The organism is Stenotrophomonas sp. YJH_SMC_33 (assembly GCF_059372295.1).
Genome location: NZ_JCAFVJ010000012.1, coordinates 1 through 110,858, shown reverse-complemented (window position 1 = coordinate 110,858; position 110,858 = coordinate 1). Strand labels below are relative to the sequence as shown.

106 protein-coding genes, 1 tRNA gene and 1 riboswitch (1 of these 108 running past the window's edge) are annotated in these 110,858 nt (G+C 67.5%); of the genes, 55 read left to right on the top strand and 52 right to left on the bottom strand.

Going from position 1 to position 110,858, the window contains the following annotated elements:
• Window positions 1-838 carry the 3' portion of a UDP-3-O-acyl-N-acetylglucosamine deacetylase gene (gene lpxC, locus AC5P9W_RS16810; protein WP_019661076.1) on the top strand. The gene continues 74 nt to the left of window position 1, outside the view, so the window shows 838 of its 912 coding nt (coding positions 75-912); the start codon falls outside the window, past its left edge; it ends in the stop codon at window positions 836-838.
• A 282-nt stretch (window positions 839-1,120) separates the two neighbouring features.
• Here the strand turns inward: lpxC and AC5P9W_RS16805 are convergent, their stop codons facing one another.
• A complete protein-coding gene (locus AC5P9W_RS16805; protein ID WP_026347140.1) occupies window positions 1,121-1,570 on the bottom strand; it encodes a DciA family protein in 450 nt (149 codons plus the stop codon).
• Window positions 1,571-1,582: 12 nt separating this feature from the next.
• On the opposite strand from AC5P9W_RS16805, the gene AC5P9W_RS16800 reads away from it, so the two are divergent.
• The 3 genes from AC5P9W_RS16800 to AC5P9W_RS16790 all read left to right on the top strand — a co-directional run bounded on the left by AC5P9W_RS16800 (window position 1,583) and on the right by AC5P9W_RS16790 (window position 6,608).
• A complete protein-coding gene (locus tag AC5P9W_RS16800; protein WP_019661077.1) occupies window positions 1,583-2,539 on the top strand; it encodes a M23 family metallopeptidase in 957 nt (318 codons plus the stop codon).
• Window positions 2,540-2,816: 277 nt separating this feature from the next.
• Window positions 2,817-5,549, top strand: a complete 2,733-nt coding sequence (secA, locus tag AC5P9W_RS16795) for a preprotein translocase subunit SecA (protein WP_111108789.1) — start codon at window positions 2,817-2,819, stop codon at window positions 5,547-5,549.
• Between the two features lie 102 nt (window positions 5,550-5,651).
• A complete protein-coding gene (locus tag AC5P9W_RS16790) occupies window positions 5,652-6,608 on the top strand; it encodes a Nudix family hydrolase (protein ID WP_111102183.1) in 957 nt (318 codons plus the stop codon).
• Window positions 6,609-6,652: 44 nt separating this feature from the next.
• On the opposite strand, the gene AC5P9W_RS16785 is transcribed toward AC5P9W_RS16790, so the two are convergent.
• Both AC5P9W_RS16785 and metF read right to left on the bottom strand, forming a co-directional pair.
• Window positions 6,653-7,237 (bottom strand): DUF4124 domain-containing protein, encoded by a 585-nt coding sequence (locus AC5P9W_RS16785; RefSeq protein WP_457894923.1) that lies wholly within the window; start codon window positions 7,235-7,237, stop codon window positions 6,653-6,655.
• 40 nt (window positions 7,238-7,277) lie between these two features.
• Complete coding sequence (gene metF, locus AC5P9W_RS16780) at window positions 7,278-8,105, bottom strand: methylenetetrahydrofolate reductase [NAD(P)H] (RefSeq protein WP_495219365.1); 828 nt, start codon at window positions 8,103-8,105, stop codon at window positions 7,278-7,280.
• A gap of 203 nt (window positions 8,106-8,308) precedes the next feature.
• On the opposite strand from metF, the gene AC5P9W_RS16775 reads away from it, so the two are divergent.
• Genes AC5P9W_RS16775 through AC5P9W_RS16760 form a run of 4 tightly spaced genes read left to right on the top strand, consistent with a single transcriptional unit; the run spans window position 8,309 to window position 11,649 of the window.
• On the top strand, window positions 8,309-9,241 hold the full coding sequence (locus AC5P9W_RS16775) for an alpha/beta fold hydrolase (protein ID WP_021203437.1): 933 nt from the start codon (window positions 8,309-8,311) through the stop codon (window positions 9,239-9,241).
• Between the two features lie 24 nt (window positions 9,242-9,265).
• Window positions 9,266-10,312 (top strand): sensor histidine kinase, encoded by a 1,047-nt coding sequence (locus AC5P9W_RS16770; RefSeq protein WP_031270244.1) that lies wholly within the window; start codon window positions 9,266-9,268, stop codon window positions 10,310-10,312.
• A complete protein-coding gene (locus AC5P9W_RS16765; RefSeq protein ID WP_111098010.1) occupies window positions 10,309-11,040 on the top strand; it encodes a LytR/AlgR family response regulator transcription factor in 732 nt (243 codons plus the stop codon). The genes AC5P9W_RS16770 and AC5P9W_RS16765 overlap by 4 nt, the downstream gene beginning before the upstream one ends.
• Before the next feature lie 51 nt (window positions 11,041-11,091).
• The gene (locus AC5P9W_RS16760) at window positions 11,092-11,649 is read left to right on the top strand and encodes a DUF3228 family protein (RefSeq protein WP_010481895.1); all 558 of its coding nucleotides are present in this window, start codon (window positions 11,092-11,094) and stop codon (window positions 11,647-11,649) included.
• A 75-nt stretch (window positions 11,650-11,724) separates the two neighbouring features.
• Here the strand turns inward: AC5P9W_RS16760 and AC5P9W_RS16755 are convergent, their stop codons facing one another.
• From AC5P9W_RS16755 to ahcY, 3 genes are all read right to left on the bottom strand, one after another.
• Window positions 11,725-12,210: a hypothetical protein gene (locus AC5P9W_RS16755; RefSeq protein ID WP_111098009.1), complete on the bottom strand. Its 486-nt coding sequence runs from the start codon at window positions 12,208-12,210 to the stop codon at window positions 11,725-11,727.
• Window positions 12,210-12,683 carry a Cys-tRNA(Pro) deacylase gene (gene ybaK, locus AC5P9W_RS16750; RefSeq protein ID WP_019338083.1) on the bottom strand — a complete coding sequence of 158 codons (474 nt, stop codon included), beginning with the start codon at window positions 12,681-12,683 and terminating at the stop codon, window positions 12,210-12,212. The genes AC5P9W_RS16755 and ybaK overlap by 1 nt, the downstream gene beginning before the upstream one ends.
• A gap of 157 nt (window positions 12,684-12,840) precedes the next feature.
• Window positions 12,841-14,286, bottom strand: coding sequence for an adenosylhomocysteinase (ahcY, locus tag AC5P9W_RS16745; protein ID WP_019661087.1), 1,446 nt, complete (start codon window positions 14,284-14,286; stop codon window positions 12,841-12,843).
• A gap of 36 nt (window positions 14,287-14,322) precedes the next feature.
• A riboswitch (S-adenosyl-L-homocysteine riboswitch) is annotated at window positions 14,323-14,406 on the bottom strand.
• Between the two features lie 120 nt (window positions 14,407-14,526).
• Between ahcY and AC5P9W_RS16740 the strand changes: the two genes are divergently transcribed.
• Both AC5P9W_RS16740 and ppc read left to right on the top strand, forming a co-directional pair.
• Entirely contained in the window at window positions 14,527-17,043 is a 2,517-nt protein-coding gene (locus AC5P9W_RS16740) for a S9 family peptidase (protein WP_495219364.1), read from the top strand.
• Between the two features lie 237 nt (window positions 17,044-17,280).
• On the top strand, window positions 17,281-19,992 hold the full coding sequence (gene ppc / locus AC5P9W_RS16735; RefSeq protein ID WP_021203442.1) for a phosphoenolpyruvate carboxylase: 2,712 nt from the start codon (window positions 17,281-17,283) through the stop codon (window positions 19,990-19,992).
• A gap of 67 nt (window positions 19,993-20,059) precedes the next feature.
• Here ppc and AC5P9W_RS16730 read toward each other — a convergent pair whose 3' ends face one another.
• Complete coding sequence (locus AC5P9W_RS16730) at window positions 20,060-20,566, bottom strand: acyl-CoA thioesterase (protein WP_021203443.1); 507 nt, start codon at window positions 20,564-20,566, stop codon at window positions 20,060-20,062.
• Window positions 20,567-20,706: 140 nt separating this feature from the next.
• Window positions 20,707-21,918 carry a methionine adenosyltransferase gene (metK, locus tag AC5P9W_RS16725; RefSeq protein WP_005408103.1) on the bottom strand — a complete coding sequence of 404 codons (1,212 nt, stop codon included), beginning with the start codon at window positions 21,916-21,918 and terminating at the stop codon, window positions 20,707-20,709.
• A 327-nt stretch (window positions 21,919-22,245) separates the two neighbouring features.
• Here metK and olsF point away from each other — a divergent pair, with 327 nt between their 5' ends.
• The 3 genes from olsF to AC5P9W_RS16710 all read left to right on the top strand — a co-directional run bounded on the left by olsF (window position 22,246) and on the right by AC5P9W_RS16710 (window position 25,949).
• Window positions 22,246-23,961: a bifunctional ornithine lipid synthase OlsF gene (gene olsF / locus AC5P9W_RS16720; RefSeq protein WP_111098006.1), complete on the top strand. Its 1,716-nt coding sequence runs from the start codon at window positions 22,246-22,248 to the stop codon at window positions 23,959-23,961.
• Window positions 23,958-24,758: a UDP-2,3-diacylglucosamine diphosphatase gene (locus AC5P9W_RS16715; RefSeq protein ID WP_111098005.1), complete on the top strand. Its 801-nt coding sequence runs from the start codon at window positions 23,958-23,960 to the stop codon at window positions 24,756-24,758. Before olsF ends, AC5P9W_RS16715 begins: the two co-directional genes overlap by 4 nt.
• A gap of 123 nt (window positions 24,759-24,881) precedes the next feature.
• Window positions 24,882-25,949, top strand: a complete 1,068-nt coding sequence (locus tag AC5P9W_RS16710; protein ID WP_021203446.1) for a metal-dependent hydrolase — start codon at window positions 24,882-24,884, stop codon at window positions 25,947-25,949.
• Window positions 25,950-26,006: 57 nt separating this feature from the next.
• On the opposite strand, the gene AC5P9W_RS16705 is transcribed toward AC5P9W_RS16710, so the two are convergent.
• The 5 genes from AC5P9W_RS16705 to AC5P9W_RS16685 all read right to left on the bottom strand — a co-directional run bounded on the left by AC5P9W_RS16705 (window position 26,007) and on the right by AC5P9W_RS16685 (window position 30,911).
• Window positions 26,007-26,834: a class I SAM-dependent methyltransferase gene (locus tag AC5P9W_RS16705; protein ID WP_019661094.1), complete on the bottom strand. Its 828-nt coding sequence runs from the start codon at window positions 26,832-26,834 to the stop codon at window positions 26,007-26,009.
• A 63-nt stretch (window positions 26,835-26,897) separates the two neighbouring features.
• Window positions 26,898-27,893 carry a tRNA dihydrouridine synthase DusB gene (dusB, locus tag AC5P9W_RS16700; RefSeq protein ID WP_227852451.1) on the bottom strand — a complete coding sequence of 332 codons (996 nt, stop codon included), beginning with the start codon at window positions 27,891-27,893 and terminating at the stop codon, window positions 26,898-26,900.
• Window positions 27,894-28,040: 147 nt separating this feature from the next.
• Window positions 28,041-28,472, bottom strand: a complete 432-nt coding sequence (locus tag AC5P9W_RS16695; RefSeq protein WP_021203449.1) for a hypothetical protein — start codon at window positions 28,470-28,472, stop codon at window positions 28,041-28,043.
• A 149-nt stretch (window positions 28,473-28,621) separates the two neighbouring features.
• Window positions 28,622-29,587: a ribokinase gene (locus tag AC5P9W_RS16690; protein WP_019661097.1), complete on the bottom strand. Its 966-nt coding sequence runs from the start codon at window positions 29,585-29,587 to the stop codon at window positions 28,622-28,624.
• A 25-nt stretch (window positions 29,588-29,612) separates the two neighbouring features.
• Entirely contained in the window at window positions 29,613-30,911 is a 1,299-nt protein-coding gene (locus AC5P9W_RS16685; RefSeq protein WP_019661098.1) for a NupC/NupG family nucleoside CNT transporter, read from the bottom strand.
• Between the two features lie 193 nt (window positions 30,912-31,104).
• On the opposite strand from AC5P9W_RS16685, the gene AC5P9W_RS16680 reads away from it, so the two are divergent.
• The 7 genes from AC5P9W_RS16680 to AC5P9W_RS16650 all read left to right on the top strand — a co-directional run bounded on the left by AC5P9W_RS16680 (window position 31,105) and on the right by AC5P9W_RS16650 (window position 37,792).
• The gene (locus tag AC5P9W_RS16680) at window positions 31,105-32,076 is read left to right on the top strand and encodes an aldo/keto reductase (protein ID WP_031270250.1); all 972 of its coding nucleotides are present in this window, start codon (window positions 31,105-31,107) and stop codon (window positions 32,074-32,076) included.
• A gap of 305 nt (window positions 32,077-32,381) precedes the next feature.
• A complete protein-coding gene (gene hemP, locus AC5P9W_RS16675) occupies window positions 32,382-32,576 on the top strand; it encodes a hemin uptake protein HemP (RefSeq protein WP_005412278.1) in 195 nt (64 codons plus the stop codon).
• 153 nt (window positions 32,577-32,729) lie between these two features.
• Window positions 32,730-34,973: a TonB-dependent hemoglobin/transferrin/lactoferrin family receptor gene (locus AC5P9W_RS16670; RefSeq protein ID WP_495219363.1), complete on the top strand. Its 2,244-nt coding sequence runs from the start codon at window positions 32,730-32,732 to the stop codon at window positions 34,971-34,973.
• Window positions 34,974-34,977: 4 nt separating this feature from the next.
• On the top strand, window positions 34,978-35,577 hold the full coding sequence (locus tag AC5P9W_RS16665; protein ID WP_021203452.1) for a ChuX/HutX family heme-like substrate-binding protein: 600 nt from the start codon (window positions 34,978-34,980) through the stop codon (window positions 35,575-35,577).
• A 73-nt stretch (window positions 35,578-35,650) separates the two neighbouring features.
• Window positions 35,651-36,580 (top strand): DUF6607 family protein, encoded by a 930-nt coding sequence (locus AC5P9W_RS16660; protein WP_227844924.1) that lies wholly within the window; start codon window positions 35,651-35,653, stop codon window positions 36,578-36,580.
• 274 nt (window positions 36,581-36,854) lie between these two features.
• Window positions 36,855-37,385: a hypothetical protein gene (locus AC5P9W_RS16655; RefSeq protein WP_021203454.1), complete on the top strand. Its 531-nt coding sequence runs from the start codon at window positions 36,855-36,857 to the stop codon at window positions 37,383-37,385.
• A complete protein-coding gene (locus AC5P9W_RS16650) occupies window positions 37,379-37,792 on the top strand; it encodes a hypothetical protein (RefSeq protein WP_146256789.1) in 414 nt (137 codons plus the stop codon). Before AC5P9W_RS16655 ends, AC5P9W_RS16650 begins: the two co-directional genes overlap by 7 nt.
• Window positions 37,793-37,873: 81 nt before the next feature.
• Here AC5P9W_RS16650 and AC5P9W_RS16645 read toward each other — a convergent pair whose 3' ends face one another.
• Window positions 37,874-40,390, bottom strand: coding sequence for an ABC transporter permease (locus AC5P9W_RS16645; RefSeq protein WP_495219362.1), 2,517 nt, complete (start codon window positions 40,388-40,390; stop codon window positions 37,874-37,876).
• The gene (locus AC5P9W_RS16640) at window positions 40,387-41,034 is read right to left on the bottom strand and encodes an ABC transporter ATP-binding protein (protein ID WP_448140790.1); all 648 of its coding nucleotides are present in this window, start codon (window positions 41,032-41,034) and stop codon (window positions 40,387-40,389) included. Before AC5P9W_RS16640 ends, AC5P9W_RS16645 begins: the two co-directional genes overlap by 4 nt.
• A 75-nt stretch (window positions 41,035-41,109) precedes the next feature.
• Here AC5P9W_RS16640 and AC5P9W_RS16635 point away from each other — a divergent pair, with 75 nt between their 5' ends.
• The 3 genes from AC5P9W_RS16635 to AC5P9W_RS16625 all read left to right on the top strand — a co-directional run bounded on the left by AC5P9W_RS16635 (window position 41,110) and on the right by AC5P9W_RS16625 (window position 43,980).
• On the top strand, window positions 41,110-41,754 hold the full coding sequence (locus AC5P9W_RS16635) for an arylesterase (RefSeq protein WP_495219361.1): 645 nt from the start codon (window positions 41,110-41,112) through the stop codon (window positions 41,752-41,754).
• An 87-nt stretch (window positions 41,755-41,841) separates the two neighbouring features.
• Window positions 41,842-42,555 carry a response regulator transcription factor gene (locus AC5P9W_RS16630; RefSeq protein ID WP_002811889.1) on the top strand — a complete coding sequence of 238 codons (714 nt, stop codon included), beginning with the start codon at window positions 41,842-41,844 and terminating at the stop codon, window positions 42,553-42,555.
• A 153-nt stretch (window positions 42,556-42,708) separates the two neighbouring features.
• Entirely contained in the window at window positions 42,709-43,980 is a 1,272-nt protein-coding gene (locus tag AC5P9W_RS16625) for a sensor histidine kinase (protein ID WP_019661107.1), read from the top strand.
• A 93-nt stretch (window positions 43,981-44,073) separates the two neighbouring features.
• Here AC5P9W_RS16625 and AC5P9W_RS16620 read toward each other — a convergent pair whose 3' ends face one another.
• Window positions 44,074-44,775 carry an SGNH/GDSL hydrolase family protein gene (locus tag AC5P9W_RS16620; RefSeq protein ID WP_019661108.1) on the bottom strand — a complete coding sequence of 234 codons (702 nt, stop codon included), beginning with the start codon at window positions 44,773-44,775 and terminating at the stop codon, window positions 44,074-44,076.
• A gap of 212 nt (window positions 44,776-44,987) precedes the next feature.
• Between AC5P9W_RS16620 and AC5P9W_RS16615 the strand changes: the two genes are divergently transcribed.
• The 9 genes from AC5P9W_RS16615 to AC5P9W_RS16575 all read left to right on the top strand — a co-directional run bounded on the left by AC5P9W_RS16615 (window position 44,988) and on the right by AC5P9W_RS16575 (window position 52,347).
• Complete coding sequence (locus AC5P9W_RS16615) at window positions 44,988-45,383, top strand: diacylglycerol kinase (protein WP_019661109.1); 396 nt, start codon at window positions 44,988-44,990, stop codon at window positions 45,381-45,383.
• Between the two features lie 33 nt (window positions 45,384-45,416).
• A complete protein-coding gene (locus AC5P9W_RS16610) occupies window positions 45,417-46,166 on the top strand; it encodes a TerC family protein (RefSeq protein WP_019661110.1) in 750 nt (249 codons plus the stop codon).
• A gap of 226 nt (window positions 46,167-46,392) precedes the next feature.
• Entirely contained in the window at window positions 46,393-47,553 is a 1,161-nt protein-coding gene (locus AC5P9W_RS16605) for an MFS transporter (protein ID WP_197575277.1), read from the top strand.
• A gap of 561 nt (window positions 47,554-48,114) precedes the next feature.
• A complete protein-coding gene (locus AC5P9W_RS16600; RefSeq protein WP_012510094.1) occupies window positions 48,115-48,735 on the top strand; it encodes a LemA family protein in 621 nt (206 codons plus the stop codon).
• A 3-nt stretch (window positions 48,736-48,738) separates the two neighbouring features.
• Window positions 48,739-49,626, top strand: coding sequence for a TPM domain-containing protein (locus AC5P9W_RS16595; protein ID WP_021203181.1), 888 nt, complete (start codon window positions 48,739-48,741; stop codon window positions 49,624-49,626).
• Window positions 49,626-50,120 carry a TPM domain-containing protein gene (locus AC5P9W_RS16590; RefSeq protein ID WP_134732208.1) on the top strand — a complete coding sequence of 165 codons (495 nt, stop codon included), beginning with the start codon at window positions 49,626-49,628 and terminating at the stop codon, window positions 50,118-50,120. Before AC5P9W_RS16595 ends, AC5P9W_RS16590 begins: the two co-directional genes overlap by 1 nt.
• A gap of 51 nt (window positions 50,121-50,171) precedes the next feature.
• Window positions 50,172-51,059, top strand: coding sequence for a prolipoprotein diacylglyceryl transferase (gene lgt / locus AC5P9W_RS16585; RefSeq protein WP_134732206.1), 888 nt, complete (start codon window positions 50,172-50,174; stop codon window positions 51,057-51,059).
• Window positions 51,056-51,850: a thymidylate synthase gene (locus tag AC5P9W_RS16580; protein ID WP_111099037.1), complete on the top strand. Its 795-nt coding sequence runs from the start codon at window positions 51,056-51,058 to the stop codon at window positions 51,848-51,850. The genes lgt and AC5P9W_RS16580 overlap by 4 nt, the downstream gene beginning before the upstream one ends.
• A gap of 5 nt (window positions 51,851-51,855) precedes the next feature.
• Window positions 51,856-52,347, top strand: coding sequence for a dihydrofolate reductase (locus AC5P9W_RS16575; protein WP_111099038.1), 492 nt, complete (start codon window positions 51,856-51,858; stop codon window positions 52,345-52,347).
• A 335-nt stretch (window positions 52,348-52,682) separates the two neighbouring features.
• Here the strand turns inward: AC5P9W_RS16575 and AC5P9W_RS16570 are convergent, their stop codons facing one another.
• The 9 genes from AC5P9W_RS16570 to AC5P9W_RS16530 form a co-directional block, all read right to left on the bottom strand.
• Window positions 52,683-53,705 (bottom strand): symmetrical bis(5'-nucleosyl)-tetraphosphatase, encoded by a 1,023-nt coding sequence (locus AC5P9W_RS16570; RefSeq protein ID WP_021203186.1) that lies wholly within the window; start codon window positions 53,703-53,705, stop codon window positions 52,683-52,685.
• A 15-nt stretch (window positions 53,706-53,720) separates the two neighbouring features.
• On the bottom strand, window positions 53,721-54,104 hold the full coding sequence (gene apaG / locus AC5P9W_RS16565) for a Co2+/Mg2+ efflux facilitator ApaG/CorD (protein ID WP_005412297.1): 384 nt from the start codon (window positions 54,102-54,104) through the stop codon (window positions 53,721-53,723).
• Between the two features lie 13 nt (window positions 54,105-54,117).
• Window positions 54,118-54,921: a 16S rRNA (adenine(1518)-N(6)/adenine(1519)-N(6))-dimethyltransferase RsmA gene (rsmA, locus tag AC5P9W_RS16560; protein ID WP_021203187.1), complete on the bottom strand. Its 804-nt coding sequence runs from the start codon at window positions 54,919-54,921 to the stop codon at window positions 54,118-54,120.
• Window positions 54,918-55,898: a 4-hydroxythreonine-4-phosphate dehydrogenase PdxA gene (gene pdxA, locus AC5P9W_RS16555; protein WP_019661120.1), complete on the bottom strand. Its 981-nt coding sequence runs from the start codon at window positions 55,896-55,898 to the stop codon at window positions 54,918-54,920. Before pdxA ends, rsmA begins: the two co-directional genes overlap by 4 nt.
• Window positions 55,899-55,901: 3 nt before the next feature.
• Window positions 55,902-57,248: a peptidylprolyl isomerase gene (locus tag AC5P9W_RS16550; RefSeq protein WP_019338102.1), complete on the bottom strand. Its 1,347-nt coding sequence runs from the start codon at window positions 57,246-57,248 to the stop codon at window positions 55,902-55,904.
• The gene (lptD, locus tag AC5P9W_RS16545; protein ID WP_080112535.1) at window positions 57,245-59,725 is read right to left on the bottom strand and encodes an LPS-assembly protein LptD; all 2,481 of its coding nucleotides are present in this window, start codon (window positions 59,723-59,725) and stop codon (window positions 57,245-57,247) included. Before lptD ends, AC5P9W_RS16550 begins: the two co-directional genes overlap by 4 nt.
• An 89-nt stretch (window positions 59,726-59,814) precedes the next feature.
• Window positions 59,815-60,753 (bottom strand): histone deacetylase family protein, encoded by a 939-nt coding sequence (locus tag AC5P9W_RS16540; protein ID WP_019661122.1) that lies wholly within the window; start codon window positions 60,751-60,753, stop codon window positions 59,815-59,817.
• A gap of 9 nt (window positions 60,754-60,762) precedes the next feature.
• Complete coding sequence (locus AC5P9W_RS16535) at window positions 60,763-61,317, bottom strand: cob(I)yrinic acid a,c-diamide adenosyltransferase (RefSeq protein WP_019661123.1); 555 nt, start codon at window positions 61,315-61,317, stop codon at window positions 60,763-60,765.
• Between the two features lie 10 nt (window positions 61,318-61,327).
• Window positions 61,328-61,912: a hypothetical protein gene (locus AC5P9W_RS16530; protein ID WP_019661124.1), complete on the bottom strand. Its 585-nt coding sequence runs from the start codon at window positions 61,910-61,912 to the stop codon at window positions 61,328-61,330.
• Between the two features lie 107 nt (window positions 61,913-62,019).
• Here AC5P9W_RS16530 and ubiH point away from each other — a divergent pair, with 107 nt between their 5' ends.
• On the top strand, window positions 62,020-63,228 hold the full coding sequence (gene ubiH, locus AC5P9W_RS16525; RefSeq protein ID WP_019661125.1) for a 2-octaprenyl-6-methoxyphenyl hydroxylase: 1,209 nt from the start codon (window positions 62,020-62,022) through the stop codon (window positions 63,226-63,228).
• Window positions 63,225-64,406: a UbiH/UbiF family hydroxylase gene (locus tag AC5P9W_RS16520; RefSeq protein ID WP_206621771.1), complete on the top strand. Its 1,182-nt coding sequence runs from the start codon at window positions 63,225-63,227 to the stop codon at window positions 64,404-64,406. Before ubiH ends, AC5P9W_RS16520 begins: the two co-directional genes overlap by 4 nt.
• A 68-nt stretch (window positions 64,407-64,474) precedes the next feature.
• Here the strand turns inward: AC5P9W_RS16520 and AC5P9W_RS16515 are convergent, their stop codons facing one another.
• The 6 genes from AC5P9W_RS16515 to AC5P9W_RS16490 form a co-directional block, all read right to left on the bottom strand.
• The gene (locus tag AC5P9W_RS16515; RefSeq protein ID WP_495219360.1) at window positions 64,475-64,873 is read right to left on the bottom strand and encodes an EF-hand domain-containing protein; all 399 of its coding nucleotides are present in this window, start codon (window positions 64,871-64,873) and stop codon (window positions 64,475-64,477) included.
• Between the two features lie 64 nt (window positions 64,874-64,937).
• Entirely contained in the window at window positions 64,938-66,005 is a 1,068-nt protein-coding gene (gene rlmM, locus AC5P9W_RS16510) for a 23S rRNA (cytidine(2498)-2'-O)-methyltransferase RlmM (protein WP_111097376.1), read from the bottom strand.
• Window positions 65,989-66,549: a nucleoside deaminase gene (locus AC5P9W_RS16505; protein ID WP_005415358.1), complete on the bottom strand. Its 561-nt coding sequence runs from the start codon at window positions 66,547-66,549 to the stop codon at window positions 65,989-65,991. Before AC5P9W_RS16505 ends, rlmM begins: the two co-directional genes overlap by 17 nt.
• 96 nt (window positions 66,550-66,645) lie before the next feature.
• Window positions 66,646-67,368, bottom strand: a complete 723-nt coding sequence (locus tag AC5P9W_RS16500; RefSeq protein WP_227852932.1) for a DUF6348 family protein — start codon at window positions 67,366-67,368, stop codon at window positions 66,646-66,648.
• Window positions 67,369-67,419: 51 nt separating this feature from the next.
• Complete coding sequence (locus AC5P9W_RS16495) at window positions 67,420-68,073, bottom strand: hypothetical protein (protein ID WP_227852931.1); 654 nt, start codon at window positions 68,071-68,073, stop codon at window positions 67,420-67,422.
• A 43-nt stretch (window positions 68,074-68,116) separates the two neighbouring features.
• Window positions 68,117-69,865, bottom strand: a complete 1,749-nt coding sequence (locus AC5P9W_RS16490) for a glutamine--tRNA ligase/YqeY domain fusion protein (protein WP_111102383.1) — start codon at window positions 69,863-69,865, stop codon at window positions 68,117-68,119.
• 182 nt (window positions 69,866-70,047) lie between these two features.
• Between AC5P9W_RS16490 and AC5P9W_RS16485 the strand changes: the two genes are divergently transcribed.
• Together AC5P9W_RS16485 and msrA are read left to right on the top strand one after the other, a co-directional pair.
• A complete protein-coding gene (locus AC5P9W_RS16485) occupies window positions 70,048-70,311 on the top strand; it encodes a putative signal transducing protein (protein ID WP_010481810.1) in 264 nt (87 codons plus the stop codon).
• A 30-nt stretch (window positions 70,312-70,341) separates the two neighbouring features.
• Window positions 70,342-71,007: a peptide-methionine (S)-S-oxide reductase MsrA gene (msrA, locus tag AC5P9W_RS16480; protein WP_031270096.1), complete on the top strand. Its 666-nt coding sequence runs from the start codon at window positions 70,342-70,344 to the stop codon at window positions 71,005-71,007.
• A gap of 562 nt (window positions 71,008-71,569) precedes the next feature.
• On the opposite strand, the gene AC5P9W_RS16475 is transcribed toward msrA, so the two are convergent.
• From AC5P9W_RS16475 to ahpC, 5 genes are all read right to left on the bottom strand, one after another.
• The gene (locus AC5P9W_RS16475; protein WP_111099043.1) at window positions 71,570-72,526 is read right to left on the bottom strand and encodes a transaldolase; all 957 of its coding nucleotides are present in this window, start codon (window positions 72,524-72,526) and stop codon (window positions 71,570-71,572) included.
• A gap of 50 nt (window positions 72,527-72,576) precedes the next feature.
• A complete protein-coding gene (rnk, locus tag AC5P9W_RS16470; protein ID WP_288041358.1) occupies window positions 72,577-72,981 on the bottom strand; it encodes a nucleoside diphosphate kinase regulator in 405 nt (134 codons plus the stop codon).
• 123 nt (window positions 72,982-73,104) lie between these two features.
• Window positions 73,105-74,067 (bottom strand): LysR substrate-binding domain-containing protein, encoded by a 963-nt coding sequence (locus tag AC5P9W_RS16465; protein ID WP_021203199.1) that lies wholly within the window; start codon window positions 74,065-74,067, stop codon window positions 73,105-73,107.
• Window positions 74,068-74,152: 85 nt separating this feature from the next.
• A complete protein-coding gene (gene ahpF, locus AC5P9W_RS16460) occupies window positions 74,153-75,745 on the bottom strand; it encodes an alkyl hydroperoxide reductase subunit F (protein WP_188250618.1) in 1,593 nt (530 codons plus the stop codon).
• A 224-nt stretch (window positions 75,746-75,969) separates the two neighbouring features.
• Window positions 75,970-76,533 (bottom strand): alkyl hydroperoxide reductase subunit C, encoded by a 564-nt coding sequence (gene ahpC / locus AC5P9W_RS16455; RefSeq protein ID WP_005408159.1) that lies wholly within the window; start codon window positions 76,531-76,533, stop codon window positions 75,970-75,972.
• Window positions 76,534-76,855: 322 nt separating this feature from the next.
• On the opposite strand from ahpC, the gene prmC reads away from it, so the two are divergent.
• Window positions 76,856-77,713 carry a peptide chain release factor N(5)-glutamine methyltransferase gene (gene prmC / locus AC5P9W_RS16450; RefSeq protein WP_021203201.1) on the top strand — a complete coding sequence of 286 codons (858 nt, stop codon included), beginning with the start codon at window positions 76,856-76,858 and terminating at the stop codon, window positions 77,711-77,713.
• A gap of 48 nt (window positions 77,714-77,761) precedes the next feature.
• Window positions 77,762-78,703, top strand: a complete 942-nt coding sequence (pip, locus tag AC5P9W_RS16445; RefSeq protein ID WP_021203202.1) for a prolyl aminopeptidase — start codon at window positions 77,762-77,764, stop codon at window positions 78,701-78,703.
• 90 nt (window positions 78,704-78,793) lie between these two features.
• Here the strand turns inward: pip and AC5P9W_RS16440 are convergent, their stop codons facing one another.
• On the bottom strand, window positions 78,794-79,678 hold the full coding sequence (locus AC5P9W_RS16440) for a LysR family transcriptional regulator (RefSeq protein ID WP_206621782.1): 885 nt from the start codon (window positions 79,676-79,678) through the stop codon (window positions 78,794-78,796).
• Between the two features lie 105 nt (window positions 79,679-79,783).
• Between AC5P9W_RS16440 and AC5P9W_RS16435 the strand changes: the two genes are divergently transcribed.
• Window positions 79,784-81,196, top strand: a complete 1,413-nt coding sequence (locus AC5P9W_RS16435; RefSeq protein WP_019661140.1) for an MFS transporter — start codon at window positions 79,784-79,786, stop codon at window positions 81,194-81,196.
• A gap of 136 nt (window positions 81,197-81,332) precedes the next feature.
• Here AC5P9W_RS16435 and AC5P9W_RS16430 read toward each other — a convergent pair whose 3' ends face one another.
• Genes AC5P9W_RS16430 through AC5P9W_RS16415 form a run of 4 tightly spaced genes read right to left on the bottom strand, consistent with a single transcriptional unit; the run spans window position 81,333 to window position 84,187 of the window.
• The gene (locus tag AC5P9W_RS16430; RefSeq protein WP_111099046.1) at window positions 81,333-82,130 is read right to left on the bottom strand and encodes an N-formylglutamate amidohydrolase; all 798 of its coding nucleotides are present in this window, start codon (window positions 82,128-82,130) and stop codon (window positions 81,333-81,335) included.
• A complete protein-coding gene (locus tag AC5P9W_RS16425; RefSeq protein ID WP_019661142.1) occupies window positions 82,123-82,677 on the bottom strand; it encodes an NUDIX hydrolase in 555 nt (184 codons plus the stop codon). The genes AC5P9W_RS16430 and AC5P9W_RS16425 overlap by 8 nt, the downstream gene beginning before the upstream one ends.
• Complete coding sequence (locus AC5P9W_RS16420; protein ID WP_019661143.1) at window positions 82,674-83,609, bottom strand: 5'-3' exonuclease; 936 nt, start codon at window positions 83,607-83,609, stop codon at window positions 82,674-82,676. Before AC5P9W_RS16420 ends, AC5P9W_RS16425 begins: the two co-directional genes overlap by 4 nt.
• Window positions 83,606-84,187, bottom strand: coding sequence for a nitroreductase family protein (locus AC5P9W_RS16415; protein ID WP_026347148.1), 582 nt, complete (start codon window positions 84,185-84,187; stop codon window positions 83,606-83,608). Before AC5P9W_RS16415 ends, AC5P9W_RS16420 begins: the two co-directional genes overlap by 4 nt.
• A 331-nt stretch (window positions 84,188-84,518) precedes the next feature.
• Here AC5P9W_RS16415 and pacR point away from each other — a divergent pair, with 331 nt between their 5' ends.
• Window positions 84,519-86,840: a PacR family protein gene (gene pacR / locus AC5P9W_RS16410; RefSeq protein WP_021203205.1), complete on the top strand. Its 2,322-nt coding sequence runs from the start codon at window positions 84,519-84,521 to the stop codon at window positions 86,838-86,840.
• 52 nt (window positions 86,841-86,892) lie between these two features.
• Window positions 86,893-87,972 carry an NAD(P) transhydrogenase subunit alpha gene (locus tag AC5P9W_RS16405; protein WP_021203206.1) on the top strand — a complete coding sequence of 360 codons (1,080 nt, stop codon included), beginning with the start codon at window positions 86,893-86,895 and terminating at the stop codon, window positions 87,970-87,972.
• 100 nt (window positions 87,973-88,072) lie between these two features.
• Here AC5P9W_RS16405 and AC5P9W_RS16400 read toward each other — a convergent pair whose 3' ends face one another.
• The 3 genes from AC5P9W_RS16400 to AC5P9W_RS16390 are packed head-to-tail and all read right to left on the bottom strand — an operon-like array spanning window position 88,073 to window position 89,445.
• Entirely contained in the window at window positions 88,073-88,534 is a 462-nt protein-coding gene (locus tag AC5P9W_RS16400; RefSeq protein WP_021203207.1) for a DUF3106 domain-containing protein, read from the bottom strand.
• Window positions 88,535-88,537: 3 nt separating this feature from the next.
• On the bottom strand, window positions 88,538-88,864 hold the full coding sequence (locus AC5P9W_RS16395; RefSeq protein WP_019661148.1) for a hypothetical protein: 327 nt from the start codon (window positions 88,862-88,864) through the stop codon (window positions 88,538-88,540).
• Window positions 88,861-89,445 (bottom strand): RNA polymerase sigma factor, encoded by a 585-nt coding sequence (locus AC5P9W_RS16390; protein ID WP_019661149.1) that lies wholly within the window; start codon window positions 89,443-89,445, stop codon window positions 88,861-88,863. The genes AC5P9W_RS16395 and AC5P9W_RS16390 overlap by 4 nt, the downstream gene beginning before the upstream one ends.
• Window positions 89,446-89,543: 98 nt before the next feature.
• Between AC5P9W_RS16390 and AC5P9W_RS16385 the strand changes: the two genes are divergently transcribed.
• Complete coding sequence (locus tag AC5P9W_RS16385; RefSeq protein WP_019661150.1) at window positions 89,544-89,864, top strand: NAD(P) transhydrogenase subunit alpha part 2; 321 nt, start codon at window positions 89,544-89,546, stop codon at window positions 89,862-89,864.
• Window positions 89,861-91,321 (top strand): NAD(P)(+) transhydrogenase (Re/Si-specific) subunit beta, encoded by a 1,461-nt coding sequence (locus tag AC5P9W_RS16380; RefSeq protein WP_111099047.1) that lies wholly within the window; start codon window positions 89,861-89,863, stop codon window positions 91,319-91,321. The genes AC5P9W_RS16385 and AC5P9W_RS16380 overlap by 4 nt, the downstream gene beginning before the upstream one ends.
• 131 nt (window positions 91,322-91,452) lie before the next feature.
• Here the strand turns inward: AC5P9W_RS16380 and AC5P9W_RS16375 are convergent, their stop codons facing one another.
• A complete protein-coding gene (locus AC5P9W_RS16375; RefSeq protein WP_019661152.1) occupies window positions 91,453-91,872 on the bottom strand; it encodes a hypothetical protein in 420 nt (139 codons plus the stop codon).
• A 122-nt stretch (window positions 91,873-91,994) separates the two neighbouring features.
• On the opposite strand from AC5P9W_RS16375, the gene sufT reads away from it, so the two are divergent.
• The 3 genes from sufT to AC5P9W_RS16360 all read left to right on the top strand — a co-directional run bounded on the left by sufT (window position 91,995) and on the right by AC5P9W_RS16360 (window position 95,895).
• Entirely contained in the window at window positions 91,995-92,546 is a 552-nt protein-coding gene (gene sufT, locus AC5P9W_RS16370; RefSeq protein WP_005415385.1) for a putative Fe-S cluster assembly protein SufT, read from the top strand.
• 59 nt (window positions 92,547-92,605) lie between these two features.
• The gene (locus tag AC5P9W_RS16365; protein ID WP_058980362.1) at window positions 92,606-93,700 is read left to right on the top strand and encodes a branched-chain amino acid aminotransferase; all 1,095 of its coding nucleotides are present in this window, start codon (window positions 92,606-92,608) and stop codon (window positions 93,698-93,700) included.
• A gap of 452 nt (window positions 93,701-94,152) precedes the next feature.
• Window positions 94,153-95,895 (top strand): S8 family peptidase, encoded by a 1,743-nt coding sequence (locus AC5P9W_RS16360; RefSeq protein ID WP_021203210.1) that lies wholly within the window; start codon window positions 94,153-94,155, stop codon window positions 95,893-95,895.
• 119 nt (window positions 95,896-96,014) lie between these two features.
• On the opposite strand, the gene AC5P9W_RS16355 is transcribed toward AC5P9W_RS16360, so the two are convergent.
• From AC5P9W_RS16355 to wrbA, 3 genes are all read right to left on the bottom strand, one after another.
• Complete coding sequence (locus AC5P9W_RS16355; RefSeq protein WP_010481766.1) at window positions 96,015-96,500, bottom strand: asparaginase domain-containing protein; 486 nt, start codon at window positions 96,498-96,500, stop codon at window positions 96,015-96,017.
• Window positions 96,501-96,579: 79 nt separating this feature from the next.
• On the bottom strand, window positions 96,580-96,915 hold the full coding sequence (locus AC5P9W_RS16350) for a DUF2069 domain-containing protein (RefSeq protein ID WP_019661155.1): 336 nt from the start codon (window positions 96,913-96,915) through the stop codon (window positions 96,580-96,582).
• Entirely contained in the window at window positions 96,912-97,505 is a 594-nt protein-coding gene (wrbA, locus tag AC5P9W_RS16345; RefSeq protein ID WP_227854367.1) for an NAD(P)H:quinone oxidoreductase, read from the bottom strand. Before wrbA ends, AC5P9W_RS16350 begins: the two co-directional genes overlap by 4 nt.
• 77 nt (window positions 97,506-97,582) lie before the next feature.
• Between wrbA and AC5P9W_RS16340 the strand changes: the two genes are divergently transcribed.
• Together AC5P9W_RS16340 and AC5P9W_RS16335 are read left to right on the top strand one after the other, a co-directional pair.
• Window positions 97,583-98,857: a YihY family inner membrane protein gene (locus AC5P9W_RS16340; RefSeq protein WP_495219359.1), complete on the top strand. Its 1,275-nt coding sequence runs from the start codon at window positions 97,583-97,585 to the stop codon at window positions 98,855-98,857.
• Window positions 98,854-99,423: a TlpA family protein disulfide reductase gene (locus AC5P9W_RS16335; RefSeq protein WP_457894968.1), complete on the top strand. Its 570-nt coding sequence runs from the start codon at window positions 98,854-98,856 to the stop codon at window positions 99,421-99,423. Before AC5P9W_RS16340 ends, AC5P9W_RS16335 begins: the two co-directional genes overlap by 4 nt.
• Window positions 99,424-99,952: 529 nt before the next feature.
• Here AC5P9W_RS16335 and ppk2 read toward each other — a convergent pair.
• The 4 genes from ppk2 to hemA form a co-directional block, all read right to left on the bottom strand.
• A complete protein-coding gene (gene ppk2, locus AC5P9W_RS16330) occupies window positions 99,953-100,735 on the bottom strand; it encodes a polyphosphate kinase 2 (protein ID WP_111099048.1) in 783 nt (260 codons plus the stop codon).
• Window positions 100,736-100,810: 75 nt separating this feature from the next.
• A complete protein-coding gene (locus tag AC5P9W_RS16325) occupies window positions 100,811-102,514 on the bottom strand; it encodes an O-linked N-acetylglucosamine transferase, SPINDLY family protein (RefSeq protein ID WP_019661161.1) in 1,704 nt (567 codons plus the stop codon).
• 5 nt (window positions 102,515-102,519) lie between these two features.
• Complete coding sequence (prfA, locus tag AC5P9W_RS16320) at window positions 102,520-103,602, bottom strand: peptide chain release factor 1 (RefSeq protein WP_019661162.1); 1,083 nt, start codon at window positions 103,600-103,602, stop codon at window positions 102,520-102,522.
• Complete coding sequence (gene hemA, locus AC5P9W_RS16315; protein ID WP_021202249.1) at window positions 103,580-104,863, bottom strand: glutamyl-tRNA reductase; 1,284 nt, start codon at window positions 104,861-104,863, stop codon at window positions 103,580-103,582. Before hemA ends, prfA begins: the two co-directional genes overlap by 23 nt.
• Before the next feature lie 63 nt (window positions 104,864-104,926).
• On the opposite strand from hemA, the gene AC5P9W_RS16310 reads away from it, so the two are divergent.
• The 7 genes from AC5P9W_RS16310 (at window position 104,927) to pth (ending at window position 110,676) form a co-directional block, all read left to right on the top strand.
• Window positions 104,927-106,612: a tetratricopeptide repeat protein gene (locus AC5P9W_RS16310; RefSeq protein ID WP_026347150.1), complete on the top strand. Its 1,686-nt coding sequence runs from the start codon at window positions 104,927-104,929 to the stop codon at window positions 106,610-106,612.
• Window positions 106,609-107,268: a lipoprotein insertase outer membrane protein LolB gene (gene lolB / locus AC5P9W_RS16305; protein ID WP_019661165.1), complete on the top strand. Its 660-nt coding sequence runs from the start codon at window positions 106,609-106,611 to the stop codon at window positions 107,266-107,268. The genes AC5P9W_RS16310 and lolB overlap by 4 nt, the downstream gene beginning before the upstream one ends.
• A complete protein-coding gene (gene ispE / locus AC5P9W_RS16300; protein ID WP_021202247.1) occupies window positions 107,265-108,134 on the top strand; it encodes a 4-(cytidine 5'-diphospho)-2-C-methyl-D-erythritol kinase in 870 nt (289 codons plus the stop codon). The genes lolB and ispE overlap by 4 nt, the downstream gene beginning before the upstream one ends.
• Window positions 108,135-108,145: 11 nt before the next feature.
• A tRNA-Gln gene (locus tag AC5P9W_RS16295) sits at window positions 108,146-108,222 on the top strand.
• Window positions 108,223-108,362: 140 nt separating this feature from the next.
• Window positions 108,363-109,322, top strand: coding sequence for a ribose-phosphate diphosphokinase (locus AC5P9W_RS16290; protein ID WP_005415400.1), 960 nt, complete (start codon window positions 108,363-108,365; stop codon window positions 109,320-109,322).
• Between the two features lie 109 nt (window positions 109,323-109,431).
• Window positions 109,432-110,049 (top strand): 50S ribosomal protein L25/general stress protein Ctc, encoded by a 618-nt coding sequence (locus tag AC5P9W_RS16285; protein ID WP_005415401.1) that lies wholly within the window; start codon window positions 109,432-109,434, stop codon window positions 110,047-110,049.
• A 48-nt stretch (window positions 110,050-110,097) separates the two neighbouring features.
• Window positions 110,098-110,676, top strand: coding sequence for an aminoacyl-tRNA hydrolase (gene pth / locus AC5P9W_RS16280; RefSeq protein ID WP_019661167.1), 579 nt, complete (start codon window positions 110,098-110,100; stop codon window positions 110,674-110,676).
• Window positions 110,677-110,858 lie beyond the last annotated feature (182 nt).

Below are 110,858 nucleotides of genomic sequence, written 5' to 3'. Positions count from 1 at the left end.
CATGACCCTGCGCCCGGCACCGGTCAACCATGGCATCGTGTTCCGCCGCGTGGACCTGGACCCGGTGGTGGAAGTGCCGGCCAAGGCCGAGCTGGTCACCGAAGTGACCCTGTGCACCGGCCTGACCTGCAACGACGCCAAGATCCAGACCGTCGAACACCTGATGTCGGCGCTGGCTGGCCTGGGTGTGGACAACATCATCGTCGAACTGTCCTCGGCCGAGCTGCCGATCATGGACGGTTCGGCCGGCCCGTTCGTGTTCCTGCTGCAGTCGGCAGGCATCGTGGAACAGGATGCGCCCAAGCGCTTCATCCGCGTGCTGAAGACCGTGGAAGTGACCGAGGGCGACAAGGTGGCCCGCTTCACCCCGTACGAGGGTTACAAGCTGGGCTTCACCATCCAGTTCGACCACCCGATGATCCCGGCCAAGCAGTCGCGCCAGGAAATCGAGTTCTCGACGCTGGCCTACACCAAGGAAATCTCCCGCGCGCGCACCTTCGGTTTCATGCGCGACCTGGAATACATGCGCGAGCGCAACCTGGGCCTGGGCGGTTCGATGGACAACGCCATCGTGCTGGACGAGTTCCGCGTGCTCAACGAAGACGGCCTGCGCTACGCCGACGAATTCGTGCGCCACAAGATCCTCGATGCGATCGGCGACCTCTACCTGGCCGGTGGCCAGGTGCTGGGCGCTTACGAGGGCTTCAAATCCGGCCACGCGCTCAACAACAAGCTAGTGCGGGCGCTGATGGCCGACGCCACTGCCTGGGAATGGGTCAGCTTCGACTCGCCTGCCACCCCGGGTCCGGTCGAATACGCCACTCCGGCCTATGCCTGATTCCGTAGGTCGTTGAATTTAAAGATAAAAACGCCGCCACCCGAGGCGGCGTTGTTGTTTCCGGCGAAGACGACGCATTCAGTGTGCTTGAAAAAGCATCAAGGCCGGTTCGAGGTCACGGTTTTGTGAACCTGTTGGATCCGAAGCCTGAATTTAACGCCGTTTTAACAACAATCTAACGACAGGCCCCTGGATGGCCGCTAGGATGCGACCCGGCCCCCGAAATGTTTCACGCCGTGGTGACACGCGCGATGGGGAGCGGAGCCGGATGCTCCGTTGCCATCATGACCGTTTCTTCGGTTTGGAAGGAACGTCCTGCAGGCAAGCCAAGGCGTCGCGTAGCCCTTTGTGCGTGGCGGCTGAAACTGCGTGGGGTCCATTCCGGTTGTCGAGCGCTGGGGAGCGCGTGGGAGTGGGAGACGCAGTCTTGATGGTCACCTTGGTGGCCTTCAGCCCGATGGAACGGGCCGCGTCGAGCAACTGGGCTTCGGCAAGCCGCAACTTGGCATGCCAGACCGGGGATTCGACGAGAAAAACGAGGTGTTCCCCGTCCACATTGGCCAGCCGGCAGCGGCTGCGCAGAGGTGGCGGCAACTGGGGGCGCAACTGTCGGTCCAGCGCGTCGAGCCACAGGGCACGCCGCAGCGGGTTCCCGCTTTTGTCCGCCATTACCGCATCCAGCGCCGGTTTCGGTGCCGACGCGGGGCGAACGCTGGATTTCGGCTCAGACATGAAAACTCACTGATGGCATTCAAAAAGATCGTAATCAAAACGCGTGAAGGACAGGCCAAATCGTCGCCGATCACGCGTTTGCGGTTCTATTTCGAGGACCGCCCCCGCGCCCTGCTGGGCAGCGTGCTCGGGGTAGGCTGCATTATCGGCCTTGCTGGCGGCATTGGCGTCAGCGCGCTGAATGATTCCCGGCTGCAGGCCAAGGTCGAGCGCCAGGATGCGGAGCTGGCCAAGGTCAAGCGCGATGCGCAGACCCAGGTCAACGCGCTGGCGGCCCGTCTCGGCGAGCTGCAGGCCCAGGCCACCCGCCTCAACGCGCTCGGCGAACGGCTGACCCAGATGGGCAAGCTGGAGGATGGCGAGTTCGACTTCAACGAGACCCCCGGTCTCGGTGACGGTGACGCAGGCGGTCCGACCAGCGACATCCCGGTCAAGGACGTCAACGCCGACTTACAGGTGCTGGAGCAGCGCTTCGCTGCTTCAGGCCGCCAGTTGTCGGTGATGGAGTCGCTGATGTTCGACCACCAGCTGCAGCAGAACGCCGTGCCTTCGCGCATGCCGATCCGCAACAGCTACGTGACCTCCGGCTTCGGCACCCGTGCCGACCCGTTCGGCCGAGGCGCCGCCACCCACAAGGGCATGGACTTCCACGCCAAGGTCGGTGACCCGGTGATGGCCGTGGCCGAAGGCGTGGTCAGCTTCGCCGGCGTGAAGGGGGGCTACGGCAACGTGGTCGACGTCGACCACGGAAATGGCTACGTCACCCGCTACGCGCACAATTCCCGCCTGGTGGTGAAGGCCGGCGACCTGGTCCGTGCCGGCCAGGAAGTGGCCAAGGCCGGTTCCACCGGTCGTTCGACCGGTGCCCACGTGCACTTCGAGGTGTGGGAGAACGGCAACGTGGTCAACCCGCGCAAATTCCTCGGCGACGGCGGCAACACGCCGGTCGGCCGCGTCAGCCGCGGCTGATCCCGGGTCGGATCCCTTCCGCGCCGCGGGAGGGCTCTGACCCGATGCGGTTGACCTGGTAGTGCCGGCCGCTGGCCGGCAACCTCATGATCTTCGGCAGCATCGCGGCTCACCGGCCAGCGGCCGGCACTACCCCTCGGGGTTGAAACCTCAGCCGCCCGTCCCAAGCTACAATGGGTGTTGCCATCGACAGGGCGCCAGGCGCCCTGTTTCGTTTGCGGCGGACGGATCCCCAGGGGGAGGCCGGGCGTCGTGTCCATCCAACCCGGTTCCTTCAATGATCAACAGCCTGCTTACCCGCGTATTTGGCAGTCGTAACGAACGACAGCTGCGCCAGCTCAACCGCATCGTCGCCAAGATCAATGCGCTGGAGCCGGAGATCGAGAAGCTTTCCGACGAGCAGCTTCAGGCCAAGACGCCGGAGTTCAAGCAGCGCATTGCCGGTGGTGAAGCCCTGGACAAGGTGCTGCCGGAAGCGTTCGCGGTGTGCCGCGAAGCCGGCCGCCGCGTTCTGGGCATGCGCCATTACGACGTGCAGCTGATCGGCGGCATGGTGCTTCACCTGGGCAAGATCGCAGAAATGCGTACCGGTGAAGGCAAGACCCTGGTGGCGACCCTGCCGGTGTACCTCAACGCGCTGGAAGGCAAGGGCGTGCACGTGGTCACCGTGAACGACTACCTGGCCCGCCGCGACGCCGCGCAGATGGGCAAGCTGTACAACTGGCTGGGCCTGAGCGTGGGCGTGGTCTACCCGGGCATGCCGCACAGCGACAAGCGCGAAGCCTACGCTGCGGATATCACCTACGGCACCAACAACGAATTCGGTTTCGACTACCTGCGCGACAACATGGCGCTGTCCAAGGCCGACCGCTACCAGCGCGGCCTGCACTACGCCATCGTCGACGAAGTCGACTCCATCCTGATCGACGAAGCGCGTACCCCGCTGATCATCTCCGGTCCGGCCGACGATTCCCCGGAGCTGTACATCCGTGTCAACCGCGTCGTGCCGCACCTGGTCAAGCAGGAGAGCGAGGACGGCGAAGGTGATTTCTGGGTCGATGAGAAGGGCAAGCAGGTGCACCTGTCCGAAGCGGGCATGGAGCACGCCGAGCAGCTGCTGGTGGAAGCCGGCATCCTCAACGGCGAAACCGAAGGCCTGTACGCGGCGCAGAACCTGACCGTGGTCCACCATCTCAACGCCGCCCTGCGCGCGCACGCGATCTACCAGCGCGACGTTGACTACATCGTGCGCGACGGCGAAGTGGTCATCGTCGATGAGTTCACCGGTCGTACCCTGGCCGGCCGCCGCTGGTCCGATGGCCTGCACCAGGCGGTGGAAGCGAAGGAAGGCGTGCCGGTCCAGCGCGAGAACCAGACGCTGGCGAGCATCACCTTCCAGAACCTGTTCCGCATGTACAAGAAGCTGTCCGGCATGACCGGCACGGCCGATACCGAAGCCTTCGAGTTCCAGAGCATCTACGGCCTGGAAGTGGTGGTGATCCCGACCAACCGCCCGACCATCCGCAAGGACAGCCCGGACCAGGTGTTCCTCAACCGCAAGGGCAAGTTCAATGCGGTGCTGGCCGACATTGAAGAGTGCGCCAAGCGCGGCCAGCCGGTGCTGGTCGGTACCACCTCGATTGAAACTTCGGAAATGCTGTCCGAGCACCTGAGCAAGGCCGGTGTGAAGCACGAAGTGCTCAATGCCAAGCAGCACGACCGCGAAGCGACCATCGTCGCCAACGCCGGCCGTCCGGGCGCGGTGACCATCGCCACCAACATGGCCGGCCGTGGTACCGACATCGTGCTGGGCGGTTCGCTGGAAGCAGAGCTCCACGCGCTGGGCGAGGACGCGACCGACGAGCAGAAAGCCGCGGTAAAGGCCGACTGGCAGAAGCGCCACGAGGCAGTGAAGGCGGCGGGCGGCCTGCACATCGTCGGCACCGAGCGCCATGAGTCGCGCCGTATCGACAACCAGCTGCGTGGCCGTTCCGGCCGCCAGGGTGACCCGGGTTCGTCCCGCTTCTACCTGTCGCTGGAAGACAACCTGATGCGCATCTTCGCCTCCGACTGGGTGCAGAAGGCCATGCGCATGATGGGCATGAAGGAAGACGACGTCATCGAGGACCGCCTGGTCAGCCGCCAGATCGAAAAGGCGCAGCGCAAGGTCGAGGCCCACAACTTCGACATCCGCAAGAACCTGCTGGACTTCGACGACGTCAACAACGACCAGCGCAAGGTGATCTACGCCCAGCGCGACGAGCTGCTGGACGCCGAATCGGTGAAGGACAACGTCGACGGCATCCGCGACGACGTGATCTTCGACGTGGTGGCCCGCTTCGTGCCGCCGAACTCGATCGACGAGCAGTGGGACCTGCGTGGCCTGGAAGCGACCCTCGAGTCGGACTTCGGCCTGCAGATGTCGCTGACCGACCTGGTCAAGGAACACGAGGAGCTGGACGCCGAGGCGATTGCCGCCAAGGTTCAGGAACGCGTCAACCAGCACTTCGCCGAGAAGGAAGCCGGCGTGGGCGAAGAGACCATGCGCGCGCTGGAGAAGCACGTGATGCTGACCGTTCTGGACCAGAGCTGGAAGGAGCACCTGGCGCGCATGGATTACCTGCGCCAGGGCATCTACCTGCGTGGTTACGCGCAGAAGCAGCCGAAGCAGGAATACAAGAAGGAAGCCTTCGAGCTGTTCTCGGACATGCTGGAAAACGTCAAGCGCGAAGTGGTGACCCTGCTGTCGCGCGTGCGCATCCGCAGCGACGAGGAAGTGCAGGCGCTGGAAGCGGCCGAACGCCAGCAGGCCGAAGCCCGCCTGAGCCAGTCGCAGTTCCAGCACCAGGACGTGGGCGGCTACAGCGCCGACGAGGAAGCCGCGCAGGTGCAGGCTGCCCAGCAGGGCGTGGCGCAGATGCAGCGCGACGAGCCGAAGATCGGCCGCAACGATCCGTGCCCGTGCGGCAGTGGCAAGAAGTACAAGCACTGCCACGGCCAGCTGAGCTGATGCCGAAGAGCCCCGCGACAGCGGGGCTTTTCGTTTGTGGCAGGGGAGTTGCAGCGGATCCGTGATTGCGCCGGCCGCCCTGTTCTGGGCATGCTTCCCCCCATGCCTTCCCCCACCCGATCGATCCACGTTGTGGCCGCCGTCATCACCGACGCCCGTGGCCGCGTGCTGCTCAACCGCCGTACCGAGAACCGCGACATGGCCGGCCTGTGGGAGTTTCCCGGCGGCAAACGCGAATCCGGCGAGACCTCCGAACAGGCGCTGGTGCGCGAGCTGCGCGAGGAACTGGGCATCGAGGCCGATGTCGGCGAGTGGCTGATGGATGTGCCGCAGCGCTATCCGGACAAGCACCTGACCCTGGAGGTGCGCCACGTGCGCAGCTGGAAGGGGACACCGCGTGGGCGGGAGGGCCAGGCGATCACCTGGGTGGCGCCCGACAAGCTGGGCCGCTATTCAATGCCGCCGGCAGACCTGCCGGTGGTGGCCGCCCTGCGCCAGCCCGACAGCTACCTGATCACCCCGCCGCCGGCCGATGATGAGGGCGGCGTGCGGCATTGGCATGAACAGCTGCAGCGCGTGGTGGCTGCGGGCCAGCAGCGCATCCAACTGCGGTTGCCGACGGCCCATCCGCAGCGGCAGGCGATGGTCGAGCAGGTCGTGCGTGCGCATCGCCGCAGCGGCGTGCAGTGGCTGCTCAACCGCGATATCGAGCTGGCACGCGCACTGGGCGTGGGCGTGCATCTGGGCAGCGAACAGCTGCTGGAGCTGTCGCAGCGTCCGCTGCCCGAAGGCCAGCTGGTGGCCGCGTCCTGCCATGACCTGCAGCAGCTGCAGGCCGCACAGCAGTTGGGCTGCGACTTCGCCGTGCTGGGTCCGGTGCAGGCCACGGCCAGCCATCCCGATGCCGTGCCGCTGGGCTGGGATGCCTTCGCCGAGCTGCGTGCGCAGGTGTCACTGCCGATCTACGCGCTGGGTGGCATGGGCAGTGGCCACATCAGTGAGGCGCGTCGCCATGGTGGGCAGGGCATCGCCGCCATTCGCGCGCTGTGGCCGGCGTGATGTCAGGGTCGGATCATCGCAACGCGGGGCTCTGACCCTCCCGATCACAACGTGATCCAGAAACACCCGTACTGCCGCCGCAACCCCAGCACCGTCGAAGCGCGCGACACGCTGCCGGGCAAGGTCTGTTCCAGGCGCAGGCCGATCGGATGCCGCGCCACGGAGGCCACAGAGTCGGATCCCTGCGCAGCAGGGCTCTGGCCCTCATCCTGCGATTGCGGCAGCGCCTGCGAGGGATACACCGGCACCACGTCCACCAATGGCCGCCGCGCCAACGATTCTAGTTGGCCGAGGATGCGCTGCGCACCCGCATCAGAGACCGCGCCCCACAGGTACAGCGAGGACAGCCGGTTCACATCATTGCTGACGATGCCGTTGCGCAATGCGTCCACCAGTTCACTCAGCCGACGCGGGCAGCGTGCCCCCAGGGTATCGCGCTGCAGGATGTTGCCGCTGGGCGCAGGCGGCGGCAGCCGCGACTGCGCACCCAGGCTGTCGCAGGGACGGTCGGTATACACGCTCTGGCCCTGGGCATCCGTACAGCGGTTCAGGCGCGTGGACTGTGCGTGGGCGACGCTCGACAGCACGCACAGCGGCAGCAGCAACAGCAGGAAGGAAAGCCGGATCATGCCCGCAGGGTAACGCCGATCATGCTCGCGCGGCGTGCTTTCAGTCCTGGAGCAGCTTCAGCACCGAGGTGGTCGGCTTGGCCAGGTTCAGCGTGTAGAAGTGCAGGCCGGGCGCGCCGCCTTCGATCAGGCGCTGGCACAGCCGGGCCACCACTTCCGTGCCGAATGCACGCACCGACTCCGCATCATCGCCATAGGCCTGCATCTTGCGACTGATCCAGCGCGGAATCTCCGCACCACACTGTTCGGAGAAGCGGCGCAGCTGGCTGAAGTTGGCGATCGGCATGATGCCCGGCGTGATCGGCACCTGCACGCCCAGCCGCCGCACTTCATCGACGAAATGGAAGTACGCGTCCGGATTGAAGAAATACTGGGTGATGGCCGCATCGGCACCGGCATCGATCTTGGCCTTGAAGTGCCTCAGGTCAGCCAGTGAATCGGAGGCCTGCGGATGCGTCTCCGGATACGCGCCCACTTCGATGTGGAACGCATCGCCGTGTTCGGCGCGGATGAAGGCGATCAGTTCGGCGGCATAGCGCATGTCGCCGGGAAAGCCCATGCCCGAGGGCAGGTCGCCACGCAGCGCGACCAGGCGGCGGCAGCCGATGGCGCGGTACAGCTTGAGCAGCTCGCGGATCTCCTGGCGGGTGCCGCCCACGCACGACAGGTGCGGCGCGGCATCGAACCCATGGTGCTGGTTGAGGTGGCGCACGGTCTCGGAGGTGTAGCTCAGGGTCGAGCCACCGGCGCCGAAGGTACACGACACGTATTCGGGGCCGTAGTCCTTCAGCTTGGCCGCGGCACGGTCCAGCTGGCTGCGCTGTTCGTCGGTCTTGGGCGGATAGAACTCGAAGCTGATGGCGGTCATGGCGCGGATGGCGGCGGTCGGTGCGGAGCAGTATATCTCTTCATCAAGATGGATGCTTGAGGATTGCGTGAGGCCCAGCCGTCCCCAACCCGCGACCGTTCGCCCCGCCGTCCGGCCGCTGCTCCGAAATCGCAACCGGCATGCGTCGGCCGGGCCCACGCTGCTCCCATCCCGGCAGCACCCACCCGATGAAGGAGCAGACGATGAAGATCTTCCTGGCACTCTGGTACGCAATGAAGGCGCTGGCCCGGCTGGCGATGATCGGCATGGCGATGGCCGTGCTCGGTTCCGGCTCGGCGCATGCCGCCACTGTCGGCGCCCCGGGTGCGGGCAAGGTGCAGGTCGAGGTGGTCGGCAAGGGCCGTCCGCTGCTGATGATCCCCGGCCTGAACAGCAGCGCCGAGGTCTGGCGCGAGACTTGCCTGGCGCTGAAGGACGTGCAGTGCCATCTGGTGCAGCTGCCGGGCTTTGCCGGCGCTGCGCCTGCCGACCCGCGCCCGGCCGAATTCCTGACGGCGATGCGCGGGCAGCTGCTGGCCTACCTGCACGACCAACAGCTGGGCCCGGTGGTGGTGATCGGCCACAGTCTTGGCGGCCTGCTGGGGCTGCAGGTGGCGCAGGCCGAGCCGAAGGCGGTCAGCGCACTGGTGGTGGTCGATGCATTGCCGTTCCTGCCGGCGGCGCGTGACCCGAACGCCACCGCAGACAGCGTGCGGCCGATGGCCGACCACCTGCGCAAGGGCATGCTCGCCGCCGATGCCGCGCAGTGGCAGGCGCAGCTGAAAGCCGGCCTGCCGGGCATGACACGCGATCCGCAGCGGCAGGCCGAACTGGGGCGCTGGGGCGAAGCCAGCGACCGCCAGACCACCGCTGACGCCATGCATGCGGTGATGACCACCGACCTGCGTGACAGCATCGCCTCGATCACCGCACCGACGCTGGTGCTGGGCAGCTGGGCCGGCTACCAGCCGATGGGCGGCACCGAGGACAGCACGCGCGCGGTGTTCCATGCGCAGTACGCGAAACTGCAGGGCGTGCAGATCGCGATGAGCGCGCAGGGGTTCCACTTCCTGATGTGGGATGATCCGCGCTGGCTGCGCGGTCAGGTGCAGGCCTTCCTCGACCACCACCACTGAGTTTCAACACGCCTCGGAATGGACATGCCGGATTCCTCCTCGACGGTACGCTTCTGGCTGCTCAATGCGCTGGTGTGGGCGCTCTATGGCGTTGCCGGAATCGGCCTGCGCCAGGCCTATTTCAGCGATGCCGGAAGCGCAGGCGTGTTGATCACGCTGGGCCTGGCGTTGGCCCTGTTCGGGTGCAGCGGTGCCATCCGTGCGCTGGCGCTGCGTGCCGACTGGTGGGCGCGCGGCACGGCCGGGCTGTTGCTGCGGCTGGCGCTGTCGGTGGCATTGGGCGCGGCAGTGGCGCAGCTGCTGGTGAACATCGCGCTGCACTCGGCGCTGGCCTGGAACTGGGTGAGCCTGGGGCGGAAGACGGCCGACTTCAGCCCCAAGGCGCTGCTGCTCTACTGGTACACCACTGCGGTGATGCTGGCCCTGTGGGCAGCGCTCTGGGCAGGCCTGCACAGCCTGCGCCGGATACGCAGTGCGGACCTGGCGCGCCTGCGTGCCGAGGCCGAGCGCAGCGCGCTGGAGCGCGATGCACTGCGTGCACGGCTCAACCCGCATTTCATGTTCAATGCGCTGAACAACCTGCGTGCGCTGATCCTGGAAGATCCTGAGCGTGCGCGCGACATGGTCACCCGCCTGTCGCGCACGCTGCGCCAGGCGCTGGCACACAACCGCAGCGAGCAGGTCACGCTGGCGGAGGAACTGGCGGTCGTGGACGACTACCTGGCCATCGAGGCAGTCCACTTCGAACAGCGCCTGCAGGTGAACCGGCAGATCGATGCCGACGCCCTGCAGGCACAGCTGCCGGCGATGGCGCTGCAGCTGCTGGTGGAAAACGCGATCAAGCATGGCATCGCCAGCCGCCCGGGCGGCGGCGGGATAGAGATCCGGGCCACGCTGGACAATGACGTACTGCGCCTGCAGGTGGACAATCCGCTGGGCGGCGCCAACGAGCCCACCCATGGCCATGGCGTCGGCCTTGCCTACCTGCGTGCGCAGCTTGGCACGCAGGGGAGTTTCATGTTGCAGCCGGTCGGCGACCGCATGCAGGCCCTGCTGGAGATTCCGCAATGAGTGGCGTGCTGCGTGTGTTGATCGTTGATGATGCACGGCTGGCGCGGCAGGAGCTGCGCACGCTGTTGTCGGCGCTGCCATGGGTGCAGTGCGTGGGCGAGGCCGACGATGTGCCCGCTGCACGCGAGGCGATCGCCACACTGGCGCCGGACCTGGTGCTGCTGGATGTGCAGATGCCCTCCGGCAGCGGCTTCGATGTGCTGGATGGGCTGGAGACGGTGCCGGCGGTGGTCTTCGTTACCGCCTACGACACCTATGCGGTGCGCGCCTTCCAGGCCAACGCGCTGGACTATCTGGTGAAGCCGGTCGAGGCGCCGCGCTTGCTGGAAGCGTTGCAGCGGGCGCGCCAGCGCGAGGTGGTGGCGGGCGAAACGCCGGAGCCGCGCAGCACGCTGGGCGCGCAGGACCAGGTGTTCGTGCGCGAGGGCGAACGCTGCTGGTTCGTCGCGGTCTCGGAGATCCGTCTGCTGCTGGTGGATGGCAACTACACACGGCTATGGTTCCGCGACCAGAACGCCCTGCTGACCCGCAGCCTGAGCGCGCTGGAAGCTCGCCTGCCGCCGGAGTTGTTCTTCCGCGCCAACCGCAACACGCTGGTCAACCTGCGCCGCATTCGTGGCGTGACGCCCAGCATTGCAGATGGCTACGACCTGACGCTGGACGACGGCAGCGAGGTGGAGGTATCGCGGCGGCAGGCACGTGAACTGCGCGAGCGGATGGCGTTGTAGGGGCTGCCAGCAGTTACCCTGTGCAGCAGAACTCCTGATCACACCTGCGCCATGTCCATCGTCCTCACCGATTTCGCCCGTCCCCGCCTGTTCCCGCGCGTGCCGCGCGGCAACACCATCCAGGACTGCACTGCCGAGCAGTTCGAGGCACACCTCAATGCGCAGGCGCCGCTGAAGGTGCTCGACGGCTACGCCCCGTTCTGCAAGCTGTTCGTCTACGAGAACTGGACCAGCACGCGCTGCCTGACGGTGCCGGTCACCGAGGCCAACCGCCACCTGCTGCGCAGTGGTTACGAAGCGCGCAACCGCGAGGAATTGCCGGTGCTGGTGCGTTGGTTCGAGGGCGTGGAATCGCCGCGTGCGAACTACCTGGTGGTGATCCTGTACAGCGCCGAGCAGCTGGCCAGGGAAGGTTCGCCGATCGAGGCCGACTGGGGCATCGTCGGCTGCATCTACACCGCCGAACCGGAAGAGGTGCCAATGGCGCCGATCACGATGATGCGCAATGCGCTGGGCGTGGAGGAGGGCGGCTCCGGCGTGCCGCTGGACCGTGAGGCGTACCGGCGTTCTGTCGAGTTCTGGGAGAACAACGCGAACTGGCGGCCGTGAGCAATATTTGCCATCCACGCATCGCGTGAATGTGCGGGCCGCAGTAGAGCCACGCCATGCGTGGCTGCTTGGCCTTCAGGCAGCTTTCCATTCCCACCACGGGTAATGGTACTCGCGGTCGATGGCCTGCCAATGCTGGCCGCATTGCGTGCAGGCAACGGTGTGGCAATCGCCCCAACCCTCCTCGGCCTCCTGCAACGAGAGCAGCTGCATCTGCCCTTGTTCGATCAGGCGACGCGGATCGAAGAACGGGTAGCCGGGGTTGAGCGCACACAGGCATCCCTTACGCGCCTGCCAGTAGCGTAGCCGTTGCAGGCCCGCCTTGAGGTGTGCCTGGTTGCTGATCAGCATGCCGCCCAGGGCGATGCCCTCGCAGCTGCGTTCGATCAGGTCGACATGTGTGGCCAACGCGTCCAACGATGAGGCACTGAACAGCCGTGCGACGCTACGTGCGGCATCGGTGATGCGCGTTGCGTCGCGCGACAGCAGGTCCTGCAACAGCACATCGGCCTGTGCATCGTCGAGACGGGGTATCCGCGCTGCAGACCAGGGCCAGCGCATCAGCGAGACTTGCCGATGGCAGCGTAGTGGCCGGCGGTGAGGCGCAGCAGGTCAGCCGGCGCCAGTTCCACTTCCAGACCGCGGCGACCGGCGCTGACATGCAGCGCGGGCAATGCCTGAGCGCTGGCATCCAGGAAGGTGCGCAGGCGCTTCTTCTGCCCAAGCGGGCTGATGCCACCGACCAGGTAACCCGTCGCGCGCTGTGCGGCGTCGGCGGCGGCCATCTCGCATTTCTTGCAGCCGGCCGCTTCGGCCAGAGCCTTCAGGTCCAGCTGGCCGGCCACCGGCACGATCGCCACCAGCAGTTCGTGTGCCTCGGTGCTGGCCAGCAGGGTCTTGAACACCTGGGCCGGATCGAGGCCAAGCTTGTCGACGGCTTCGCCGCCGTACGATTCGGCGTGGGCGTCGTGCACGTAGCTGCGCACCGTGTGGGCGATCTTCTCGCGCTTGAGCAGGTTGATGGCCGGGGTCATGGCTGCATCGTAGCGCGCGCTGGGCGCGTTGCCTTGACCGAGGCTACTGCGGGTGGATGCGCGGCGGTGGCGCGCCAACGCAGAACGGGCGCCCGAAGGCGCCCGTCCGTGTCGCATGCACCGGTAGTGCCGGCCGCTGTCCGGCACCCTGAAGGCATCAGTAGCGGTAGTGGTCCGGCTTGAACGGGCCTTCCACCGGCACGCCGATGTAGTCGGCCTGTTCCTGGGTCAGGGTGGTGAGCTTCACGCCGATCTTTTCCAGGTGCAGGCGCGCCACTTCCTCGTCCAGCTTCTTCGGCAGCAGGTACACCTTCTTCTCGTAGCTGTCCTTGTTCGCCCACAGGTCGATCTGTGCCAGGGTCTGGTTGGCGAAGCTGTTGGACATCACGAAGCTCGGGTGGCCGGTGGCGCAGCCCAGGTTCACCAGGCGGCCTTCGGCCAGCAGGAAGATCGCGTTGCCGTTCGGGAAGATGTACTTGTCCACCTGCGGCTTGATGTTGACGTGCTTGATGCCCGGGTAGGACACCAGTGCGTCGACCTGGATCTCGTTGTCGAAGTGGCCGATGTTGCAGACGATGGCCTGGTCCTTCATCGCGCTCAGGTGCTCGATGCGGATGATGTCGCGGTTGCCGGTGGTGGTGACGTACAGGTCGGCACGGCCCAGGGTCGATTCGATGGTGTTGACTTCATAGCCTTCCATCGCCGCCTGCAGGGCGCAGATCGGGTCGATCTCGGTGACGATCACGCGCGCACCGTAGGCACGCAGCGAGGCCGCGCAGCCCTTGCCGACGTCGCCGTAGCCGCAGACCACGGCCACCTTGCCGGCCAGCATCACGTCCATCGCGCGCTTCAGGCCGTCGGCCAGCGACTCGCGGCAGCCGTACAGGTTGTCGAACTTGCTCTTGGTGACCGAGTCGTTGACGTTGATCGCCGGGATCAGCAGGGTGCCGGCCTGGGCCAGCTGGTACAGGCGGTGCACGCCGGTGGTGGTCTCCTCGGAGACACCCTTCCAGTCCTTGACCACGCGGCCCCAGTAACCGGGGCGCTCCTTGGCCACGCGCTTGAGCAGGTTCTTGATGACCTGTTCTTCGTGCGAGGCAGAGGCGGTGTTGACCCAGTCGCTGCCGTTTTCCAGTTCGTAGCCCTTGTGGATCAGCAGGGTCACGTCACCGCCGTCGTCCACCACCAGCTCCGGGCCGGTCAGGGTGCCGTCGGCCAGGGTGAAGGTCAGCGCGTCCAGGGTGCAGTCCCAGTACTCTTCCAGAGTCTCGCCCTTCCAGGCAAACACCGGGGTGCCGGTGGCGGCAATGGCGGCGGCCGCGTGGTCCTGGGTCGAGAAGATGTTGCACGAGGCCCAGCGCACGTCGGCGCCGATGTCCTTCAGGGTCTCGATCAGCACCGCGGTCTGGATGGTCATGTGCAGCGACCCGGTCACGCGCACGCCCTTCAGCGGCAGCTCGGCCTGGTACTTGCGGCGGATCGACATCAGGCCCGGCATTTCGTGCTCGGCGATGTCCAGTTCCTTGCGGCCCCAGTCGGCCAGCGTGATATCGCGGATCTTGTAGTCACCTTCGGTGGAGAAGGTCTTGGCAACAGCGTTCATTCGTGTGCTCCGGTTGTGGACGAGCGGATGCTCGCATCTAGCCGGGCGCCGTTGTTACAAAGCCACCTTACCGAGCCTGGCCGGGCCTCGTGGGATCCGGTCGCAGCGCCCCTCGGCAGGGGAGAACCCCCATTATATCGCGGCCCCGGCGTGACATCCGGATGACCCAACCATCGGCAGATGGGGCCGCGTGCACGGCCTGTTAAGGTCGGTGTTTTCACGCATCACACAGGTGGAACGATGAGCATGCACGCGCGCCGTACACGGCGCTGGACCGGCCTGGTCCTGTCGATGGGACTGCTGGCGGTGGCCCCGCTGGCTTGGGCCGCAGCGCCGCAGCCGGTGGCCACACAGGCCCAGGGCGTCAACGGCTACGAACTGCCGTCGGCCGCGCTGCAGGCGGTGGTGGACGCGCCGCGTGCACCCTCGTTGTACCTGTCGCCGCGACGCGACGTGGCCGCGATGATGCAGATGCCGTCGCTGCCTTCGATCCAGGTGGTGGCGCAGCCGGAACTGAAGCTGGCTGGCCTGCGCATCAACCCGCGCACGTTCTCCGACAGCCGCTTCAGCTTCGGCGAGAAGCTGTGGCTGATGAACGTGGCCGACGGCAAGGAGCGGCAGATCAGCGGCCTGCCGGCCAAGCTGTCGATCGCCAGTGTGATGTGGTCGCCGGACCAGAAGTGGCTTGCCTTCAACCAGGTCGACGCTGCCAGTGGCGCCAATGAACTGTGGCTGGTGGACGTGGCCGGCGGCAGTGCCCGCCGCCTGGTTGCCGGCCTGAACACGGTGATCGGCAGCGGCTACCAGTGGCTGCCGGACAGCCGCGGCCTGGTGGTGTTCACCCGCCCGGCCAACCTCGGTGCGGCCCCGCCCGCCGATGGCATTCCGACCGGCCCGGCCGTGCAGCAGACCAGCCAGGGCGGCGGCGTGGTGTCGATCCGTACCTACCAGGACCTGCTGAAGAACGAGGCCGACGCACGCCAGTTCGACTACTACGCCACTACCCAGCCAATGGAAGTCGGCCTGGATGGCAGCACCCGCGCGATCGGCGCGGCCGGCATCTTCATGGGCTTCTCGGTGTCGCCGGATGGCCGCTTCGTGCTGCGCCAGCCGGTGCAGCGCCCGTACTCCTACGTGGTGCCGGTGAGCAGTTTCCCGCGCCGCATTGAAGTGATCGACCGTGCCAGCGGCAAGCTGGTGCACACCGTCGCCGTTCGCCCGCTGGTGGAAGGGCTGCCGACCGGCAACGATGCCGAAGTGACCGGCGTGCGCGACATCAGCTGGCGCGGTGATGCCGACGCCACCCTGGTCTGGGCCGAAGCGCAGGACGGCGGCGACCCGAACAGGGACGCCAAGGTGCGCGATGCGGTGCTGATGCAGGCCGCGCCGTTCGACAAACCGCCGGTCACCCTGGCCCAGCTTGGCAGCCGCCTGGCCGGCATCAGCTGGGGCCGCGGTGACCTGGCCCTGCTGACCGAATCGTGGTGGAAGACCCGCAGGACCAAGACCTGGCTGATCGCCCCGGACAACGCCGGTGCCGAGCCGCGCCTGCTGTGGGATCGTGACGCGCAGGACCGCTATGCCGATCCGGGCCGGCCGCTGCTGGCCAGTGACGAGCGGGGTCGTTCGCTGCTGCAGACCAGCCCCGATGGCAGCAGCCTGTACCTGGCCGGTGCCGGTGCTTCGCCGGAAGGCGACCGTCCGTTCGTGGACCGCTTCGACATCGCCACGGGCAAGGCAACGCGCCTGTTCCACTCGCAGGCGCCGAGCTATTCGCTGCCGGTGGCGTTGCTGGACGACCAGGCCAGCTCGCTGCTGCTGAGCCGCGAGAGCCCGGATGAGCCGGCCAACTTCTACGTGCAGTCGCTGGCCGATGCCGGTGCTGCACCGCGCGCGCTGACACGTTTCGCGCACCCGCTGCCGCAGTTGAAGGGCGTGCAGAAGGAGCAGATCCGCTACAAGCGCAAGGATGGGGTCGACCTGACCGCGACCCTGCTGCTGCCGCCGGGCTACGACCCCAAGCGGGACGGCCCGCGGCCGCTGCTGATGTGGGCCTACCCGGGTGAGTTCAAGAGCGCGGCTGCGGCCAGCCAGGTGACCGATTCGCCGTACCGCTTCAACGCGGTCAGCTACTGGGGCCCGCAGGCGTTCCTGGCCAAGGGCTATGTGGTGCTGGCCAGCCCGTCGATGCCGATCATCGGTGAGGGCGACAAGGAGCCGAACGACACCTACATCGAACAGCTGGTGGCCAACGCGCAGGCAGCGGTGGATGAAGTGGTGCATCGTGGCGTGACCGATCGCGAGCACATCGCCATCGGTGGCCATTCCTACGGTGCGTTCATGACCGCCAACCTGCTGGCGCACACCCGCCTGTTCAAGGCCGGCATCGCGCGCAGCGGTGCCTACAACCGCACGCTCACCCCGTTCGGTTTCCAGGCCGAGGAACGCAACTACTGGCAGGCGCAGGACGTCTACCAGAAGATGGCGCCGTTCAACTACGCCGACAAGATCAAGGATCCGATCCTCTTCATCCACGGCGTGGACGACAACAACTCCGGCACGTTCCCGATCCAGAGCGAGCGCATGTTCGCCGCGGTGAAGGGCCTGGGTGGCACCGCGCGGCTGGTGATGCTGCCGAACGAATCGCATGCCTACCGCGCACGCGAATCGATCATGACCATGCTGGCCGAGAGCGAGCGCTGGCTGGAGCAGACCATTGGCCCGGCCGAGCAGGGCAAGGCGAAGAAGAAGCGCTGATACGTGCATGAGGGTGGCCGCTGCAACAGCGGCCGCCTGTGCGGCTGCGCCGCCGCCCGAGCATGGGCTCGGGCGCTACACGGTGTCACGCGCCATGACGCTTGTAGAGCCGAGCCCATGCTCGGCTGCGTCCGCCATGGATACGTGCAGATGAAACCATTTTTGCATCGCAGCACGCTGCCCGTTCTGGTTTAGGCTTGGGACCTGGATCCGTTGACCGAGGCCTGTGCGTCGCCGATGAACGAGTACCGCAGCAGCATCGAGTTTGCTTCTCCAGATCTTCCGCTTCGCGATGACGTGCGCCGGCTCGGCGCGCTGGTCGGCGACCTGCTGGTTGAACAGGTCTCCGCCGCGTTTCTCGACGATGTCGAGGACGTGCGCACCCGCGCCATCGCCCGCCGCGAGAACCAGGCGGCGTTGTCCGAGCTGGCCGAAGGGCTGGCCGGGCGCACGCCGCAGCAGGCCGAGACCATGGTGCGGGCGTTCAGCACCTATTTCCAGGTGGTCAACATCGCCGAGCGCGTGCATCGCATCCGCCGCCGCCGTGACTACCAGCGTGCCGGTACCGCAGGGGCGCAGCCCGATGGCCTGCAGGATGCGCTGCAGCACCTGAAGGCGCAGGGCGTGACGCTGGACGAGCTGGCGCAATGGCTGCCGCGCATCGACATCGAACCGGTGTTTACCGCGCACCCGACCGAAGCGGTGCGCCGCGCGCTGCTGGAGAAAGAGCAGCTGATGGTGGCCAGCCTGGTCGACAACCTTGATGGCCAGCGCACGCCGGGGGAAGCGGCCGCCGATGCCGCGCGCTTCCGCATGGCGCTGACCGCTTCGTGGCAGACCACCGATTCCTCGCCGGTGCGGCCCACCGTGGACGACGAGCGCGAGCACGTCGGCTTTTATCTGGTACAGGTGCTGTACCGGGTGATCCCGGTGCTGTACGAATCGCTGCAGCAGGCGCTGCGCGATACCTTCGGCGAAGAACTGCCGCTGCCGCGCCTGCTGCGCTTCGGCACCTGGGTGGGCGGCGACATGGACGGCAACCCGAACGTGGATGCCACCACCATCCGCAACACGCTGGATGCACAGCGGCGGGCAGTGCTGGGGCGCTACCAGAAGGAACTGCTGCAGCTGGCCAGCCTGCTCAGCCAGTCTACCGAGCGAGTGGGCGTGAGTGATGCGTTGCAGGCACGCGTGGCGCAGTACCAGCAGCTGCTGCCGCAGGTGCAGTCGCGCCCGCGCCATGCCGACATGCCGTACCGCCTGCTCAACGACCGCATGCGCGCACGCCTGCAGGCCACGCTGGATGATGGCAGCGGCGCCTACGCCGGCCCCGCCGAACTGATCGACGATCTGCAGCTGATCCTCGACAGCCTGCGTGCCAATCGCGGCGAACATGCCGGCGGCTTTGCCGTGCAGCGTCTGCTGTGGCGGGTGAAGACCTTCGGCTTCCATCTGGCACGGCTGGACGTACGCCAGGAATCGAGCGTGCATGCGCGCGCGCTGGCCGCAGTGCTGGGCGGCGACGCAGCGTGGGAGGGTCTGGATGCCTTGGGCCGCGCGCGCCTGCTGGCCCCGCATGCCAGCGGTGAGGCCCCGTTGCCGAAGGGCGACGACGAAGGCAACCGGCGCCTGGACGCCGTGTTCGCCGCGCTGGCTGATGCACGCGCACGCCATGGCGGCGATGCACTGGGCAGTTACATCATTTCGATGGCGCACGACCGCAGCGACGTGCTGGCGGTACTGGCGCTGGCGCGGCGTGGTGGCCTGGTCGACGCCGATGACACGGTGCCGCTGGACATCGCGCCGCTGTTTGAAACCGTGGATGACCTCAAGCGCGGCACCGCCACGCTGCGCGACCTGCTGGACGACCCGGTGTACCGCACCCATCTGCGCGCGCGCGGCGACGTGCAGATGGTGATGCTCGGCTACTCGGACAGCAGCAAGGACGGTGGCATCGCCGCCTCGCGCTGGGGCCTGCAGCGCGCGCAGGTGGAACTGCTGGAGGTGGCGGCCGAGGCGGGCATCCGCCTGACCTTCTTCCATGGCCGTGGCGGCTCGATCAGCCGTGGCGGTGGGAAGACCACGCACGCGGTGGATGCTTCACCGCGCGGCAGCATCGATGGCCGCCTGCGGGTGACCGAGCAGGGCGAAGTGATCCATCGCAAATATGGCATCCGCGCGCTGGCCCTGCGCTCGCTGGAACAGGCCGCCGGTGCGGTGCTGCGCGCCAGCCTGCGCCCGCGTGCCGCCGAGCCGCGCGAGGATGCGTGGCGGCCGGTGATGGACGCGGTGTCATCGGCCAGCAGCGAGGTGTATCGCGCCTTTGTTGGCCAGGCCTGCTTCATGGACTACTTCCGTACCGCCACACCCATCGACGTGATCGAGCGGATGACGCTGGGCTCGCGTCCTTCGCGCCGGCTCGGCCAGGATGCGGCACTGGGCAACCTGCGTGCGATTCCCTGGGTGTTTGCCTGGAGCCAGGCGCGTGCCGTCATTCCCGGCTGGTACGGCGTGGGCAGCGGCCTGCAGGCGGCGGTGGACGCTGGCCATGAAGAGACCCTGCGCGAAATGGCGCGTGACTGGCCGTTCTTCCGCACCTTCCTGGACGACATCGCGATGGTGCTGTCCAAGGGCGATATCACCATCGCCGAGCAGTTCTCGCTGTTGTCTGGCGACCTGCACGGGCGCTTCTTCCCGCAGGTACAGCGCGAACTGGAACTTACCCGGCACTGGCTGCTGGCGCTGATGGACCAGAAGACGCTGCTGGACCATGATGCGCGGCTGGCGCTGTCGATCCGCCTGCGCAATCCCTACGTCGATCCGATCAGCGTGCTGCAGGTGGATCTGCTGCAGCGCTGGCGGGCCAGCGGGCGCGAGGATGACGAGCTGCTGCGCGCGCTGGTGGCGTGCGTGAACGGTGTTTCGCAGGGGGTGCAGAACACGGGTTGATGCGTATCCGCCGGGCATGGCCCGGCGCTACCTGCCTCGGTGGGTGCGGGGCGTGCCCCGCACGCCCTCACTCCTCCGGCGACGGAGGATTCGATGCCAGCAGTTCCAGGTGGCGCTGTTCCATTTCCTGGCGCAGCTGGCGGCGGATCAGCGCTGCGGCCTGGCGGCGCTTCTCGTCCGAGGTGACCGGCCGCAATGTTGGCACCGGCGTCGGCCGGCCTTCCTCATCCACGGCCACCATCGTGAAGAAACAGCTGTTGGCGTGGCGCACGCTGCGCTTGAGGATGTCTTCGGCCACCACCTTGATGCCGATCTCCATCGACGAGGTGCCGGTATGGTTCACCGAGGCCAGGAAGGTGACCAGCTCGCCCACCGCGATGGGCTGGCGGAACATCACCTGGTCCACCGACAGGGTGACCACATAGCTGCCGGCGTAGCGGCTGGCACAGGCATAGGCGACCTGGTCGAGCAGCCTCAGGATGGCGCCACCGTGGACCTTGCCGGAGAAATTGGCCATGTCCGGCGACATCAGCACGGTCATGGACAGCTGGTGGGTTTTCAGTTCGGTCGACATGGGCCGATTGTATCGGCGTGGCGTAGCTCTTGTAGAGCCGAGCCCATGCTCGGCTGCTCTTGTCGCAAGAAAAAGAAAGCCGAGCATGGGCTCGGCTCTACAGAAAGCAGAAGGGCCGCGTGAGCGGCCCTTCGTGTTTCTTACTTCAGCTTCGCATCGGCGCGCAGGGCGGCGGCGCGGTCGGTCTTCTCCCAGGAGAAGGCCGTGGCGTTGACGGTCTCGCCTTCGCCGTTGAGGTAGCTGAACTCCTTCGGCTTGCGGCCGAAGTGGCCGTAGGCCGCAGTCTGCTGGTACATCGGGTGGATCAGGTCCAGCATCTTGATGATGCCGTACGGGCGCAGGTCGAAGTGCTTGCGGATCAGCTTCTCGATCTTGTCATCGCTGATCTTGCCGGTGCCGAAGGTGGTGACCGAGATCGAGGTCGGCTCGGCCACGCCGATGGCGTAGGAGACCTGCACTTCGCAGCGGTCGGCCAGGCCGGCAGCAACCACGTTCTTGGCGACGTAGCGGGCCGCGTAGGCAGCCGAACGGTCGACCTTGGACGGGTCCTTGCCGGAGAACGCGCCACCACCGTGACGGGCCCAGCCGCCGTAGGTGTCGACGATGATCTTGCGGCCGGTCAGGCCACAGTCGCCCACCGGGCCGCCGATCTCGAACTTGCCGGTCGGGTTGATGTGGAACTTGGTGCCCTTGTGCAGCCACTTGGCCGGCAGCACCGGCTTGATGATTTCTTCGCGGACGGCCTCGATGAGGTCCTTCTGCTTGATGCCCGGGGCGTGCTGGGTCGACAGGACCACGGCGTCGATGGCCGAGACCACGCCGTTTTCATAGCGCAGGGTGACCTGGCTCTTGGCGTCCGGGCGCAGCCACGACAGCGGCGAGTTCTTCTTCTTGCGGATCTTGGCCTGCTGCTCGACCAGGCGGTGCGACAGGTGGATCGCGGCCGGCATGTAGCTGTCGGTCTCGTTGGTGGCATAGCCGAACATCAGGCCCTGGTCGCCAGCGCCCATTTCTTCCGGCTTCTTGCGGTCCACGCCCTGGGCGATGTGCGGCGACTGCTTGCCGATCAGGTTCAGCACGCCGCAGGTGGCGCCGTCGAAGCCGACGTCGGAGCTGTCGTAGCCGATGTCCGTGATGACCTTGCGGGTCAGCGCTTCCAGGTCGATCCAGGCGCTGGTGGTGATTTCACCGGCCACGATGGCAACGCCGGTCTTGACCATGGTCTCGCAGGCCACGCGGGCACGCTGGTCCTGGGTCAGGATCGCGTCCAGCACCGCATCGGAGATCTGGTCGGCAACCTTGTCCGGATGGCCTTCAGAGACCGACTCGGAGGTGAAGAGATAGCTGGACATCAGGCGTAATATCCCTTGATTCGGATGGAAAGATGGGCGCGCATGATACACGGGGTGCGCCGCCTGTGCATTGTGAACCGGTACCGGTTGCCGGTGGTTAAGCCCGCGTAGGCCTGGCAGGGGCCGTCGTGACGGGATTGGGGCCCGGCCTCGAGGCCCAGTGTTCCACCAGCGTGACGACGGACGGGGCTGTCCAACCCCGGACCACGCAGGCCGCGACCCTGCCGGGCCGGCCGTCATCGTTCTGCCCCGAAACCGCCATCTGGTTGCCGCCTGCCGGGCGCAGGCTGTCGGCCAATCCGGCCGCCGGGCATGAGTGGATCCGCCATGCAGGAACTCAAACAGCGTCTCCAGCAACGCTTCCCCGATTGGTTCCATGGCCGTCGTGGCCAGCTGGCACGGCCGCTGCTGCGCAGCGTCGGTCGCTGGTCGCGGTTGGACCAGATCGAGGCCTTCCTGAAGCGCAGTGCAGGGTTGCGCGGATTCGGCTTCGTCGCCGCCGCCCTGGAATTCGTCGATGGCCAGTACCAGGTGGATCCGGCCGCGCTGGCGAAGATCCCGGCCACCGGCCGCCTGCTGATTGTTGCCAATCATCCGTCCGGGGCGCTGGACGCGCTGGCGCTGCTGGACGCGGTCGGCCGCATCCGCCGTGACGTGCGGATCGTGGCGAACGATCTGTTGGGGGCTATCGCGCCACTGCAGGATCTGCTGTTGCCGGTGCGCATCCTTGGCGGCAAGGCCCAGCGCGGCAGTCTGCACGCGGTGGAGGAGGCGCTGGCCGCCGAGCAGTGCGTGATCGTGTTCCCGGCCGGCGAGGTCTCGCGCCTCTCGCTGCGAGGCATCCGCGATGGTCGCTGGCAGCGCGGGTTCGTGCGCTTTGCCCGCGCCGCCGGGGCGCCGGTGCTGCCAGTGCGGGTGGAAGCGCGCAACTCGGCGCTGTTCTACGGCGCATCAACCCTGTTCAAGCCGGCCGGCACCGCCCTGCTGGCACGCGAGATGTTCACCCGTCGTGGCCGCCCGCTGCGGCTGAGCATCGGCGAGCCGATGCGGCTGGGCGATGGCGGTGACCCGGGCGCACAGCTGCTGGCGGTACGTCGCGCGCTGTATGCGCTGGGCCGCAATGGCGCGGCCGGCAATGCCGCTGCCTGCGCAGGCCCTGAGCCGCTGGCCGCCCCGGTGCCCCCTTCGCAGGTTGCCGCAGGGATTGCCGCAGCGACCCAGCTGGGCCAGACCGCCGATGGCAAGCAGATTCTGCTGGCCGCCTGTACTGCCGATTCGCCGCTGCTGCTGGAGCTGGGCCGCCTGCGCGAACTGACCTTCCGCCAGGTGGGCGAGGGCACCGGGCGCAGCCGTGACCTCGACAACTACGACCCGCAGTACGAGCACATCGTGATCTGGGACGCCGCCGCGCAGCGCATCGCCGGCGCGTACCGGATCATGCGCGGCGCCCACGCACTGGCCCGGCACGGCCTGTCCGGGCTCTACAGCGCGTCGCTGTTCCGCTATTCCGACGATGCCATCACCCACATCGCCGAGGGCCTGGAACTGGGCCGCAGCTTCGTGGTGCCCGACTACTGGGGCAGCCGCAGCCTGGACTATCTGTGGCAGGGCATCGGCGCCTACCTGCAGTGCCGGCCGGGCATCCGCTACCTGTTCGGCGCCGTGTCGATCAGCGCGGCGCTACCGCGTGAAGCGCGCGAGCAGCTGGTGGCGTACTACCAGCGCTATTACAGCGGTACCGCTGGCATGGCCGAATCGAACCGCCCGTTCCAGTACTTCGCCGCACCGCCCAGTTTCGGTGAGCTGGATGCAGGCGCCGCGTTCGAGGTGCTCAAGGCCAACCTGGCTGCGCTCGGTACCGGCGTACCCACGCTGTACCGCCAGTACACCGATCTGTGTGAACCCGGTGGTGCCCGCTTCCTCGCCTTCGGTGTCGACCCGGACTTCAGCGATTCGATCGACGGCCTGATCGAAGTGGACCTGTGTGCGATCCGGCCGAACAAGCGCAAACGCTACCTGCGCGACGCGGGGACGCCGGCATGAGCACGCTGGCGAACCTGTCGCCGCACCGGCGCGCAGTGTTCGTCTCCGACGTGCACCTGGGTTCACGTCATTGCCATGCCCCCGAGCTGGCGCGGTTCCTCTCGCAGCTGCGCTGCGAACGGCTGTATCTGGTGGGCGACATCATCGACCTGTGGTGGATGGCACATCGCCGCGCCAACTGGCGGCAGTCGCACAGTGAAGTCATCCAGGCCCTGCACGCCCTGCGCCGCGCAGGGACCGAGATCATCTACATTCCCGGCAACCACGACGCATCGCTGCGCCACATATGCGGGGTGATGTTGCCGGCCATGCAGGTGCGCCGCCGTGCCATCCACGTGACCGCCGATGGCCGCAGGTTGCTGGTCGCACACGGCGACGAGTACGACGGCGTGACCCACTTCGGTGGCCTGCAGGAGAAATTCGGCGACTGGCTGTACTACCGCATCCTCACCGGCAACCAGGCCCTGAATGCAGTGCGGCGCCGGCTGGGCATGCGCTACTGGTCGCTGTCGGAGTTCCTGAAGAAGCGCAGCGGCGCCGCCGAACGCTACATCGAGCGCTTCGTGCAGGCCGGGCTGGACGATGTCCGCCGTCGCGGGCTGGATGGCATCGTCTGTGGCCACATCCACCGAGCTGCGTTGATTGAACGCGATGGCCTGGTCTACGCGAACGACGGCGACTGGGTGGAAAGCCTGACCGCGCTGGCCGAAGACCATGATGGCGCGCTGCGCCTGCTGGACCACAACGGCCAGACGCTGGCGGAGCTGCCGGGCGCACGCATGTCGCAGGCGGCGTAACCCGCCCGCGTCTGTACCCTTGTAGAGCCGAGCCCATGCGCGGCTGCCGTTACACGCAATGAAGAGCAGCCGAGCATGGGCTCGGCTCTACATGCACCGCCCGCAAGCCGCTAGCATCGGCCCATGGACTCCCTGACCCAGATCGTGCTCGGTGGCGCCGTCGCTGCTGCCATCGCCCCGCCTGGCCACCGCCGCGCGGCCCTGCTGGCCGGTGCCGCGCTTGGCACCCTGCCGGACCTCGACGCCCTGTGGCTCGGTTTCACCGCAGCCGATCCGGTGGCGAACATGATCGAGCACCGCAGTTTCAGTCATTCGCTGCTGGTGCTGCCCTGGGTGGCCGCATTGATCTGGTGGCTGTTCAAGCGCTTCGGCAACGGCCGCGTCGCGCAGTCACCGCTGCGCTGGTTCTGGGCGATCCAGCTGGCGCTGGTCACCCATCCGCTGTTGGATGCGTTCACCGTCTACGGTACCCAGCTGTGGTGGCCGTTGCGGCCACATCCGACCATGGGTTCCAGTGTCTTCATCATCGATCCTGGCTACACGGTATGGCTGCTGCTGGGCTGCGTGCTGGCCTGGTTCGGTCGCGCCCGGTCCTGGGTGGGCAAGGTGCTGGGCGTGGCGCTGCTGATCAGCAGTGGCTACCTGGGCTGGGGCCTGATCGCCAAGGCACTGGTCGACCGTGCCGCGCAGCAGAGCCTGTCCGCGATGGGCCTGGGCGATGCGCCGCGCTTCTCGGTGCCGATGCCGTTCAACACCCTGCTGTGGCGGGTGGTGGCGATGACGCCCAACGGCTACGTGGTGGGTGATCGCTCGCTGGTGGCCGACCACGGGCCGATGCGGTTCGAAGGCCATGCGTCCAACGTGCAGGCCTTGCGCGAAGCGGGGGGCATTCCGGCAGTGCGGCGCCTGCAGTGGTTCAACCGTGGCTTCATGCGTGCGCAGGTCGTGGACGGCCGGCTGGTGCTGAGCGACCTGCGCATGGGGCTGGAGCCGGACTACACCTTCAATTTCGTCGTGGCCGAGCAGGCCGACGGGCAGTGGCGGGCGATCGTTCCCGAGCAGGTGCGCGTGGACTACAGCAGTCCCGCCGCGCGTGCCGACGCCGGTCGCCGCCTGGCGGCGATGTGGCAGCGGATCTGGCAGGAGCCGGCGGCGGCGCCGGGCGCGGCCGACCACACCGCCGTGCATTGATCAGTGGATCCACGCATGGCGTGGCTCTGCGGCCTCGATCGGCAGCAGAACACCGGATCAATACACCGTGGCGCGGCCCTGGACGAACGAATAGAAGAACACCGCATTCGGGTCGTTCTGCACCAGGCGGAACTCGCGGCGCATGCCTTCCACGGTTTCCTCGTCCACCGAGCCGGCCTGCAGCAGCTGGTCGGCCGCCGACAGCAGCAGCTGCTCCCAGAACGCGATCATCGTCTTGCGGCGCGCCGGTTCACGGTTGTCCAGGTGGATGGTCTTGATCTCGGTGTGCACGTCGCGGAAGCCGCCGGCCAGCAGCAGGTTGCCCAGCTTGGCGCCGACGAACGGGTCGCCACCATGGTCGTACTGGAAATCGTTGAACGCCATCCAGTAGCGCCAGATGTGCGGCGAATACGGATCGAGCAGGAAAGAGGCGTTCATCACCTCGGTGATGTACACCGGCGAACCCGGTGCCAGCACGCGGCGCACTTCGCTGAGTACGCGCGCCGGTGACGGCACGTGTTCCAGCACCCAGCACAGGAACGCGGAGTCGAAGCTGCGGGCCTCGAACGGCAGCTCGCCGGCATCGGCCTGCTGCAGGGTGTAGCGGTCGCTGCACCATGGCGTACGCGCCAGGTTTTCGCGTGCGGTAGCCAGCTGCGCTTCGCTCAGGTCCACGCCGGTCACGTGCAGCTCGGGAAAGCGGCGCAGCAGGATCTCGGTCTGTGCACCAACGCCACTGCCGACTTCCAGCAGGCGCCGCGCGCCGCTGTAGTCGATCTGGCCGAAGATGCTCGATTCCAGCAGCCGGGCCTGGGTCATGAGGCGCTGCTGCTCGGTGCCGGAAAACCCGTGGAGGTAGGTGGGAGAGGAGATCGGCGGGGTCATGGAGGCGGGCTCTCGGAGTTCAATTCGGTCGAGCAGGCTCGACGTTGCGACGCGGCAGGGCGGTCAGGCGGCCGAAGGCAGCGCCGGTTCCCCGGCGATCAGGCGGTCGAAGTACTCGGTGGTCAGCGCGATCTGGCTCTGTGGGTCTTCGGCACGGTTGACCACGGCGCGGAAGGCGGCGTTCTCCGGCCGGTCCTTGGCATACCAGCCCAAGTGCTTGCGCGCGATGCGCACGCCCTGCGGCTCGCCATAGAACGCATGCAGCGCATGCAGGTGGCCGAGCAGGATGTCGCGCACTTCCGCCAACGACGGCGGTGGCAGTTCGTCGCCGGTGGCCAGGTAGTGCGCCACCTCGCGGAAGATCCACGGCCGGCCCTGTGCGGAGCGGCCGATCATCACCGCGTCCACGCCGGTTTCCTTCAGCACGTAGGCCGCCTTCTGCGGCGAATCGATATCGCCGTTGGCGATCACCGGAATGCGCAGTGCGGCCTTGATCTCGCCGATGGTGCCGTACTCGGCCTGGCCGGTGTAGTGCTGGTCGCGGGTGCGGCCGTGCACGGCCAGTGCAGCGATACCGCTGTCCTCGGCGATGCGCGCGATCAGCGGGCCATTGCGGTGGTCACAGTCCCAACCGGTGCGGATCTTCAGCGTGACCGGCACGTCCACCGCGTTGACCACGGCTTCGAGGATGCGCGCCACCAACTGCTCGTCGCGCATCAGCGCCGAGCCGGCCCAGGCGTTGCACACCTTCTTGGCCGGGCAGCCCATGTTGATGTCGATGATCTGCGCGCCGTGGTCGACGTTGTAGCGCGCGGCCTCGGCCAGCTGCTGCGGCTCGGTCCCGGCGATCTGCACGCTGATCGGTGCCGGTTCGCCGTCATGGTCCATGCGGTGGATCGACTTGCGCGTGGTCCAGAAGCGCGGGTCGCTGATGGTCATTTCCGAGGCGGCCAAGCCCGCGCCCAGCCGTTTGCACAGCAGGCGGAAGGGTTTGTCGGTGACGCCGGCCATGGGCGCCAGCACGACGTTCGGAGCAATGGTGTACGGGCCGATCTGCATGCGCCCATTGTAGGGCGCCGACAGCGACGCGGCCGTATCGGCTGCGCCCCGGTTCAGGCCGATCGGCACCGACCTCATGCCGTACCGGCATCAGCAGATGCTTGACGGTTGCTTCCGCCGCCCCCAAGGGCGGGCGAAGGTGGGCGGCTACCCCAGGCGCTGCCAGGCCTGGCGGGTACCCAGGGCGAAGGCCAGCCCCAGGCTGAGGCAGACCAGTGAACTGACCATCCAGAAGCGCCGGCCGTTGTAGCCGGGCCGCAGCAGCGCCAGCCCGAAGCCCATCGCGGCGCGCAGCAGCAACAGCAGGGCGATGCCCGACAGGACCAGACGACTGGCCGGCAGTGGCGAATGCCAGCCCGCAGCGGCCAGTGCGTACAGCGTCCAGGCCACCAGCACGGCCGTGATGCCGGCGGTCATCAGCGGTGGCCACCAATGCCCGGCCTGTGCCAGCCGGACCACGCGCTGGCCGGCACCGAAGTACCTGTACCACGCGGCGCCGAAGGCGATGCAGCCGATATGCAGCAGCGCCGCGGCGGCACTGCCTGCGGCCGCGACCAGCAACCAGGGGAATCCGTCCATGTCCTGCCCGTGCAAGGAAGCTGCGCGGATCGTGAGCGAGAGGCAGGATGTGGGCAATGCGACAGGCGGTCGCAGGGGCTGGGCAATGGGCGAAAGAAAGGCCCAGGTGCCTGTGCACCCGGGCCTTGTCATCCACGCGTGGCGTGGAATTACTTGGCTTCGGCGTCGGCCGGGGTGAAGCGCGGCATCGCCGCTGCAGCGCCTTCCTTCTCGGTCGAGCGACCGGCGAACTGGTTGGCAAAGCGCACGTGGCGGGCGAACGGTGCATCGGCCACCTGTGCCAGCGACGCAGCCAGCGCACCGTTGAAGGCATCACCGGCACCGGTGGTGTCGATGGCCTGCACCTGTTCGGCACCGACGCGGTAGTACGGCTGGGTGTCGCCGCGCAGGTTCTCGTCGGCGTGCGAGACGAACACGCCCACCGAACCCAGGGTCACCACCACGGTACCGTTGCCGACCAGCTTGCGGCACAGCGCGTGCAGGCTGGCGCCATCCAGCGCGGCGACGTCGTTGGCGTCCACGCGCTCACCGACATGGCGGCCGAGCAGGGCGGCGAACTCGGTCTCGTTCGGGGTGATCACATCGGCCAGCTTGAGCAGGCCGATGGTCGAGGGCGCATCGGCCGGCGCGGTGTTGAGCACGGTGGTGACACCGGCCTCGCGGGCCGTGGCCAGCGCCGCTTCGATGGTCTGCACCGGCGATTCCAGCTGCACCAGCACCACCTTGGCACCGGCCAGCAGGGCCTGCTGCTGTTGCAGGAAATCGGTGCCCAGCGCGGCATTGGCGCCGGGGCCGATCACGATCGTGTTGCGGCCACGGGCATCGACGTAGATGCCGGCGGTGCCGGTCGGCTCGCTGCTGGCCTCGGCGATCAGCGCGAAGCCATCGTGCGCAGCCAGTTCGCGCGCAGTGGCGCCACCGGCGTCATCGCCCAACGCACACACGAAGTGGGTGTCCGCACCAGCGCGGCAGGCCGCCACGGCCTGGTTGAAGCCCTTGCCACCGGGGCCGGTGCTGTAGCGGCCGGCAATGGTCGCACCCGGTGCCGGCAGCGTTTCGCACCGCCACACGTGATCGACATTGAAGGAACCGACGACAACGACACTGCTGCTCATAGGAAATCTTTTCTCAACCAGGGGTTCAACTGAAGTGCGTCAGCACGCCGGCGATGGTCGCCGTCATGAAGGTGGCAATGGTACCGCCCAGCACCGCGCGCAGGCCGAACTTGGCCAGGTCGTGGCGGCGCTCCGGCGCCAGGCCACCGATACCGCCGATCTGGATCGCGATCGAGCTGAAGTTGGCGAAGCCGCACAGCGCGTAAGTGGCAATCAGGCGGCCTTCGGCGGACAGGCTCACGCCCGGGATCTGGCCGTTCACGATCTGCGACAGTTCGGTGTAGGCGACGAACTCGTTGATCACGACCTTCTGGCCGATCAGCGAGCCGACGGTGGTGGCGTCGGCCCACGGCGTGCCGATCACCCAGGCGATCGGGGCCAGCAGATAGCCGAAGATGGTCGACAGGTTGGTCGGCTTGCCGATGGCAGCGGCCAGGCCGGTCACTTCGCCCACCCAGGTCAGCGGCGCGTTCAGCAGCGCGATAAGGGCGATGAAGGCCAGCAGCATCGCGCCGATGTTCAGTGCCAGCTTCAGGCCGTCACCGGCGCCGGCAGCGGCGGCATCGATGATGTTGCTGGAGGTCTTTTCGACTTCCATCTTCACCGTGCCGCGGGTCAGCGGGGTGCCGGTTTCCGGAATCAGCAGCTTGGCCACGACCAGGGTGGCCGGGGCCGCCATGATGCTGGCCGCCAGCAGGTGCTTGGCGTAGAAAGCCTGCTGCGCCGGATCGCCGCCGCCCAGCATGCCCACGTAGGCCGCCAGCACGCCGCCGGCGATATGCGCCATGCCGCCGATCATCATGGTCAGCAGTTCGGACTGGGTCATCCTGGCGATGTACGGGCGAACGGTCAGCGGCGCCTCGGTCTGGCCGATGAAGACGCTGGCGCAGACGCTGGTGGTTTCCGCGCCGGACACGCGCATCACCTTGGTGATCGACCAGGCCATCACGCGCACGATCGCCTGCATGACGTTGAGGTGGTACATCACCCCCATCAGCGCCGAGAAGAAGATGATGGTCGGCAGCACCTGGAAGGCGAAGATGAAGCCGTAGTTCTTGGTGTCCATCAACGAGCCGAAGATGAAGCCCGAGCCCTCGTTGACGAAGCTGAGGATCTTGACGAAGCCCTTGCCCAGCGCATCGAACACGTCGCGCCCGCCCGGCACCAGGATCACCAGCGCCGCAAAGGCGATCTGCAGGGTGATACCGGTGGCAACCAGCTTCCAGTCAACTGCACGCTTGTTGTTGGAAAACAACCAGGTGATGCCGATCAGCACCGCCAACCCGAACAGGCCGAAGCCGATCCTGCCCAAACCTTCGACCATGTGAGTGACTCCCCTGGGGCGTCGCGAAAAACGGGAAGCCTAGTGCAGGGCAGGGGCCGGGGCAAGAAAAAGCAGCGTGCGCGCACCCAACGGTACCGATCGGGCCAGCAACGGCAAGGGCTTGCGGCCGGCGGCGGCAGGTAGAATGGAGTTCGATCCCGGCCCGGATGCGGGCCCGCAGCAGGAGATTCGCATGCAATACCGTCGCTTGGGCTCCACCGGCCTGCCGATTTCCGCCCTGTCCTTCGGCGCCTGGGTGACCTTCGGTGACCAGATCCCGCGCGACGAGGCCCGCAACCTGGTGGCGGCCGCCTGGGATCATGGCGTCAACTTCTTCGACAATGCCGAGGGCTATGCCAACGGCCGCGCCGAACAGGTGATGGGCGATGTGATCGCCGACCTGCGCCTGCCGCGCGACGGTTTCTGCGTCTCCAGCAAGGTGTTCTTCGGCAGCGCCAAGGACCCGCGGCCGACCCAGCGCGGCCTGTCGCGCAAGCATGTGACCGATGCCTGCCACGCCGCGCTCAAGCGCCTGCGGGTGGATTACCTGGACCTCTATTACTGCCACCGCCCGGATCCGGACGCACCGGTCGCCGAGACCGTGCATGCCATGGACACCCTGGTGCGGCAGGGCAAGATCCTCTACTGGGGGACCTCGGAGTGGTCGGCCGTGCAGATCCAGCAGGCGCTGGACATCGCGCAGGCGCGCAACCTGCAGGGCCCGTCGATGGAGCAGCCGCAGTACAACCTGCTGCACCGCGAGCGCGTGGAGGTCGAGTACGCGCCGCTGTATGCCGGCGCCGGACTGGGCACCACCATCTTCTCGCCGCTGGCCTCGGGCCTGCTCACCGGCAAGTACGACCAGGGCATTCCGGCCGATGCGCGGCTGGGCCGGGAAGGCATGCAGTGGTTGCAGGACCTGGTGCTGGGTGCCGACGCCGAAGCCCGCCTGGCCCAGGTGCGCCGCTTCAGCGAGGTGGCGCGTGCGCTGGGGCAGGCGCCGGCCACGCTGGCCATCGCCTGGTGCCTGCGCAACCCGAATGTCTCCAGCGTGATCCTCGGCGCCAGCCGGGTCAGCCAGCTGCTGCAGAACCTGCAGGCACTGGAGGTGCTGGAGCAGGTCGACGCCGCCGGCTGGGCGCAGGTCGAAGCCGTCTTCGCCTGAACCCCGGGGCCGACCGGGCCTCGGGGGCCTCGGTCGGGCCGGCTTGGCCGAGGGAACAGGAACGGGAACAGGAACGGGAACGGTAGAGTCGACTGTTAGTCGACTGCTTCGAATAACCGACTGCTTCGAGCAACAGCAGTCGACCAACAGTCGACTCTACACACCTGCTTCGCCATTTAATTGATGCGATCTATCGAATTACGGAATTCGATCATTAATCTCACCAATGAAATTGAGAATGGTTGTTGATTGTCAACTGAGAATCATTATCATTTAACTCGTCCCTCGCACGAGTCCAGATGCTCATGAATGCTCAACCTGTACTGCTGCGCCCCGAAACGCTGACCCTCCGCGATCGTCCGGTCCGTGTCGTTCCGCCGGAAGAGGTCATCGACAGCGAAGCCCTGCTCAAGGGCCGTCGTGAAATCCTGATCCAGCACGGCGACCGTTTCTATCGCCTGCGGCACACCAGCAACGACAAGCTGATCCTGACCAAGTAATCGCGGCCTGGTCGCCCGCCTCCCTCCCTCCTGCCGGCAGCGCCGACAGGGTGGGCGACCCGTCCGCTCCCGCTCTCTCCCCCTCGGTCTACCGCGTGCACCTTCCGGGTGCGCCGGTAACCGGGGGTTCCCCTGCCTGACCGAACGAACCCGATGACCCGCCATACCGCCCTTTGCCTTGCTGTCTGGATGGCGCTGCCGCTGTCCGCCCACGCTGCTGCCACTGCTGCCCCCGATGCGCGCGAATTCGATCGGGTGCAGGTCACCGCCACCCGCACCGAGCGGGCGCTGAGCGACGTGGCGGCCACCGTGGACGTCATCGACCGTGAGCAGATGGACCGGCACCTGGTGCAGGACATCAAGGATCTGGTGCGCTACGAACCGGGCCTGTCGGTCACCCGCAGCGCGACCCGCTTCGGCCTGGATGGTTTCCGCATCCGTGGCCTGGACGGCAACCGCGTGCGCATCCAGACCGACGGCATCGTCATGCCGACCCGGTTCGACATCGGTTCGTTCGCCAGTTCCAACCGCAACTTCACCGACCTCGATACGCTCAAGCGCGTCGAGATCGTGCGTGGCCCGGCCAGCCCGCTGTACGGCTCCGATGCACTCGGCGGCGTGGTCGCGTTCGTGACCAAGGACCCGGCCGACTACCTCAAGGACGGCAAGAACAGCTACTTAGGCCTGAAGTTCGGCTACGACGGTGAGTGGAAGGGCCTGCTTGGCGGTGCCACGGCGGCCTTTGGTGGTGACCATTGGAGCGGCCTGGTCAACGTCAACCACCACCAGGGCCAGGAAACCGACAACAAGGGCACGGTGCGCAGCGACAACGGCACCCGCACCGCGTCCAATCCGCAGGATCGCGACGGCCGCAGCCTGCTCAGCAAGCTGGTCTATGCACCGAGCGAGGACCAGCGCTTCCGCCTGACCGTGGAAGGCAACGAAGACACCACCGATACCAATGTGCTGTCGGCGATCGCCAGCGTTGCACCGCGCCCCGGCGCGATGGCTGCGGCCACTGGCATGAAGTCCCACGACACCCAGAAGCGCAACCGCGTCTCTTTCGCCCACGAAATGGATGCGCTGGACCAGCCGTTCGCCGACAGCCTGCACTGGCAGGTGTACGCGCAGAACAGCGAAACCCGGCAGCAGACCGACGAAACGCGCACCGACGGCACCCGCCGCCACCGCGTGTTCTCCTTCGACCAGCATGCCTATGGCCTGCAGGCGCAGTTCAACAAGGCGTTCACCACCGGCAGCGTCGAGCACGCAGTGACCTACGGTTTCGAAGGCACCCGTACCGAGATCCGCCAGAAGCGCGACGGCTACCAGGTCAGCAAGGCGGGCGTGGTCAGCAACACGGTGTTGCCGGACACCTTCCCGGTTCGTGACTTCCCGATCAGCAAGACTACCGAGCTGGGCCTGTATGCACAGGATGAGATGCGCTTTGCCGATGGCAGGCTGTCGCTGGTGCCGGGCGTGCGCGTGGACCGCTACGAGCTGAAGCCGGAAGTGGACAGCGTCTTCGCCGAAGACAACCCGACCACGGCCGTGGCGCAGCTGAAGAAGACCAGCGTGTCGCCGAAGCTGGGCATGGTCTGGCGCTTTACCGACGAATGGTCGCTGTTCGCCGGTTATGCGCGTGGCTTCCGTTCGCCGCCGTACAACGACGTCAACATCGGCCTGACCAATGTCGCCTTCCGCTATACCGCCATCGCCAATCCGGACCTGAAGCCCGAAACCAGCGACGGTTACGAACTGGGCCTGCGCTTCATCGCGCCGGCGGCGTACGTCAGCGTCAGCGGCTACTACAACGACTACAAGGATTTCATCGAGTCCAACGTCGATACCGGTCGCAACGCGCAGGGTTTGACCGTGTTCCAGTCGCAGAACATCGCCGACGCGCGCATCTATGGCGTGGAAATGAAGGCCGGCATCGAGTTTGGCGAACTCAGCCCGGCGCTGAAGGGCTGGGCGCTGCGCAGTGCGTTGGCATGGTCGCGTGGTGACAACCGGACCGATGACGAACCGCTGGCCTCGGTCGATCCGCTGCGTGGCACGCTGGGCCTGATGTACGACACCGATACCTGGGGCGTCGAACTGGCCGGTACCTTCGTGCAGCGCAAGAAGCGCCTGCCGCCGCCTGCGGCGCAGACCAATCCGAACGCACCGGCGCCGTTCGTCTACCAGCCGGCCGGCTACGGCGTGCTGGACCTGATGGCGCACTGGAACTTCGCGCCGGGTGCCACCTTCAATGTCGGCGTGTTCAACCTGGCCGACAAGCGCTACATCGAATGGTCGTCGATCACCCCGAGCCTGATCACCGATCGCGCACTGAGCGATCGTTTCAGCAGCCCGGGCCGCACCTTCTCCGCCAGCCTTGCCGTTTCCTGGTGATCTCATGAGCCGAGCCTTGTCCGCACGCAGGAATGACTCCATCGCCGCGCCGAACAGCGCGGCCTGGCCGACCCCGGCACAGCTGGCCACGCTCGGCACCGTGTTGTGCCTGTACCACGCCGACGGCAACGAGCTGGGTGGCTGGCGCCAGGCCGTACGCGTGCACGCCTGCCAGGGCGTGGACAGTGAAGGCCTGCGCGAAAGCCTGTGTTTCCTCGATGGCCGCGGCCGCTGCGTGTGGCGTCTGTATCTGCTACCGGACAGCGATTTCCTGGCCTGGGACCGGCTGGTGGCCGCGTTGCCGCCGGGACCGGAACACGACAGCGATGGCAGCGTCGGCGAACGGCTGTGGCGGCGCCTGGCCGGCCATCTCGGCGGCCAGCGCTGGCGCCTGTGTGCGCTGCGCCTGCACGCCGCCGACGACGGGCGCACCCTGGCGGCCAGCCTGTCGACCCTGTCCTCGCTGGGCGCGGCCACCGCCCGCCGCATCGCACGCCTGGAAGGTGCTGAAGGCGAACTGGTGATCGACGACTGTTGTTGTGCCGACGCCGCCCGGCGCCCGGCGCCACGGATTCCCGGCGACCTGCCGCTGATCCGCCTGTGACCCTCTCCTGATGGAACGCCCGTTGGCCACGGATGGCCCCTCAATGAATCTGCACCCCTGAAGGAAGACCCCGATGAAGCTCCAGACAGCCAGCGCCATGCTGCTGCTCGCCACCGGCGGCGTGGCCAGCGCGCAGCCCTCCGACGTCGCCCGCGACCACGACAGCATCCTTGCCCTGCAGGGCGAGTACACCGTCGATTTCGCATTCGACGAGACCGTGCTGCTGAAGCCCGGCTACGAGCGCGCCCCGGCGATGCGCAGCGGTGGCAGCGAAGTGGTCATCGTGGTCGAGGACACGCCGAAGCGCATCGTGCTGCAGCACCTGCTGCTGGATGAAAAGAGCGGCCACATCACCAAGCACTGGCGCCAGGACTGGGTGTACGAGGCACCGAACCGTTTCGAGTTCAGTGCCGACCAGACATGGAAGGTGCGCAGCATTCCCACAGCGGTGAACCAGGGCGCCTGGACCCAGTGCGTGTATGAAGTGAGCGACGCACCGCGCTACTGCGGCACCGGCACCTGGACCTACACCAACAACGTGCCGAGCTGGACCAGCGACCTGAGCTGGCGCCCGTTGCCGCGCCGTGAGTACACCAAGCGCAGCGACTACAACGCGCTGGCCGTGATCAACCGCCACACGTTGACCCCGAACGGCTGGACCCACGAACAGTTCAACACCAAGGTGCAGCGCAACGCCGACGGCAGCCAGGTGGAGATCGCCCGCGAGTTCGGCTTCAACGACTACGTGAAGACCACCGAGGTCGACTTCACCCCGGCGCGTGACTACTGGAAGGCCACTGCCGGCTACTGGGCCAAGGTGCGCCAGCGTTGGGACGGCTTCCTCGGCCAGGCCCCGGGCGTGCACCTGAAGACCAGGATCGATGGCATGGCGATGATCATTCCGCTGTTCACCCAGGCCGAAGCGATTCAGTCCGGCAAAAAGGTGAAGGACAAGCAGATCGACGAGGTGTTCGCCAAGTACGTGGAAAAGGCGCCGAACTGAGGCCGCGTGTGGAGTCGAGCTGTGCTCGACTCCACAACCGCATCCACTCATGGCGTGGCTTTGGCGGTCCGTCCATGTGCTCTTGGTAGGTGCCGAGCTTGCTCGGCACGCTTTCGGTGGTGACGCGATTCGGTGTCTGCGCGCGTCGCCGGACGGATTGGTGCCTTGTGCGTATAAACATGACGCATTTCGCTGTATTTTGTCCGAGTCCGCTTTCCGGCTTCTGCGCATGGGGTAGGGTGGCCGCCCACGCAGTCATTGAACGTCGCCGCAGATGAAGCTTTCCGCCTTGTGCAGTCAGATGTTGTCCGGCGAAGCCTGCGATGATATCGACAGCTTCTTTCTCGAAATCGATGACTTCGAGGAAGCCGCACTTGTTTCGCGAACCCAGCGGATAGACGGGCTGCTCGCGCGTCTTGGGCCTCGATGGACATCGGCTTATCTGTTCAGTCTCTGCATGCATGTTCTGGCGACCGTTCGTATTGCCGGCAGCGCACGCGATCCAGCCGGAGCGAAGATGTTTCTGGCATTGAGCTTCACCGATTTCGAGCTGTATGCGGAAGAGGGCGTGCTGCTCCCCAACGTTTTCTACTATCCAGGTTCGGAGGGGGTCGCATTTGGAGCCCGGCGCTGGCACGAAAGTGGCAGCAACACCTCGACGGAAATCGACGCCGTGCGCTCCGTTGTCGAAGATGCTGGCCTGCTCGCGGGTTTTCGCTTCTGCGAAAGCCGCACTGATGGCCCTCCCGGTTACGAAGTTGTTCGTGTCTTTGCGATTCCAATGCATGGAAACGAGGCTTGCTGATGGTCGTGCCAGAACGCCAGATGTTCGATACCTATTTGTCCGACCCGCAGGTCTACGATCGTCTTGAACAGCATATCCACGACCACTTCATGACGGGAATCAACGCGGCAAGCCTGCGCATTGAAGACTTCCGCAGCCCGCACTACAACACGTTCTTCGTCGATGGCACTAAGGATCGCGGTGCCAACCCGATCTTCTCCGCCAAGCACCTGCCCAGCGGCAACATCATCCGGGTCGTCATTTTCGGCAGCCCGCCTGAATACAGCGAAGTCCGTAAGCGGGTAGGGGATAATGAGGAGAAGGACGAGCTCTGCCTGTTCATAACGCTTCTGGGCGTGCAGCGCGCGATGAGCGCGACCGTGGCCTGGGCGCAGCAACAGGCGTCCATCATCCCGGCCACTCGTTAGTAGACCCACGCCATGTGTGGATGCGCTCAGGTGGGGCGCGCAGCGTACAGCCGGCCCCACCCGCAGCGTGTCACGGTCGCCTCAGGCCTCGCGCAGCGCCAACGCCGGCGGCGTATGCAGGATCGCCCGCGTACCCCACCAGCCTGCCAGCAGGCTCAGCCCGATGCCGACCACGCCGCCGATCAGCAGGCCCGGCCACGGCGGCAGCAACGGCAGCTCGAACACCTTCTGCGAGACTGCCACGCCGATGACGGCCGCCGCGCCCACCGCGAGCAACGCGGCCAGCGTGCCCAGTGCGCCGAACTCAACGAGCACCGCGCCACGCAGCTGGCGCCGGGTCGCGCCCAGCGTGCGCAGCACCGCGCTGTCGTAGCGGCGCTCGCCCGCCGTGGCCTGCAGTGCGGCCAGCAGCACCAGCACGCCGGCCAGCAGGCTGAACACCATCACCAGCTGCACCGCCTGCGCGACCCGCTCCATCACATCGCGCACCTGCGAGATCACCGCGTCCACGTCCAGCAGCGACAGGTTGGGCTGCGCGCGCACCAGCTCGCCCAGCCCAGCCGCGTTGCCGGCCGGCAGATGGAACGCCGACAGCAGGTTGTGCGGGGTGTCGCCCACCGCATTGGGATTCAGCAGCACGAAGAAGTTCGGCCGGAAGGTGTTCCAGTCGGCCTTGCGCACACTGGTGACGGTGAACTCGCGCTCCTGCTCGCCTACTGAAATGGTGATGCGGTCGCCCGGATACACGCCGTAGCGCTTGGCCCAGCCGATTTCAACCGACGCCTCCGCCGCCGTGCTGTCGGGCGTCCAGAAGGTGCCGTTCATCAGCGTGTTGGCCGGCGGGAAGCTGCTGCGCCAGCTGAAGTTCAACGGCCGGTTCTCGTCGTCGTCATCGCGCTGGGCTTCGCCTGACGCCGGCTGCCCGCTCTGGTCCGGCGAGCGATCCACGCGCAGCGGCGGCTTGCCGTTGATCGCGATCAGGCGACCGGTCGCCATCGGTTCGATGCTGGCGTCGTTGGCCCCCAGTCCGCGCAGCGCGGCCAGCACGCTGTCACGCTGTCCGGGCTGGATATTGATCAGGAAGTAGTTCGGCGTATCCGCGGGCAGGCGTTCGCGCCACTGCTGCAGCAGGCCGGGGCCGGTCACCGCCAGCAGCAACAGCGCGCACAGCGACAGCGACAGCCCGACCAGCTGCATCACCGCCAGCATCCGGCGCCGGGTCAGCGCCGCCAGGCCCAGCCGCCAGTGGCCGTGCAGACGGTGCTGCAGGCCGCGCAGCAGCTGCAGCAGCACGAAACCGACCACGCCGGCCGCCACCGCCAACGCGGCCAGGCCGCCCAGCACCCATAGCGCCAGCTTGAGATCACCGGTCACCTGCACCGCCAGCAGCAGGCTGGCCGCCAGCGCTGCTACGTAGGCCAGCAGCGAGGCCGGGGGCAGGGCGGCGAAGGAGCGGTTGAGCACGCGCATCGGCGGCACCCCGCGCAGGCGCAGCAGCGGCGGCAGGCCGAAACCGAACAGCAGCAACAGGCCGATGCCGGCGCCGGTCAGCGCCGGCATTGCCTCGGGTAGCGGCAACCGCTGCGGCACCAGGCTGCCCAGTACCTGCACCAGGCCTTCCTGCGCAGCCATGCCCAGGCCGATGCCGAGCGCGCAGGCCGGCACCGCCAGCATCAGCAGCTGCAGCGCCAGGCCCAGCAGGATGTCGCGCTGGCGCGCGCCCAGGCAGCGCAGGATCGCCACCTGGTCGATGCGGCGCAGCGCGAAGCGGTTGGCCGCCAGCGCGGTGGCCACACCGGCCAGCAGCACCGCCAGCAGCGCGCTCAGGCCGAGGAAGCGCCCGGCCAGATCGAACGCCTGGCGCACGCCGCGCTGGGTGTCGTCCACGCTCAGCAGGCGCAGGCCCTTGACCTGCGGCAGCAGCCACTGGCGCAGGGCGGCAACCTGATCGGCCGGTCCGGCAAACATCAGCCGGTAGTTGATGCGGCTGCCGGGGCCAAGCAGGCCTGTGCCTTCCACATCGGCGCGGTTGACCAGCAGGGTGGGGGAGAGCGTCAGCAGGTCGCCACCGGTATCCGGTTCGGCCTCGATGATGCCGGCGATGCGCAGCGTGCCGGCGCCGAATTCGAGGTCATCGCCGGCTTTCAGCCCCAGTCCCTGCAACAGGCGCGGGTCGGCATAGGCCTGGCCCTTGGGCGGCATGCCGGCATCGGCGATCAACGTACCGCCGGGCGTGGCCCGTACCCGCAGCGTGCCGCGCAGTGGATAGCCCGCCTGCACCGCCTTGATGCTGGCCATCTGGCTGGCATCGCCGTTGAACAGCACGCTGCCGAAGCTGGCGATGCGGGTATGCGCCAGTCCACGCCGTTGTGCCTCGTCGGCGAATGCCTGCGGCGGATCATCACGCCCGGCGATGCCGAGATCGCCACCGAGCATTTCCGCCGCGCTGCCGGTCAGTGCCAGGTTGACCCGGTTCACCAGCGTGCCCACTGCGGTCATCACCGCCACGCCCAGCACCAGTGCGGCGAACACGGTCAGCAGGTCACCGGCCAGGGCCTCGCGACGCAGCGCGCGCCACGCGTGCCGCAGCAGGTTCATGCCTGGGCTCCGCGCTCGACCGGCAGCAGGCGGCCGTCATCGATGCGGTGGATGTACTGGCAACGCTGCGCCAGGCGCATGTCGTGGGTGACCAGCACCAGGGTGGTGCCGCTGCCGGCGTTGAGTTCGAACAGCAGGTCGCTGACGTGCTGGCCGGTGGCATGGTCCAGCGATCCCGTCGGTTCGTCGGCGAACAGGATGCGCGGGCGGGTGACGAAGGCACGTGCCAGTGCCACGCGCTGCTGCTCGCCGCCGGACAGCTGGCGCGGGTAGTGGCGGGCACGATGGGCCAGGCCCACCTGCGCCAGCACCTCGTCCACCCGCGCGCGGTCCTCGCGTCCGGCCAGCTCCAGTGGCAGCGCGACGTTCTCGGCGGCGGTCAGCGCCGGCAGCAGGTGGAAGCTCTGGAACACGAAGCCAACCTCGCGCGCGCGCAGCTGGGCCCGCGCTTCTTCATCGAGGTCGCCCAGATCCTGGCCCGACAGCGCAATGCGGCCGCGGCTGGGCAGGTCCAGCCCGGCCAGCAGGCCGAGCAGGGTGGTCTTGCCCGAACCGGAGGCGCCGACGATGGCCGCGCTGGTGCCTTCATGGACGGTCAGGGTGATGTTGTCCAGTATGTGGACTTCACCCTCCGGGCCCTGCACGGATTTGCCGACCTGGTCGACGGCGATGGCGACGGGCGCGCTGCGGGGGGACAGGCTGTCGATGAGGAGACTCCAATGCGCAAGACGGGATGGAGCCGGCGAGCCGGCGCGATGATGGTGCTGCTGCTAGGGTTGCTGCTGTTGCCAGGGCTGGCCTGTGCCAAAGGTCCGGCCGGCACCGTACTGGTGCTCGGCGACAGCCTCAGTGCCGCCCACAATATCCCTGCCGACGCCGGCTGGGTCAGCTTGCTGCAACAGCGGGTCAGGCAGCAGTCGAAAACCCCGGCGCGCATCGTCAACGCCAGCATGAGCGGCGAGACCACCGCCGGCGCGCTGACCCGCCTGCCGGGCCTGCTGGCGAAGGAAAAGCCGACGGTGGTGGTGATCGCGCTGGGCGGCAATGACGCATTGCGTGGGCTGACCCCGGCGCAGGTGCAGGGCAACCTGGAAAAGATGGTGCAGGCCAGCCAGAAGGCCGGCGCGAAGGTATTGCTGCTGGGCATCGACGTACCGCCCAACTACGGGCCGGCCTATCGCCAGCGCCTGGCTGCGGCCTACAAGGCGCTGGCCACGCAGTACGAGGTGCCGCTGCTGCCCTTCCTGCTGGAGGGCGTGGCCCTGCAGCCGGGCATGATGCAGGCCGACGGCCTGCACCCCACGGCGCAGGCGCAACCGAGGGTGCTGGACAACGTCTGGCCGCTCCTGCGGCCCCTGCTCTGAACGATTTACAACCCTCTTGACGGAACTTCACATCGCGTCCACCGTCGATCCGGCATGTTTCACAAAGCTGAAGTTAGAGGGAATCACATGCGTCAGACGAAGGAGACCTCCGGCTTGGTGCTGGTGGTCGAAGACAACCGCAACATCTCCGAGATGATCGGCGAATACCTGGAAGGTCGCGGCTTCGAAGTCGACTATGCACAGGACGGCCTGGATGGCTACCGCCTTGCGGCGGAGAACAGCTATGACGTCGTGGTGCTCGACTTGATGCTGCCGCGCCTGGATGGCATCGAAGTGTGCCGTCGCCTGCGCAACGATGCGCGCAAGTCCACCCCGGTGCTGATGCTCACGGCACGCGACACGCTGGACGACAAGCTCACCGGCCTCGGGTTCGGCGCCGATGACTACCTGACCAAGCCGTTCGCGATCCAGGAGCTGGAAGCCCGCCTGCGCGCGCTGATCCGCCGCGAACGTCGCCAGGTGGGTTCGGAGGTGCTGAAGGTCGCCGACCTGGTGCTCGATCCGGTCAGCATGCGGGCCACCCGTGCCGGTACCGAGCTGCAGCTGTCGCCGATCGGCCTGCGCCTGCTGACCATCCTGATGCGCGAATCGCCGCGCGTGGTCACCCGCCAGGAGATCGAACGCGAGATCTGGGGCAATGGCCTGCCGGACTCGGACACGCTGCGCAGCCATCTGTACAACCTGCGCAAGATCATCGACAAGCCGTTCGACCGTCCGCTGCTGCACACCGTGCAGAGCGCCGGCTACCGCATTGCCGATATCGCACAGCCGATGGCCTGATCGGGGCCGGGCCGGTGCAGCATCAGGCCCGGCCGGGCAACGACCCCGCATCGGGCACGGATGACCGGCCGGCGCTGCCGCCGGTCAGCGTCCGTGCACGACTACGGCGCAGCGCGCTGCCTATAATCGCAGCGCTCTGACCGGGACCCCGCAATGCCGCACGGCCTGCCGCGCAAGATCCGTATCGCCTTCATCCTGCAGGCAGTCCTGGCCAGCCTGGGCATCCTGCTCGGTGCCTGGCTGGTGTCGCTGGTCATCAAGCACAGCCTGGTCGGCGCCGCCCTGCGCGAGGAAGCGGCCTATTACTGGACGCTGCACGAGGCGTCGCCGGTGCAGCCGCCGCCCAACACCCAGAACATCCGCGGCTACCTGCTGGAAAGCGGGCAGTCGGCGCTGTCATTGCCGGCCAACCTGCGCAACCTGGAGCCCGGCTTCCACGAACTGCCTCAGGATGACCAGCTGGTGCTGGTCGATGTGCGCCCCGCCGGTCGCCTGTACCTGGTGTTCCTGCGTTCGCGTGCGGAGATGCTGGCGTTCTGGTTCGGCATCGTGCCGGTGCTGCTGACCCTGTTGGCGGTGTATGGCGCCAGCTGGGTGACCTATCGGGCTTCCAAGCGCCTGGTGTCGCCGGTGAACTGGCTGGCACGGCGCGTCTCGCGCTGGGACCCGGGCCACCCCGAAGCGGCCGATCTGGAGCCGAACAAGCTGCCGGCGGACATGCAGGGCGAGACCCGCCAGCTGGCGGCCGCACTGCATTCGCTGGCCAACCGGGTCAGCGCGCATGTGGCGCGCGAGCGCAATTTCACCCGCGACGCCAGCCATGAACTGCGCACACCGCTGACCGTCATCCGCGTCGCCAGCGACATGGCCCTTGGCGATGAAACCCTGCAGCCGCGCCTGCGCCGCAGCCTGCAGCGCATCCAGCGGGCTGGCCGCGACATGGAGGCGGTGATCGATGCGTTCCTGATCCTGGCCCGCGAGGCCGATGTCGAACCGCAGATCGAGCTGTTCGACGTCAACGACATCGTCCGCTACGAGGTGGACAATGCCAACGAACTGCTGGGGTCTCGCCCGGTGTCGGTGCACCTGCACAGCGACGGCCCGGTGCAGTTGCATGCGCCGCCGCGGGTGCTGCAGGTGGTGATCAGCAACCTGGTGCGCAATGCCTGCAGCTACACCGACGAGGGGCGCATCGACGTGCATGTGCACAACGACCGGGTGGTAGTGCGCGATACCGGTATCGGCATGTCTGCCGACGCCCTGTCGCGGGCCTTCGAACCGTTCTACCGCGCCGAGCCGAGCCGCCCGCAGGGCACCGGCCTGGGCCTGTCGATCGTGCGCCGGCTGTGCGACCGCTTCGGCTGGAAGGTCAGGCTGGCCAGCGAGCCAGGGCAGGGCACGGAGGCCACGGTCATCTTCCGCTGATCCTCCGACCCCATTGCCCGTGATTCAGTAGATCCACGCCATGCGTGGATGGGGTTGCGGTAGCGCCGGGCCATGCCCGGCGTCCGCAGTCCCTCAGTTGCAGTTGACCTTCGGCGCCAGCGCCTTGGTCCAGATCGCATAGCCGGCCGGGGTCATGTGCAGCATGTCCTCGCGGAACAGCGTTGCATCCGGCTGGCCATCGGTGCCCAGCATCGGCGTGTAGATGTCGGTGAAGCCGGTGTTGGGCAGCGTGGCCAGGGCGGCCTTGATCAGCGTATTGGCCTCGTTGATCGCCGGCAGCAGATGCGCACGCGACGGGCTCGGCTTGATCGACAGGTACTCGACCCGGGTCTTCGGCAGGTCGCGATGCACGCGCTGCACGAAGGCAACCACATCGTCGCGCACCTGCACGGCGCTGCGGCCGCTGTTGAGGTCGTTGTCGCCCGCGTAGAAGAACACCTTGCACGGTGCATACGGCACCACGATGCGATCGGCATACCAGGTGCTGTCACGCACTTCCGAACCCCCGAAGCCGCGGTTGAACACCGGCTGGCCGGGGAAGTCGGTGGCCAGGCTCTCCCACATGCGGATCGAGGAGCTGCCGATGAACTCGATACCGCCACGCGGCGGCGGGCTGGCCTGGTCGGCGCTGGCGAAGTGGGCCATGTCGCTGGCCCAGGCCACGTTGGAGACCTGTTCGGGTACCCGCGGTGACTTGGCCGGGCCCAGGGCCTGGGCAAGGGGGGCGGCGGTCAGCAGGCCCAGCATCAGCAGGCAGGTACGGCGATGGGACATCAGGCGCTCCGGCAGGGTAGGGACGACCATGATAGAAGCTGGGGCAGGTCGAAGCTTGCCCCTGGCAGTCCGTTCACCGGGCCGGTGCCGGGCGGCGGCGGGCGGCCTTGTGGCAAAATGGCGGCCATCTGCCTATTCCTGTGCGCCCATGATCCCCTGCCGTGCGTCTGAGCGGTCGCTGCGCCGCGTCCCTGTTGCTGGATGTTCGCCCCGTGGCTGATCAGTTCGGCCATCTGCCGCGCGGCCCGCGCCGCATCTTCCAGGCCGCCCGCTGGTCCTGGCAGGGCCTGCGCGCTGCCTGGCTGCACGAGTCGTCGTTCCGGCTCGAGGTCTACCTGCTGATCCTGCTGACGCCGCTCGCGATCTGGCTGGGCCAGACGCCGGTCGAACGCGCGCTGCTGATCGGCTCGATGCTGCTGGTGCTTGCGATGGAGCTGGCCAACTCGGCCATCGAAGCGGTGATCGAACGTTACGGCAGCGAGATCCATGAACTGGCCGGCCGCGCCAAGGACATGGGCTCGGCGGCGGTCTTCGTGCTGATGATGAACGTGCTGCTGTGCTGGGCGCTGGTCGTGGTTCCGCACGCGCTGGCCGGCAACTACGGCTGAAACCCCATTCCCCCACTGCCTTGAAGAGTTTCCATGTCCTTTGAGTTCCTCGCCGACCCCAATGCCTGGGTAACCCTGTTCACGCTCAGCGCGCTGGAAATCGTGCTCGGCATCGACAACCTGGTGTTCATTTCCATCGCGGTCAGCAAGCTGCCGGAAGAGCGTCGCCCGTTCGCCCGCAAGCTCGGCATCGCGGTGGCCTGCATCACCCGCATCGCGCTGCTGGTGTCGCTGGCCTACCTGGCGCACATGGCGGCCAACCTGTTCACCGTGGCCGGCATGGGCATCTCCATCCGCGACCTGGTGCTGATCGTTGGTGGCCTGTTCCTGATCATCAAGGGCTGCATGGAGATCAAGGAGCTGATCAGCGGCGGCGAGGATGAAGATCCCAGCACCACCAAGGCCTCGGCCGTGTTCGGCTACGTGATCGCGCAGATCGCGGTGATCGACATCGTGTTCTCGCTGGACTCGGTGATCACCGCCGTCGGCATCGCCGACCACATCCCGGTGATGGTCGCCGCGATCCTGCTGTCGGTGATGGTGATGCTGCTGGCCGCCAACCCGCTGGGCCGCTTCATCGATGCCAACCCGACCGTGAAGATGCTGGCCCTGGCCTTCATCCTGATGATCGGTGCGGTGCTGATCCTGGACGGCCTGGACGTGCACGTGCCCAAGCCCTACATCTACGCCGCGATGGGCTTCTCGGTGCTGGTGGAGTGGCTGAATCTGCTGATGCGCCGCCGCGCCCGCGAGCACAACGTGCCGGGTGCCGGCAACTGGTAAGCGCGCCACAGGCGTGTGAGTCCCTCAGAACCCCCGGCATGCCGGGGGTTCTGCGTTGTGGGGGAGGTTGGCTCTGCAACGGCACTGCGGTTTTTGCACTTTTGGCTGCGTTCCGGCCTCCACTTGTGAATCAGGATCAACAGTGTTTTCCCGGGGCGAGGCTTAATCCGGCGCAGCAAAGCGCGCAGGCTACGCACTCCCGATTCCCGCCCCCCAGGACTCCCCCATGAATTCCAGAGCCGCCTTGCTGGCGCTTGCCGTTGGCGCCTTCGCCATCGGAACCACCGAGTTTGCCCCGATGGGCCTGTTGCCGGTCATCGCCGACGGCGTCGGCGTTGGCATCCCCACTGCGGGCATGCTGATCACCGCCTATGCCGTGGGCGTGATGCTGGGCGCGCCGGTGATGACCCTGCTGATGGGGCGTTTCGGCAAGCGCACCGCGCTGATGCTGCTGATGTCGATCTTCGTCGCCGGCAATCTGTTGTCTGCGCTGGCGCCGAACTACGGGATGCTGCTGCTGTCGCGCCTGGTCACCAGCCTCAACCACGGTGCCTTCTTCGGCATCGGTGCGGTGGTCGCTGCGAGCCTGGTGCCGAAGGAAAAGCAGGCTGCGGCCGTGGCCACCATGTTCATGGGCCTGACCATCGCCAACATCGGCGGCGTGCCGCTGGCGACCTGGGTCGGCCAGCAGCTGGGCTGGCGCCTGTCCTTCGCCGGTACTGCGGCGCTGGGCCTGGTCGCGATCACTGCGTTGGGCTTCGCGCTGCCCGCGTCCGCACCGGGACCGCGCCCGGACGTGCGCCGCGAACTGAAGGCGATCCTGCAGCCGCAGGTGCTGCTGGCCATGGCCACCACCGTGCTTGGTGCGGGTGCGATGTTCACGCTGTACACCTACGTCGCACCGGTACTGACCGAGTTGACCGGCGCCTCCAATGCCTTCATCGCGATGGCGCTGGCCCTGATCGGCATCGGCTTCACCTTCGGCAACGGCATCGGTGGGCGCATGGCCGACTGGTCGCTCGATGGCGCCACCCGTATCCTGCTGGCTGCCCTGGCGGTGCTGATGTTCGTGCTGCCGCTGGCTTTCATGAGCCACGCCACCGCGGCGCTGGGTGTACTGCTGTTCGGCGCGGCGACCTTCGCCCTCGTGCCGCCGCTGCAGATCCGGGTGATGCAGGTGGCCAGCGAGGCGCCGGGCCTGGCGTCGTCGATCAACGTGGGTGCATTCAACCTGGGCAATGCGGTAGGTGCTGCGCTGGGTGGTGCGGTGATCAGCTCGGGACTGGGCTACGCCGCGATTCCGGTGGCCGGTGGCCTGCTGGCCGCGTCGGGCCTGCTGCTGGCATGGCTGGGGCGTAGCCGCACTGCGGTGGCTGAGGCCTGCTGAGTGATATGGGGTTCCGGCAGGGCTTGCAGCCCTGCACCCGCTAAAGGCGAAGGCAACCGCCGAAGCGACAGCAACCGCAACAGCCGGCGCTGGTTTTCTGAGGGTTGGGCGGGGCGGTGTGGGTTGGCAGGACATGCCGTGAACCCATCCATGGGGGCTCGATGGCGCCATCCATGGCGCCAACGGTCCTGCCAACCCGCACCGCCCCACCTCCGACAGATTGCCGCGATCGGTCGGAACGGCGTTCTGCTTTGGTAGGTGTCGACCTTGGTCGACACGAATGCCTGAAGAACCGGCTTTTGCTTTTGATTTTTCTTTTGATCTTCCCGCGGTGCGCAGGAAATTGTCCGTGGCCGGGAGGGTGGGTCGGCTGGGGGCGTGAGCCGCATGGATGCGGCGACCGAGCTTACATGGACGTACTTGCAGCGGCCCCCAGCCGACCCACCCTCCCGGCCCACCCCGAGCTGGCTGGACCACACCGCGGAGGGGGCGGCGCCCGATGGCCGGTCTTTCACCCGAACCATGGCATGCTCGGCGCCAAGCCCACCCGGAACCTCCGCCATGCGCCTGTTCACCCGTGTCCTGCCCCTGATGCTGCTGGCCTCCCTGCTGTCCGGCTGCGGCTACAACGCCATCCAGCAGAAGGATGAGGCGGTCAAGGCCAGCTGGTCCGAAGTGCTCAACCAGTACAAGCGGCGCGCCGACCTGGTGCCCAACCTGGTGCAGACGGTGAAGGGCTTTGCCAGCCAGGAAGAGCGCGTGCTGACCGAAGTCACCAACGCCCGCTCGCGTGTCGGCCAGATCAACGTCAACGCCGATGACGAAGCCTCGCTCAAGCAGTTCCAGCAGGCCCAGGGCGAACTGGGTAGCGCGCTGTCGCGGCTGCTGGTGGTCACCGAGAACTACCCGGTGCTGAAGTCGGACCAGAACTTCCGCGACCTGCAGGCCCAGCTGGAAGGCACTGAAAACCGCATCACCGTCGCCCGTGGCCGCTACATCCAGCAGGTGCAGGACTACAACACCTACATCCGCTCGTTCCCGCAGGTGATCACCGCCAAGATCTTCGGCTACAAGACCAAGCCGAACTTCACCGTGGACAACGAAGCGCAGATCTCCAACGCGCCGGCGGTCGATTTCGGCAGCGCGCCGCAGCAGCAGCCGGCACCGCAGCCGGGCCACTGACCCATGCGCCTGGCCACTGCGCTGCTGGCCCTGCTGCTATGGCTGCCGCTGGCATCGCACGCCCAGCAGCTGGCGCCGGTTCCGGCGCTGGATTCGCCGGTGGTCGACACCACCGGCACGCTGGATGCCGCGCAGAAGCAGGCGCTGGTACAGCAGGCGCTTGACCTTCAGCAGCGCAAGGGTAGCCAGCTGCAGGTGCTGGTGGTACCCACCACCCAGCCGGAAGACATCGCCCAGTACACCACGCGGGTCTTCGACCAGTGGCAGATCGGCCGCAAGGGCGTGGATGACGGGGTGCTGCTGGTGGTGGCCAAGGACGACCGGCGCGTGCGCATCGAGCCGGGCTACGGCCTGGAAGGCGCGATTCCCGATGCCATCGCCAACCGGGTCATCCAGGAGTACCTGGTGCCACGCTTCCGCAGCGGCGACTACGCCGGGGGCATCACCGATGCCACCGCCGTGCTGGTCAAGCTGATCGATGGCGAAACGCTGCCCGCACCGGTCAGCGGTCATCGCGGGCGCGAGCCCGGCGGTGGCGGCGACACCTGGTTCCTGGCGCTGTTCATCGGCGTGTTCGCCGGCAGCATCCTGCGCGGCGTGTTCGCGCGCGTGCCGCGCCCGCTGCGTGGCCTGCTCGGCGGCGCTGGCGCAGCCGTGGCGGCGTTCCTGTTCACCTCCACCCTGCTGGCCAGTGGCCTGGCCGGCGTGGTCGGCCTGATCGTGGCGATGCTCTCCGGGCATCCGGGGCGCTTCGCCGGTGGCGGAGGCTGGGGCGGTGGCAGCTGGGGCGGCGGGGGCGGTTTTGGCGGAGGCGGTGGATTCGGCGGCGGAGGCGGCTGGGGCGGCGGCGGTGGCCGTTCCGGTGGCGGTGGTGCTTCGGGAGGCTGGTGATGATCCAACGTCTGTTCCGCCATGTATGTTCGCCGTCGGTACGTCGCGCGTTCCCGCCAGCCACGCTGCAGGCGATCACCGAGGCCATCGCCGCCGGTGAGCAGCGCCACGGCGGTCAGGTGATGTTCGCTGTGGAGGCCGATCTGCCTCTGTCCGCGTTGTGGCACAAGGTCACCCCGAGGCAGGCCGCCGAGCATGCCTTCGCACGCCTGCGCACCTGGGATACCGCCCAGAACAACGGCGTGCTGATCTACCTGCTGCTGGCCGACCATGCCATCGAGATCGTCGCCGACCGCGGCCTGCATGGCCGGGTCAGCCCGGCGCAGTGGCAGCGGGTCTGCACCCATCTGCGCGAGGGCCTGCGTGGTTCCAATCCGGTGGAAGCGCTGCAGGATGCCATCGACGAGGTTTCCAGCCTGATCGAAGGGCACTTCCCGGCCTCGACGCGGTCGAACGATGACGCGTTGCCGAACTCGCCCCAGCTTCTTGGTTGAGCCGGGGCGGCACTGGCCCGAGAATAGGCGTTCAACCGCAAGGCACCTTCCATGATCTATTTCCACGACATCGACCCCATCGCCCTCTCGCTGGGGCCGATCAAGGTGCATTGGTACGGCATCATGTACCTGCTGGGCTTCACCGCTGCCTGGCTGCTGGGACGCACGCGCATCGCCGCCGGTCGCCTGCCGGGCGTCGACGCCAACGGCTTCTCCGACCTGCTGTTCTACGCCATGCTCGGCGTGGTGCTGGGCGGGCGCATCGGCTACATGCTGTTCTACGCGCTGGGCGATTTCCTGCACAACCCGCTGCTGCTGTTCAAGGTATGGGATGGCGGCATGAGCTTCCACGGCGGCCTGCTGGGCGTGCTGGGCGCCTGCTGGTGGTGGTCGCGCAAGCACCGCCTGCACTTCTTCGACACCATGGATTTCATGGCGCCGCTGGTGCCGCTGGGCCTGGGTTTTGGTCGCATCGGCAACTTCATCGGCGCCGAGCTGTGGGGCAAGTACACCGACGGTACCTGGGGCGTGGTGTTCCCGTCGGGCCTGCCGGCGCCGCTGAACCAGTTGGACCACGCCACCTTGCAGGCGCAGTTCGCCACCGGCGCGCTGAACCAGTTCGCGCGCCATCCCTCGCAGCTGTATGAAGCGCTGCTGGAAGGCCTGGTGATGTTCGTGGTGCTGTGGACGGTCTCGGCCAGGCCGCGCCACCGCTACCTGGTCGGCGGCCTGTTCGCGCTGATGTACGGCCTGTTCCGCTTCGCCGTCGAATTCGTACGCATGCCCGACAACGGCGTCTACGTGGCCTTCGACTGGCTGACCCGCGGCCAGATCCTCAGCCTGCCGCTGATCGCCTTCGGCCTGGTGCTGCTGGTGATGTCGCGCCGCGCACCCGTGCTGCAGCCGCAACCGGTGATGGCTGCGGAGGGCAAGGCATGAAGGCCTACCTGGATCTGCTTGCGCATGTGCTGGAACATGGCGCGGAGAAGGGTGATCGTACCGGCACAGGCACCCGCAGCGTGTTCGGCTGGCAGATGCGCTTCGACCTCAACAAAGGCTTCCCGCTGGTCACCACCAAGAAGCTGCACCTGCGCTCGATCATCCACGAGCTGCTGTGGTTCCTGAAGGGCGATACCAACATCGGCTACCTGAAGGACAACCAGGTACGCATCTGGGACGAGTGGGCCGACGAGAACGGCGATCTCGGCCCGGTCTACGGCAAGCAGTGGCGCAGCTGGGCCACCGCCGATGGCCGCGAGATCGACCAGATGCAGTGGCTGGTGGACGAGATCAAGCGCAACCCCGATTCGCGCCGGCTGGTGGTCAGCGCCTGGAACGTGGGCGAGCTTTCGCAGATGGCGCTGATGCCGTGCCACAACCTGTTCCAGTTCTACGTGGTGGACGGCAAGCTCAGCTGCCAGCTCTACCAGCGCAGCGGTGACATCTTCCTCGGCGTGCCGTTCAACATCGCCAGCTATGCGCTGCTGACCCACATGGTGGCGCAGGCCACCGGCCTGGGAGTGGGCGACTTCGTGCACACGCTGGGTGACGCGCACCTGTACTCGAACCACTTCGAGCAGGCCCGCGAGCAGCTGGCGCGCGAACCGCGCGCGCTGCCCAAGCTGTGGTTGAACCCGGAGGTGACCGACCTGTTCGGATTCCGGTTCGATGACATCCGCATTGACGGCTATGACCCGCACCCGGCGATCAAGGCGCCGGTGGCGGTGTGAGTGCCATGAAGCTGTCGATGATCGTGGCGCTGGACCGCAACCGTGGCATCGGCCAGGGCAATGCCATGCCCTGGCACCTGCCGGATGATTTCAAGCACTTCAAGGCGCTCACCCTGGGCAAGCCGATCCTGATGGGGCGCAAGACGGCCGAGTCGATCGGCCGCGTACTGCCGGGGCGCACCAACCTGGTGCTGACCCGCAGCGGCCAGGTGCCGTTCGCGGGCATGCGCGCGGTGGCGTCGCTGGACGAGGCCAAGGCGATTGCCGAAGGCGAGGGCGCCCGCGAGCTGTGCATCATCGGCGGCGGCGAGATCTTCCACCAGCTGCTCGACCAAGCCAGCGACCTGTACCTGACCTGGGTCGATGCCGAAGTGCCTGCCGATACCCATTTCCCCGAAGTCGACATGCGGGACTGGCGGGAAGTCAGCAGCGAGCCGCACCCGGCCGACGAACGCCACGTCTACGCGTTCCGCTTCGCGCACTACGTGCGCCGCTGATCGCGCAAATACCAACGAAAACACCGACGGGGATATCGACGGGGATATCGACGGGGTAGAGTCGACTGTTAGTCGACTGCTCTCGGCGGCCCCCCGAAAAACCCGCGCTGCGCGCGATAGTCGACTGACAGTCGACTCTGCCTGGGCTGTCGCTACGGCATCCGGTAATGCCCGATGATGGCGTGCTGGAACCGCGGGTCCTCTTCGCGCGTGCTGCGCCCAGCGGCGAAGACGCGCAACGGCTGCGATGGACCGTGGGCGGTGCTTCCACCGCCGGTGGTGGCCGGGCCCGGAGTGGGCAGCGGCACCCGTCCATGGTGCCGGGAACGATCAGGTCACGCCTGCGGCGGGGCCCCGTTGTTGCCAGGGCCTGCGGAGCCGCCCCCACCGCCGCCACGGCGACGACGGCGGCGCGGGCCACGGTTGCCCGGGTTGGGGGCCGCGGCGTTGGCCCCGCCCGGATCCCTGCCCTGCGCCGATGCAGCCGGGCGCTCGCGTGCTGGTCGCGCTGGCGTGCGTGCGTTGGGCACGGGTGCGGGGACATCGCGGCCCGGCACCTGCACCACGCGCAGTTCATCGGTATCGAGCTGGATCGCGGTCAGCTTGCCGCCCCAGACTGCGCCGGTGTCGATGGCATGCACGCCCTGGGTGATGGTCAGGCCCAGCGCCGACCAGTGGCCGCAGACGATCTTCAGGTCGCGCTCGACCCGGCCTGGCACTTCGAACCAAGGGTACAGTCCCTGTTCCTGCGTGCCCGGCGTGCCCTTGTCCTCGATGCCGATGCGCCCGCGCGGGGTGCAGTAGCGCATGCGGGTGAGCACATTGATGATCGCCCGTGAACGGTCGTAGCCGGACAGGTTCGGCGCCCAGCTCGGCTTGTCGCCGTACATGTTGCGGAACAGCTTGCGGTAGCCGGCACCGTGCAGTTGCGCCTCGACCTCGGCGGCATGCTTTTCGGCCATCTGCGTGGTCCACTTCGGTGCCAGGCCGGCGTGCACCATCATCCAGCCCAGCTCGCGATCCACGTGCACCAGCTTCTGCAGGCGCAGCCAGTCCAGCAGTTCGTCGCGGTCCTCGGCCTGCACGATGCGCAGCAGGTCCGGATTGACCTTGCGCTGTTCCTCTTCGGTGCGTGCACCGACGGCCAGCAGCGAAAGGTCATGGTTGCCCAGCACCACCACGCTGTGCCCGCGCAGCGAATGCACCAGCCGCAGCGTTTCCAGCGACTGGCCACCGCGGTTGACCAGGTCGCCGCAGAACCACAGGGTGTCCTGCGCCGGGTCGAAGCGGATCTTCTCCAGCAGGCGCTGGGTGACGTCGTAGCAGCCCTGCAGGTCGCCGATCGCCCACACACTCATCGTCCGGCCTCCGTGTCAGTGCAGGGTACGCGGGATGGCCAGCACGAAAGGTGCGACCGGCGCGGCGAATTCGGTGCCGTCGTCGGCGACCATGTCGTAGTGGCCCTGCATGGTCCCGTGATCGGTCCCCAGCATGACACCGGACGTGTAATGGAAGTCTTCACCGGGACGCAGGCGCGGCTGCTCGCCGATCACCCCGTCGCCATCGACATGCTCGACGCGGCCATTGGCATCGGTGATGCGCCAGTGGCGTGCAACTAGGCGCGCGGCAACACGGCCCTGGTTGTGGATGCGGATCGTGTAGGCGAACGCATAGCGCCCGTCTTCCGGCGCGGATTGGTCGTCGAGGAAGCGCGGTGCGACTTCGACGGAAATGGCGTAAACGTCAGCGTCTTCCATACCGGCAGTGTAATCAGGAGGCATTGGCCAAAGCGATGAATTCAGCCACATCCAGCTGTTCGGCGCGGGCATCGGGGCGCACGCCGGCGGCGACGAACTGCTCGGCCGTCACGACGTTGTTGAGCGCATTGCGCAGGGTCTTGCGGCGCTGCCCGAAGGCGGCCTTGACCACCTCGGCGAAACGGGCGTGGTCGTTGATGTTGATCGAGGCCGGGTCACGCGGCACCAGCCGTACCACGGCCGAATCGACCTTCGGCGGCGGCCGGAACGCGCCCGGCGGCACCACGAACAGCGAGGTCACCTGGCAATAGGCCTGCAGCATCACGCTGAGGCGGCCGTACACCTTGCTGCCGGGGCCGGCGGCCATGCGGTCGACCACTTCCTTCTGCAGCATGAAGTGCATGTCGCGGATCACCGCGGCATGTTCCAGTGCATGGAACAGGATCGGCGAGGAGATGTTGTAGGGCAGGTTGCCGACCAGGCGGATCGGCTGGCCGGCAGCCAGCTCGGTGAAGTCCACGCGCAGCACGTCGCGGTGGACGATGGTCAGCTCGCCCAGCGGCTCGGCGGCGGCGGTCAGCGGCGCGATCAGGTCGCGGTCGAACTCGATCACCGTCAGTTTCGGATGCACGCGCAGCAGCGGCAGGGTGATCGCGCCCTGGCCGGGACCGATCTCGACCAGGCGATCGCCTTCTTTCGGGTTGACCGCCATCACGATCTTGTCGATGTAGTGGCGATCGGCCAGGAAATGCTGGCCAAGCTGCTTCTTGGCCGGTGCGGTGAACACCGGGCCGGAGGGGGAATGCGGGGAATTCATGCGCTCAGTGTACGTTGCCGCGCAAGCTGCGCACACAGCGTCGTTGCCGCCTGCAGGCTGGAAGGATCGGCAATGCCGCGGCCGGCCAGGTCCAGCGCGGTGCCATGGTCTACCGCCACGCGCGGGTAGGGCAGGCCCAGGGTCAGGTTCACCGCCTGCTCGAAACCGGAGTACTTCAGCACCGGCAGCCCCTGGTCGTGGTACATCGCCAGCACGGTGTCGAAACCGGCCAGCTTGGCCGGCAGGAACGCGGTATCGGCCGGCAGCGGCCCGACCAGGTCCATGCCCTCCGCGCGCAGGCGCTGCAGCAGCGGGATGACCAGGTCCAGTTCCTCGCGGCCCAGATGGCCGTCTTCGCCGGCGTGCGGGTTCAGGCCGAGCACGGCGATGCGTGGCGCGGGCAGGCCGAACTCGCGGCACAGCGCGGCGTGCACGGTGCGAAGGGTGTGTTCCAGGCTGGGCGCGGTGATCGCATCGGCCACCTCGCGCAGCGGCAGGTGGGTGGTGGCCAGGGCCACGCGCACGATGGGGTTGGCCAGCATCATCACCACCTTCACCCCGGCCTGGTCGGCCAGCAGTTCGGTGGTGCCACTGTAGGCGATGCCGCCTTCGTTGATGACCGCCTTGTGCACCGGGCCGGTGACCACGCCGTGCAGTTCGCCGGACAGGCAGGCCTGGCCGGCAGCGAGCAGGGCGCCGATGACGGCCCCGGCATTGGCCGGGTCGGCCTGGCCGAAGTGGCTGGGCATGGCATTGGCCACCGCGCGCACACGCAGGTCGCCCGGGGCGCGGGCTTCGGCGTCCTCGGGCAGCAGCTGCAGGGGCAGGTTCAGCGCGACGGCGGCCGCGCGCAGGGTATCCGGGTCGGCGAAGGCCAGCAGCCGGCAATCTTCACGCGGCTGCTGGACGAGGCGGACACACAGCTCCGGGCCGATCCCGGCGGGCTCGCCCGGTACCAGAGCGAGCTCGGGGCGCATCGGTCAGGACTGCGGCGGCGTGGCGGTATTTTCCGCGCGGTCCCCGCTGCGGAAGCTGACATAGGCTTCGCCACGCAGTTCCTGCAGGAAGCGGTTGTACTCGTCTTCCAGCTTGCGGCGGCCGATGGTCTCGCGAATCTGGGCGCGCTGGTTGTCGTTGGTCACGTCGGTCTGGCGGGTGGCCACGCGCTGCACGATGTGCCAACCGGCATCGGTGCGGAACGGCTGGCTGACGCCGCCGTCCTGGATGCCGGCCACCTGCTGACCAAACGCCGGACCGAACGCGTCGACCGGGAACCAGCCCAGATCGCCGCCCTGGCCCTTGCTGTTGTTGTCCTCGGAGGATTCCTTGGCCACGGTTTCGAAATCCGCGCCGCCGGCGATGCGGGCGCGCAGGGTATCGATCTTGGCCTTGGCGGCAGCGTCGGTCTGGTGATCGTCCACGCGCACCAGGATGTGGCGGCCGTGGTATTCGGTGACCGTGTGCGCGCCACCGCTGGCGGCGCTGGCATCACGCACTTCCACCAGCTTCAGCAACTGGAAGCCGCTGGGGCCGCGGATCGGGCCGACCACTTCGCCGGGCTTCATCTTTTCCATCAGCTGGGCAAAGGCCTGCGGGATTTCATCCAGGCTGCGCCAGCCCAGATCGCCGCCTTCCAGCGCGTTCGGGCTGTCCGAATAACGCACGGCGGCAGCGTTGAAGTCCAGCTCACCCTTGTCCAGCAGGGCCTTCACGCCCTCGGCCTTCTTCTGGCCGGTGGCGATCTGGTCGGCGTTGGAGCCGTCGGGCAGGGCGATCAGGATGTGTGCCAGGTGGTACTGGTTGCCCACCGTGGCCTGCTGCTTCAGCGCGGCGTCCACTTCACCCTCGCTGACGCTGATGCGGCTCTGCGCGAAGCTCTGGCGCAGGCGCTGCACAGTGATTTCATCGCGCACCGAAGCACGGAAATCGTTGAAATCGATGCCGTCGTGGGCCAGGCGCTGGCGCAGTGCATCCAGGTCCGAGCCGTTCTGCTGGGCGATGGCATTCATCGCCTGGTTCAGCTCCTGGTCGCTGACGCGGATGCCGCTGCCCTGGGCGCGGGCGACCTGCAGCTTGACCAGCACCAGTCGCTCGAGCACCTGGCGGCTGAGCACGTCTTCCGGCGGCAGCTGGTTTTCACGGCCGGCGTACTGCGCCTTGATGTTGGCGATCGCACGCTGGAGCTCGCTCTGCAGGATCACGTCCTCGTCGACGACGGCGGCGATGCGGTCCAACGGCTGCGCCTCCTGCGCGAGCACCTGCAGGGGGGCGGACACGCTGGACACCGCCAGCAGGGAGGCGAGAAGAACGGGGAAGCGCTTGGTCATGGGATCTGATTCGGATCGTAGTCATCGCGGGTCACCCCGGTGTTGCTGGGCGGCACGAGATAGAGGTCGTCGCGGTTGTAGCCGAGGATAGCACGGCGCAGGGTGCGGTCCGTGTCCTGGCCGATGGAGCTCAGGCCCTTCAGGACGAACTCCACCTGGATGGAATTGTTCATCTCGCCCTCGCGATTGCGGACGTAGCGGCGGCCGACCACGCGCACGGCCAGGCAGCAGCTGTCCCACTGCACGCCGCCGATGATTTCCAGCGGCTCCTTGTCCTGCAGCGAGTAGTAATAGCGACCGACCAGGCTCCAGCGCGCATTCAGCGGGTACAGGAACGACAGGTCAGCCTGCTCCAGCAGGGTGCGGTCATGCTTGTTGGCCGTCGCCGGGGCGCCGGCGTTGATGCGGTAGCGGTAGCTCAGGTTGATCACGCCATCGTTGGGCATCAGGTAGCGGGCGCGGACGCTGGCCAGATCCTCGCGCTTGTACTTCGGGTCCCACTGGTAGGTGGCGCCCAGGGTCCAGCGGTCGTTGATCATGTAGTTGCCGTCGGCGATCCACGCCGACTTGCCCTTCTCTACCGGCGCGCCGCCCGGCGTGACGGTCACCCGCGACTCGTCGAAGTACTGGATCTGGCCGATCGAGGCCGAGAACCGCTCCTTGCCGGTGGTCTGGTCGATGAAACGGGTACTCAGTGCCAGGGTCAGCTGGTTGGCATCGTTCTGGCGGTCGGCGCCGGTGTAGCGCGAATCGCGGAACAGCTGGCCCCAGCTGAAGGTGAAGTCACGGGTGTCGAAGATCGGCAGTTCGTCCTGGTTGCGGTACGGCGTGCGCAGGTAGAACAGGCGCGGCTCCAGCGTCTGCAGGAAGGACTTGCCGCGGATGCTGGTCTCGCGGTCGAAGAACAGGCCGGCGTCGATGCTGCCGATCGGCAGGCTGCGGCTGGGCGAGGTGTTGCCGCGCAGCTGTTCCGGCGTGGCGGTGGTCACGTCCACGCCCTCCGAGGCCAGAACGGTGCTGCGTATCCTGTCGGCCAGGCCGCGGTCCAGCTGGTAGGCCGTGTAGCGGTACGCCAGGGTGGGCGTGATGTACCAGGCCGCGCCGCTGATGGGGAAGGAAACGTACGGCTTGACGTCAAGGCGGGAGCCGCCATAGGCGCGCACGGTCTGGCCGGTGCGGGTGTATTGCAGGTCCGGGCCCGCATCGGCACCGTACTTGAGGTTCACGTCGTCGTGGGTGAACCTCACCGCTTCGGCGTACAGGCCGGTTTCCAGCCATGGCCGCATCGGCTTGTTCCAGTTGAAATACACCCGCGGCTGGCGGTTGTAGGGCAGGGCATTCTCGTCAAGCGTGTAGTCGGTCAGCTGCCAGCGGTCGGCCATGATGCCGGCCGTCCAGTTCGTGCCCGTACCGTACAGGCCGATGGTGCTCTGCAGGTTGGAGGCGGTCACCCCCACCAGGCGGTTGGCGAAGTCCTCGACATAGCGCTCGTCGCTGACCCAGGCCAGGTTGGCGCGGGCCTGCCAGTGGCTGTTCACGTTGTGGTAGCCGTCGAACATCACCCGGCCGCGGTCGCGGTCGCGCAGCCTGTCGTTGGGCATGTAGCTGGTCAGCACCTCGCCACGGCCGCCGTTGTAGAGGTAGCGGAACTCGTTGTCGAGCAGCAGGCCGCGCCGGCTCATGTAGCGCGGGGTCAACGTGTCGTCGTAGTTCGGCGCCAGATTGAAGTAGATCGGCTGCGCGTAGTCGAAACCGTTGCGGCCGGACATGCCCAGCTGCGGGAACAGCAGGCCGGTCTTGCGGCGGTCATCGATCGGGAACTTGAAGTACGGCGCCCACAGCACCGGCACCTTGCCGATCCGCAGCACGGCGTTGCGGGCGGTGCCGAAGCCCTCGTCGTTGTCCACTTCGATCTGCGGCGCCGACAGCTTCCACACCGGCTGTGACGGGTCGCAGGTGGTGTAGGTGGAGCGGTGCATCTGGCCGACCGCGCCCTGCAGGTCGACCGACTCGGCATCGCCGTTGCCGCGGCGCGACACCAGCTGGTACTTGATGTCGGTGATCTTGTGGGTGTCGCTTTCCTGGTTGCCTTCGGCGCGCTTGGCGACCATCCGGATCGACCCGTCCTGGTAGCGGACATTGCCGTCGGCGATGTAGTTGCCGGTCTCGGTGTCGAAACTGAGCTTGTCGGTACCGACGAACTGGTCGCCGCGGCGCAGCGCCACGTTGCCCTCGTACTGCGGCACGGTGGTGGTACCCAGCAGCTGGTCGCCTTCGATGTCGGTCGGCTGGTTCTCGCGGGCGGCCGCAGCGGCAGCCTTGTCCTGGCCCGGGACCGGCGTGGGGGCGTCGGTGAACGCGGGAATGACGTCGGTGGCCGGGCACAGGCCCCAGTTGAGCGGCTTATCATCAGCCATTGCCGGAAGGCTGATGGCGATGCTCAGAGGCAGGGGAAGCAGGCGGAGGGCTCGGCGCACGCGGTTCGGATTCGGGCGAAAACGGACGGTAGCTTGCCCCATCCCTTGCATAGGGGCAATGAAGGACGCCGGAGCCTGCCGGTTCGGGTTCATCCGGCGGAGGTGCCGGCGGATGGCGTAAGCAGGGCCTGGACATGGGCCACGCTGCACTCGGCCAGGGCCTGCAGGTCATAGCCGCCCTCCAGCATCGACACCACCCGGCCAGCCGCGTGGCGGCGTGCCAGCGCGTGCAGCTCACCGGTGATCCAGGCGAAATCGTCGGTCTCCAGCATCAGATCCGCCTGTGGATCACGCAGGTGGGCATCGAAGCCGGCCGAGATCAGCAGCAGCTGCGGGCGGAAGTCGTCGATGGCCGGCAGCATTTCGTCGGCCCAGACGTTGCGGAAGCGGAAGCCGCCGCTTCCCGGCGGCAGCAGGATGTTCATCAGGTTGCCGGCACCGCGGTCGCGGCGCAGGCCGGAATTGGGGAACAGCCCGGCCTGGTGGGTGCTGTAGTACGAAACCCGGGCGTCATGCTGGAAGATGTCCTGGGTGCCATTGCCGTGGTGCACGTCGAAATCGACCACCGCGATCCGTTCCAGGCCATGGCGGTCGCGGGCATGGGCGGCGGCGATGGCGATGTTGTTCAGCAGGCAGAAGCCCATGGCGGTGCTGCTGGTGGCGTGGTGGCCCGGTGGGCGTACCGCGCAGAAGGCCAGCGGGTCCTCGCCCAGCATCACCGCATCGACTGCGGCCACACCGGCACCGGCGGCGTGCACGGCGGCGCTGGCCGAGCCCGGCGAGGTCCAGGTGTCCATGTCCAGCTGGCGCAGCGGTGCGGTCTGCGGCTGCAGCACGAAGTCGAGCAGGGCGCTGTCGTGGACCCGGGTCAGTTCGCCGAACTTCGCCGGCGGCGCCTCGCGCCAGTCCAGCTGGCCGGGGAAGGCGGTGTGCAGTGCGTCCAGCACCTGCTGCAGCCGTTGCGGGCATTCGGGATGGCCGGGACCGGGGTCATGCAGCAGGCAGGACGGGTGGGAATAGACCAGCATCGTGCCGACTCAGCGCTGGCGCTGCTGTGGCTGCCACAGCGCTTCGCCATGGCCGTCGGCGCGGGCCAGCACCCGGGCCAGCACGAACAGCAGGTCCGACAGCCGGTTGAGGTATTGCAGCGCCTCGCTGCGGACGGCCTCGTGGCGGGCCAGGGTGACCGTCTCGCGCTCGGCGCGGCGGACGATGGTGCGGGCCAGATGGCAGCGCGCGGCAGCTTCGCCGCCGGCCGGCAGGATGAATTCCTTCAGCATCGGGAGGTTGGCGTTGTAATGGTCCAGCTGCTGCTCCAGGGCCGAGACGTCGGCGGCATGGATCGCGGCGTGGCCGGGAATGCACAGCTCGGCGCCCAGATCGAACAGCTGGTGCTGCAGATGCACCACCAGCGCGCGTACATCCTCGGGCAGGGGCGCGGCCAGCAGCAGGCCGAGCGCGGCGTTGGCCTCGTCGACGGTACCGAAGGACGCCACGCGGGCGTCATCCTTGGCCACGCGTTGGCCGTCGCCAAGGCCGGTACTGCCGTCGTCGCCGGTGCGGGTGTAAATGCGCGAGAGGCGATGACCCATGGCGCGCGGCTCAGTGGCGGATGTCGCGGCGGGCCTGCTGGAGCTTCAACACCTGCTCCACGGCCAGCTGCAGGGCAGCGGCCAGCGCCACATAGATCGCCGTAGTGCGCAGGTAGGGCCCGAACCACTGCGCGTAGTTCTGTGCCCAGCCGGCCAGCGTCGGCTCGGCCACGTTACGGCTGGTCCAGTAGAAGCCACCCTGCGCCAGCAGGTGGCAGATCGCCACCGACGCGACCAGCAGCAGCGCACCCTTGGCCAGCACCGGCCAGCGCGCGCCCTGGTAGTTGCGGCCCAGCAGCATGCCGCCGGCCCACAGCGAGAAGTACGCCGGCAGCAGCAGCCAGTAACCCGGTGACACGCAGTAGTGCTGCCAGAAATCCAGGCCGCTGCTGCGGATCACGATCCAGTCCACCAGCACGGCGAACACCATCAGCAGCGGAAACGCCCAGCGTGTCCACGTGGCCAGATAGAAGCCACCGATGAAGAACACCGCCCAGGAGGCATCCGGAATGGCCGCGAAGTGGTTGACCCGGGTCGCCGCCAGCAACAGCACGAGGACGGACAGGACGAAGGCGCGGTTGGCGGTGGCGGACATGGCAGCGGGCCCGGAGCGGATTCAGGTTTCATTCTAGCCCGCCGCGCCGGTTGGCGCAGGCGCCGCTTGTTCGGCGTACAGTCGGGGCGAGCGCGTATCATGAACACATGAGTGAACGACATGACGTGCTGATTGTCGGTGGTGGCCTGGTGGGTGCCAGCCTGGCCATCGCCCTGGACCGGCTGGGCCGCGACGTGGGCCTGCTCGAGGCCAGCCCGGCCGGCGAGCTGCCTGCGGTGTTCGACCAGCGCAATCTCAGTTTCGCCGCTGCCACCGTCAATGCGCTGACCGCGCTGGGGGTGATGCAGAAGCTGGCGATGGCACCGGGCCCGATCCGGCGCATCCATGTCAGTCGTGCCGGCGATTTCGGCCGTGTGCAGCTCGAAGCGGCCGATTACGACCGGCCGTGGTTCGGCCAGGTGGTGGTCGCGCGCGATTTCGGCCAGGCGCTGGAAGCGCGGCTTCAGGAGCTGCCGCGCCTGCGCCGTTATCGGCCGATGCGGTTCCTGGGACTGGGCGAGGTGGTGGACGGCTACCGCCAGGTGCGGGTGGCTGACGAGGCGGGTGAACGCGTGCTGCTGGCACGTCTGGTGGTGGGGGCCGATGGCACCACCAGCGGCGTGCGTGGCGCGCTGGGCATCGAGGTCGACCGCCATGATTTCCAGCAGACCCTGTTCGTCGCCCGCGTGCGCAGCCAGCGTGCGCCGGATGGCACGGCCTGGGAGCGCTTCACCGATACCGGCCCGACCGCCCTGCTGCCGCGCGGTGACCGCCACTTCGGCACCGTGCATGGCGTGGCCCGCGATCAGGCCGATGCGGTGATGGCGCTGGACGATGCGGCCTGGCTGCAGCGCCTGCAGGACGCGATCGGCTGGCGTGCCGGCCGCCTGCTCGAATCCGGTCCACGCAGCGCTTATCCGCTCATCCAGGTGCTGGCGCGCGCATTGGCCGGTGAACGCACGGTGCTGCTGGGCAATGCCGCGCAGACCATCCATCCGCTGGGTGCGCAGGGCTTCAACCTGGGCCTGCGCGATGCGCTGACCCTGGCCGAACTGCTGGAGAATGCGCATGAGGATGCCGGCAGTGATGCATTGCTGCAGGCCTATGTTGCACGCCGCGAGGAAGACCGCCGGCAGACGGTGGCGTTCTCCGGCGGCCTGGCACGGCTGACCAGCAACCCGGCGCCACTGATGCGGCCGCTGCGCAGCCTCGGTCTGGTGGCCGCACAACGCGCCTCGGTGCAGTCGATGCTGGTCGGTGGTGCGATGGGCTTCCGTGGCGAAGTACCGCGGCTGTGCCGTGGAGAAACCGCATGAGCCGCCGCACGCGTCTTGATGTGGCCATCGTCGGTGGTGGCGTGGTCGGTGCCGCGTGCGCGCTGGCGCTGGCCGATGCCGGCCTGTCGGTGGCGTTGGTGGAAGGCCGTGAGCCCGCGCCGTGGCAGGTTGCGCAACCGGACCTGCGCGTGTTCGCCTTTGCCGCCGACAACGTGCAGATGTTGAACCGCCTCGGCGTGTGGCCGGCGATCGCCCAGGCCCGTGCCTGGCCCTACCGGCGCATGCAGGTGTGGGATGCGGCCGGTGGCGAAGATCTGCTGTTCGATGCCGATCGCTTCGGCCGTCGCGAACTGGGCTACATCGTCGAGAACGGCCTGCTGCAGGACCGCCTGTGGGCGGCGCTGCCGGCGGCGGGCGTGCAGCTGCACTGCCCGGCACGGGTGGAAGCACTGGAGCAGGACGAGGATGGCGTGCGCCTGCGCCTGGATGACGGTCGCCGCCTGGAAGCGGCGTTGGCGGTGGCCGCCGACGGTGCCGAATCGACCCTGCGCCAGCTGGCCGGGATCGAGGTTGAAAAGCATGACTACCACCAGCGTGGCGTGGTGGCCTACGTGGACAGCGATCTTCCCAACCAGGCCACGGCCTGGCAGCGTTTCCTGCCGGGCGGGCCGCTGGCGCTGCTGCCGGTGGCCGAGCGCCGCAGCTCGATCGTCTGGACCCTGCCCGAGGACGAGGCGGCGCGTGTTCTGGCACTGGACGAGGACAGCTTCAACCGCGAACTGACCCGCGCCTTCGCGGCACGCCTGGGTGAGCTGCGGCTGGCCTCACCGCGTGCGGCATTCCCGCTGCGCCGCCAGCTGGCCCGTCACTACGTGGCCGGTCGTGTGCTGGCGTTGGGTGACGCGGCGCATGTGGTGCATCCGCTGGCCGGGCAGGGCGTGAACCTGGGGCTGCGTGATGTCGCCGCCCTGCAGCAGTGGCTGGCGCCCTCGGCAGAGCGCCGCGGCCAACCGCGGCTGTCGCCGCAGCGCCTGCAGCGCTGGGCACGCGAACGGCGCAGCGACAACCACATCGCCGCCTACAGCTTCGATGCGATCAACCGCCTGTTCTCCAACGACGAAATGCACCTGACCCTGGCCCGGGGCCGTGCGCTGGGCTGCGTCGGCCGATGGCCGCCGCTGGTGCAGGCGTTCTGGAAGCGCGCCGCCGGCGTCTGAAGCAAAAAGGGGACGGAGAGGATTAAGTCGTTTGTGCACATACGACTTAATCCCCTCCGTCCCCTTTTTCAATCCACCAGCCAGCCGGCCAGGTCGGTGCGGTCCAGCTTGCCGCGGTGCCTGCGGTCCAGCGAATTGAATTCGTCGGCCAGCGCCGGATTGGCCTGTGCTTCCTCGCGGCTGATGAAACCGTCGCCATTCACGTTGAGGTCGCTGAAGCGGATGCGGTACTGGCCAACCACGCTGCTGGGTTCCAGCGAGCGCACGGTCACCTGTGCCTCCCCGACCGGCTGCGGAATATCGACGCTGCCGGTGACCCGACCGGCATCCAGCGGCTGCTGACGGATCGCGCCGCCGGTCGGGCCCAGCGGCTGGCTCTGCGCGGGGGGGGACGGGCCATGCTGGGCCATCGCCGGTACCGAGGCCAGCAGGGTGGCCGCCAGCACGGCGGAACGGGGAATGTTCATGACAGGCTCCTTGCCAGAGGGTACCGGGAGCGTACTCCCGGCAACCTGTGCCGCCGATGACGGATCAGCGCAGCGGCGAGGCCAGCACCGTGATTTCTTCCCGATCGTGATACAGCTGCTTGGCACGCACCACCAGCGCCTTCCCGGCCTGGTCCTGGAACAGGTCCAGGCACAGCCGGGTCTCGTCCCAGCGCTTCTTCATCGGCAGCTTCAGATTGAAGATCGCATGCCTGCACCAGCCTTCGCGGAACCAGGTGGCCATGCGTTCGGCCACCCGGCGCGGCTGCTCGACCATGTCGCAGACCATCCAGTCCAGCGGCTGTTCCGGATGCCAGTGGAAGCCATCGGCGCGCAGGTGCTCGACCAGGCCGGTGTCCAGCACGTGCTGGCGCAGCGGGCCATTGTCGATGCTCAGCACGTGCATGTGCTGCCGGGTCAGCACCCAGGTCCAGCCACCGGGGGCGGCGCCCAGGTCGGCCGCACGCATGCCGGGCTTGGCCAGCGTCTCGCGTTCTTCCGGCGTCAGCAGGGTCAGCAGCGCTTCGTCCAGCTTCAGCGCCGAACGCGAAGGCGCTTCGGGCAGCAGCTTCAGGCGCGGAATACCCAGTGCCCACGGCGCGCTGTCGGCCGGGTCGGCCACGCAGATGAAGGCATGGGTACCGTCGACGAACACCACATGCAGGCGCGGCAGGCGGGTGTTCGGCTTGTCGCTGAGCTTGCCGGCCTTGCGCAGCGCCGGGCGCAGTGCATTGCCAAAGGCACGCGCCAGCCCGGACAACGGCTTGCCAGCGTCGGAATCGGGATGCTCCACCCACAGGTCGCCGAAGCGCGGCGCATCGGCCAGCACCTCCAGCATCGGCGTGATGCGGTCGGCCGGATCCAGCTGTGGCAGCTCGGCCAGCACCACCAGCTTCTGGCGCGCGAAGATCAGTTCGCGCCAGCGCAGGCGCGGTGCCAGCGCCGCGGCCTCGTCGCACATGAAAAGCACGTAGCCGTCATTGCGCTGGGTGCGGGCATAACCGGCGAAACCGGCTTCGCCGGCACGGAACTGCAGTTCGCCGGCCAGCTCGGGCTCGAAACCCTGCCGGCACAGGCACAGCAGGCCGATGCCGGTTTCAGTAACGGGCGCCATCGCTTTCCCCATAGGCACGCAGCACGCTGCGCGCGGCGTCGCGGTTCAGGCCCTGCACCACTTCGATGCCACGCTTGTTGAGCTCGCCGACCCAGTCGGCCGGCAGCGGGCCTTCGTCAAACGGAGTCAGTTCTTCGACATCGGCTGCACTGGCACCGATCAGCAGGCGGTCGATGCCGGCCCACACGGTGGCGCCGTAGCACTGGCAGCACGGCTGCGAGCTGGTGGCCAGGGTGACCGGCGACAGCACCGCGTTCAGGCGCGGGGTCTGCAGGCGTTGCTGGGCCAGCATGTAGGCCATGTTCTCGGCATGCGCCAGCGAAGTGGCGTGCGGCATCACCCGGTTCACGCCGGCGGCGATCACCTTGTCATCCGGGCCGAACACCACGGCGCCGAACGGGCCGCCACTGGCGTGCTCGACGTTCAGCCGCGACAGCTCGATCGCCAGCGCGACCTTGGCCTCATCGCCCGGATATCGACGATCCAGGTCGATCTGGTCGTGGATCCAGGCGGGAAGGGTCAGGTGGACTTGCGCGTACAGCATCGCGGGGGTGCCTCGTGTGGGATGGGAAAAGTGCGGTTGCTTGGGGAACCGGCGCGCAGTGTAGCCGCACCGGCCTGTATCGGGTGTGGGCGTGGGTCAGCCTGGCGAGCCGGTGCGGACCACCACGTACTGCTTGCGGAATTCCAGCCCTGCCTGCGGCCAGCTGGCCGCGTAGGCGCGCAGCAGGGGCAGGGCGGCGGCGAAGTCGTGGCCGTTGACCCGGCAATCGGCCTCGCACAGGCCATCGGCATCGCGCGAGGCGAACAGGCGGATGGCCAGGAAAGAACGCGTCTTCAGCAGCGCATCGAATGCATCAATGCTGCGCGTGAACAGGCAGCAGGGGCAGGAGCCATGATCGTCTTCGCTGCGGGGGCCGGTGTCCATCTCATGCTCGCGGTAATGCGCCAGTGGACCGAGCACCACGGTGCGTTCGAGTTCCTGGCCGTCAGCACCGGCCGGATAGGTCAGGCCCATCATCGGCAGGCCCTGCGCGTCTTGGGCGCCGATCGCGGTCTGCAGGGTCACCAGGTCCACCCGGGCCCAGGCCTGGAAGCCGGACAACAGCGATGCCTGCTCATCGGTACCATTTGCGTGCTGGTACTCGAACAGGCCATCGGCGAACAACTGCGGATGCTGGCTTTCAATGACGGTGGAGGTCTGCCAACCACCGCTGTCGCGCGCGTGTGCGGCCATTGCATGCGGGGTCAGGCGCAGGCCGCTGTCCAGCAGCAGCGCGTTGCCGTCGACGCGGCTGGCGGTGCCGGCGTCCTGAAGGACCTGCTGCAGCAGCGGGAGGAGGGCAGCGGAGGTCGTGGTCATGTCAGGCCTGTCGGTGGATGGGGTGGAACATCCAGGCAGGGCCTGGAAAATCTAATGGTCGAGCGCGTCGAGCTCGGCGCGATATCGCTGCGCGTCGGGTTGCTGCTGCGGATCGTTGCCGTGGTCGCGCAGCCAGCTTTCCAGCTCGCGGCGATAGTCGGCGCGGAACTCGGCATTGCCCGGGCTGAAGTGCAGCTTGCGTGCCGCCACCTCCACCCGCTCGCGCGCGCTGGCCCGGGCCTGGGCCAGCCCGTGCGGGGATTCGTTGGTGAGGATGACGAAGTTGCGCGGGAAACCCGGCGTGTACTTGACCACGAACGGCTGGTCGCGCGCCGGGATGCGGATGGCGTTTTCCAGCGGCCACAGCGAGGCGGTGTTGGTGTGGAACACCACGTCCACATCGCGGCCCTCGGCGGTACGCAGCACCCCCTCGTAGCGCCAGATGTACTGTTCGTTGAGCGTGGAGCTGGTCCGCTCGGCCTTGACGATCACCGCTTCACCACGCTCGCCCACCACGTTGAGGAAGGTGGCGTTGAGGAAGTGGCCGAGGAACATGTTGAGCATCGCCAGCGGGAACACCACGATGGCGTAGCCCGGAAAGCGCCGCCACCACGAGACCAGCCCGGCCAGCACCATCGCTGCAAAGAACGTCAGCAGCGGATGCTGCGAGATGAACCAGAACAGGACGGAGAGGGCGGTGATCATTGTTGATGGCGTGCGGGCGCCATGCTGGCGCCCGCGCAGGTCCTCAGGCCGACCAGGTATCGCGCAGGGTCACGCTGCGGTTGAACACCGGCTTGGCTTCGGTGTGGTCGCGGCGGTCGGCGACGAAGTAGCCGGTACGTTCGAACTGGAACGACTGCTCCGGTGCGGCGCTGGCCGCGGCCGGCTCGACATAGCCGGTGACGGTGCGGCGCGATTCCGGATTGAGGTAATCGCGGTAGGTCTTGCCTTCCGAGTCATCATCCGGGTTCGGCACCGAGAACAGGCGGTCGTACAGGCGGATCTCGGCCGGCACGCCATGCACGGCGCTGACCCAGTGGATGGTGCCCTTGACCTTGCGGTTGGCGCCTTCCATGCCCGGACGCGATTCCGGATCCAGCCAGCCGCGCAGCTCGGTGATGGTGCCATCGGCATCCTTGATCACTTCGTCGCAGCGGATGATGCCGGCGCCGCGCAGGCGCACTTCGCCACCCGGCACCAGGCGCTTCCAGCCCTTCGGCGGCACTTCGGCGAAGTCCTCGCGGTCGATCCACACCTCGCGTGCGAACGGCACTTCGCGGCTGCCGAAGCTCTCGTCCTTGGGATGGTTGCTGAAGGTCAGCAGCTCTTCGTGGCCTTCCGGCAGGTTGGTCAGCACCAGCTTGACCGGATCGACCACCGCCATGCGGCGCGGTGCTGCGCTGTCCAGGTCTTCGCGCAACGCGCCTTCCAGCACGCTGAAGTCGATCAGCGAATTCTGCTTGCTGATGCCTACGCGCTCGGCAAACAGGCGCATTGCAGACGGGGTATAACCACGGCGGCGCAGGCCCTGCAAGGTCGGCATGCGCGGGTCGTCCCAGCCGTCCACCAGCTGTTCGGTGACCAGCGCCATCAGCTTGCGCTTGCTCATCACCGTGTAGTTGATGTTCAGGCGCGAGAACTCGATCTGGCGCGGCTTGGCAGCTTCGCGCGGCAGGCCGGCATCGACCAGCGGCTGGGTCAGCGCATCGTCATGGGCGAAATCGACGTTGTCCACGCACCAGTCGTACAGCGGGCGGTGGTCTTCGAACTCCAGCGTGCACAGCGAGTGGGTGATGCCCTCGATCGAATCACCCAGCGCGTGGGCGAAGTCGTACATCGGGTAGATCGGCCACGCGCTGCCGGTGTTCTGGTGCTCGACGTGCTTGATGCGGTACAGCGCCGGATCGCGCAGGTTGATGTTGCCGCTGGCCATGTCGATCTTCGCGCGCAGGGTGCGTGCGCCATCCGGGAATTCACCGGCGCGCATGCGGCGGAACAGGTCGAGGTTCTCTTCGACGCTGCGGTCGCGCCACGGCGACGGGCGGCCCGGCTCGGTAAGAGTGCCGCGGTAGGCGCGCACTTCCTCGGCCGACAGGTCGCAGACATAGGCCTTGCCCTGTTCGATCAGCTTCTCGGCGGCCAGGTAATAGGCCTGGAAGTAGTCCGAAGCATGGCGCAGCTCGTTCCACTCGAAGCCCAGCCAGCGCACGTCGTCCTGGATCGCGGCCACGTACTCCGGATCTTCCTTGGCCGGGTTGGTGTCGTCGAAGCGCAGGTTGCAGACGCCGCTGAATTCGCCGGCGATGCCGAAGTTCAGGCAGATCGACTTGGCATGGCCGATGTGCAGGTAGCCGTTCGGTTCCGGCGGGAAGCGGGTCTTGATCGCCTGGTGCTTTCCGCTGGCCAGGTCCTCGCGCACGATCTGGCGGATGAAATCGCGCTTTTCGTGGCTGTCGGCGGGGGTCTCGGGGCTGGCGGGGGTGTGCTCGGACATGAGTCTGGGGCGAAAAAGGGCAGAAAGACCAACAGTCTAGCGCGTACCGGGCGGGGTTGCCCGGTCCGGATCGGTAGCGCCGGGCCACGCCCGGCGAGCGCGGCGGCAACCCGCCGGGCATTGCCCGGCGCTACCGGGACGGGGCGGGCGTATGCTGGAACCCTGTCCCACGGAGCCGCCGCATGCACATCGTGTACAAGGCCGACAACCTGTTCGACGCCCACCTGGTCAAGCACGCGCTGGAAGACGCCGGCATTCCCGCTTTTGTATTTGGCGAGTCATTGCTGGGCGGGATGGGCGAGCTGCCGCTGTTTGGTGTGCTGCGGGTCGGTATACCCGATGCGGCACGCCCGCAGGCCGAGGACATCGTGGCCGCGCTGGACTTGGGCCACGCGCCGGACGCCCCCATTTCAGATGCAGACGACATAGCCGGCCTTCCGGCGTAGGAGCGCATCATGTTGGGAATTGGCCAGGGCATCCTCGGCATCGGCGCCTTCAAGCAGCGCCTGCCGCGCCCGGAAGAGGCGCTGCCGGGACGCGAGCAGCCGTTGCCGCTGCACAGCAACCAGCACTTCGTGAACAGCCATCCGCTGAAGGACCGCTTCGCCGGCCTGCAGCAGATCCGCTTCGCGCTGGGCTGTTTCTGGGGCGCCGAGCGCAAGTTCTGGACCGAACCGGGCGTGTACAGCACCTCGGTGGGCTATGCCGGCGGCATCACCCCGAACCCGACCTATGAAGAGGTCTGCTCGGGCCTGACCGGCCACACCGAAGTGGTGCAGGTGGTGTTCGACCCGGCGGTGGTGAGCCTGGAACGGCTGCTGCAGCTGTTCTGGGAAAGCCATGACCCGACGCAGGGCATGCGCCAGGGAAACGACACCGGCACCCAGTACCGTTCGGCGATCCATGCCACCGACGAGGGCCAGTACAAGGCCGCGCTGGCCAGCCGCGAGGCCTACCAGGCGCAGCTGGATGCGGCCGGCTACGGCCCGATCACCACCGAGATCGTGTACCCGGCACCGGCGTACTACTACGCCGAGGACTACCACCAGCAGTACCTGGCGAAGAATCCGAACGGCTATTGCGGCATCGGCGGCACCGGCGTGAGCTGCCCGATCGGGTTGGATGTGGAGGCGCCGCGCTGACGCGCGGTGGTCCGCCTGCGGCGGGCAGAAGCCAAAGCCAAAGCCAAAGCGGCTCTGGTTTGCTGTGAGTTTGGCGGGACGGGTGCAGATGGCGGGACACGCCGTAAACCCGTCCTTGGGGGCTCGGCCACGGCATCCATGCCGTGGACGGTCCCGCCATCTGCGCCCGTCCCACCTTCGACAGTTTCCCGGTGACGGTGGGCGAGAGCATTGGTTACTGACGAACTGATGGAAAACAAAAAGGATGCGGCGTTCGCCGCGTCCTTTTTGTTTGGTTCTGCATTGCCCTTGTAGAGCCGAGCCATGCTCGGCTCCGAGCAAGCGAAGCGCGCGACCCGCTTTTGCTCTTCTTTCTTTCTTCCGTGGCGGGCGGCAGCAGGAAACTGTCGAAGGCAGGGTGGGTAGGCCGTTCAGGGGCGTGAGCCGCATGGATGCGGCGACCCAGCTTACAGGGACGTACTTGCAGCGTCCCCTGCACGGCCTACCCACCCTGCCAACCACATGACCCGCTCTTCGCGACCAAGCCCCCCGCCACGAGGGGCTCAGCCGTTGGCCGGAATCCTCACAGTGCCGCGCGGATCCGATCGCGCAGTGCTTCCAGATCCTTGGCAAACGCCTCGATGCCGGTCGCCAGCTTCTCGGTGGCCATCGGATCGGCCGCCAGGTCCGCCGCGAACTTCGCCGCGTCGATCGGGGTCACCGCCGCGCCGTCCGCTGCACCGGCTACCAGCTTGCGCGGCAGCTCGCCGTGGTCGGCGTCCAGCTTCTCCAGCAGGTCCGGCGAGATCGTCAGGCGGTCGCAGCCGGCCAGTGCTTCGATCTGCGCGGTCGAACGGAACGAGGCGCCCATCACCACCGTCGGCGAACCGCGACGCTTGAATTCGGCGTACACGCCGCGCACGAACTTCACGCCCGGGTCTTCGTCGATGGTGGCCGGGGTCTGGCCGTTGGCCACGTACCAGTCGAGGATGCGGCCGACGAACGGCGAGATCAGGAACGCGCCGGCTTCGCTGCAGGCCAGCGCCTGGGTCGGGTTGAAGATCAGCGTCAGGTTGCAGTCGATGCCTTCGGCCTGCAGGATGCGCGCGGCTTCCACGCCTTCCCAGGTCGCGGCGATCTTGATCAGGATCTTCTCGCGCGGCACGCCGGCGTCGGCGTACATCTGGATGAACTGGCGGGCCTTGGCCACGGTGGCCGCGGTGTCGTGAGCCAGGTCGGCATCCACCTCGGTGGATACCCGGCCCGGCACCAGCGTGCTCAGCAGCGCGCCGACGCCGATGGTCAGGCGGTCGGCCACCGCGTGCACCACGGCTTCGCGGTCGCCACCCTGCTGGCGGCCCCAGGCCAGTTCGCGTTCGATCAGCTCGGCGTAGACCGGCAGGTCCAGCGCCTTCTTCACCAGGGTCGGGTTGGTGGTGCAGTCCACCGGCTGCAGGCGCTTGATCGCCTCGTAGTCACCGGTATCGGCGACGACCACGGACAGTTCACGCAGCTGGGACAGTTTGGACGGGGTACTCATTGCGGCTCCTGGTGCAAGGGAATCGAATCGCGCGCGGTGCGCAGCGGTAATCAGGGGCGGTCGTTATGGACCGCGGTCACGCGCAGGCGCAGCTTCCGGCCACCGGGCGCGTTCCAGTCGATGCTCTGGCCGATCGAAAGGCCGAGCAGGGCACTGCCGACCGGGGCCAGCACGGAGACCTTGCCTTCATCGACGTTGGCTTCGCGGGGGAAGACCAGGGTCAGGACGTGCTTTTCGCCCGACACTTCATCTTCGCATTCCACGCGCGAATGCATCATGACGATGCCTTCGGGAATCTGGTCCGGTGCCATCACGGTGGCCCGGTTGAGTTCTTCAGCAAGCGCGAGCGCGGCAGGCGTCTGGCTCAGCGCGTGGGATTCGAGCATGGCGTCCAGGCGGTCCATGTCGAAAGTAGAAACGGTGATCGACGGCGGCAGGCCGCTGGCGGTACTCATGGTGAAGCTCCTTGGTTGAAAGCCATGCAAAAGGCGGCACCTGCTGGCGCCGCCTGTCTGTATTGTGGGGACAAATGCGGCCGGAATCGACTCCTGCCGATTCCGGGCCGATGCTGCAGGGGTTCAGCCGTTCAGCGCCGGGCCGGGCAGGGATGCCGCATCGGACGTGGCGTTCAGCGCATCCAAGGTGAACAGCGCCTGCGGCAGGCGCTTGAACTGGTCGGCCAGCTCCATCAGGAAGTCGTTCATGGCCGAGCTGCGACGCCAGATCATGGCGATGCGGCGGCTGGGACGGCCCTCGCCGGTGAAATCGAGCAGGCGGATGTTGTTCGAGCGCGGCACTGGCGGCTGCACCGACAGGCTCGGCAGCAGGGTGATGCCGACGTCGGCGGCGACCATCTGCCGCAGGGTTTCCAGGCTGGTGGCGCGGAATTCGGACTTCTCATTGGCGCCGAACAGGCGGCACACTTCCAGCGCCTGGTCGCGCAGGCAATGCCCGTCTTCCAGCAGCAGCAGCTTCTGCGTCGCCAGTTCCTGCACGTCCAGATGTTCGCGACGGGCCAACGGGTGGCGCCCGGAGACGGCCAGCAGGAACGGCTCCTCGAACAGGAACTCGGCATGCAGCTGGTCGTCCACCACCGGCAGCGCCAGCAACGCAGCATCCAGCTTGCCTTCGCGCAGGCGGTCCAGCAGCACGTCGCTCTTTTCCTCGACCAGCAGCAGTTCCAGCTCCGGGAAGCGCTCGCGGATGCGCGGGATCACATGCGGCAGCAGGTACGGGCCGAGGGTCGGGAAGATGCCCAGGCGCACCGTGCCGGCTTCCGGATCGCGGCTGCGTCGCGCGGCTTCCTTCAGCTGTTCCACTTCGGACACGATCACCCGCGCCCGTGCCGCCGCTTCCTGACCGGCCGGGGTCAGCATCACCTTGCGCGGTGCGCGTTCCACCAGCGGCAGGCCCAGCTCTTCTTCCAGCTTGCGGATCTGCGTCGACAGCGTGGGCTGGCTGACGAAGCAGGCGGCGGCAGCCCGGCCGAAATGCTTGTGGTCGGCCAGGGCTACCAGGTACTTCAGATCACGTAGGTTCATCCTTACACCCCAGGGGTAACGGACCGGCTGACGGCGTGGTTACCCGACAGGCAGACAATGTTCCCGGTGATCTGGGAACGGTGGATCAGGCCGCTTCAGCAACGGCACCGCTGCTGTTGCTCACCGACGAGCGGATCAGGTGGTCGAACGCGCTCAGTGCGGCGGTGGAACCGGCGCCCATGGCGATGATGATCTGCTTGTAGGGCACCGTCGTGCAATCGCCAGCAGCGAACACACCCGGCAGGTTGGTCTGGCCGCGGTCATCGATGACGATCTCGCCACGCGGCGAAAGCGCCACCACATCCTTCAGCCACTCGGTGTTGGGCAGCAGGCCGATCTGCACGAAGATGCCTTCCAGCTCGACGCGGTGGGCATCGCCGCCGATGCGGTCCTTGTACACCAGGCCGGTGACTTTGCTGCCGTCGCCCAGCACTTCGGTGGTCTGTGCGCTGGTCAGCACCGTCACGTTGGCCAGGCTGCGCAGCTTCTTCTGCAGCACTTCGTCGGCACGCAGGCTGGAATCGAACTCCAGAAGGGTTACATGCGACACGATGCCGGCCAGATCGATGGCCGCTTCCACGCCGGAATTGCCGCCGCCGATCACCGCCACGCGCTTGCCCTTGAACAGTGGGCCATCGCAGTGCGGGCAGTAAGCCACGCCCTTGTTGCGGTACTGGTCTTCGCCCGGCACGTTCATCTGCCGCCAGCGTGCGCCGGTGGACAGGATCACCGAACGGGACTTGAGCACCGCACCGTTCTCCAGCTGCACCTGCACCAGGCCGTCTTCGCCGGCCGGCACCAGCGCGCTGGCACGCTGCAGGTTCATGATGTCCACGTCGTACTCGCGCACGTGCTGTTCCAGCGCCGTGGCCAGCTTCGGACCCTCGGTCTCCTTCACCGAAATGAAGTTCTCGATGGCCATGGTGTCCAGCACCTGTCCACCAAAGCGCTCGGCGGCGATGCCGGTGCGGATGCCCTTGCGCGCGGCGTAGATCGCCGCTGCCGCACCGGCCGGGCCACCGCCCACCACCAGCACGTCGAACGCGTCCTTGGCGGCAATCTTCTCGGCATCGCGCTTGCCGGCATTGGTGTCCAGCTTGGCCACGATCTGCTCCAGGGTCATGCGGCCCTGGTCGAACACTTCACCGTTGAGATACACGGTCGGCACCGACATGATCTCACGCTTCTCGACTTCGTCCTGGAACAGGGCGCCATCGATGGCCACGTGCTGGATGCGCGGGTTGAGCACTGCGGCCAGGTTCAGCGCCTGCACCACGTCCGGGCAGTTCTGGCAGGACAGCGAGAAGTAGGTTTCGAACTTGTATTCACCTTCCAGGTTCTGCACCTGCTCGATCAGCTCGGCGGTGGCCTTGGACGGATGACCGCCCACCTGGAGCAGCGCCAGCACCAGCGAGGTGAACTCGTGGCCCATCGGCAGGCCGGCGAAGGTCAGGTGGATGTCCTGGCCCGGGGTGCCCAGGTCGAAGGACGGCACGCGGCCCTGCCCATCGCGCAGCACCTGCAGCGAGATCTTGTCCGACAGGCTCTCCAGGGTCTGCAGCAGGTCCAGCATTTCCTGCGACTTGGCGCCATCGTCGGCGTGCGCGGTGATCTGGATCGGGCGGGTCACGCGTTCCAGATAGGTCTTCAGCTGCGACTGCAGGTTGGCGTCCAACATCGGGTCATCTCCTGGCTTCAGGCAAACAGGGGGCGTGGCACCGCTATAGAAGGTAGCGGACCAGCTGGGGGTAGGGGTGAACCCAAGACAGCGACCGTGGAAGGGGCTGGCTGGCCAAGGCGGGCGAGCGTTGGCTGTCTTGGGTTCACCCCCACGCCGGCGGGGGGGCCGGCACGGGGATGAAGGGCGCGCCGTGGCGTGGGGACACGGCAGGGCGGTAGGGCTTAGATCTTGCCGACCAGGTCCAGCGACGGGGTCAGGGTCTTCTCGCCTTCCTTCCACTTGGCCGGGCACACCTGGTTCGGGTTGGCGGCGGTGAACTGGGCAGCCTTCAGCTTGCGCAGGGTTTCGGAAACGTCACGGGCGATCTCGTTGGAGTGGATCTCCAGGGTCTTGATCACGCCTTCCGGATTGATGATGAAGGTGCCGCGCAGGGCCAGGCCTTCTTCCGGAATGTGCACGCCGAAGGCGTTGGTCAGCTGGTGGGTCGGGTCGCCGACCAGCGGGAACTGGGCCTTGCCGACGGCCGGCGAGGTCTCATGCCACACCTTGTGCGAGAAGTGGGTATCGGTGGTGACGATGTAAACCTCGGCACCGGCCTTCTTGAACTCGGCGTAATGGTCAGCTGCGTCTTCGATCTCGGTCGGGCAGTTGAAGGTGAAGGCGGCCGGCATGAAGATCAGGACGGACCACTGGCCCTTCAGGCTGGCGTCGGAAACCTTGATGAACTCGCCGTTGTGGTAGGCGTTGGCTTCGAACGGCTGGATCTGGGTATTGATGAGGGACATCATTTTTCCTCTTGGTGAAGGGGAGTGGGTGAATCGACAGGAGCTAGGTTACCCATTCGCTCGCGATAAGAACAATCCATTGATTGCATCCATTCGATAGATGGAGTCTATCGAAGAGCCCTTAGCAGGCACTGAACCTGGCCATCGCCATCCTGCAATTGCCTGTGTGACAAGGGAAATCTCGGCAGACCGCTGCTTGGGGCCGATAGTCCGTCCTTATCCCGCCCTGCGGAACCTGAACCGATTCTGGTTTTGTAGAGCCGAGCCTGTGCTCGGCTGCTCCAGAAGCAGCCGAGCACAGGCTCGGCTCTACAATTGCAGCATGTCCTTTCAAGCCCAACCCACCCTGCGTCAGGTCGTAGCCGACGCCAGTGCTCGCTTGGGCAGCATCGACGCCCGCCACGAGGCGGAACTGCTGCTGCTGCATGTACTGGACCGCCCGCGCAGCTGGCTGTTCGCGCACGCCACCGATCCGCTGGCCGCCAATGACCAGGCCGCCTTCGAGGCGTTGCTGGCCCGCCGCGTGGCCGGTGAGCCGGTGGCCTACCTGACCGGCCGTCGCGGATTCTGGACGCTGGACCTGGAGGTCGACCCGGCCACGCTGATCCCGCGTCCGGAAACCGAGCTGCTGGTCGAGCTGGCGCTGGAGCGCCTGCCGCCAGACCAGTCGCTGCAGCTGGCTGACCTGGGCACCGGCAGTGGTGCGATTGCACTGGCACTGGCCAGCGAACGGCCGCAGGCGCAGGTGCTGGCCACCGACGCCAGCCCGGGCGCGCTGGCCGTGGCCGCGCGCAATGCCGCCCGCCATGATCTGCGCAACGTCCGCTTCGCCGAAGGCGGGCACGACTGGTATGCGCCGCTGCAGGGCGCGCGTTTTGATCTGATTGCCAGCAACCCGCCGTACATCGCCAGCGACGATCCGCATCTGGAGCAGGGTGACCTGCGCTTCGAGCCGGCCACCGCACTGGCCTCGGGTCCGGATGGCCTGGATGACATCCGCCGTATCGTCGACGGTGGCCAGGCCCACCTGCGGCCCGAGGGCTGGCTGTTGATCGAGCACGGTTGGGACCAGGGCGCGGCGATCCGTGCGCTGTTCGACGCGGCGGGATTTGTCGAGGTGCAGACCGCACAGGACCTGGAGCAGCGCGACCGCATCACCCTGGGCCGGCGTCCGGCCTAGAATGGAGGTTCTCCTGCCCCGGCAGGGCATCACCCTGGAGCTGCAAGCATGCGTACGCTGTACCCCGCCATCACCCCCTACGACGTCGGCACCCTGAAGGTCGACGACCGCCACACGCTGTACTTCGAACAGTGCGGCAACCCGGACGGCAAGCCGGTGGTGATGCTGCACGGTGGCCCGGGCGGCGGCTGCAGCGACAAGATGCGCCAGTTCCACGACCCGTCCAAGTACCGCATCATCCTGTTCGACCAGCGCGGTGCCGGCCGTTCCACCCCGCACGCCGACCTGGTGGACAACACCACCTGGGACCTTGTTGCTGATATCGAGAAGCTGCGCGAACACCTGAAGGTCGATCGCTGGCAGGTGTTCGGTGGCAGCTGGGGTTCGACCCTGGCGCTGGCCTATGCCGAAACCCATCCGCAGCGCGTGACCGAACTGGTCCTGCGCGGCATCTTCATGCTGCGTCGCTGGGAACTGGAGTGGTTCTACCAGGAAGGCGCCAACCGCCTGTTCCCGGATGCGTGGGAGCATTACCTCAAGCCGATTCCGCCGGTGGAGCGCCATGACCTGATCTCGGCCTTCCACCGCCGCCTGACCAGCGACGACGAAACCACCCGCCTGGAAGCGGCCAAGGCCTGGGCGGTGTGGGAAGGCGCGACCAGCTTCCTGCATGTCGATGATGACTTCATCAACAGCCACGAAGACCCGCATTTCGCGCTGGCGTTTGCCCGCATCGAGAACCACTACTTCGTCAACGGTGGTTTCTTCGAGGTGGAAGACCAGCTGCTGCGCGACGCGCACCGCATCGCCGACATCCCGGGCGTGATCGTGCACGGCCGCTACGACGTGGTCTGCCCGCTGGCCAACGCCTGGGACCTGACCAAGGTGTGGCCGAAGGCGAAGCTGGAAATCACCCCGGCCTCGGGCCATTCGGCGTTCGAGGCCGAGAACGTGGATGCGCTGGTGCGCGCCACCGATAGCTTCGCCTGATCGGTAGTGCCGGCCGCTGGCCGGCAATGCTTCACCATCAGCGCCGGGCATCGCCCGGCGCTACCGGCCTCATCCACGCATGGCGTGGATTTACCAATCCCCGGCCAGCAACGCGTCGGCCAGCACCTGCAGCTTCGGCGAGTGCTGGCGCGACGGCGGGTAGATCAGCGACAGCGCACGGCTGCGGCCCTCGAACGGCTGCAGCACGCGTTGCAACCGGCCGTCGGCCAGCGCGTCGGCCACCGCGAAATCCATCACCTGCACGATGCCGATGCCGGCGATCGCCGCTTCCACCAGCGGATCGCCGCTGTCGAACACCATCCGCGTCGGTGGCGTGAAGTCGTGAAGCTGGCCGTCCTGCAGGAACTGCCAGTCCACCAGCCGGCCACTGCGCAGGTTGCGCACCACCAGGCACGCGTGGCCCTGCAACGCCGCCACATCGTCCGGTGCGCCACAGCGGGCCAGGTAGCCGGGGCTGGCCACCGTCACCCAGCGCAGCGGCCGCAGTGGCCGCGCGACGATGCGCTGGTCGGCGATGACGCCGGTGCGCAGCGCGGCATCGAAACCTTCCTCGACCAGATCGACCAGGCGGTCGTTGAGCACGGCTTCCACCTGCAGTTGCGGGTGCTGCTGCAGCATCGGCCCCAGCAGCGGTACCAGCACCTTGCGCCCGAACATCGAGGGCGCACTGATCTTCAGGGTGCCCGAGGGCGTGCACGGACGGTCGGCCAACTGGCGTTCGGCGTCTTCGAGACCGCACAGCAGGGGCGCGACCTGATCGACGAACTGGCGACCATCCGGGGTCAGTGCCACGTTGCGGGTGTTTCGCTGCAGCAGCTTCACCCCCAGCGTGGCCTCCAGCCGACTGATCGCGCGCGACAGGCCTGACTGGCTCAGGCCCAGCTGCCCGGCGGCGACGGTGAAACTGCGTGCTTCAGCCACCTGCACCAGCATGCGCACGGCATTGAGGTCCATCGAGGTTCCATTCATGCTGAAAATCATGACAGATATGGCTGGAAAGGGGTTTATTGATAGCTCTGCATCAATGAGACTGCGCTCCCCCACAGCACCGGACCGTCGATGCCTCCCCTCAAGTACCCGCGCTGGGCGCTGGCCCTGCTGGCCACCGCCCAGCTGATCATCGCCCTGGATGCCACCATCATCTTCGTCGCCCTGCACGACATGGGTCGCGCGCTGCAGATCAACGCACAGCAGCTGCAATGGGTGGTCAGTGCCTACACCGTGGCCTTTGGCGGCAGCCTGCTGCTGGGGGGCCGTGCCGCCGACCTGATCGGCCGTCGCCGCTTCTACCGGCTGGGCATGCTGCTGTTCGCACTGGCGTCGCTGCTCGGCGCGCTGGCGCCGAACGCCACCCTGCTGATCATCGCGCGTGCGGCGCAGGGCATCGGCGCGGCACTGCTGTTCCCGGCCACGCTGGCGCTGATCAACACGTTGTATGCGGAAGGTCCGGTGCGCAACCGCGCACTTGCGATCTGGAGCATGGCCAGCGCGGTGGGCCTGGCGCTGGGCACGCTGCTCGGTGGCGTGCTGACCCAGGCGTTCGGCTGGCCGGCGGTGCTGGCAGTGATCGTGCCACTGGCCACCACCTGCGCGGTCGCTGCGGGCGCGTGGTTGCCGGCCGATGGCCCGCGTCTGCAGGGCCGTTCCTTCGATCTGGCCGGTTGCCTCACCGTCACTGCCGGCGGCAGTCTGCTGGTCACTACCCTCGTGCAAGGGCCGGAGTGGGGCTGGACTGCGCCGGCCACGCTGGGCTGCCTGCTGCTGTCGGTGCTGCTGCTGGTGGCGTTCGTGCAGATCGAACAGCGCAGCCGCGATCCGCTGATGCAGTTCGCGTTGCTGCGGCTGCCCGGACTGCGCGCGGCACTGGGCCTGACCTTCGCCTTCATGAGCAGCTATGGAGTGCAGTACTACTTCATGGCGCTGTACTTCCAGGACGGCTACGGCTGGAGCCCGCTGCAGGCCGGCCTGGCTTTCCTGCCGGCGACGGCGGTGTGCACGGTCGGCATCCAGCTGGCGGAGTGGGCGCTGAAGCGCTGGAGTGCACGCAAGGTGCTGGTGCTCGGCCAGCTGGCCGGTGCCGTTGGCATCGCCTGGGCCGCAGCAACACTCCCGCACGCCTCGAACTTCTGGCCGCTGCTGCCCGGCGTGGTAGTGCTGAGCATCGGCCAGGGCATGACCTGGACCTCGATGTGGATCGTGGCCGGGCAGGGCGTGCCGTCCGCACAGCAGGGTGTTGCATCTGGCATGGCGGCGACCGCGCAGCAGATCGGTGGTGCGCTGGGCCTGGCGGTGCTGGTGATGGTGGCCAATGCCCATGCGGGTGCAGCCGGTTCGCCGAGTGCACTGGCCGGGCTGGTGCGCGCCGAATACGGTGCCGCCTTGTTTTCACTGTTCGGCGTGGTGATCGCGCTGGGCTTGCGCCCGGCGCCGGCCGAATCGGCCGCCACCGTCTGCCCGGCCAACGAGGCATGATTGAAGGCGCTGCCGTGGGTGGATGTGCCGCGCCTGTGGCAGTGCCGGCCGCTGGCCGGCAAACACATTGATCCAACTACCCTGAGGTTTCCGGCCAGCGGCCGGCACTACCGATCCGGAATGGATCCACGCGCATTCAACCCAGCGCCAGCAACTGCGGCTGCAACGCGCTGAAGATCCGCGCCAGCCGCTCTGCCCACGCCTGCTGCCCGGCGGCATCGGCAATCAGGTCCTGGCGGATCTCCAGCTCCACGTGCACCAGGCCGCGCCCTTCGCCATGCACCGGTACCGCGTAGTCGCTGGTACTGCTGACCGAATACGGTTCGTTGTCACCCACCACCAGGTCGCCTTCATCGCGCAGTGCCTGCAGCAGGGCATGCGCAAAGCGCGTGTCCTGGTGGTACAGCACGCCGGCGTGCCACGGTCGCTGCGCGCCGTTCATCACAGGGGTGAAGCTGTGCATCATCACCAGCAGGGTGGGGCGGCCGGCAGCGCGGCGCGCGTCCAGTTCCGCATCGATGCGGGCGTGGTACGGTGCGTGGATCGCATCGATGCGCTGCTGCCGCTGCGCCGCCGACAGCGCGGCATTGCCGGGCACCACGGTGTGGTCGCTCACCTCCGGAATCAGCGTGGGCGAGGCCAGTGGGCGGTTGCAGTCGATCAGCAGCCGCGAATAGGTCTGTTCGATAGCCCAGGCATCCAGCCGTTCGGCCAGTGCACGAGTGGTGCCGGCAATGCCGATGTCCCAGCCGATATGGCGGTCCAGTTCGGCCTGCGGCAAGCCCAGGCCTGCGAGGGCACGCGGCACCTGCTGGCCGGCGTGGTCGGCCAGCAGCAGGTACGGCGACGCGCCCTGCGGCCGGTGGAGGGTGTAGATCGTCGGGTCGTCGGCGCCGAGCAGCGCCGGCAGCGCATGCAGGTCGGCGTCAGCCACGCGGGCGTCCGTCCAGGTGATGCTCGATCATCCACAGCCCGGCCCAGAGCTTGGCGTCCAGCTCGTAGCCTTCGCCCATCTTCTGCACCAGCCAGGCCGCTGCCTCACTGCGCGGAATCTCGTGGACGATGATGTCCTCGCTGTCGTCGCCACCCCCTTCGCCGATCCGGCGCAGGCCGGTGGCGCGCACGAAGGCGATCTTCTCGCTGCTGGCGCCGGAAGAGGTCGGGCCGATCAGCAGCACTTCGGCGTGATCGGCGGTCCAGCCGGTTTCTTCCTCGAGCTCGCGCACGGCCGAGACTTCAATCGATTCGCCGGCGTGGATGTCGCCGACCAGGCCGGCCGGCATCTCGATGGTGGGGGCCTGCAGCGGTACACGGAACTGTTCGACGAACAGCACCTTGTCCTCCGGGGTGACGGCGATGATGATCGCCGCCAGGCCGCCGGCGTGGGTGCGTTCGCTGTATTCCCAGGTACCGCGCACGACCATGCGCTGGTACTTGCCTTCATAGACGACACGCGGGGCTTCGGTATTGCGCTGGCTCATGCGGGCTCGCTGTGGGTGGGAAGAGGGTCGGCCACGCCAGCGGCATCGAACAGCCGGCGGCGGGTCATCGGGCCGAATCGAAGGGTCTGGCACAGGCCACCGAGCAGTTCCGGGTCGGCCGCCTGGCGCAGCAGGCCGGGTTGGCTGCCTTCCAGCGGCGCGTCCAGCGCGATGGTGGTCAGCTGGCGCCAGAGCCGGGCATGCTCGCGCTGCTCGCGCAGGCGCACCGCCATCTGGGCCGCGCCGCGCAGGCGCAGGAACGGCACTTCGTCCAGGCGTTCGTACAGTGCATCCATGCTGCCGAAATGGGCCAGCAGCACGGCGGCGGACTTGCTGCCCACGCCACTGATACCGGGAATGTTGTCCACCGCATCGCCGCACAGCGCCAGGTAGTCGGCAATCTGGTGCGCGTGCACGCCGTGCCGCGCCTTCACCCCGGCCACGTTCCAGCGCTGGTTGCGCGCATAGTCCCACTGCTCGTCATGGTCGGCCAGCAGCTGCGACAGGTCCTTGTCGGCGGAGATGATCACGCCGCGATGGCTGCTGCGGTGAACGTGCAGGGCGCTGCCGATCAGGTCGTCGGCCTCGTATTCGTGGTGCGCCAGCACCGCCAGGCCCAGCGCCGCGCATAACGCCTTGCAGTGCACGAACTGCCGCTTGAGTGCTTCCGGTGCCGGATCACGGTTGGCCTTGTAGGCCGGGTACAGGCGGTGGCGGAAGCCGCTGTCCAGCGCTTCATCGAAGGCGATGGCGATGTGCTGCGGGCGCTCGCGCTCGAGCAGGTCCAGCAGGAAGCGGGCGAAACCGTGCACGGCATTGGTCGGCCAGCCCTGCGCGTCCTGGAACTGGTCCGGCAGCGAGTGCCAGGCGCGGAACACGTAGATGCTGGCATCGACCAGGTACAGCGAAGGCGGCGGTGCCGGCAGGCTCATGCCGGCGGCGTCCAGTCGCGCAGCAGCGCGGCCGGGTCCGGACGCTCGCGCTCGGGTACGGCGGCCTTCGGCGTACCGATATGGATGAAACCGGCGACGCTCTCGCCCTCGGCCAGGCCCAGGTAGGCGTGCACGGCGGGGTCGAAGGCCATCCAGGCGGTCAGCCACTGCGCGCCGAAGCCCAGCGCCTGTGCGGCCTGCAGCAGGGCGAAGCAGACGCAGCCGGCGGTCATCAGCTGCTCCTGTTCGGGGACCTTCGGGTCCGGGCGCGGGCTGGCCACCACCACGATCACCAGCGGGGCATGACTGAAACGCTGGCGGTCCTTCTCGAATACCGCCTCGCCGGCATGCGGGTCGCGCTGGCGGCTGCGCTCGGCCAGGAAGTTGCCCAGAGTGTGACGTGCATCGCCGGCGATCTTCAGGAAGCGGAACGGTACCCGCTTGCCGTGGTCGGGCACGCGTACGGCCGAGGCCAGCATGCGCTGCAGGGTTGCCGGGTCCGGGCCGGGCTCGCCCAATTGCCGCGAGGGCACCGAGCGGCGGGCATCCAGGGCAAGCAGGGCAGTGGGGTCGGGCATGGAGTCTGAACCGGTCATCACGGGCATTTGATTATAGTCGGGGTGGTCGAAGACGCCGTCTGGGTCGCGTCCAGCCCCTGAATACCAAACTGTGATGAACATCATGCCACTGGCGGGAAAGGGACGGCCGCGTGCTCTCGCCTCGTGGGCCTTGCACGGCTTACGATATCCATCTTGCCGGGCCGCCGGTCATGAGGTTTGAAGTGAGGACTGTTTCACTGTCCGTGACGGGCTGGCCGGCCTACCATCGACGTACCGGTACATGGGGTGTGCCGGCCGCCGCGATGTCCATGCTGACTGTCGTACCAGAGAAGGTGGGGAGCCTTCCCGAATGATGAGCGCGCCCACACCGATGGGATCGCCGGGTCGTGACCCGGTCCAGTTGCAGCGTGCCCGGGACATGGTCCTGCCCGCGCTGTGCCAGGTTTTCGGGGCCGCACTGGCGCGTTTCGACGACGCACTGTTCGACCGCGCCGGCAATGCCGGTTCGTCGCAGCTGCTGTTCCTGGATGCGATGCGTGAACTGCGCCGCCGCCGCGAGGACATCGCCGGTGCCTTCGCCGGCCATCTGCAGCGGGCTTGGGACGCGCTCGCCAGCGGCGAGCCGCTGTCGGCCGAGGCGACCCTGTCCGGTCCTGCCGAAGATGGCCTGAGCCTGCTGGCCGAACATGTACTGGAATCGCGGCTGGCGGTGCGCAATTTCGCCACCGTGCTGCTGCGCGACTTCAAGCCGGTGCTGGCGCGGCTGGACCGGCGCCTGGGCCGCCTGATCGGCGGCGCCGAGCTGGATGCCGACCACAACCCGGTCAGCCCCGAGCACCTGGGCGTGGCCATCCACGAGGCCTTTGCCGGCTGCGAGCTGGCGCCGGAAGTGCACCTGGTGCTGATCAAGCTGTGCGAGCGCGACCTGCGCGCGCCGGTGGGCCGCATCTACGAGAAGCTGGACGAGCAGCTGGCCGCCGCTGGCGTGATGTCGCAGGTGGGGGCCCCGCGGCGTCCATTGTCGGCCGCGCCCGACCCGCGCATGGCGGCGGGGGCGGATGATCTGGTCGAGCCGCGCCACGCGGCGGGCTTGGAATCCGAGTTCAGCGATGATGAGCAGGCCGCGCCGGCCTGGGCGCAGCGCTTCGCCGCGCGCTGGTCCGAGCGCCGTGGCCACATGCAGCAGCATCTCGGGGGCGACGATGCCGGCAACGGCGAGGCGTATGCCGGCCAGCAGGGCATGCTGCTGGAGGCCCTGCATGAGCTGCTGCAGCAGACCCGTCACGTTCGCGAGGATGCCACCTCGGCCGCGCAGGTCGCGGTCGGCCAGCATCGCCCGTTGAGCCAGCGCGAGATGATGTCGGTGCTGTCACTGCTGCAGGCCACGCCCAGCGCCACCCTGCGCGCGGCCATCGGCGAGGACGGCGAATCCCTGGCGCAGCGGTTGAAGAGTGAAGTACTGTCCAGCGCGACCCGGCTGGGCGTCGATCCGGGCCAGACCCGGCTGGACCCGCAGGACGAGGATGCGATCGACCTGGTGGGCATGCTGTTCGACGTGATGCTGGACGAGCGCGAACTGGAAGGCCGCTCGCGCGAGCTGATCGGCCGCCTGGTGGTGCCCTTCGTCAAGGTGGCGATGCTCGACCGCCGGATGTTCGTGCAGAAGACCCATCCGGCGCGCAAGCTGCTCAACTCGCTGGCGGAGGCCTGCGAGGGCAACACCGGCGAGAGCCAGGCCGAGCGCATGCTGATGGCCAAGGTCGAGGAGATCATCGAACGGCTGGTGGCCGAGTTCAACGAGAACCTGGCGATCTTCCTGACCCTGGAAGAGGAATTCCGCGAGTTCCTCGTGCAGCACCGCCGCCGCGTGGAAATCGCCGAGCGGCGCGCCGCCGAAACGCAGCGTGGCCAGGAAAAGCTGGAAATGGCCCGCAGCCGGGCAGGTGCCGAACTGGACCGTCGCATCGGCGATGCCTCCCTGCCGCCGGCCATCGCCGAGTTCCTGCGCCAGCCGTGGCAGCACCATCTGACCCTGGCCCTGCTGCGCGAGGGCGAGGAGGGCGCGTCGGTGGCCGAGGCACTGAGCCTGGCCGACGGCCTGCTGGAGGAAGTGGCCGAGGCGCGCCGCCAGATCGTCGGCAAGCCATGGCTGCAGGCCTGGCAGCCGGCGCTGGCCAAGGTGTTCGGCAGCGTTGGCGTGCACGGTGATGCCGCCACCGGCGCCATTGATGCCCTGCATGACACCTTGCAGGGCATTGCCGAATCGCGGCCGGAGCTGCAGCGCGCGCTGCCGGAGCTGCCGCAGGTCGCGTTGCCGGTACCGCCGGTGGCTGAATCGCCAGCGGTCGAGCTCGGCGGGCAGATCGACGCCGACGATTTCGACAACGCCGATGCCGACCGCTTCCGCCGCATGGAAATCGGCAACTGGCTGGATTTCGTCGACAAGGACGGCAAGGTCCAGGCCGGCAAGCTGTCCTGGGTCAGCCCGATTTCCTCGCGCCTGTTGTTCGTCAACCGTCGTGGCGTGCGCTTCTGCGTGGCCTCGCCGGAAGAACTGGCGGTGATGGTGCGGCTGGGCCGCCTGCGTGCCCACGTGGATGACGGCGCCTTCGACAGCGCGATGCAGGGTGTGATCGATCGGCTGGACCCGGGCAGCGCAACGCTGCACTGAGCCGTGGCCGCCTGCTAGGATCGGGAAAACTCACCGATCAGCGGGGACCTGCATGGCCGTGGCGTTGCTGGGGATCAAGGAGACCGCGCCGGGCGAACGGCGCGTGGCGCTGACGCCGGAAACCGCGCGCAAGCTCGGGGCCATGGGCATTGCCGTCTGGTATGAGGCGGGCGCGGGTTTGGCCGCTGGTTTCACCGACGCCGCCTATGACGATGCCGGTGCACGCGTCTTCGACGCGGGCCGCTGGGCCGAGATCGACATCCTGCTGTGCGTGCAGGCCCCCCCTGCGGCGGTGCTGGAACAGCTCAAGCCCGGCGCCAGCGTGGTCGGCCTGCTGGCCCCGTCCAGCGATCCGGCGCTGGCCGCGCTGGCGACCGATGGTCGCCTGCAGCTGTTCCCGCTGCAGCAGCTGCCGCGCACCACCCGCGCGCAGGCGATGGATGTACTCAGTTCGCAGGCCGGCATGGCCGGCTACAAGGCGGCGCTGATCGCTGCAGAACGTGCACCGCGTTTCTTCCCGATGCTGACCACCGCCGCCGGCACTGTGCGCCCGGCCAAGGTGCTGGTGATCGGTGCCGGCGTGGCGGGCCTGCAGGCCATTGCCACCGCGCGCCGCCTCGGTGCACAGGTGGAAGGCTTCGACGTGCGCCCGGAAACCCGCGAGCAGATCCAGTCACTGGGTGCACGCTTCCTCGATCTTGGCGTGAGTGCGGCCGGCGAGGGCGGTTATGCGCGCGCACTGAGTGATGAGGAGCGCGCCGAGCAGCAGCGCCGGCTGGCCGACCACCTGCGCAGCGTGGATGTGGTGATCTGCACCGCAGCGGTGCCGGGGCGACCGGCGCCGACGATCGTGACTGCGGCAATGGTGGAGGGCATGGCTGCTGGCAGCGTGATCGTGGATCTGGCTGCCGAGAGCGGTGGCAACTGCGCTCTGACCCAGCCGGGGCAGTGCATCGAACACCAGGGCGTGACCATTGATGGCCCACTGGGCTTGGCCAGCCGCGGCGCGACCCAGGCCAGCGAGATGTATGCGCGCAACCTGCTCAACTTCGTCGCGCTGTTCGTGCGCGAAGGGCAGCTCGGTTTCGACTGGGAAGACGAGTTGCTGGCCAAGACGCGCTGGCAAGCGTGACCTGACCTGCATGCTGTAGAGCCGAGCCCATGCTCGGCTTGCGCAGACGCGATGAAGCAGCCGGGCGTGGGCTCGGCGCTACAGAGGATTGAATCTGGCCTTACCGCGGCTTCGCCGGCGGCGGATTCTCTCGCACCCAGTCCTTGCGTTGCTCCGGCGTCATCTGCGACCAGCGCTCGCGCAGGGCGTCGCGCTGCGCGGGCGGCAGATCCCGCATCTGCCCGAACAGGGCCCGTGCCTGCTCACGCTGTTCCGGGCTCATGTGCTCGAAGCGGCGCAGGCCGCGGCGGGCCTTGTCACGCTCTTCCGGGCTCATCGATTGCCAGCGCTGGCCGTGCGAGAGCATGCGCTGGCGCTGGCCGGCATCGGCGCTGTTCCAGCGGTCGCGTAGCGGCGCCAGCAGGGACTCCCGCTGCGCTTCACTCAACTGTTCCCAGGCCGGCAGCGGTGCGGCCGGCGCAGGGCGTGCGGCAGGGGCGGGCGCGGCGCTCTGCGCCACCGCCGGGACGGCCGGCAGCAGCAACAGGGTCATGAGCAGGGGCAGGGTGTGCAGTCGGGGCATGATTCACTCCATCGCCAGGTCGGTATCGCCCAGCCACAGGTACAGATCGGGATTTTCGTCGTAGAGCGCGCTGTTGTCTTCCACCGCGGCAAGCACAGGTGCCGGCGCAGGGCCCGTCAGCGTGCCATGGCCGGTGAACTGCAGGCCTATCCCCAGCGCCACCACCAGCGAGCACGCACTGGCCAGCCACCAGCGCCAGCGCCCCCGGTGGGCGGCCGTGGCGCCGTGGCGAGCGTGGCGCAGCCGGGCCAACGTTGCAGGCGACAGCGCCTGCAGCGACTGCGCATGCAGGCTGCGCAGGGTGTCGTCGGAAGGCAGGGAGCGTTTCACGGGTGGATCTCCAGATAATCCTGCAGCGCCTGCCGGGCGCGTGCCAGATGGGTTTTTACCGCGCCTTCGCTGCAGCCCATGGCGCGGGCAGTGGTGGCCCCGTCCAGGTCCTGCAGCACGCGCAGGGTGAAGGCCTCGCGCTGGCGGGCGGGCAGGCGGCGCAACGCGTCCACCAGCTGCTGGTACTGCTGGCGCTGTTCATGCGCCTGTGCCGGGTCGGGGCCAGGATCGGCCCAGTCGATCCCGCCGCCTTCCGCGTCCTGGTTGTCGCGCCAGAACGGCAGGCGGAAGCGGCGCCGGCGCTGCACGTCGATCACGCGCCGGCGCAGGATGCTCCAGAACAGCGGTGCCCATTCGGCCGCCGGCTTGTCGGCGTAGTCCAGCATGCGCATCAGCGCGTCCTGCACCGCATCCATGGCGTCTTCGCGCTGGCGCAGGCCGGCCTCGGCGAAGCGGAACGCACGCGGGCCGACGCTGGCCAGGAACGCCTCCAGCGATGCCGGCGGGGCATCGGTCTCGGCGCTCGGGGGGACGGGGCTGCTCACCAGCACAGGGTACGGTTCCTCGCTTGGGGTCACCATCGACAACGCGTGAGCGCCGCTTCGGTTGACGCCGGGTGCACGCGGGGTTCAGCCCATGGTTATGATGGGACGACGAAGACAGAGCAGGAGCGTTGCCAGTGAGTGACGGGTTCGTGGCGCTGTACATCTTCATGCTGGCGGCCATCGCCGGCCACGTGATCATTTCGCGGGTGCCGGTGATCCTGCATACCCCGCTGATGTCGGGCTCCAACTTCATCCACGGCATCGTGCTGATCGGCGCGATGGTGGTGCTGGGGCATGCGCAGACGCCGCTGGAGAAAGCCCTGGGCTTCCTCGCCGTGGTGCTCGGTGCCGGCAACGCCGCCGGTGGCTACGTGGTCACCGCGCGCATGCTGGAAATGTTCAAGCCGAGCGCGCCCAAGGGGGGCCAGGACGAACCGAAGGAGCCGCAGGCTTGAACATCAGCACCGTCGAACTGCTCGATTGGCTGGTCAAGGCCAGTTACCTCGCTGCCGCCACGCTGTTCCTTCTGGGCCTTCAGCGCATGGCCTCGCCGCTGACCGCGCGCAGCGGCATCCGCTGGGCCGGGCTGGGCATGCTGCTGGCCACGGTGGCGACCTTCTTGCTCCCCGAACTGCACAACGTGCCGCTGATCCTGGTGGCGCTGCTGCTCGGCGCCGGCCTTGCCTGGTGGTCGGCCGGCAAGGTCGCCATCACCGACATGCCGCAGATGGTGGCGCTGTACAACGGCATGGGCGGTGGCTCGGCGGCGGCGATCGGTGCGGTGGAACTGCTGCGCTACGCCTTCCTGGCCCATCGCGATACCCGCCACTGGAGCGCGCAGGCGCTGGCCGACCTGGCCGCGCGCCAGCCGTCGGGCACGGTGCTGCTGCTGGCGGTGGTCGGCGCGGCGATCGGTGCCGTGTCGCTGTCCGGTTCGGTGATTGCCTGGGCCAAGCTGGATGGGCGCCTGGACAAGCGCGTGACCTGGCCCGGCCAGCAGGTGATGAACCTGCTGGTGGCGCTGGCCGTGGTGGTGCTGGCGATCATCGCCGCCAGCACGCTCAGCACCTGGGCGATCGTCACCTTCTTCGTACTGGCGCTGGCGCTGGGCGTGCTGATGACGCTGCCTATCGGTGGCGCCGACATGCCGGTGGTGATCTCGCTGTACAACGCGTTCACCGGCCTGGCGGTGTCGTTCGAAGGCTACGTGCTGGGCAACGAGGCATTGATCATCGCGGGCATGATGGTCGGCGCCGCCGGCATCCTGCTGACCCGGCTGATGGCCAAGGCGATGAACCGGCCGATCCGCAATGTGTTGTTCTCCAACTTCGGTGGTGGCGCCGGCGGGGAAGCGCAGGCGATCAGCGGTGCGCAGAAGCCGATTGAAGCGTCGGATGTCGCGGCGATGATGGCCTACGCAGAACGCGTGGTGATCGTGCCTGGTTACGGCATGGCCGTGGCGCAGGCCCAGCACAAGATCTGGGAGCTGGCGCAGCGGCTGGGCCAGCGCGGGGTGAAGGTGAAGTTCGCCATCCATCCGGTGGCCGGGCGCATGCCCGGGCACATGAACGTGCTGCTGGCCGAAGCGGGTGTGCCCTACGACCTGATCGCCGACATGGACGACATCAACCCGGAGTTCGCCAACACCGACGTGGTGCTGGTGATTGGTGCCAACGACGTGGTCAATCCGGTGGCACGGACCGACCCGGCCAGCCCGATCTACGGCATGCCCGTGCTGGACGTGGTCAATGCGCGCAACGTGGTGGTGATCAAGCGCGGCAAGGGCACTGGTTTTGCGGGCATCGAGAATGCGCTGTTCTACGCCGACAACGCCCGCATGCTGTACGGCGATGGTGCCGAAGCGGCAGCCTCGCTGGTCAGCGAGTTGAAGGCGCTCGACGGCGGGCATTGAGGCCCGGCTGCATCCGTGGGTGCGGACCTTGGTCCGTACGCTTCTGCCGGCCAGCGGCCGGCACTACCATCCCATCCACGCATGGCGTGGATCTACCTGCATATCCCCGGCGGACGTGGCAACCGGCGTGCTCAGCGCGCCAGCCAGGCGCCCACGGCCACGCCCAGCGCCAGCCACAGCCATTCCACCGCGCCATTGGCGAGGGCGATCAGGGTCCAGGCCAGGTGCGGGCCCATCCGCAGGGTCGCGTCCCACAGGTCCAGCCCGATCGAGCCGCCCATCCAGGCGCTGGCGATGGTCCAGTTGGCGACGGCGGTCACCAGCAGGGTGCCCAGCACGACCAGTGCAATGCGCAGCCGGCCCGGGCCCAGCGTACCCATGCGCAGCATGAACACCAGTTCCAGGGCGGTCACGACCGCCATCCAGCCGACCTGCCGGCCGGTCATCAGCGCCAGCACCATCCAGGCGAGGGGAGCAACAAGCAGGCCCAGCAACAGCATGATGGGCCAGAGCCAGGTCACGGTCCTGGCACGCGCGGCATTGGAGGACATCGAAGCTCCCTGAAGATCACCCACAGGATACTGTGGTTTGCCGCAGTGCACCGGCGGCGACAGGGCGGCTGGGCTAGAATGCCGTCTTGCGTGGCCCCGGCCACGGCCCCATATCGGTCCCCATGTATTCCCGTAGCAGCGAACCTGTCCACTTCGAACGCGATTGCGAGGCCGTGATGGTCCCGCAGGGCGACACCGTGACCCTGCCCGCCGGCAGCTATGGGTACATCACCCAGGCGCTGGGCGGCAGTTATTCGGTGTTCGTCGAGGGCAACCTGTTCCGCATCGCCGGCAAGGACGGCGACGCCATCGGCAAGGAAGCGCCGGCACCGCTGGAACTGCCGGCCGACGCCACCGATGAACAGGTGGAACAGCTGGTATGGCAGCAGCTGCGCACCTGCTTCGACCCCGAAATTCCGGTGAACATCGTCGAACTGGGCCTGGTCTACGAGGTCGAGATCAAGCACCTGGACGAAGGCAAGCGCGAGATCGATGTGAAGATGACCCTGACCGCACCGGGTTGCGGCATGGGCGAGATCCTGGTCGACGACGTGCGCAGCAAGCTCGAAATGATCCCGACGGTGGCCGAGGCCGACGTCGACCTGGTGTTCGACCCGCCGTGGAACCAGCACATGATGTCCGAGGCGGCCCGGCTCGAGACCGGCATGCTTTGACCCACGGCCCGCAGTGACGCGGGCCCGGCAATACCCGCAACCAGAACAGGAAATCTCCGGTGTCCCAGTCCATTCCCAGCTTCGCCGTCACCCGTTCGGACCACCCGCGCAGCGCTGAAGAGCGCGCCAAGATCCTGGAGAAGCCGGGCTTCGGCCTGCACTTCACCGACCACATGGTGGAAGTACGCTGGGACAAGGACACCGGCTGGCACAACGCCAACGTGCGTGCCTACGGTCCGCTGCAGCTGGACCCGGCCGCGGCCGTGCTGCACTACGGCCAGGAGATCTTCGAAGGCATCAAGGCCTACCGCCATGCTGACGGCTCGATCTGGACCTTCCGCCCGGATGCCAACGGCCGTCGCCTGCAGCGTTCGGCGCAGCGCCTGGCGCTGCCGGAACTGCCGGTGGAGATCTTTGTCGAATCGCTGAAGCAGCTGATCGCCGTCGACAGCGACTGGGTGCCGTCGGCCGACGAGTCGAGCCTGTACTTCCGCCCGTTCATGATCGGCGATGAAGCCTTCCTCGGCGTGCGCGGTGCGCACAAGGCCGGCTACTACGTCATCGCCAGCCCGGCCGGCCCGTACTTCGCCAAGGGCGTTGCCCCGGTGTCGATCTGGCTGTCCACCGAATACGCGCGTGCGGCCAAGGGCGGCACCGGTGCTGCCAAGTGCGGTGGCAACTACGCCGCCTCGCTGCTGCCGCAGCAGAAGGCGCAGGCGCAGGGTTGCTCGCAGGTGCTGTTCCTCGACCCGGTAGAGGGCAAGTACCTGGAAGAACTGGGCGGCATGAACGTGTTCCTGGTCTACAAGGACGGCACGCTGGTCACTCCGGAACTGTCCGGCAGCATCCTCGAGGGTATTACCCGCGAGAGCATCCTGCAGCTGGCCCGCGACCGCGGCATGAAGGTCGAAGAACGCAAGGTCAGCATCGACGAGTGGAAGGACGGCGTCGCCTCCGGTGCGATCAGCGAAGTGTTTGCCTGTGGCACCGCCGCGGTGGTCACCCCGATCGGCCAGCTGAAGGGCGAGGGCTTCTCGGTGGGCGACATCAACGCCCCGGCCGGCGAAGTGACCATGTCGCTGCGCAAGGAGCTGACCGACATCCAGTACGGCCGCCTGCCGGACCGCCACAACTGGCTGGTCAAGCTGGGCTGATCGCCCACATCGAATCGTAGAGCCGGGCCCGCGCCCGGCTGCGCTTCTGGAAAGCCCGTCCCCGCGACGGGCTTTCTGCATTTCAGGCCAAGGGGGTCAGATCCCTTTCCGCGTGAAAAAGGATTTGACTCCGGATCGGCGGACGCCGATGTCGGCAAAGTCATTCCGGGACATGTGATGGCCCAGTCAGGTCTGTGCAGGACGCGAGAAAGTTCCTTCACCTTCACAAACCCTTGACCCGAAAAGTCTCAGAACGAACATTTCATCTAGCTGAAAAGACGCTGAAAATCTTGTGGTGTCCGGTTTCGGCCATTAGCGTCATCTGCACGGCGGATCGTTAGGGGGATCCGCTGGCTCGCCGGACTTCGAACCTCGCCAATGCAAGCCAGCCCAGGGTTCGGGCCGGTGCTTCTGCCGATTCCGGCATTCACACCACAAGAAAGGGAAATACGATGTCCCAGGTAACGCAACCGCGTGTGCGTCGAGTGTGGGTGGTCCTTGGTGCGTCCGTTCTGTCATCGCTGCTGCTGGCCACGCCTGCGCTGGCCGGCGATGTCCAGCTCAGCGGCCTGCAGTCCGCGCCGACCCACCAGCGTTTCATCGTGAAGTACCGCGACGGCAGCGCGCCGGTGGCCAACACCACCGCACTGGCCTCTTCACTGAAGAATGCCGCCGCCGGCCTGGCCAGCAGCCAGGGCCGCGCACTGGGCCTGCAGCAGGTCCGCAAGCTGGCCGTCGGCCCGACCCTGGTCAGGACCGATCGCCCGCTCGACCAGGCTGAATCCGAGCTGCTGATGCGCAAGCTGGCCGCCGATCCGAACGTGGAGTACGTCGAAGTCGACCAGATCATGCGCGCGACGCTGACCCCGAACGACACCCGCTTCAGCGAACAGTGGGGCTTCGGTACCTCCAATGCGTCGATCAACGTGCAGCCGGCCTGGGACAAGTCGACCGGCACCGGCGTGGTCGTGGCGGTGATCGACACCGGCATCACCAACCACCCCGATCTCAACGGCAACATCCTGCCCGGCTACGACTTCATCAGCGACGCCGCGATGGCGCGCGATGGTGGCGGTCGCGACAACAACCCGAACGATGAAGGCGACTGGTACGGCGCCAACGAGTGCGGCTCGGGCATCCCGGCCTCCAACTCCAGCTGGCACGGTACCCACGTCGCCGGCACCGTGGCGGCAGTGACCAACAACAGCACCGGCGTGGCCGGTACCGCGTTCAACGCCAAGGTTGTGCCGGTGCGCGTGCTCGGCAAGTGCGGCGGTTACACCTCCGACATCGCCGACGCGATCGTATGGGCCTCCGGCGGCACCGTCAGTGGCGTGCCGGCCAATGCCAACCCGGCTGAAGTCATCAACCTCTCGCTGGGTGGTGGCGGCAGTTGCTCCACCACCTACCAGAATGCGATCAATGGCGCTGTCGGCCGTGGCACCACCGTGGTGGTCGCCGCCGGCAACAGCAACACCAACGTGTCCTCGTCGGTGCCGGCCAACTGCCCGAACGTGATTGCCGTGGCGGCCACAACCTCGGCCGGTGCGCGTGCCAGCTTCTCCAACTACGGCACCGGCATCGACATCTCGGCACCGGGCCAGAGCATCCTGTCCACGCTCAACACCGGCACCACCACGCCGGGCAGCGCCAGCTACGCGTCGTACAACGGCACCTCGATGGCGGCGCCGCATGTGGCCGGCGTGGTTGCGCTGATGCAATCGGTCGCGCCAAGCCCGCTTAGCCCGGCGCAGGTCGAGAGCATCATCAAGAGCACCGCACGCCCGCTGCCGGGGTCATGCTCGGGTGGCTGCGGTGCCGGCATCATCGACGCCAACGCCGCGGTGTCCGCGGCCATCAACGGGGGCGGCACTCCGAATCCGGGCGGCAACGTCCTGCAGAACAATGTGCCGGTCACCGGACTGTCGGCCAGCAGTGGTTCATCGCTCAGCTACACCGTCAATGTCCCGGCCGGCAGCAGCCAGCTGCGCGTGGCGATCAGCGGCGGCACCGGTGACGCCGACCTCTACATCCGCCAGGGCAGCGCGCCGACCGACACGGTGTACACCTGCCGTCCGTACCTGAGCGGCAACAGCGAGACCTGCACGGTGAACAGTCCGGCCGCCGGTACCTGGTATGTGCGGGTGAAGGCGTACAGCACTTTCTCGGGCGTGACCCTCAACGCCCAGTACTGAGCCCAAGTCCCTCTCCATGGGCACGCCCCGGCCCAGGCCGGGGCGTTCTTGCATGGGGCCGGCGGTGGTACGTGCCGCCGCGCCATGGTGGGTGCCGACCTTGGTCGGCACGCTGTTCCTCAGACCGATTCGAAGCGGTTCGCGGCCACGTTCTTGCGCACGTGCTGCGGGTCGAAAATGCGGCCGTTCATGGCGATGTACACGCCGCTCGGCAGCGACTGCACCGCACCGATCGCACAGCCGATGTTGAACTCCGCATCCGAGCCGCGGAAGCGTGCCGGGCTCAGTGCACCGGTCATCACGATGGTCTTGTCCGGGATCGTCGCCAGCACCTTGCCGGTCTGCACCATCGAGTCGGTGCCGTGGGTCACCAGCACGTGCCGGGTCGGCTGCGCGGCGATGGTGGCGCGGATCAGCTCGCGGTCCTCATCGTTGATGTGCAGCGAATCCTTGCGCAGGATCGGAATCACGTTGAAGCGGAACGTCACGCCCAGCTCGCGCAGGATCATGCCGATCTGCGGATCGCCGATCTGGTAGTCCGACTTGTCGTCGAAGTAGATCTTGTCGATCGTGCCACCGGTGGTGACGACCAGGAGCTCTTCCATCATGTGCATGCGCGAAACCAGGACAGGTGCAGCGGCGCGGGGCCGGGAGCACAGATGATACGGCCCGGCGGGCGCAGCGTCAGCGTCGCTTGCCGAAGCGGGCGCGCAGCCCTGGCAGGCTGGCGCTGAAGATCACCAGCAGGGCCAGTGTGATTTCGATCAGCGCCAGCCAGCGCGTCTGCGGGTGGCTCCAGGCGCTCATCACGCCGTGGCTGAACCAGCCCAGGGCCAGCACCGAGGCCCAGAAACCCGTCCTGCGCCAGCCCAGGCGCAGCGCAATGGCCAGCGCGAGCGGTGGTGCGGTAAACACCAGCTGGGTGGCCAGCCAGTGCTTGTCATTGATGAACCAGCCGGCGAACAGCGCAGCCAGCCCCATCAGGGCCAGCAGCAGGACCGTGCGCTGCCCGGTGCTCATCGGGCCAACCGCTGCGCGATGTCGGCCACCCGGCGGCCAAGCGCGCGCGCAAGCACGGCTTCATCGTCGGTCGGCTGCGGGTCGTCGGCGGCACCGGCCACGTGGCTGGCGCCATACGGCGTGCCGCCACTGGTGGTGTGGCTCAGCGCCGGCTCGGTGAACGGGATGCCGACGATCACGCAGCCATGGTGCAGCAGTGGTACCTGCATCGACAGCAGGGTCGATTCCTGGCCGCCATGCATCGAAGCAGTCGAGGTGAACACCCCGGCCGGCTTGCCCGACAGGGTGCCGTTGACCCATTCGGCGCCGAGCCCGTCGAGGAAATGCTTCACCGGCGCGGCCATGTTGCCGAAGCGGGTCGGGCTGCCGAGCAGCAGGCCCTGGCATTCGGCCAGGTCCTGCATGCTCACGTAGGGGGCGCCATCGTCGGGCACCGGCGGCTGCGCGGTCTGGGTCACTGCGGCCACCGGCGGCACCGTGCGCAGGCGCGCGCTCATGCCAGGGACTTCGCCGACGCCCCGCGCGATCTGGCGCGCCAGCCGTGCCACCGAACCGCCCCGGCTGTAGTACAGCACCAGAATCTCGCCCATCGTGCCCGCTTCTCCTCGTCGTATGGCCACCAGTATGGCTATCCTGCCAGCATTCCGCATCGGGTACCCTTTCGCCGATGGAACCTTTGGATACGCTCAACCTGTGGATGGAGCGCGCGCGGGATCGCGCACGGGCCATCAGTTTCGGCCGCTTCCTGTGGCATCGCTTCCTCGACGACCGCCTGTTCCAGGCAGCGGCGGCGCTGGCCTATACCACGGTGTTCGCGCTGGTGCCGCTGGCCATCGTGGTGTTCGGCGTGCTCTCGGCCTTCCCCGTTTTCGACCGCTGGAGCGACCAGCTCAGCGACTACGTCTTCTCCAACTTCGTGCCCAACGCCGCGCGCGCGGCCGAGGGGTACCTGCGGCAGTTCTCGGCCAGCGCCGGCCAGCTCACCGCCGCCGGCTTCATCGCGCTGGTGGTATCGCTGCTGATCACCCTCAACAGCGTGGAAGAGACCTTCAACCAGATCTGGCGGGTTGGCTCCACCCGGCCCAAGCTGACCCGCTTCCTGGTCTACTGGACCGTGCTGACCCTGGGCGCGATGCTCGCCGCTGCGTCGCTGGCGGTGTCGGCGCGGGTGTTCGCGTTGCCGTTGTTCGGTACCCAGGAGGGCCGTTGGCTGGCCGAACTGGCCCTGCGGCTGGCGCCGATCCTGATCGAGTTCGTCTGCATCACGCTGATGTTCCGGGTGGTGCCGCACCACACCGTGAAGTGGCGGCACGCGATACCCGGCGCGATTCTGGCGGCGGTGATCCTGGAGCTGGTGAAGTGGGGCATCGGGGCCTATCTGGGCAGCTTCCAGTCCTACCAGAAGCTGTATGGCACGGTGGCCTTCGTGCCGGTCCTGCTGCTGTGGATCTACCTGTGCTGGGTGGCGGTGCTGCTGGGCGCATCATTGTCTTCGTCGATGGCGGCCTTCCGCTACCAGCCGGTGGAACTGCGCCTGCCGCAGGGGTATGAGTTCTATGGACTGCTTCGCCTGCTCGGCCGCTTCCAGCATGCACGGGCGAAGGGCAAGGGCCTGGCCGATGACGAGATCCTGCGGCTGGAGCCGATGCTGACCGATTCACTGCTGCAGGACCTGATCTGCAATCTGCAGGACATCGACCTGCTGCGCCGCGATGAGCGCGGCGAGTGGCTGCTGTCGCGCGATCTGGACCAGGTCAGCCTGGCCGATCTTTACGAATGCACCCAGCTGCGCATCCCGGTGGCCGAGCAGCACCTGCCGTATCGTGATGACAGCCTGGGACGTGCCGCATTGGCGGCGCTGGACGATCTGCGACTGCCCTTGCGTGAACGCCTGAAGCGCAAGGTCAGCGATATCTACACCGATTCCGGAGACATGCCATGACCCGCAAGACCCCGTTGCTGCTGCCGCTGGCACTGTTGCTGGCGCTGTCGGCCTGCAAGCCGGCCCAGGAGCCCACCCCCGCCAGCAGCCAGCCACCGGCACAGGCACCGACCCCGGCCACCCCCGCAGCGGTGGAGGAGACCCCGGCCGAACGTATCACCGCCGAGTTCCCGACGCTGAAGATGAAGGCGGTGGACGGCAGCGACTACGACCTGGCCGCGCATCGCGGCAAGTGGGTGGTGGTGAACTTCTGGGCGACCTGGTGTGCCCCGTGCCGCAAGGAGATGCCCGAGCTGTCGGCGCTGCATGCGATGCGCAGCAACATCGAAGTGGTCGGCCTGGCCTATGAAGACATCGAGGTGCCGGAGATGCAGTCGTTCCTGACCAAGCATCCGGTGACCTATCCGATCGTGATCGTGGACCCGTTCGATCCGCCGGCGGACTTCGCCACGCCACGCGGCTTGCCGTTGACGCACCTGCTGGATCCGCAGGGCAAGCTGGCGCACACGTTCCTTGGCCCGGTGACGGCCGCCGACATCGAAAAGCAGATCGCTGCTGCCAAGTAGGTTGGGTATCGGCAGGGCTGCGCCCTGCACCCGCCGAAACTTTCAAGCAACGGCAACAGCAACTGCCAAAGTGCGATTTCCGTGTTGTGGCGGGGCGGTGTCGGAGTGCGGGGACGCCGCAAGTACGTCCATGTAGGCTTGGCAGCCGCATCCATGCGGCTGACACCCCGCACTCCGACACCGCCCCGCCTCTGACAGATTTCTGCGATCTGGTAGATCCACGCCATGCGTGGATGAATCTCTTTCAGATCTCGAATCAATTCGGGGTCAGATCCGTTTTCCTGCGGAAAACGGATCTGACCCCAGGCGCTATTCCGACAGATCGTAGAGATCTGTCGAAGGCGGGGTGGGTCCGCTTGCGGGGGCGTGAGCCGCATGGATGCGGCGACCGAGCCTACATGGACGTATTTACGGCGTCCCCCGCAAGCGGACCCACCCTGCCTACCCACAGGAAACCCGCTTCTGCTTCGGCTGTTGCTGTTGCCTTGGTTCGTAGCAGGTGCAGGGCCGCAGGCCCTCCCGACCCACCCTAATCCTCGACCGGGAAGTTCTCGATCGGCTTCAGCACATCGTAGTGCTCGCGATGCAGCTTGCCCTTCAGCTTCGGCAGCTCGGGCAACGGTGCATCCACCCGCGTATCGGGCAACCGGTCCAGCAGGTTGCGTACCAGCGTCAGCCGGCCCAGCCGCTGGTCGTTGAAATCCACCAGCGTCCACGGCGCCGCCTCGCGATGCGTCGCGCGCAGCATCGCCTCGCGGGCTTCGGTATAGGCGCTGTACTTGCTGCGCGACTTCAGGTCCACCGGGGACAGCTTCCAGCCCTTCAGCGGATCGAGGTGGCGCTCGGCGAAGCGCTTCTCCTGCTGCTCCTGGTCCACGCACAGCCAGTACTTGAACAGCAGGATGCCGTCATCCACCAGCAGCTGTTCGAACACCGGCGCCTGGCGCAGGAACTGCTGGTACTCGGTCTCGCTGCAGTAGCCCATGACCCGTTCGACGCCTGCGCGGTTGTACCAGCTGCGGTCCATCAGCACGATCTCGCCGGCGGCGGGCAAGTGCGAGGCGTAGCGCTGGAAGTACCACTGCGTGGCTTCGCGGTCGGTGGGCTTGGGCAGTGCCACCACGCGGCACTGGCGCGGGTTGAGGTGCTGGCTGATGGCCTGGATCGCGCCGCCCTTGCCCGCCGTGTCGCGCCCTTCAAACAGCACCAGCAGGCGTTGCCCGCTGTGCTGCACCCAGCGCGCCATGGCGGTCAGTTCCAGCTGCAAAGGCAGCAGCAGTTCGTCGTAGTCCTTGCGCTTGAGCTTGGCCATCGTCACACCCACGGGGAGGAAGCCCGAGCGTAGCGCAGGGGCTGCCCAGGCGATGTCGACGCTACCTGGTCGCGCTTACCCTGCTGCGCCCGTCCAGCCGTTCTCACGTGCCAGTTGCTGCACCAACGCTGACAGATCGCGGGCAAACCCGCCCATGTCGAACAGCCCGCTGCGCTCGCGCGCCTGTGCCAGTTCAGCGCGCAACGCGGCCAGCGCCGCCGGGTCATTGCCCAGCGCGCTGGCGGTGGTGATGAACGCCGCATCGTCGGCGACATTCATCCGCGCCAGCCCCAGATGGTGGTTGAGGCTGCCGGCCACGCGCGCGGCGAACGTGTCGCCGGGGCAGGTCAGCACCGGGCAGCCGGCCCACAGCGCGTCGGACGCGGTGGTGTGGGCGTTGTACGGATGCGTGTCGAGGAACAGGTCGGCCAGCTGATAGCGGGCCAGATACTGCGGATGCGGCAGTTTGGCCATGAACACCAGCCGCGTTGGGTCCAGGCCAGCGGCCTGTGCGGCGCTGCGCAGGCGGGCGTCGGCATGGCCGGGGCCGGACAGCAGCCACAGCACGCTGCCGGGCACCGCCTGCAGCACCGCGAAGGCGCGGCCCATGCTGCGCGGGTTGAGCTTGTAGCTGTTGTTGAAGCAGCAGAACACGACGCCGTTTCCGGGCAACCCGCACTCGGCGCGGGACGGTGCCGGCTCCAGCATGCGGGTGTTGTCCGAGGGCTGGAAGGCACGCGGCAGGCGCAGCACCCGTTCGCTGTAGTGCGGCTCCAGTGAAACTGGCAAAACGAAGCTGTCGCCGATCACGGCATCCATCCACGGCGCCCCGGACGTGCCGGGGTAAGCCAGCCAGTTCAACTGCAGCGGGGCAGGGCGCATCGCCAGTACCTCCGGCGTGCCGCCGCCGCCCCATCCGCGCAGGTCGAACAGCAGGTCGATGCCCTGTGCGCGGATGCGTGCGGCGGTATCGGCATGTCGCAGGCCAGCCACATCATGCAGCTGTGCCGCTGCCTGCAGCCGCTGGCGGATGCGGCTGCCGTCATCACGATTCAACGCGAACAGATGCAGTTGCACTGCCGGGTCATGACGCAACTGCTCGAACAGGGCCACGGTCAGCAGCCCGGTGGGATGGGCGCCAAAGCCATTGGACAGGAAGCCGACCCGCAAGGGGCCGCGCCCGCGCACCTTCGTGGCGGGAAGGGGACGCACTCCCGAAGCAATCACCGCAGCGCGCGCGCGCGCGCAGGCCAGCTGTTCGGCTGCGGTGGCATCCTCGCTGAGGAACGCGAACGGTTCGACCACACCTTGGCCGCTGGCCAGTGCGCCACGCACTTGTGTGGCCAGTGCGTCCACGTCCTGCCAGTCGCACAGGCGACGCTGCCAGGCCAGGCGCTGGGCGGCGATATAGGGTTCGCCCGGCATCAGCGCATGCGCGCGGCGATAGGCCGTCGCCGCCCCTTCGGCATCATCGGCATCTTCCAGCGCATGGCCCAGCCACAACGCGATGCCCGGGTGCTGTGGGGCCAGTGCCGAAGCCTGGCCCAGCAGCTTCGCTGCATCGCCATGTGCGCCGGCCATCCAGGCCACGCGGCCCAGCCGCGCCAGCGCTTCGGGGTGGTTGGGGCGCAGTTGCAGTGCGCGTCGTGCGGCCTGCTCGCCGGCAGCGATGTCGCCGGCTTCCAGTTCCAGGTCGGCCAGCATCACCCAGGCCACGAAGTCGCCGGGCTGGCGCGCGATCGCCTGCTGCAGGTGCTGTCGCTGCTGCCAGGCCGTCATCGTGATCAGTCCGCCGACAACTGCGCCAGGGCGTCGACCTGGTGTTCGTGGCTGAGTCGCTGCAGCAGCGGGTCGAGGTCGCCGGCCAGGATGTTGGGCAGGTCGTACAGGGTCAGGCCTTCCACGCGGTGGTCGGTGATCCGGCCCTGCGGGAAGTTGTAGGTGCGGATGCGCTGGCTGCGGTCGCCGCTGCCGACCTGCAGGCGCCGCGATTCGGCCTGCGCCGCGTCCTGGCGCTGGCGTTCGGCATCGAGCAGCTGCGCCTTCAGGCGCTTCATCGCCTTGTCGCGATTGGCGTGCTGGCTGCGTTCGGTCTGGCATTCCACCACTACGCCGGTCGGCAGGTGGGTGATGCGGATCGCCGACTCGGTCTTGTTGACGTGCTGGCCACCGGCGCCGGACGAGCGGAACGTATCCACCTTCAGGTCGGCGGGGTTGATGACGATGTCATCGACTTCGTCGGCCTCCGGAATGATTGCCACGGTGGCCGCCGAGGTGTGGATGCGGCCCTGCGATTCGGTGGCCGGCACGCGCTGCACGCGGTGCGTGCCCGATTCGAACTTCAGCCGCGAGAACGCTCCCCGGCCGACCACGCGTGCCACCACCTCCTTGTAGCCGCCGTGCTCGCCCGGGCTGTCCGATTCGATCTCGACCTTCCAGCCCTGGCGCTCGGCATAGCGGGCGTACATGCGGAACAGGTCGCCAGCGAAGATCGCGGCTTCGTCGCCGCCAGTGCCGGCGCGCACTTCCAGGAACAGGTTGCCTTCGTCGCGCGGGTCGCGTGGCACCAGCAGCAATGCGAGCTCCTGCTCCAGCGCCTGCAGGCGCGCCTGCGCGGCGGCGATCTCCTCGTCGGCCAGCTCGCGCAGATCGGGATCGGCGCGCATGCCTTCGGCGGCGGCCAGGTCGGCCTTGGCACGGGCTTCATCGGCCAGTGCAGTGGCAACCGGTTCAAGTTGGGCGAATTCGCGCGAAAGGTCGCGGAAACGGGTGTTGTCGGCGACCACATCGGGTTCGGCGAGCAGGCGTTCCAGTTCTTCGCGGCGCTCGGCCAGCGCTTCCAGCTTACGGCGCAGGGTCGGCGTCATCGGGTCTCACGGGTGGGTGGCGGTAACCCGGCGTGGCCGGGAACAGGCGCTCGGCGGCGCGGGTCAGGTCGGCATCGCCACTCAGCGCGGCGGCGCGCAGTGCGGCGGTCGGCGGGTGCAGCAGGCGGTTGGTCAGGCCGTGGGCCAGCAGTTCCAGCACTTCGTCGGCGGGCTTGCCGTTGGCCAGCTGCTGGCGCGCGCGCTCCAGCAGCTCGGCACGGGTGGCTTCGCCGAACGCGCGCAGCTGCCGCAGTGGTGCCTGGTGGGCGCTGGCCTGCTGGGTCTCGATGAAGCGCGATACCTGCAGGTCGATGATCGCCTCGGCCTCGGCAGCGGCCTCGCGGCGGCCACGACGGTTGTCTTCCACCGCGCGTTCCAGGTCATCGACGGTGTAGAGGAAGGCGTCGTTGAGCGTGCCGACCTCGGCTTCGATGTCGCGCGGCACGGCCAGGTCGAACAGCAGCATCGGCTTGTGCCGGCGCGCGCGCAGGGCCTTGGCCACCATCTCGCGATGGATCACCGGCTCGCGCGCGGCGGTGGCCGAGAACACCACGTCGGCCTCGCCCAGGTGGCGGTCCAGTTCGGTCAGCGGCAGGGCCACGCCGCCATGGCGGCTGGCCAGTTCCTGCGCGTGGGCCAGGGTGCGGTTGGCGATCAGCAGCCGCCGCACCTTGCCTTCACTCAGGTGCCGTGCAGCCAGTTCGATGGTCTCGCCGGCACCGACCAGCAGCACGGTGGAATCGTCCAGCCGGGCGAACGCGTTCTGTGCCAGGCGCACGGCCGCCGAGGCCACCGACACCGGGTTGGTGCCGATCTGGGTATCGGTCCGCGCACGCTTGGCCACCGAGAAGGTCTGCTGGAACAGGCGGTCCAGGCGCTGGCCGAGCAGGCCATGGTCGCGCGCGGTCGACCAGGCGTCCTTCACCTGGCCGAGGATCTGCGGTTCGCCCAGCACCATCGAGTCCAGCCCGGTGGCGACCCGGAACAGGTGGCGCACAGCCTCGGCATCGGCATGCTGGTACAGATAGCCCTGCAGGTCGCCGGCCTGGCTGCGCAGCCACTGGTCCAGCGCCTGTGCCGACTCGGCCACGGCGTACAGTTCGGTGCGGTTGCAGGTGGACAGCAGCACCGCCTCGGCAATCTGCGGGGTATCGCGCAGCGAACCGAGCGCGCGCGGCAACGCCTCACCGGCGAAGGCCGCGCGCTCGCGCAGTTCCACCGGTGCGGTCTGGTGATTCAGTCCGAGCACCCACAGGGTCATTGTTCAGTTGCTTGCGATAAGCTGCTGGCCATTGGACGACATTTTAAGGCCCCGATGCCGACGATGCCCGCATTGATTCGCATCCCCAGTGTTCTGCTGCTGTCCCTGGCCTGCAGCCAGGCCCTGGCGGCGGTGCCGGCCAAGGCCCCTGTAAGGGCCCCGGCCACTGAGGAACTGGCGCTGGAACCGGTGATGGCCGGTGAGTTCGCGCTGCAGGCCGGCAAGCTGGCCGAGGCGGCGCGCTGGTACCTGCAGGCGGCCCAGCAGACCGACGGCGACGCCGGCCTGGCCGAGCGCGCGACCCGCATTTCCATGCTCGCCAACGATGACGCCAGCGCCGCCAAGGGCCTGGCCCTGTGGCAGCAGCGCGCGCCAAGCTCGTTGACCCTGCGCAGCGCCGCCGGTGCGCTGGCCATGCGCCAGGGCGATGTGAAGGCCGCCCGCACTGAACTTCAGGCGCTGCTGGCCGACCCCGACGAGCGCGGCTGGAAGTTCGCCCTGGCCGCGCTGATCGGCGGTGGGCGCGACCCGGCGGTGCCGGCGCAGGTGCTCGGCGAGCTGGTCGATGCCAATGCAATTCCGCCGAAGATCGAGGCCTGGCAGGAGTTTGGCCGACTCGCGCTGCGCATGGAAAAGCCCGAGCTGGCGCGGCGGATGATCGATGAGGTGGTCAAGCGCTTCCCGGAAGAGCCACGTGTGGCACTGCTGCGCGCCAGCCAGTTGCAACAAGCGGGCGAGACCGACAAGGCGCTGTCGCTGCTGCACGATGTGGAGCCGAAGACGCGCCAGGACCCGGAACTGCGCAATGCGGTGGCCATCGCCTACGACAGCCTGGGGCAGCCTGCTGCGGCCGAGCGCGTGCTGGCGTTCGGCCCGCAGGACGTGCAGACCTGGGGCATGCGCGCCTCGCTGCTGGCCAAGCAGGGCGACAAGGCAGCGCTGTCCAATCTCTACAACGAACTGTCGCGGCAGGCGGCCAAGCCGGACCCGGCGCAGCGCCTGCTGCTGGGCAAGATCGCCGAGTACCTGAAGCGCTATCCGGAGGCGGTGCAGTGGTACCACAGCGTGCCCGGCGGCGATGAGCTGAGCGAAGCACGCCTGCGCGCGGCCAATGCCCAGGCCCTGGCCGGGCGCCTGCCGCAGGCCCTGGATGAAGTGCACGCGATCCAGTCCGATGCGGTGGTCGATGACGATGTGCGTCGCGACGCCTATCTGCTGGAGGCTGAACTGCGCCAGCGTGGCGATGACAGTGCCGGCGAACTGGATGCATTGGCCCGCGGCCTGGCCGCCTACCCGGATGACAACGGCCTGCTGTACGCCCGTGCACTCGCCTGGGAGCGCCGCGACGATATCCCGCGCGCCGAGGCCGACCTGCGCAAGATCCTGGTGACCGACCCGGAAAACGTGCCGGCCCTGAATGCCTTGGGCTACACCCTGGCCGACCGTACCGGCCGCCTGCAGGAAGCGCTGGAGCTGATCGACCGCGCCCGCGTGGCCGAACCGGACAACGCCGCCATCGTCGACAGCTATGGCTGGGTGCTGTATCGCCTGGGTCGCAAGGAAGAAGCACTGGTGCAGCTGCGCCGGGCCTGGACCCTGGCCAAGGACCCGGAGATCGCTTCCCACGTTGGCGAAGTGCTCTGGGTGCTGGGCAAGCATGACGAGGCCCGCCACTTCTTCGAAGAAGCGGCCAAGCTCGATCCTGAAAACCGCGCGCTGCTGCGCGCCCGCGAGAAATTCAATCCATGAGTGTTTCCCTGATCCGGCCGCTGCTGTTGGCGGCCGTGACCCTGGCGGTGACCGCCTGTACCAGCGTGGGCACGCAGAAGACCCCGGCGCCGGCGGTGGTCGAGGTTGTTTCAGCCGAAGCGGCGCAGGCCGAGGCGGCGCGCGTGGCCGCGCTGCAGGCACAGCCGGACTGGGCTTTCCAGGGCCGGGTCGCGGTCAGCAAGGGCAAGGACGGCGGCAGCGGACGCATCGACTGGAAGCAGGAAGGACGCCGCTATGTGGTCGAGCTGAGCGCGCCGGTGACCCGGCAGAGCTGGAAGCTGGCCGGCGATACCCATTCCGAAGCCGGCCGCCTGGAAGGACTGGCCGGCGGGCCGCGTGACGGCGAGGACGCCCAGCAGCTGCTGCTGGAAGCGACCGGGTGGGACATACCGGTCAACCAGCTGCCGCAGTGGATCCGTGGCCTGGTGGCCGGCGATGCTGCCGGTCCGGAGAAGGTCGAGCGCGACGCTGACGGCCGGCCGCGTCGCATGCAGCAGATGGGCTGGCAGGTGCAGTATCTGGACTGGTACCCGGCCGAGGCCGGACGCCCGGCGCTGCCGCGCCGGATCGAGGCCAGCAATGGCGACGCCAAGGTGCGCCTGCTGGTGGACCAGTGGGGGCAGGGCGCCCCATGAGTGCCGGGCACGATGACGCGGGCTGGTCCTGGTGGCCGGCCCCGGCCAAGCTGAACCTGTTCCTGCACATCACCGGCCGCCGCGCCGACGGCTACCACGAGCTGCAGACCGTGTTCCGCCTGCTGGACTGGGGCGATCGCATTGGCCTGCGCCTGCGTGAAGACGGCCAGGTGCGCCGTGAGGGCGAGGGTTTGGCCGGCGTTGCCGAGGCGGATGATCTGGCGGTGCGTGCCGCGCGCCTGCTCCAGGAAGCGGCAAAGGTCGAGCAAGGTGCAGACATCATCGTCGAAAAGCACGTTCCCGCTGGGGGTGGGTTTGGCGGGGGGTCGTCCGACGCGGCCACGGCGCTGGTGGTGCTGAACCGGCTGTGGCGGGCGGGTCTGGATGAAGAGGCTTTGGCGGCGCTGGGCCTGCGCCTGGGCGCAGATGTGCCGGTATTCGTGCGCGGGCGCAACGCCTGGGCCGAAGGCGTGGGCGAGCGCCTGCAGCCGATCACCCTGGCCCCGGCCTGGTACGTGCTGGTCGAACCGGGCGTTCATGTTCCTACGCCAGCACTGTTTGCAGACCCGGATTTGACGCGCGACAGCCCAGTGGCGAAAATAGAGGACTTCGCTTCCGGGACCTTGGTCGGGAACGCGTTCGAACCGGTGCTGCGCCGCCGTGAGCCTGCCGTCGAGGCAGCGTTCGCCGCGTTGAGCGACATCGGCACGGCGCGGCTGACCGGTTCGGGAAGTGGTTGTTTCGTCGAGTTCGCATCGCAGTCTGCCGCAGAGCAGGGACGGTCGAAGTTGCCGAAGGAGTTGCGGGCAAGGGTGGCAGCGGGCGTAGCGCGTTCGCCACTGCTGGATGCACTCGAGCAACACTGATTTATCACTGCAGGGGCGTCGCCAAGAGGCCCAAGGCACCAGGTTTTGATCCTGGCATTCGTAGGTTCGAATCCTACCGCCCCTGCCAATAGCGGCTGTGTCCGCGCCTTCCAGCGCATCGCCCGCGCGGGACGTGGAAACAACCGCGGTGTTGTCAGCAGCAAGGGTCCATCGGGGTCCTTGCCGACTCCGGATCCCCGCCACTCGTCCCCGCCCGAGACAATCATGATGCAAGAGTCCCCGAACCTGCTGGTCTTTTCCGGCAACGCCAACAAACGTCTGGCGCAGAACATCTGCAAGGAACTGGGGGTTCGCCCGGGCAAGGCGCTGGTCTCGCACTTCTCCGATGGCGAAGTGCAGGTGGAGATCGAAGAGAACGTCCGCAAGCAGGACGTGTTCGTGATCCAGCCGACCTGCGCGCCGAGCGCGGAAAACCTGATGGAGCTGCTGGTGCTGATCGACGCGCTCAAGCGCGCATCGGTGGCCAGTGTCACCGCCGTGGTGCCGTATTTCGGCTACTCGCGCCAGGATCGCCGCATGCGCTCCTCGCGCGTGCCGATCACCGCCAAGCTTGCGGCCAAGATGTTCAGCACCGCAGGCGCTGATCGCGTGCTGACCGTCGACCTGCACGCCGACCAGATCCAGGGCTTCTTCGATATTCCGGTGGACAACGTGTATGCGTCCCCGCTGCTGCTGGCCGACATCTGGCGCGCCTACGGCACCGAGAACCTGATCGTTGTGTCGCCGGACGTGGGCGGCGTGGTCCGTGCCCGTGCGGTGGCCAAGCGCCTGGATGACGCCGACCTGGCGATCATCGACAAGCGCCGCCCGCGCGCCAACGTCTCCACCGTGATGAACATCATCGGTGACGTCGAAGGCAAGACCTGCGTGATGGTCGATGACATCGTCGACACCGCCGGCACCCTGTGCGCCGCTGCTGCTGCCCTGAAGGCGCGCGGTGCGCTCAAGGTCGCCGCCTACTGCACCCACGCGGTGCTGTCGGGCCCGGCGGTGGACAACATCACCAATTCCCAGCTCGACGAGCTGGTGGTGACCGACACCATCCCGCTGAAGGACGCGGCGCGGGTGTGCAGCAAGATCCGCCAGCTGAGCGTGGCGGAAATGCTGGCTGAAACGATGCGCCGCATCGCCTTCGGTGAGTCGGTCAGCTCGCTGTACGTCGACTGAGTTTTCGCCCCTGCCGGCAACGGCGGGGGCATGCCCCGGGTGCTTCTGGTCGCGGAAGCATCTTCAACCGCCACGCCGCAGGGCGCGGCAACAACCTGAGTAGTCGAAAATGTCGAAGACCCATGAAATCAAGGTCACCAAGCGTGAACTGCAGCGTAAGGGTGCGAGCCGCCGCCTGCGTCACGCCGGTGTGATCCCGGCCATCGTGTACGGCGGCAACGCCGAGCCGGTCGCCATCAGCCTGGACCACAACGAAATCTGGCTGGCCCAGCAGAACGAGTGGTTCTATGCCTCGATCCTGGACCTGAACCTGGATGGCCAGGTGCAGAAGGTCCTGCTGCGTGACATGCAGCGCCACCCGTACAAGCAGCTGATCATGCACCTGGACTTCCAGCGCGTGAACGAGAACGAAGCCCTGACCGCTTCGGTCCCGCTGCACTTCGTCAACGAAGACACCTCGCCGGCCGGCAAGGCTGCCGACGTCGTGGTCACCCACGAACTGAAGGAAGTGACCATCACCTGCCTGCCGAAGGACCTGCCGGAGTCGATCGAAGTCGACCTGGGCGAGCTGAAGGCCGGTGACGTGGTGTACCTGTCCGACATCAAGCTGCCGAAGGGCGTGGAAATCCCGGCCCTGGCGCTGGGCAAGGACCACGACGACGCCATCGTCACCGCCAAGGCCGGCAAGGCCGACGCGGCCGACGAAGAAGCGGCTGCCGCCGAGTAATACCGCTACGGTGCCTGCCTGCGGGCAGGCACCGTACTGGAAGGAACCATGGCAGGACTGCGACTGATCGTCGGTCTGGGCAACCCCGGATCGGAACACGCCCGGACCCGGCACAATGCCGGGTTTCATTTCGTTGAGGCCCTGGCGGAGAAAGCCGGTGCGCGATGGAATGTGGACAGCAAGCTGTTCGGTGAGACCGCCAAGGTCGAGATCGCCGGGCAGACGGTGTGGCTCCTCAAGCCCGCCACCTTCATGAACCTCAGCGGCAAGTCGGTCACCGCCGCGCAGCGGTTCTGGAAGATCGAGCCGGAGGAAACCCTGCTGGCCCACGACGAACTGGACCTGCCGCCCGGCGCGGCACGGCTGAAGTTCGACGGTGGCCACGGCGGTCAGAACGGTCTGCGCGACACCATCCGCCTGCTCGGCCATGGCAAGTTCCATCGCCTGCGCGTGGGCATTGGCCACCCCGGCCACAAGGACCGCGTGGTGGGTTGGGTGCTCGGCCGCCCGTCGAAGGACGATGACGTGCTGATCGCGCGCGCCATCGACGATGCGATCGACGTGCTGCCGCTGGCGGTGCAGGGCGATTTCAACGAAGCGATGAAGCGCCTGCACACCCCGAAATAACCGGTAGGTACCGACCGTTGGCCGGTACGGAGTCAACCAGACCGGTAGGTACCGACCGTTGGTCGGTACGGAGTCAACCAGGCCGGTAGGTACCGACCGTTGGTCGGTACGGAGTCAACCAGGCCGGTAGGTACCGACCGTTGGTCGGTACGGAGTCAACCAGGCCGGTAGGTACCGACCGT

Excerpts from the sequence above, each read along its gene's own strand:
- AC5P9W_RS16515 (WP_495219360.1), bottom strand. The coding sequence starts at position 64,873 with ATGAACATTCCCCGTTCCGCCGTGCTGGCGGCCACCCTGCTGGCCTCG.
- AC5P9W_RS16500 (WP_227852932.1), bottom strand. The coding sequence starts at position 67,368 with ATGACCACGACCTCCGCTGCCCTCCTCCCGCTGCTGCAGCAGGTCCTT.
- AC5P9W_RS16495 (WP_227852931.1), bottom strand. The coding sequence starts at position 68,073 with ATGATCACCGCCCTCTCCGTCCTGTTCTGGTTCATCTCGCAGCATCCG.
- AC5P9W_RS16465 (WP_021203199.1), bottom strand. The coding sequence starts at position 74,067 with ATGAACCTACGTGATCTGAAGTACCTGGTAGCCCTGGCCGACCACAAG.
- AC5P9W_RS16340 (WP_495219359.1), top strand. The coding sequence starts at position 97,583 with ATGGAACCTTTGGATACGCTCAACCTGTGGATGGAGCGCGCGCGGGAT.
- AC5P9W_RS16710 (WP_021203446.1), top strand. The coding sequence starts at position 24,882 with ATGGACTCCCTGACCCAGATCGTGCTCGGTGGCGCCGTCGCTGCTGCC.
- AC5P9W_RS16310 (WP_026347150.1), top strand. The coding sequence starts at position 104,927 with ATGCCCGCATTGATTCGCATCCCCAGTGTTCTGCTGCTGTCCCTGGCC.
- AC5P9W_RS16695 (WP_021203449.1), bottom strand. The coding sequence starts at position 28,472 with ATGGACGGATTCCCCTGGTTGCTGGTCGCGGCCGCAGGCAGTGCCGCC.
- AC5P9W_RS16570 (WP_021203186.1), bottom strand. The coding sequence starts at position 53,705 with ATGAGTGTGTGGGCGATCGGCGACCTGCAGGGCTGCTACGACGTCACC.
- ppc (WP_021203442.1), top strand. The coding sequence starts at position 17,281 with ATGAACGAGTACCGCAGCAGCATCGAGTTTGCTTCTCCAGATCTTCCG.
- AC5P9W_RS16800 (WP_019661077.1), top strand. The coding sequence starts at position 1,583 with ATGGCATTCAAAAAGATCGTAATCAAAACGCGTGAAGGACAGGCCAAA.
- AC5P9W_RS16605 (WP_197575277.1), top strand. The coding sequence starts at position 46,393 with ATGAATTCCAGAGCCGCCTTGCTGGCGCTTGCCGTTGGCGCCTTCGCC.
- AC5P9W_RS16375 (WP_019661152.1), bottom strand. The coding sequence starts at position 91,872 with ATGTCCTCCAATGCCGCGCGTGCCAGGACCGTGACCTGGCTCTGGCCC.
- AC5P9W_RS16705 (WP_019661094.1), bottom strand. The coding sequence starts at position 26,834 with ATGACCCCGCCGATCTCCTCTCCCACCTACCTCCACGGGTTTTCCGGC.
- AC5P9W_RS16630 (WP_002811889.1), top strand. The coding sequence starts at position 41,842 with ATGCGTCAGACGAAGGAGACCTCCGGCTTGGTGCTGGTGGTCGAAGAC.
- AC5P9W_RS16355 (WP_010481766.1), bottom strand. The coding sequence starts at position 96,500 with ATGGAAGAGCTCCTGGTCGTCACCACCGGTGGCACGATCGACAAGATC.
- lolB (WP_019661165.1), top strand. The coding sequence starts at position 106,609 with ATGAGTGTTTCCCTGATCCGGCCGCTGCTGTTGGCGGCCGTGACCCTG.
- AC5P9W_RS16405 (WP_021203206.1), top strand. The coding sequence starts at position 86,893 with ATGGCCGTGGCGTTGCTGGGGATCAAGGAGACCGCGCCGGGCGAACGG.
- AC5P9W_RS16440 (WP_206621782.1), bottom strand. The coding sequence starts at position 79,678 with ATGGACCTCAATGCCGTGCGCATGCTGGTGCAGGTGGCTGAAGCACGC.
- AC5P9W_RS16485 (WP_010481810.1), top strand. The coding sequence starts at position 70,048 with ATGCACATCGTGTACAAGGCCGACAACCTGTTCGACGCCCACCTGGTC.
- apaG (WP_005412297.1), bottom strand. The coding sequence starts at position 54,104 with ATGGAAGACGCTGACGTTTACGCCATTTCCGTCGAAGTCGCACCGCGC.
- prmC (WP_021203201.1), top strand. The coding sequence starts at position 76,856 with ATGTCCTTTCAAGCCCAACCCACCCTGCGTCAGGTCGTAGCCGACGCC.
- AC5P9W_RS16360 (WP_021203210.1), top strand. The coding sequence starts at position 94,153 with ATGTCCCAGGTAACGCAACCGCGTGTGCGTCGAGTGTGGGTGGTCCTT.
- AC5P9W_RS16490 (WP_111102383.1), bottom strand. The coding sequence starts at position 69,865 with ATGTCCGAGCACACCCCCGCCAGCCCCGAGACCCCCGCCGACAGCCAC.
- AC5P9W_RS16655 (WP_021203454.1), top strand. The coding sequence starts at position 36,855 with ATGAAGCTTTCCGCCTTGTGCAGTCAGATGTTGTCCGGCGAAGCCTGC.
- metF (WP_495219365.1), bottom strand. The coding sequence starts at position 8,105 with ATGACCGCCATCAGCTTCGAGTTCTATCCGCCCAAGACCGACGAACAG.
- AC5P9W_RS16535 (WP_019661123.1), bottom strand. The coding sequence starts at position 61,317 with ATGGGTCATCGCCTCTCGCGCATTTACACCCGCACCGGCGACGACGGC.
- AC5P9W_RS16770 (WP_031270244.1), top strand. The coding sequence starts at position 9,266 with ATGCCGGATTCCTCCTCGACGGTACGCTTCTGGCTGCTCAATGCGCTG.
- AC5P9W_RS16475 (WP_111099043.1), bottom strand. The coding sequence starts at position 72,526 with ATGAGTACCCCGTCCAAACTGTCCCAGCTGCGTGAACTGTCCGTGGTC.
- ahcY (WP_019661087.1), bottom strand. The coding sequence starts at position 14,286 with ATGAACGCTGTTGCCAAGACCTTCTCCACCGAAGGTGACTACAAGATC.
- ubiH (WP_019661125.1), top strand. The coding sequence starts at position 62,020 with ATGAGTGAACGACATGACGTGCTGATTGTCGGTGGTGGCCTGGTGGGT.
- hemP (WP_005412278.1), top strand. The coding sequence starts at position 32,382 with ATGAATGCTCAACCTGTACTGCTGCGCCCCGAAACGCTGACCCTCCGC.
- ybaK (WP_019338083.1), bottom strand. The coding sequence starts at position 12,683 with ATGACCCCGGCCATCAACCTGCTCAAGCGCGAGAAGATCGCCCACACG.
- AC5P9W_RS16740 (WP_495219364.1), top strand. The coding sequence starts at position 14,527 with ATGAGCATGCACGCGCGCCGTACACGGCGCTGGACCGGCCTGGTCCTG.
- AC5P9W_RS16730 (WP_021203443.1), bottom strand. The coding sequence starts at position 20,566 with ATGTCGACCGAACTGAAAACCCACCAGCTGTCCATGACCGTGCTGATG.
- AC5P9W_RS16775 (WP_021203437.1), top strand. The coding sequence starts at position 8,309 with ATGAAGATCTTCCTGGCACTCTGGTACGCAATGAAGGCGCTGGCCCGG.
- AC5P9W_RS16290 (WP_005415400.1), top strand. The coding sequence starts at position 108,363 with ATGCAAGAGTCCCCGAACCTGCTGGTCTTTTCCGGCAACGCCAACAAA.
- AC5P9W_RS16350 (WP_019661155.1), bottom strand. The coding sequence starts at position 96,915 with ATGAGCACCGGGCAGCGCACGGTCCTGCTGCTGGCCCTGATGGGGCTG.
- AC5P9W_RS16285 (WP_005415401.1), top strand. The coding sequence starts at position 109,432 with ATGTCGAAGACCCATGAAATCAAGGTCACCAAGCGTGAACTGCAGCGT.
- rnk (WP_288041358.1), bottom strand. The coding sequence starts at position 72,981 with ATGAGTACCGCCAGCGGCCTGCCGCCGTCGATCACCGTTTCTACTTTC.
- pacR (WP_021203205.1), top strand. The coding sequence starts at position 84,519 with ATGATGAGCGCGCCCACACCGATGGGATCGCCGGGTCGTGACCCGGTC.
- AC5P9W_RS16415 (WP_026347148.1), bottom strand. The coding sequence starts at position 84,187 with ATGCCCGACCCCACTGCCCTGCTTGCCCTGGATGCCCGCCGCTCGGTG.
- metK (WP_005408103.1), bottom strand. The coding sequence starts at position 21,918 with ATGTCCAGCTATCTCTTCACCTCCGAGTCGGTCTCTGAAGGCCATCCG.
- AC5P9W_RS16760 (WP_010481895.1), top strand. The coding sequence starts at position 11,092 with ATGTCCATCGTCCTCACCGATTTCGCCCGTCCCCGCCTGTTCCCGCGC.
- ahpF (WP_188250618.1), bottom strand. The coding sequence starts at position 75,745 with ATGTTGGACGCCAACCTGCAGTCGCAGCTGAAGACCTATCTGGAACGC.
- AC5P9W_RS16520 (WP_206621771.1), top strand. The coding sequence starts at position 63,225 with ATGAGCCGCCGCACGCGTCTTGATGTGGCCATCGTCGGTGGTGGCGTG.
- AC5P9W_RS16550 (WP_019338102.1), bottom strand. The coding sequence starts at position 57,248 with ATGACCAAGCGCTTCCCCGTTCTTCTCGCCTCCCTGCTGGCGGTGTCC.
- AC5P9W_RS16420 (WP_019661143.1), bottom strand. The coding sequence starts at position 83,609 with ATGAGCCTGCCGGCACCGCCGCCTTCGCTGTACCTGGTCGATGCCAGC.
- pth (WP_019661167.1), top strand. The coding sequence starts at position 110,098 with ATGGCAGGACTGCGACTGATCGTCGGTCTGGGCAACCCCGGATCGGAA.
- AC5P9W_RS16635 (WP_495219361.1), top strand. The coding sequence starts at position 41,110 with ATGCGCAAGACGGGATGGAGCCGGCGAGCCGGCGCGATGATGGTGCTG.
- rlmM (WP_111097376.1), bottom strand. The coding sequence starts at position 66,005 with ATGGCGCCCGTTACTGAAACCGGCATCGGCCTGCTGTGCCTGTGCCGG.
- AC5P9W_RS16595 (WP_021203181.1), top strand. The coding sequence starts at position 48,739 with ATGCGCCTGGCCACTGCGCTGCTGGCCCTGCTGCTATGGCTGCCGCTG.
- AC5P9W_RS16645 (WP_495219362.1), bottom strand. The coding sequence starts at position 40,390 with ATGAACCTGCTGCGGCACGCGTGGCGCGCGCTGCGTCGCGAGGCCCTG.
- lgt (WP_134732206.1), top strand. The coding sequence starts at position 50,172 with ATGATCTATTTCCACGACATCGACCCCATCGCCCTCTCGCTGGGGCCG.
- AC5P9W_RS16325 (WP_019661161.1), bottom strand. The coding sequence starts at position 102,514 with ATGACGGCCTGGCAGCAGCGACAGCACCTGCAGCAGGCGATCGCGCGC.
- AC5P9W_RS16625 (WP_019661107.1), top strand. The coding sequence starts at position 42,709 with ATGCCGCACGGCCTGCCGCGCAAGATCCGTATCGCCTTCATCCTGCAG.
- AC5P9W_RS16505 (WP_005415358.1), bottom strand. The coding sequence starts at position 66,549 with ATGCTGTACGCGCAAGTCCACCTGACCCTTCCCGCCTGGATCCACGAC.
- AC5P9W_RS16690 (WP_019661097.1), bottom strand. The coding sequence starts at position 29,587 with ATGAGCAGCAGTGTCGTTGTCGTCGGTTCCTTCAATGTCGATCACGTG.
- AC5P9W_RS16390 (WP_019661149.1), bottom strand. The coding sequence starts at position 89,445 with ATGGTGACCCCAAGCGAGGAACCGTACCCTGTGCTGGTGAGCAGCCCC.
- AC5P9W_RS16785 (WP_457894923.1), bottom strand. The coding sequence starts at position 7,237 with ATGATCCGGCTTTCCTTCCTGCTGTTGCTGCTGCCGCTGTGCGTGCTG.
- AC5P9W_RS16805 (WP_026347140.1), bottom strand. The coding sequence starts at position 1,570 with ATGTCTGAGCCGAAATCCAGCGTTCGCCCCGCGTCGGCACCGAAACCG.
- pdxA (WP_019661120.1), bottom strand. The coding sequence starts at position 55,898 with ATGCGCCCCGAGCTCGCTCTGGTACCGGGCGAGCCCGCCGGGATCGGC.
- AC5P9W_RS16660 (WP_227844924.1), top strand. The coding sequence starts at position 35,651 with ATGAAGCTCCAGACAGCCAGCGCCATGCTGCTGCTCGCCACCGGCGGC.
- AC5P9W_RS16590 (WP_134732208.1), top strand. The coding sequence starts at position 49,626 with ATGATCCAACGTCTGTTCCGCCATGTATGTTCGCCGTCGGTACGTCGC.
- ahpC (WP_005408159.1), bottom strand. The coding sequence starts at position 76,533 with ATGTCCCTCATCAATACCCAGATCCAGCCGTTCGAAGCCAACGCCTAC.
- prfA (WP_019661162.1), bottom strand. The coding sequence starts at position 103,602 with ATGACGCCGACCCTGCGCCGTAAGCTGGAAGCGCTGGCCGAGCGCCGC.
- AC5P9W_RS16530 (WP_019661124.1), bottom strand. The coding sequence starts at position 61,912 with ATGTCCGCCACCGCCAACCGCGCCTTCGTCCTGTCCGTCCTCGTGCTG.
- olsF (WP_111098006.1), top strand. The coding sequence starts at position 22,246 with ATGCAGGAACTCAAACAGCGTCTCCAGCAACGCTTCCCCGATTGGTTC.
- hemA (WP_021202249.1), bottom strand. The coding sequence starts at position 104,863 with ATGACCCTGTGGGTGCTCGGACTGAATCACCAGACCGCACCGGTGGAA.
- AC5P9W_RS16575 (WP_111099038.1), top strand. The coding sequence starts at position 51,856 with ATGAAGCTGTCGATGATCGTGGCGCTGGACCGCAACCGTGGCATCGGC.
- AC5P9W_RS16580 (WP_111099037.1), top strand. The coding sequence starts at position 51,056 with ATGAAGGCCTACCTGGATCTGCTTGCGCATGTGCTGGAACATGGCGCG.
- dusB (WP_227852451.1), bottom strand. The coding sequence starts at position 27,893 with ATGCAGATCGGCCCGTACACCATTGCTCCGAACGTCGTGCTGGCGCCC.
- AC5P9W_RS16610 (WP_019661110.1), top strand. The coding sequence starts at position 45,417 with ATGTCCTTTGAGTTCCTCGCCGACCCCAATGCCTGGGTAACCCTGTTC.
- AC5P9W_RS16335 (WP_457894968.1), top strand. The coding sequence starts at position 98,854 with ATGACCCGCAAGACCCCGTTGCTGCTGCCGCTGGCACTGTTGCTGGCG.
- AC5P9W_RS16620 (WP_019661108.1), bottom strand. The coding sequence starts at position 44,775 with ATGTCCCATCGCCGTACCTGCCTGCTGATGCTGGGCCTGCTGACCGCC.
- rsmA (WP_021203187.1), bottom strand. The coding sequence starts at position 54,921 with ATGAATTCCCCGCATTCCCCCTCCGGCCCGGTGTTCACCGCACCGGCC.
- sufT (WP_005415385.1), top strand. The coding sequence starts at position 91,995 with ATGTATTCCCGTAGCAGCGAACCTGTCCACTTCGAACGCGATTGCGAG.
- AC5P9W_RS16715 (WP_111098005.1), top strand. The coding sequence starts at position 23,958 with ATGAGCACGCTGGCGAACCTGTCGCCGCACCGGCGCGCAGTGTTCGTC.
- AC5P9W_RS16600 (WP_012510094.1), top strand. The coding sequence starts at position 48,115 with ATGCGCCTGTTCACCCGTGTCCTGCCCCTGATGCTGCTGGCCTCCCTG.
- AC5P9W_RS16765 (WP_111098010.1), top strand. The coding sequence starts at position 10,309 with ATGAGTGGCGTGCTGCGTGTGTTGATCGTTGATGATGCACGGCTGGCG.
- ppk2 (WP_111099048.1), bottom strand. The coding sequence starts at position 100,735 with ATGGCCAAGCTCAAGCGCAAGGACTACGACGAACTGCTGCTGCCTTTG.
- AC5P9W_RS16400 (WP_021203207.1), bottom strand. The coding sequence starts at position 88,534 with ATGCCCCGACTGCACACCCTGCCCCTGCTCATGACCCTGTTGCTGCTG.
- secA (WP_111108789.1), top strand. The coding sequence starts at position 2,817 with ATGATCAACAGCCTGCTTACCCGCGTATTTGGCAGTCGTAACGAACGA.
- AC5P9W_RS16680 (WP_031270250.1), top strand. The coding sequence starts at position 31,105 with ATGCAATACCGTCGCTTGGGCTCCACCGGCCTGCCGATTTCCGCCCTG.
- AC5P9W_RS16435 (WP_019661140.1), top strand. The coding sequence starts at position 79,784 with ATGCCTCCCCTCAAGTACCCGCGCTGGGCGCTGGCCCTGCTGGCCACC.
- AC5P9W_RS16755 (WP_111098009.1), bottom strand. The coding sequence starts at position 12,210 with ATGCGCTGGCCCTGGTCTGCAGCGCGGATACCCCGTCTCGACGATGCA.
- wrbA (WP_227854367.1), bottom strand. The coding sequence starts at position 97,505 with ATGGGCGAGATTCTGGTGCTGTACTACAGCCGGGGCGGTTCGGTGGCA.
- ispE (WP_021202247.1), top strand. The coding sequence starts at position 107,265 with ATGAGTGCCGGGCACGATGACGCGGGCTGGTCCTGGTGGCCGGCCCCG.
- AC5P9W_RS16540 (WP_019661122.1), bottom strand. The coding sequence starts at position 60,753 with ATGCTGGTCTATTCCCACCCGTCCTGCCTGCTGCATGACCCCGGTCCC.
- AC5P9W_RS16790 (WP_111102183.1), top strand. The coding sequence starts at position 5,652 with ATGCCTTCCCCCACCCGATCGATCCACGTTGTGGCCGCCGTCATCACC.
- AC5P9W_RS16670 (WP_495219363.1), top strand. The coding sequence starts at position 32,730 with ATGACCCGCCATACCGCCCTTTGCCTTGCTGTCTGGATGGCGCTGCCG.
- AC5P9W_RS16685 (WP_019661098.1), bottom strand. The coding sequence starts at position 30,911 with ATGGTCGAAGGTTTGGGCAGGATCGGCTTCGGCCTGTTCGGGTTGGCG.
- AC5P9W_RS16425 (WP_019661142.1), bottom strand. The coding sequence starts at position 82,677 with ATGAGCCAGCGCAATACCGAAGCCCCGCGTGTCGTCTATGAAGGCAAG.
- pip (WP_021203202.1), top strand. The coding sequence starts at position 77,762 with ATGCGTACGCTGTACCCCGCCATCACCCCCTACGACGTCGGCACCCTG.
- AC5P9W_RS16665 (WP_021203452.1), top strand. The coding sequence starts at position 34,978 with ATGAGCCGAGCCTTGTCCGCACGCAGGAATGACTCCATCGCCGCGCCG.